The organism is Pseudomonas sp. GW822-FHT02D10, from assembly GCF_058802345.1.
Window position 1 is genome coordinate 228,093 of record NZ_JBXAOB010000007.1, and the last position, 97,761, is coordinate 325,853.

Annotated in this window: 89 protein-coding genes (1 of these 89 cut by a window edge); 54 read left to right on the forward strand and 35 right to left on the reverse strand. The window is 60.1% G+C overall.

Annotated features, from left to right (window positions below; all coding sequences use genetic code 11):
• The 6 genes from tssH to AC1RPZ_RS14305 form a co-directional block, all read left to right on the forward strand.
• Positions 1–2,423 carry the 3' portion of a type VI secretion system ATPase TssH gene (gene tssH / locus AC1RPZ_RS14280; RefSeq protein ID WP_493137679.1) on the forward strand. 127 nt of this gene lie to the left of the window's left edge, so the window shows 2,423 of its 2,550 coding nt (coding positions 128–2,550); its start codon lies off the left edge, out of view; the stop codon is at positions 2,421–2,423.
• 99 nt (positions 2,424–2,522) lie between these two features.
• Entirely contained in the window at positions 2,523–3,419 is an 897-nt protein-coding gene (locus AC1RPZ_RS14285; protein ID WP_493137680.1) for a hypothetical protein, read from the forward strand.
• A gap of 82 nt (positions 3,420–3,501) precedes the next feature.
• The gene (locus tag AC1RPZ_RS14290; protein ID WP_493137681.1) at positions 3,502–4,785 is read left to right on the forward strand and encodes a hypothetical protein; all 1,284 of its coding nucleotides are present in this window, start codon (positions 3,502–3,504) and stop codon (positions 4,783–4,785) included.
• 42 nt (positions 4,786–4,827) lie between these two features.
• Positions 4,828–5,394 (forward strand): hypothetical protein, encoded by a 567-nt coding sequence (locus AC1RPZ_RS14295; protein WP_493137682.1) that lies wholly within the window; start codon positions 4,828–4,830, stop codon positions 5,392–5,394.
• An 11-nt stretch (positions 5,395–5,405) separates the two neighbouring features.
• Entirely contained in the window at positions 5,406–7,415 is a 2,010-nt protein-coding gene (locus AC1RPZ_RS14300) for a type VI secretion system Vgr family protein (protein WP_493137683.1), read from the forward strand.
• Between the two features lie 13 nt (positions 7,416–7,428).
• Complete coding sequence (locus AC1RPZ_RS14305; RefSeq protein ID WP_493137684.1) at positions 7,429–7,971, forward strand: toxin-antitoxin system YwqK family antitoxin; 543 nt, start codon at positions 7,429–7,431, stop codon at positions 7,969–7,971.
• Positions 7,972–8,172: 201 nt separating this feature from the next.
• Here AC1RPZ_RS14305 and AC1RPZ_RS14310 read toward each other — a convergent pair whose 3' ends face one another.
• Positions 8,173–8,565, reverse strand: coding sequence for a DUF4280 domain-containing protein (locus AC1RPZ_RS14310; protein WP_054596762.1), 393 nt, complete (start codon positions 8,563–8,565; stop codon positions 8,173–8,175).
• Between the two features lie 189 nt (positions 8,566–8,754).
• Between AC1RPZ_RS14310 and AC1RPZ_RS14315 the strand changes: the two genes are divergently transcribed.
• From AC1RPZ_RS14315 to AC1RPZ_RS14325, 3 genes are all read left to right on the forward strand, one after another.
• Positions 8,755–9,822 carry a phosphotransferase family protein gene (locus AC1RPZ_RS14315; protein WP_493137685.1) on the forward strand — a complete coding sequence of 356 codons (1,068 nt, stop codon included), beginning with the start codon at positions 8,755–8,757 and terminating at the stop codon, positions 9,820–9,822.
• Between the two features lie 38 nt (positions 9,823–9,860).
• On the forward strand, positions 9,861–10,628 hold the full coding sequence (locus tag AC1RPZ_RS14320) for an SDR family oxidoreductase (protein WP_071555042.1): 768 nt from the start codon (positions 9,861–9,863) through the stop codon (positions 10,626–10,628).
• 159 nt (positions 10,629–10,787) lie between these two features.
• On the forward strand, positions 10,788–11,903 hold the full coding sequence (locus AC1RPZ_RS14325) for a Gfo/Idh/MocA family protein (protein ID WP_493137686.1): 1,116 nt from the start codon (positions 10,788–10,790) through the stop codon (positions 11,901–11,903).
• 18 nt (positions 11,904–11,921) lie between these two features.
• Here the strand turns inward: AC1RPZ_RS14325 and AC1RPZ_RS14330 are convergent, their stop codons facing one another.
• Positions 11,922–13,349, reverse strand: a complete 1,428-nt coding sequence (locus tag AC1RPZ_RS14330) for an FAD/NAD(P)-binding protein (RefSeq protein ID WP_493137687.1) — start codon at positions 13,347–13,349, stop codon at positions 11,922–11,924.
• Positions 13,350–13,417: 68 nt separating this feature from the next.
• Positions 13,418–13,981, reverse strand: a complete 564-nt coding sequence (locus AC1RPZ_RS14335) for a helix-turn-helix domain-containing protein (RefSeq protein WP_493137688.1) — start codon at positions 13,979–13,981, stop codon at positions 13,418–13,420.
• On the opposite strand from AC1RPZ_RS14335, the gene AC1RPZ_RS14340 reads away from it, so the two are divergent.
• From AC1RPZ_RS14340 to AC1RPZ_RS14370, 7 genes are all read left to right on the forward strand, one after another.
• Complete coding sequence (locus AC1RPZ_RS14340) at positions 13,976–15,001, forward strand: DMT family transporter (protein WP_493137689.1); 1,026 nt, start codon at positions 13,976–13,978, stop codon at positions 14,999–15,001. The genes AC1RPZ_RS14335 and AC1RPZ_RS14340 overlap by 6 nt on opposite strands.
• Positions 15,002–15,273: 272 nt before the next feature.
• Positions 15,274–18,192, forward strand: coding sequence for a monovalent cation/H+ antiporter subunit A (locus AC1RPZ_RS14345; protein ID WP_493137690.1), 2,919 nt, complete (start codon positions 15,274–15,276; stop codon positions 18,190–18,192).
• On the forward strand, positions 18,192–18,536 hold the full coding sequence (locus AC1RPZ_RS14350; protein WP_003202835.1) for a Na+/H+ antiporter subunit C: 345 nt from the start codon (positions 18,192–18,194) through the stop codon (positions 18,534–18,536). Before AC1RPZ_RS14345 ends, AC1RPZ_RS14350 begins: the two co-directional genes overlap by 1 nt.
• A complete protein-coding gene (locus AC1RPZ_RS14355; RefSeq protein WP_493137691.1) occupies positions 18,533–20,218 on the forward strand; it encodes a monovalent cation/H+ antiporter subunit D in 1,686 nt (561 codons plus the stop codon). The genes AC1RPZ_RS14350 and AC1RPZ_RS14355 overlap by 4 nt, the downstream gene beginning before the upstream one ends.
• Entirely contained in the window at positions 20,215–20,703 is a 489-nt protein-coding gene (locus tag AC1RPZ_RS14360) for a Na+/H+ antiporter subunit E (protein ID WP_493137692.1), read from the forward strand. The genes AC1RPZ_RS14355 and AC1RPZ_RS14360 overlap by 4 nt, the downstream gene beginning before the upstream one ends.
• The gene (locus AC1RPZ_RS14365; protein ID WP_493137693.1) at positions 20,700–20,978 is read left to right on the forward strand and encodes a K+/H+ antiporter subunit F; all 279 of its coding nucleotides are present in this window, start codon (positions 20,700–20,702) and stop codon (positions 20,976–20,978) included. The genes AC1RPZ_RS14360 and AC1RPZ_RS14365 overlap by 4 nt, the downstream gene beginning before the upstream one ends.
• On the forward strand, positions 20,975–21,343 hold the full coding sequence (locus AC1RPZ_RS14370) for a Na+/H+ antiporter subunit G (protein ID WP_493137694.1): 369 nt from the start codon (positions 20,975–20,977) through the stop codon (positions 21,341–21,343). Before AC1RPZ_RS14365 ends, AC1RPZ_RS14370 begins: the two co-directional genes overlap by 4 nt.
• Before the next feature lie 143 nt (positions 21,344–21,486).
• On the opposite strand, the gene AC1RPZ_RS14375 is transcribed toward AC1RPZ_RS14370, so the two are convergent.
• From AC1RPZ_RS14375 to AC1RPZ_RS14390, 4 genes are all read right to left on the reverse strand, one after another.
• Entirely contained in the window at positions 21,487–21,924 is a 438-nt protein-coding gene (locus AC1RPZ_RS14375) for a DUF3995 domain-containing protein (protein WP_493137695.1), read from the reverse strand.
• A gap of 137 nt (positions 21,925–22,061) precedes the next feature.
• On the reverse strand, positions 22,062–23,075 hold the full coding sequence (locus tag AC1RPZ_RS14380; protein ID WP_493137696.1) for an ABC transporter substrate-binding protein: 1,014 nt from the start codon (positions 23,073–23,075) through the stop codon (positions 22,062–22,064).
• 119 nt (positions 23,076–23,194) lie between these two features.
• Entirely contained in the window at positions 23,195–23,398 is a 204-nt protein-coding gene (locus tag AC1RPZ_RS14385) for a hypothetical protein (protein WP_493137697.1), read from the reverse strand.
• Complete coding sequence (locus AC1RPZ_RS14390) at positions 23,399–23,869, reverse strand: hypothetical protein (RefSeq protein ID WP_493137698.1); 471 nt, start codon at positions 23,867–23,869, stop codon at positions 23,399–23,401.
• Between the two features lie 410 nt (positions 23,870–24,279).
• Here AC1RPZ_RS14390 and AC1RPZ_RS14395 point away from each other — a divergent pair, with 410 nt between their 5' ends.
• Together AC1RPZ_RS14395 and AC1RPZ_RS14400 are read left to right on the forward strand one after the other, a co-directional pair.
• The gene (locus AC1RPZ_RS14395) at positions 24,280–24,471 is read left to right on the forward strand and encodes a hypothetical protein (protein WP_493137699.1); all 192 of its coding nucleotides are present in this window, start codon (positions 24,280–24,282) and stop codon (positions 24,469–24,471) included.
• A 159-nt stretch (positions 24,472–24,630) separates the two neighbouring features.
• Positions 24,631–24,861, forward strand: coding sequence for a hypothetical protein (locus tag AC1RPZ_RS14400; protein ID WP_493137700.1), 231 nt, complete (start codon positions 24,631–24,633; stop codon positions 24,859–24,861).
• 42 nt (positions 24,862–24,903) lie between these two features.
• On the opposite strand, the gene AC1RPZ_RS14405 is transcribed toward AC1RPZ_RS14400, so the two are convergent.
• The 14 genes from AC1RPZ_RS14405 to AC1RPZ_RS14470 form a co-directional block, all read right to left on the reverse strand.
• On the reverse strand, positions 24,904–25,107 hold the full coding sequence (locus AC1RPZ_RS14405; protein WP_493137701.1) for a hypothetical protein: 204 nt from the start codon (positions 25,105–25,107) through the stop codon (positions 24,904–24,906).
• 135 nt (positions 25,108–25,242) lie between these two features.
• On the reverse strand, positions 25,243–26,853 hold the full coding sequence (locus tag AC1RPZ_RS14410) for a methyl-accepting chemotaxis protein (protein WP_493137702.1): 1,611 nt from the start codon (positions 26,851–26,853) through the stop codon (positions 25,243–25,245).
• Between the two features lie 236 nt (positions 26,854–27,089).
• Positions 27,090–27,494 (reverse strand): TraR/DksA family transcriptional regulator, encoded by a 405-nt coding sequence (locus AC1RPZ_RS14415; protein ID WP_019691009.1) that lies wholly within the window; start codon positions 27,492–27,494, stop codon positions 27,090–27,092.
• 326 nt (positions 27,495–27,820) lie between these two features.
• The gene (locus tag AC1RPZ_RS14420; RefSeq protein ID WP_493137703.1) at positions 27,821–28,843 is read right to left on the reverse strand and encodes an ABC transporter permease; all 1,023 of its coding nucleotides are present in this window, start codon (positions 28,841–28,843) and stop codon (positions 27,821–27,823) included.
• 69 nt (positions 28,844–28,912) lie between these two features.
• Entirely contained in the window at positions 28,913–30,478 is a 1,566-nt protein-coding gene (locus tag AC1RPZ_RS14425; RefSeq protein ID WP_493137704.1) for a sugar ABC transporter ATP-binding protein, read from the reverse strand.
• A 70-nt stretch (positions 30,479–30,548) separates the two neighbouring features.
• Positions 30,549–31,475 (reverse strand): sugar ABC transporter substrate-binding protein, encoded by a 927-nt coding sequence (locus tag AC1RPZ_RS14430; RefSeq protein ID WP_493137705.1) that lies wholly within the window; start codon positions 31,473–31,475, stop codon positions 30,549–30,551.
• Between the two features lie 354 nt (positions 31,476–31,829).
• The gene (locus AC1RPZ_RS14435) at positions 31,830–32,882 is read right to left on the reverse strand and encodes a Gfo/Idh/MocA family protein (protein ID WP_493137706.1); all 1,053 of its coding nucleotides are present in this window, start codon (positions 32,880–32,882) and stop codon (positions 31,830–31,832) included.
• Between the two features lie 140 nt (positions 32,883–33,022).
• Positions 33,023–34,033, reverse strand: coding sequence for a bifunctional inositol 2-dehydrogenase/D-chiro-inositol 1-dehydrogenase (iolG, locus tag AC1RPZ_RS14440; protein WP_493137707.1), 1,011 nt, complete (start codon positions 34,031–34,033; stop codon positions 33,023–33,025).
• Between the two features lie 30 nt (positions 34,034–34,063).
• Positions 34,064–35,995 carry a 3D-(3,5/4)-trihydroxycyclohexane-1,2-dione acylhydrolase (decyclizing) gene (iolD, locus tag AC1RPZ_RS14445; protein ID WP_493137708.1) on the reverse strand — a complete coding sequence of 644 codons (1,932 nt, stop codon included), beginning with the start codon at positions 35,993–35,995 and terminating at the stop codon, positions 34,064–34,066.
• A 137-nt stretch (positions 35,996–36,132) separates the two neighbouring features.
• On the reverse strand, positions 36,133–36,954 hold the full coding sequence (locus AC1RPZ_RS14450) for a TIM barrel protein (RefSeq protein ID WP_493137709.1): 822 nt from the start codon (positions 36,952–36,954) through the stop codon (positions 36,133–36,135).
• A 27-nt stretch (positions 36,955–36,981) separates the two neighbouring features.
• On the reverse strand, positions 36,982–38,484 hold the full coding sequence (locus AC1RPZ_RS14455; RefSeq protein ID WP_493137710.1) for a CoA-acylating methylmalonate-semialdehyde dehydrogenase: 1,503 nt from the start codon (positions 38,482–38,484) through the stop codon (positions 36,982–36,984).
• Between the two features lie 30 nt (positions 38,485–38,514).
• The gene (gene iolB / locus AC1RPZ_RS14460) at positions 38,515–39,324 is read right to left on the reverse strand and encodes a 5-deoxy-glucuronate isomerase (RefSeq protein WP_493137711.1); all 810 of its coding nucleotides are present in this window, start codon (positions 39,322–39,324) and stop codon (positions 38,515–38,517) included.
• Positions 39,321–40,214, reverse strand: coding sequence for a myo-inosose-2 dehydratase (gene iolE / locus AC1RPZ_RS14465; protein ID WP_493137712.1), 894 nt, complete (start codon positions 40,212–40,214; stop codon positions 39,321–39,323). Before iolE ends, iolB begins: the two co-directional genes overlap by 4 nt.
• 152 nt (positions 40,215–40,366) lie before the next feature.
• Positions 40,367–42,304, reverse strand: coding sequence for a bifunctional 5-dehydro-2-deoxygluconokinase/5-dehydro-2-deoxyphosphogluconate aldolase (locus AC1RPZ_RS14470; protein ID WP_493137713.1), 1,938 nt, complete (start codon positions 42,302–42,304; stop codon positions 40,367–40,369).
• 312 nt (positions 42,305–42,616) lie between these two features.
• On the opposite strand from AC1RPZ_RS14470, the gene AC1RPZ_RS14475 reads away from it, so the two are divergent.
• Entirely contained in the window at positions 42,617–43,537 is a 921-nt protein-coding gene (locus AC1RPZ_RS14475) for a MurR/RpiR family transcriptional regulator (protein WP_493137714.1), read from the forward strand.
• On the opposite strand, the gene AC1RPZ_RS14480 is transcribed toward AC1RPZ_RS14475, so the two are convergent.
• Positions 43,510–44,406 carry a patatin-like phospholipase family protein gene (locus tag AC1RPZ_RS14480; protein WP_493137715.1) on the reverse strand — a complete coding sequence of 299 codons (897 nt, stop codon included), beginning with the start codon at positions 44,404–44,406 and terminating at the stop codon, positions 43,510–43,512. The genes AC1RPZ_RS14475 and AC1RPZ_RS14480 overlap by 28 nt on opposite strands.
• Before the next feature lie 164 nt (positions 44,407–44,570).
• On the opposite strand from AC1RPZ_RS14480, the gene AC1RPZ_RS14485 reads away from it, so the two are divergent.
• The gene (locus AC1RPZ_RS14485) at positions 44,571–45,182 is read left to right on the forward strand and encodes a glutathione S-transferase (RefSeq protein WP_493137716.1); all 612 of its coding nucleotides are present in this window, start codon (positions 44,571–44,573) and stop codon (positions 45,180–45,182) included.
• A gap of 202 nt (positions 45,183–45,384) precedes the next feature.
• On the opposite strand, the gene AC1RPZ_RS14490 is transcribed toward AC1RPZ_RS14485, so the two are convergent.
• Positions 45,385–45,687 carry a hypothetical protein gene (locus tag AC1RPZ_RS14490; protein ID WP_493137717.1) on the reverse strand — a complete coding sequence of 101 codons (303 nt, stop codon included), beginning with the start codon at positions 45,685–45,687 and terminating at the stop codon, positions 45,385–45,387.
• Between the two features lie 320 nt (positions 45,688–46,007).
• Entirely contained in the window at positions 46,008–47,081 is a 1,074-nt protein-coding gene (locus AC1RPZ_RS14495; protein WP_493137718.1) for a diguanylate cyclase, read from the reverse strand.
• Between the two features lie 246 nt (positions 47,082–47,327).
• On the opposite strand from AC1RPZ_RS14495, the gene glcD reads away from it, so the two are divergent.
• The 4 genes from glcD to hglS all read left to right on the forward strand — a co-directional run bounded on the left by glcD (position 47,328) and on the right by hglS (position 52,614).
• Complete coding sequence (gene glcD / locus AC1RPZ_RS14500) at positions 47,328–48,827, forward strand: glycolate oxidase subunit GlcD (RefSeq protein ID WP_493137719.1); 1,500 nt, start codon at positions 47,328–47,330, stop codon at positions 48,825–48,827.
• Complete coding sequence (glcE, locus tag AC1RPZ_RS14505) at positions 48,827–49,885, forward strand: glycolate oxidase subunit GlcE (protein WP_493137720.1); 1,059 nt, start codon at positions 48,827–48,829, stop codon at positions 49,883–49,885. Before glcD ends, glcE begins: the two co-directional genes overlap by 1 nt.
• A 3-nt stretch (positions 49,886–49,888) precedes the next feature.
• Positions 49,889–51,106, forward strand: a complete 1,218-nt coding sequence (gene glcF, locus AC1RPZ_RS14510; protein ID WP_493137721.1) for a glycolate oxidase subunit GlcF — start codon at positions 49,889–49,891, stop codon at positions 51,104–51,106.
• 110 nt (positions 51,107–51,216) lie between these two features.
• Complete coding sequence (gene hglS, locus AC1RPZ_RS14515; protein WP_493137722.1) at positions 51,217–52,614, forward strand: 2-oxoadipate dioxygenase/decarboxylase HglS; 1,398 nt, start codon at positions 51,217–51,219, stop codon at positions 52,612–52,614.
• 339 nt (positions 52,615–52,953) lie between these two features.
• Here hglS and AC1RPZ_RS14520 read toward each other — a convergent pair whose 3' ends face one another.
• Both AC1RPZ_RS14520 and AC1RPZ_RS14525 read right to left on the reverse strand, forming a co-directional pair.
• On the reverse strand, positions 52,954–53,277 hold the full coding sequence (locus AC1RPZ_RS14520) for a cupredoxin domain-containing protein (RefSeq protein ID WP_493137723.1): 324 nt from the start codon (positions 53,275–53,277) through the stop codon (positions 52,954–52,956).
• A 13-nt stretch (positions 53,278–53,290) separates the two neighbouring features.
• Positions 53,291–54,262, reverse strand: coding sequence for a metallophosphoesterase family protein (locus AC1RPZ_RS14525; RefSeq protein WP_493137724.1), 972 nt, complete (start codon positions 54,260–54,262; stop codon positions 53,291–53,293).
• Positions 54,263–54,410: 148 nt separating this feature from the next.
• Between AC1RPZ_RS14525 and AC1RPZ_RS14530 the strand changes: the two genes are divergently transcribed.
• Complete coding sequence (locus AC1RPZ_RS14530) at positions 54,411–54,923, forward strand: sigma-70 family RNA polymerase sigma factor (RefSeq protein WP_493137725.1); 513 nt, start codon at positions 54,411–54,413, stop codon at positions 54,921–54,923.
• A complete protein-coding gene (locus AC1RPZ_RS14535; protein ID WP_493137726.1) occupies positions 54,916–55,674 on the forward strand; it encodes an anti-sigma factor family protein in 759 nt (252 codons plus the stop codon). The genes AC1RPZ_RS14530 and AC1RPZ_RS14535 overlap by 8 nt, the downstream gene beginning before the upstream one ends.
• 322 nt (positions 55,675–55,996) lie before the next feature.
• On the opposite strand, the gene AC1RPZ_RS14540 is transcribed toward AC1RPZ_RS14535, so the two are convergent.
• From AC1RPZ_RS14540 to AC1RPZ_RS14555, 4 genes are read right to left on the reverse strand one after another with little or no spacing between them, the layout of a single operon-like run.
• On the reverse strand, positions 55,997–57,085 hold the full coding sequence (locus tag AC1RPZ_RS14540) for a lipocalin-like domain-containing protein (protein WP_493137727.1): 1,089 nt from the start codon (positions 57,083–57,085) through the stop codon (positions 55,997–55,999).
• Positions 57,075–59,552 (reverse strand): ABC transporter permease, encoded by a 2,478-nt coding sequence (locus AC1RPZ_RS14545; RefSeq protein WP_493137728.1) that lies wholly within the window; start codon positions 59,550–59,552, stop codon positions 57,075–57,077. Before AC1RPZ_RS14545 ends, AC1RPZ_RS14540 begins: the two co-directional genes overlap by 11 nt.
• 1 nt (position 59,553) lies before the next feature.
• Complete coding sequence (locus AC1RPZ_RS14550; RefSeq protein WP_493137729.1) at positions 59,554–60,222, reverse strand: ABC transporter ATP-binding protein; 669 nt, start codon at positions 60,220–60,222, stop codon at positions 59,554–59,556.
• A gap of 41 nt (positions 60,223–60,263) precedes the next feature.
• Positions 60,264–60,386, reverse strand: a complete 123-nt coding sequence (locus tag AC1RPZ_RS14555; protein ID WP_493137730.1) for a hypothetical protein — start codon at positions 60,384–60,386, stop codon at positions 60,264–60,266.
• 163 nt (positions 60,387–60,549) lie between these two features.
• Here AC1RPZ_RS14555 and AC1RPZ_RS14560 point away from each other — a divergent pair, with 163 nt between their 5' ends.
• The 3 genes from AC1RPZ_RS14560 (at position 60,550) to AC1RPZ_RS14570 (ending at position 63,626) form a co-directional block, all read left to right on the forward strand.
• Positions 60,550–62,199, forward strand: coding sequence for a phospholipase effector Tle1 domain-containing protein (locus AC1RPZ_RS14560; RefSeq protein WP_493137731.1), 1,650 nt, complete (start codon positions 60,550–60,552; stop codon positions 62,197–62,199).
• Positions 62,200–62,201: 2 nt separating this feature from the next.
• Positions 62,202–62,858, forward strand: coding sequence for a DUF2931 family protein (locus tag AC1RPZ_RS14565; protein WP_493137732.1), 657 nt, complete (start codon positions 62,202–62,204; stop codon positions 62,856–62,858).
• 105 nt (positions 62,859–62,963) lie between these two features.
• Positions 62,964–63,626: a DUF2931 family protein gene (locus tag AC1RPZ_RS14570; protein ID WP_493137733.1), complete on the forward strand. Its 663-nt coding sequence runs from the start codon at positions 62,964–62,966 to the stop codon at positions 63,624–63,626.
• Between the two features lie 475 nt (positions 63,627–64,101).
• Here the strand turns inward: AC1RPZ_RS14570 and AC1RPZ_RS14575 are convergent, their stop codons facing one another.
• Positions 64,102–64,995, reverse strand: coding sequence for a transporter substrate-binding domain-containing protein (locus AC1RPZ_RS14575; protein ID WP_493137734.1), 894 nt, complete (start codon positions 64,993–64,995; stop codon positions 64,102–64,104).
• 390 nt (positions 64,996–65,385) lie between these two features.
• Between AC1RPZ_RS14575 and AC1RPZ_RS14580 the strand changes: the two genes are divergently transcribed.
• Positions 65,386–66,822, forward strand: a complete 1,437-nt coding sequence (locus AC1RPZ_RS14580; RefSeq protein ID WP_493137735.1) for an IS1182 family transposase — start codon at positions 65,386–65,388, stop codon at positions 66,820–66,822.
• Between the two features lie 471 nt (positions 66,823–67,293).
• Positions 67,294–67,953, forward strand: coding sequence for a DUF2931 family protein (locus AC1RPZ_RS14585; protein ID WP_493137736.1), 660 nt, complete (start codon positions 67,294–67,296; stop codon positions 67,951–67,953).
• A 24-nt stretch (positions 67,954–67,977) separates the two neighbouring features.
• Here the strand turns inward: AC1RPZ_RS14585 and AC1RPZ_RS14590 are convergent, their stop codons facing one another.
• The gene (locus tag AC1RPZ_RS14590) at positions 67,978–69,678 is read right to left on the reverse strand and encodes a sulfatase-like hydrolase/transferase (protein ID WP_493137737.1); all 1,701 of its coding nucleotides are present in this window, start codon (positions 69,676–69,678) and stop codon (positions 67,978–67,980) included.
• A gap of 494 nt (positions 69,679–70,172) precedes the next feature.
• On the opposite strand from AC1RPZ_RS14590, the gene AC1RPZ_RS14595 reads away from it, so the two are divergent.
• From AC1RPZ_RS14595 to AC1RPZ_RS14665, 15 genes are all read left to right on the forward strand, one after another.
• Positions 70,173–71,255 (forward strand): NAD-dependent epimerase, encoded by a 1,083-nt coding sequence (locus AC1RPZ_RS14595; RefSeq protein WP_493137738.1) that lies wholly within the window; start codon positions 70,173–70,175, stop codon positions 71,253–71,255.
• A complete protein-coding gene (locus tag AC1RPZ_RS14600) occupies positions 71,252–71,998 on the forward strand; it encodes a sugar transferase (protein ID WP_493137739.1) in 747 nt (248 codons plus the stop codon). Before AC1RPZ_RS14595 ends, AC1RPZ_RS14600 begins: the two co-directional genes overlap by 4 nt.
• Position 71,999: 1 nt before the next feature.
• Positions 72,000–72,647 (forward strand): CpsD/CapB family tyrosine-protein kinase, encoded by a 648-nt coding sequence (locus AC1RPZ_RS14605; protein ID WP_493137740.1) that lies wholly within the window; start codon positions 72,000–72,002, stop codon positions 72,645–72,647.
• Between the two features lie 21 nt (positions 72,648–72,668).
• The gene (locus tag AC1RPZ_RS14610) at positions 72,669–73,694 is read left to right on the forward strand and encodes a polysaccharide biosynthesis/export family protein (RefSeq protein WP_493137741.1); all 1,026 of its coding nucleotides are present in this window, start codon (positions 72,669–72,671) and stop codon (positions 73,692–73,694) included.
• Between the two features lie 20 nt (positions 73,695–73,714).
• Entirely contained in the window at positions 73,715–75,307 is a 1,593-nt protein-coding gene (locus AC1RPZ_RS14615; RefSeq protein ID WP_493137742.1) for a GumC family protein, read from the forward strand.
• On the forward strand, positions 75,292–76,392 hold the full coding sequence (locus AC1RPZ_RS14620; RefSeq protein ID WP_493137743.1) for a glycosyltransferase family 4 protein: 1,101 nt from the start codon (positions 75,292–75,294) through the stop codon (positions 76,390–76,392). Before AC1RPZ_RS14615 ends, AC1RPZ_RS14620 begins: the two co-directional genes overlap by 16 nt.
• Positions 76,389–77,759, forward strand: a complete 1,371-nt coding sequence (locus AC1RPZ_RS14625) for an O-antigen ligase family protein (protein WP_493137744.1) — start codon at positions 76,389–76,391, stop codon at positions 77,757–77,759. The genes AC1RPZ_RS14620 and AC1RPZ_RS14625 overlap by 4 nt, the downstream gene beginning before the upstream one ends.
• Entirely contained in the window at positions 77,756–78,724 is a 969-nt protein-coding gene (locus tag AC1RPZ_RS14630) for a glycosyltransferase family 2 protein (protein WP_493137745.1), read from the forward strand. Before AC1RPZ_RS14625 ends, AC1RPZ_RS14630 begins: the two co-directional genes overlap by 4 nt.
• Positions 78,717–79,853 (forward strand): glycosyltransferase family 2 protein, encoded by a 1,137-nt coding sequence (locus AC1RPZ_RS14635; protein ID WP_493137746.1) that lies wholly within the window; start codon positions 78,717–78,719, stop codon positions 79,851–79,853. Before AC1RPZ_RS14630 ends, AC1RPZ_RS14635 begins: the two co-directional genes overlap by 8 nt.
• Before the next feature lie 9 nt (positions 79,854–79,862).
• On the forward strand, positions 79,863–80,870 hold the full coding sequence (locus tag AC1RPZ_RS14640) for a polysaccharide deacetylase family protein (protein ID WP_493137747.1): 1,008 nt from the start codon (positions 79,863–79,865) through the stop codon (positions 80,868–80,870).
• On the forward strand, positions 80,870–82,174 hold the full coding sequence (locus tag AC1RPZ_RS14645; RefSeq protein WP_493137748.1) for a lipopolysaccharide biosynthesis protein: 1,305 nt from the start codon (positions 80,870–80,872) through the stop codon (positions 82,172–82,174). The genes AC1RPZ_RS14640 and AC1RPZ_RS14645 overlap by 1 nt, the downstream gene beginning before the upstream one ends.
• Entirely contained in the window at positions 82,171–84,102 is a 1,932-nt protein-coding gene (locus AC1RPZ_RS14650; protein ID WP_493137749.1) for a hypothetical protein, read from the forward strand. The genes AC1RPZ_RS14645 and AC1RPZ_RS14650 overlap by 4 nt, the downstream gene beginning before the upstream one ends.
• Positions 84,103–84,191: 89 nt before the next feature.
• A complete protein-coding gene (locus AC1RPZ_RS14655; protein ID WP_493137750.1) occupies positions 84,192–84,881 on the forward strand; it encodes an N-acetyltransferase in 690 nt (229 codons plus the stop codon).
• 5 nt (positions 84,882–84,886) lie between these two features.
• Positions 84,887–86,101, forward strand: coding sequence for a GNAT family N-acetyltransferase (locus AC1RPZ_RS14660; RefSeq protein ID WP_493137751.1), 1,215 nt, complete (start codon positions 84,887–84,889; stop codon positions 86,099–86,101).
• Positions 86,073–86,867: a carbohydrate deacetylase gene (locus tag AC1RPZ_RS14665; protein WP_493137752.1), complete on the forward strand. Its 795-nt coding sequence runs from the start codon at positions 86,073–86,075 to the stop codon at positions 86,865–86,867. The genes AC1RPZ_RS14660 and AC1RPZ_RS14665 overlap by 29 nt, the downstream gene beginning before the upstream one ends.
• Positions 86,868–86,928: 61 nt before the next feature.
• Here the strand turns inward: AC1RPZ_RS14665 and AC1RPZ_RS14670 are convergent, their stop codons facing one another.
• Positions 86,929–87,087: a hypothetical protein gene (locus tag AC1RPZ_RS14670; RefSeq protein WP_493137753.1), complete on the reverse strand. Its 159-nt coding sequence runs from the start codon at positions 87,085–87,087 to the stop codon at positions 86,929–86,931.
• 184 nt (positions 87,088–87,271) lie between these two features.
• Here AC1RPZ_RS14670 and AC1RPZ_RS14675 point away from each other — a divergent pair, with 184 nt between their 5' ends.
• Positions 87,272–88,612 (forward strand): substrate-binding domain-containing protein, encoded by a 1,341-nt coding sequence (locus AC1RPZ_RS14675; RefSeq protein ID WP_493137772.1) that lies wholly within the window; start codon positions 87,272–87,274, stop codon positions 88,610–88,612.
• A 9-nt stretch (positions 88,613–88,621) separates the two neighbouring features.
• Here AC1RPZ_RS14675 and cobF read toward each other — a convergent pair whose 3' ends face one another.
• Together cobF and AC1RPZ_RS14685 are read right to left on the reverse strand one after the other, a co-directional pair.
• Positions 88,622–89,389: a precorrin-6A synthase (deacetylating) gene (gene cobF / locus AC1RPZ_RS14680; RefSeq protein WP_493137754.1), complete on the reverse strand. Its 768-nt coding sequence runs from the start codon at positions 89,387–89,389 to the stop codon at positions 88,622–88,624.
• A complete protein-coding gene (locus tag AC1RPZ_RS14685) occupies positions 89,386–89,973 on the reverse strand; it encodes a histidine phosphatase family protein (RefSeq protein WP_493137755.1) in 588 nt (195 codons plus the stop codon). The genes cobF and AC1RPZ_RS14685 overlap by 4 nt, the downstream gene beginning before the upstream one ends.
• A 340-nt stretch (positions 89,974–90,313) precedes the next feature.
• Here AC1RPZ_RS14685 and AC1RPZ_RS14690 point away from each other — a divergent pair, with 340 nt between their 5' ends.
• From AC1RPZ_RS14690 to astA, 7 genes are all read left to right on the forward strand, one after another.
• Positions 90,314–91,168: a MurR/RpiR family transcriptional regulator gene (locus AC1RPZ_RS14690; protein WP_493137756.1), complete on the forward strand. Its 855-nt coding sequence runs from the start codon at positions 90,314–90,316 to the stop codon at positions 91,166–91,168.
• Between the two features lie 2 nt (positions 91,169–91,170).
• Positions 91,171–91,815, forward strand: a complete 645-nt coding sequence (locus tag AC1RPZ_RS14695; RefSeq protein WP_493137757.1) for a cysteine hydrolase family protein — start codon at positions 91,171–91,173, stop codon at positions 91,813–91,815.
• Entirely contained in the window at positions 91,812–93,164 is a 1,353-nt protein-coding gene (locus AC1RPZ_RS14700; RefSeq protein ID WP_493137758.1) for a glutamine synthetase family protein, read from the forward strand. The genes AC1RPZ_RS14695 and AC1RPZ_RS14700 overlap by 4 nt, the downstream gene beginning before the upstream one ends.
• Entirely contained in the window at positions 93,148–93,900 is a 753-nt protein-coding gene (locus tag AC1RPZ_RS14705; protein WP_493137759.1) for an N-formylglutamate amidohydrolase, read from the forward strand. Before AC1RPZ_RS14700 ends, AC1RPZ_RS14705 begins: the two co-directional genes overlap by 17 nt.
• A gap of 142 nt (positions 93,901–94,042) precedes the next feature.
• Positions 94,043–95,392: an APC family permease gene (locus AC1RPZ_RS14710; protein ID WP_493137760.1), complete on the forward strand. Its 1,350-nt coding sequence runs from the start codon at positions 94,043–94,045 to the stop codon at positions 95,390–95,392.
• A 131-nt stretch (positions 95,393–95,523) separates the two neighbouring features.
• A complete protein-coding gene (locus tag AC1RPZ_RS14715) occupies positions 95,524–96,540 on the forward strand; it encodes an arginine N-succinyltransferase (protein ID WP_493137761.1) in 1,017 nt (338 codons plus the stop codon).
• Positions 96,541–96,565: 25 nt separating this feature from the next.
• Positions 96,566–97,600 (forward strand): arginine N-succinyltransferase, encoded by a 1,035-nt coding sequence (astA, locus tag AC1RPZ_RS14720; RefSeq protein ID WP_493137762.1) that lies wholly within the window; start codon positions 96,566–96,568, stop codon positions 97,598–97,600.
• Positions 97,601–97,761: the final 161 nt, after the last annotated feature.

Here is a 97,761-nt window from a genome sequence, read left to right on the forward strand (position 1 = left end):
TGGAGATCGAAGGCGGCGACTTCGCTTACCTGCTGCCGCGCTTCGGCCTGGAACGCGATGCCCTCACGGCGGAAATCAACAAGGCCCTGGAGCTGTTCAAGACCGGCAGCACCCGCACCCCGGCACTCTCGGCGCAGACCATCGGCCTGCTGGAGGACGCCGTGGTGCAGGCCAGTGTGCTCGGCCTTGAGAGCATCCGCTCCGGCCTGCTGCTGTTGGCGTTGCTCGACCGTGATGAACGCCGCAGCCTGTTGCTCAACAGTGCTTCGTCGCTGCTGCGCATTCCTCGGGACGCCCTGCGCAGCAACCTGCTGGAATGGACCGAAAGCTCCCGCGAGCACATCGGCGGCCCACGCCCAGTAACCGCAACTGCCGGCAAACCCCAGCAGAAACAGGATTCGGTACTCGACCAGTTCACCCAGGACCTGACCGCCGACGCCCATGCCGGGCGTATCGATCCCATCGTTGGGCGAGACGGTGAAATTCGTCAGTGCATCGACATCCTGCTGCGCCGCCGCCAGAACAACCCGATCCTGGTCGGCGCACCGGGCGTCGGCAAAACCGCGGTGGTCGAAGGCCTCGCCCTGCGCATCGCCGCCGGAGACGTACCGCCGTCACTGCAAGACGTCAGCCTGCGGGTTCTCGACCTCGGTCTGTTGCAGGCCGGCGCCGGGGTCAAGGGTGAATTCGAGCAACGGCTCAAAGGGGTGATCGACGCGGTCCGCAGCGCGGAAAAACCGATCATCCTGTTCATCGACGAAGCCCACACCCTGATCGGCGCCGGGGGTGTCGAGGGCGGAAGCGACGCCGCCAACCTGCTCAAACCGGCGCTGGCCCGTGGCGAACTGCGCACCCTCGCCGCGACCACCTGGCTGGAGTACAAAAAATACTTCGAGAAAGACCCGGCCCTCGCCCGCCGCTTCCAACTGGTCCAGGTCGAAGAGCCGGATGAAACCACTGCCGTGGAAATGCTCCGTGGCGTCGCCGCCAAACTCGAACAGCACCACGGCGTGCAGGTATTGGATGCAGCGATTCATGAGGCGGTGAAACTGTCCCATCGCTACATCTCCGGTCGACAACTGCCAGACAAAGCCATCAGCGTCCTCGACACCGCCTGCGCGCGTGTCGCCCTCGGTCAACACGACGTACCACCGCCGCTGGAGAGCCTGCGCCATCGCCAGCAAAGCCTCAAGGATGAAGTCGAACGCCTGCGCCGCGAACAGGCTACCGGCCTCGATCACCGTGAACGCATTACCTTGCTGGAGACCGAGTCCACCAGCAACGTGCAGGCCATTCGCGAACTGGAGATTCGCTGGAGCGAAGAACGCGTCGCCGTGCGTGAGCTGCTGGAAACCCGGCGCGAACTGTTGGCCTTGAGCGAGCGTGCCGACAGCGACAAACCGGACGACGTCACCGACGGGCGCATCGACCATCTGGCCGCCGAACTGCTGCGCCTGGAAGCCGGCCTCGACGCCATTCGCCAGGACGACCCGCTGGTGCCAGAACAGGTCGACGCGAAAACCGTCGCGGCGGTGATTGCCGGCTGGACCGGCATCCCGGTCGGCAAAATGCTCGCCGACGAAGCCCACGCGGTGCGGACTCTCGGTCAACGCATGAGCCAACGGGTGATGGGCCAACGCACCGCGCTGAACACCATCGCCCAGCGCTTGCAGGCGTATCGCGCCGGCCTCACCGACCCACAGAAACCGGTCGGCGTGTTCCTGCTGGTCGGCCCCACCGGCGTCGGTAAAACCGAAACCGCCTACGCCCTGGCCGATGCGCTGTATGGCGGCGAACGCAACCTGATCAGCATCAACCTCTCGGAATACCAGGAAGCCCACACCGTCAGCCAACTCAAAGGCGCCCCACCCGGCTATGTCGGCTACGGCAGCGGCGGCGTACTCACCGAGGCCGTGCGACGCAAACCCTATTCCGTGGTGCTGCTGGACGAAATCGAAAAGGCCCACCCGGATGTGCTGGAGGCTTTTTATAACGTCTTCGACAAAGGCCTGATGGAAGACGGAACTGGCCTGGTGGTGGATTTCAAAAACACCGTGATGCTCGCCACCAGCAACGTCGGCGCCGAACTGCTGCTCGACACACCGACCGCGCACCTGGACAGCGATGCCTTCAACGAGCGCCTGCACAACGTCCTGCTGAAAGCCTTCCGTCCGGCGTTTCTCGCACGCATGACCGTGGTTGCATACAGGCCGCTGGATGAGGTGACGCTGGAAGGCATTGTGTTGGCGAAACTGGAGAAATTGCGTGGGCGGTACAAGGCGGCGACCGGGAAACAGTTTGAGTTTGATGCCGGGATTGTGCAGGCGGTGTTGGCCAAGTGCAGTGCGGCCGGTGCGAGGGATGTTGAAAATGTGTTGATGACCCAGGTGACTGGGAAACTGGCGGAGTGGGTGTTGGAATAACCGATCGGTACAGCCGAAAGACCATCCAATATCACCCGGACAGACATACGACGATACCTGGCGATCCTGAAAGTGTCCGCTCAATTCTAAGGAAGAACTATGCCCATACTCTTCGACATCCCAAGAACAGCCGGCAGCAACAACTATATTCAGAAAGGACCAACCTGTTGGTACTACGCGGCCAAGATGCTGGTTTCCATGCACAACCTGCGTTCCTCCGGTGTGTTTGACCAACAATGGAAAGGCCTGCATGAAGTGCGCAAGGTCATTAGCGAACTGAGTTCGGATTCTCAACTTGGAGGAGACCCGAGCGAAAACCTGGACTGGCTGAGAGGTCGACTGGGAGCGACCCACGAGCAACATCGAAAACTGATTGACGATATCGAAGCAACCAACCATATGCCGGCTGGCTGGCTCCGCGATCATGAACGACGCAAGCGCATCACGATCCTGAACCGCACCTTGGGTATCGACTTTGAAAAAGCCAAGCGCGAACGCGTGGCGATCACAAGCGCCAGGCAGAACATGGATGTCGTCCCCGACATGCACAGGCATAACCTTCTGGAAGCCTTCATGCCGGGACTTTTCGTGACAGGCTCCCTCTCTCTCGAGGACTGCACGCTTGCGTCCATAGAAACTAAGTTGCGCGACACCGGTCCCTTCTATGCATCGGGAGACGTCTGGTCGAAACGAGAGAACCGGCGAGAAAGAACAGGTGTCTCGGCGATCATTCCTAACGACACCCGAATTGAAGTATTAAAACTAACAGAAGACTCGCCACACGCCGTGATCGTAGCCGGAATAGTCGGGAAGCAGGTTTACTACAAAGACCCGAACAACGCCTCAGAAATAAGAATAATAGAATTCGACACATTCAAATTCGGCTGGGGAAACTCAGGCGCATGTCGTCATATCGATTTGGTATGTCCCAACAGAGTCCACGGGCAACTGGGTGGATGCGCACATACGGCGCCGCTTGTCTTACATAACCGCTAGAAAGGAAACGATACAGACCAGGAAGGAACGCCATGTCCGCATCTGTTTCCATGCTTTTTGACAACCTCTACAGGTCTATGGCATGCCCTACAAAATCATTCTCTGGAATACGCAGCACTTCCATAACCAGTCCGCAAAGGAGTCACAGGCGTACCTGGAGAAAGCAAATTTTCTGAAAAAATTGCTGCTTCACAAAAGACCCGACCTGCTTGCGCTGTTTGAAACCGGGACGACGGGCGTTCCGAATGTCTCGGCTGAAAAGCTCCTGAATACGTGGGGCTATGTGTTGGTGCATGCACTGGATAATGAAGGCGGCTCTCGCCTGGATACCACACTGGGTTCCATGGTGTTCGTACGCACTGAACTGGCAGGTGCCTACGATATGTTGCCCGATTACATTCTCGGGGACAGTGAGCGTCGCGCGCCCATCATCATCCGCCACAAGTACACCGGGGATGCGCTCGCGTTCTACCACGCCAACTCATCAACGAAAGCCAGTAACCTGACCGCCGAGACCATTAGATTCATCGTGGAAAATCTTGGCCACCGCTTTCGTGAACTGATTTTTTTTGGTGGAGACCTCAACTGCGAGCCACAGTCGAACCATCAGGAAATCCGTGGGGCCGCCCACAAACCGTTAAAGCCTGTTGCACCAGCCGTTGCCGGCACTCACATCCAGATCACCAATAAAACCCTGAAGGACTCATCGAGCGACTGGAAGCATAACGTAGAGCATGTCTTCGACTTTGAAAGGGGTGAAGACGTCCCGAAGGTTCCACTCACGCAATGGCACCACCAGTACCGCTGGGATGAAGCCATTACCGAAGATGAATTTGTTCCCACGCCAAGAGTGCTCGACTATGCCTATGTCACCGACACCTATCGCTGGAGCGCAGAATGCGACGGCAGGCATCAGTCCATTCCAAACGGTCGCGGAGGCTATAAGGGCATCAGGCGACTTTATTACGGCGATGTGATTCGCAGCGACCATTTCCCGGTGTTTTATTTCGCCAAAGGCCCACTTGAAGAGGCGATGTTCAGGGTGCAGATCGCCGAAGACCTTTACGGTCTTGATAGCGGCACCCGAAGCAACTTCAACAACAGCGGTCAAACCGTAAACCTGCGCTTTGGTTCATTCAAAACTTCGCCAGTCGAAATGGAACCTCGAATCACTGCGACCTACTGGGCTTGGCAGAGCGCAAAAACATTGCGCGTCTCATCAACAACCAATCTAGCTGCGCAATTCCGCTACAACAAGCAAAAAGGCACGACCTGGCCAGCCATCATCGAGTTCTCCATTACTGGAGGCGCCAGCAGTTCAGCCAACGTCATAACGCTTTACGTCACCGCCATCGACTATGAGTAAGAACAGATAACGACTTATTCCTTATCAAGAGGATGCATCATCATGTTAAAGGCGAAACTTGAGCAGGAACAAAGGCATCTGCGCCCTACCATCCCCAATGCCCATGCCGGAACAGTGAACTTCGACGTGGACCTGACCATCAGCAAGTCTTTATTGGCATTAGTCATTGGCAATTCCCACAGCGCCTATTACCTGCCGTGGGATATGGACAGTGGTCTCTATATTGATCTTCCGGCTACACCGACAGGCAACGACCCTGTTCTTTTCCTGACCGCTAACCTGACCGGTTGCTGCGTGGGCATTCAGAACTTCGGCGGGTTCATCAGGGTTCGTCACTACAATCTGTACACGACCGGAAATCAAAACCCGGTTTTTTCTCACGATGATCTTTACAGGTATGGCACCAACATTTCCTGGCTGCTGCCCTCAGACAAGTACAACGTGCCCGCCATAAACCGGGCGGATCCTTACACACATGCTGGACCGTGGGGCGAGGCTGTTCTCTGGGGAGAATACGTGGCCCGGTATTGGCCGTTCACCTCAAAGTGGCACTTCTATTATCAAAACGGAAACGCCGACACCGTCATTCATGAATTGAACTATCAATAGCAGGTCAATCAATGCCACGCACCGCCGACAGCAACACCAGCCTCTCCCTCACCGCCACCTCGCTGTCGGCACTTTACCCTGAGTCGCTGTCCGGCGAAGAAGGCCTCAACGTCCTAGGCGCGCAAACCCTCAACGGCCTCAACGACGGCACCTCCCTCACCCTGACCAGCGCCGTTGCGACTCACGTCACCACCTCCCTGCACAACGACGCCATGCTCCGTCCTTTCGACGCACTGGTCGCCGAAATCCGCCAACTCCCCGCCGACGCAACCGCTGAGCGTTATCAGCTTGTCTTGAGGCCATGGCTCTGGTGGCTAACCCTGGCCAGCAACAACCGCGTCTTCCAGAACCTCAGCACCTCGGACATCGTCACCACAATCTTCAAGGCCCACGGTTTCACCGATTTCCAGTTGAAACTCACCGGCAGCTACACGCCCCGCGAATACTGCGTGCAGTACGGCGAAACCGATTTCGCCTTCGTTTCGCGGTTGCTGGAAGAGGAAGGGATTTTCTGGTTTTTCACCCATGAAGACGGCAAGCACACGCTGGTGCTCGGAGACAGTAACGATGCCTTCGTGCCCATCCCCAACGGACCGAAGGTGACGTATCTCGGACAGCGAATGGGCGAGCGCGAATTGCATGGCATCCGTTCCGGACAAGTCTGTGTGCAGGCGGTGGCCGGGGTGTATCGGGCGACGGATTATGAGTTCACCACACCGAGTACTTCGCTGTATGGTCAGGCCGAAGCAGTGGCCGGACCGCGTTCGATCTATGAACATCCGGGCGGTTACACCGCCAAAGCTCGCGGTGATGCGCTGACCAAGCAGCGGGTGGACGGCTTGCGCAGTCAGGAAAAGCGCTTTGTCGGCGAGAGCGATTGCCGTTGGTTGGTGCCGGGGCACTGGTTCACCTTGGCCGGCCACGATGACGCAGCACTGAATATCGATTGGGTGGTGACGGCGGTGACGCATGAGGCCAGTCATGACAACTACCGCAACCGCTTCGAAGCCATCCCCAAAGCCACACCTTATCGTCCGGCGCGGATCACGCCCAAACCGCGGATGCACACCCAGACTGCAGTGGTGGTGGGCAAATCCGGCGAGGAAATCTGGACCGACGAGTACGGCCGGATCAAGTTGCAGTTCCCTTGGGACCGCGACGGCAAGAACGACGAAAGCAGTTCCTGCTGGGTGCGCGTGGTGCTGCCCTGGAGCGGTAAGGGTTTTGGCATGCAGTTCGTGCCACGGATCGGTCAGGAAGTGATCGTGACTTTTATCGACGGCGACCCGGATCGGCCACTGGTGACCGGTTGCGTTTATAACGGCGACAACGCCCTGCCCTATGCGCTGCCGGCCAATCAAACTCAGTCCGGGATCAAGACCCGCTCATCCAAAGGTGGCGGCGGTTTCAACGAATTGCGTTTCGAGGACAAGAAGGACGCCGAGGAGGTTTTTCTGCAGGCGCAGAAGGACTTCAAGATCAATGTGCTCAACGACACCACCGCCACCGTCGGCCATGATGAGATCCTCACGGTAAAGAACGCCCGCACCCGGACGGTCAAGGAAGGCGACGAGACCGTGACCCTGGAAAAGGGCAAACGCAGCGTGACGATCCAGACCGGCAGCGACAGCCTCGATGTAAAAGACAGCCGCACGGTCAAGGTCGGCGCCGATCAGAAGCACAGTACCGGTGGCAACTATGAACACAAGGTCACCGGCGACTACAGCCTGACGGTGGACGGCAACCTGACCATCAAGGTAACCGGCACCCTCACCCTGCAAAGCGGCGGCAATTTCGCGATCAAGAGCGGTGCCGATCTGGCGGCTCAGGCCAGCACCTCGATCAGTCAGAAGGCTGGCACTTCCCTGAGCAATCAGGCCGGTACTTCTCTGGAAAACAAGGCCGGCACTACCCTGACCAACGACGCCGGGGTCAGCCTGATGAACAAGGGCGGTGCCGAGCAGACCGTGGACGGCGGCGGCATGCTGACCATCAAGGGCGGACTGGTGAAGGTCAATTGAGGAGCGACAGAGGATGTCATCGGACAAACTGGAACTGGAACGCGGTGACAGCCGACTCGACGGACGAATGCTCGACGGCCAGCTGGAAGGTCCGCTACACATCAAGGAAGCCGGTAAGCCCCAGGCCGCCTTGAATTACAGCCAGGGCGAACTGCAAGGGATGAGTCTGCTGTATCACCCCAATGGCAAGCTGTCGGCACAGATGCCTTTCGTGCACGACAAGTTACAGGGCATCGCGACGTTTTATGCCCCTCAGGGCTGGCTGCAACGCAAAGCCACGTATCGCCGGGGCCTGCTGCATGGCGAAGCCAGCAACTATTTTCCCGATGGAAAAGTGGCTGAAATAGAGTTTTACCGCGACGGTGTGCGTGAAGGGGTTTACCAACGTTTTCATCCTAACGGCAAACCTGCCGTCAACGCCCGCTACCTCAACGGTCAGCTGCTTGAACCGGAGCAAGGCTTTGCCAGCGATGGACGCCCACTGGACGCCGAGGGTAAGCCGATCTCGCGGATGCGCTGGTGGTATCGGCGCTGGGCCGATCCGACACAAGCCTGAAGCCTTGTATTGAATCTGATGGCCTCATCGCGAGCAAGCTCGCTCCCACAGGGGATTTCCATTGAACAGAGTAATTGCGTACAACGGCGATCCAGTGTGGGAGCGAGCCTGCTCGCGATGAGGCCGGAAAATCCAGCATCAATGGTGACTGAAACGCCGCCTTCGCGAGCAAGCCCGCTCCCACATTTAATCGTGTGTGGGTCAGGGGATAAGCATCTGCATCTGCCCCGGCATCGCGATCTTGATCACCCCGCCCCAGTTGCACATCAAGCTGCAATTGGCGTCGAGGGCAGGCATTCCCCCCAGCAACAGAGTCGGCGCACCGGGCATCCACGGGGCGGCGGTGGCCGGGATGCACGGCATCGGTGTCAGCACCCCAAGGGCAGCGGCGGTGGCGGCCGCGACCATTGGATTGGCCGGACTCATGCACATGCCAAACGGCATGATGTTCAGCAGCGGAATGTGATCCATGATGTTCGCCGCCGGCATGCCCCCGGTCAGCGTGCGGTTGACCGGCAGCACGTTGAGTACCCCCGGTGCCGCACCGAAACTGCATTGCAGGGTCGCGGTGGCGCACACTTGCGGACAGCCCATTTCGAATCTCCTTCCTGGAGGCGGTGCTCCTCTGAACCATAGTCCGCCGAGCCTGTTCTTGCACATCAGGAACGCTGATTATCCGGCAACACGCTAACCTATAAGACCTTGCCGCGCTTGTGGCGCCCCCGGTGCGCCATTAGATTAGCCAATGATGTCTGGCCTCCAAAATAAGCAGAAGGGATAAGCATGGCGCTTAATGACCAGTCCACCCGCATTCGCTCAGGCGAAGAACTCGATGTCAGCCTGATCGACCCGTACCTCAAGGCGCACATTCCCGGCCTGAGCGGGTTGCCACAGATCAGCCAGTTCCCAGGTGGCGCTTCAAACCTGACGTACCTGCTCGAATACCCCGAGCAGGAGTTCGTGCTGCGTCGGCCACCGTTTGGCCACAAGGCCAAGTCCGCCCATGACATGGGCCGTGAATTTCGCATACTCAATCAGCTCAAGGACGGTTTTCCGTACTGCCCGAAAGCCTACGTGCACTGCACCGACGAATCGGTGATCGGTGCCGAGTTCTATGTGATGGAACGGGTCAAGGGGATCATCCTGCGCTCCGAACTGCCACCGGAACTGGGCCTTGACGCGGCCAAAACCGAAGCCCTGTGCAAAAGCTTCATCGACAAGTTCGTCGAACTGCACCGAGTCGATTACCAGGCCTGTGGTCTGGCCGACCTGGGCAAACCAGAAGGTTATGTCGCGCGGCAAATTCGTGGCTGGAGCGAGCGCTACGAAAAAGCCCTGACGCCTGACGCGCCGAGCTGGGAAGCGGTCAAGGCCTGGCTCAACGACAAGATGCCGGCCGACCACCCGACGTCGAGCATCGTCCACAACGACTACCGCTTCGACAATGTGATCCTCGACCCGAACAACCCGATGCAGATCATCGGCGTACTGGATTGGGAACTGACTACCCTCGGTGATCCGCTGATGGACCTGGGCAATACCCTCGCCTACTGGATCGAAGCCGGCGACCCGGCACCGGTACAACTGATGCGCCGCCAACCGAGCCATGCACCCGGCATGCTGACCCGTCGCGAATTCGTCGACTACTACGCCGAACGCTCGGGGATCCAGATCGACAACTTCGACTTCTACTACACCTACGGGCTGTTCCGCCTGGCCGGTATCGTGCAGCAGATCTACTACCGTTTCTTCCATGGCCAGACCCAGGACAAACGCTTCGCGCAGTTCATTCACATGAACAAACTGCTGGAGCAGATGAGCCTGCACGTCATCCAGAAATCCAGCCTCTGATCGCGCATCTGGCGCTACGCCCCTCACAAGGAAAAACCATGTCCAAGACTCAGTTGTTCGACCTCGACGGTAAAATCGCTTTCGTCTCCGGCGCCAGCCGTGGCATCGGTGAAGCCATCGCCAAACTGCTGGCCCAGCAAGGCGCCCATGTGATCGTGTCGAGCCGCAAACTCGACGGTTGCCAGCACGTTGCCGATGCGATCATCGCTGACGGCGGCAAAGCTACCGCCGTCGCCTGCCACATCGGTGAAATGGAACAGATCACTCAAGTATTCGCCGGGATCCGTGAACAGTTCGGACGCCTGGACATCCTGGTCAACAACGCCGCGACCAACCCGCAGTTCTGCAACGTACTGGACACTGACCTCAGCGCCTTCCAGAAAACCGTCGACGTCAACATTCGCGGCTACTTCTTCATGTCGGTGGAAGCCGGCAAGCTGATGCGCGAGAACGGTGGCGGCAGCATCATCAACGTCGCCTCGATCAATGGCATTTCGCCGGGGATCTTCCAGGGCATCTACTCGGTGACCAAGGCCGCGGTGATCAACATGACCAAGGTCTTCGCCAAGGAGTGCGCGCAATTCGGCATCCGCTGCAACGCCCTCCTGCCGGGCCTGACCGATACCAAATTTGCCTCGGCGCTGGTGAAGAACGACGCGATTCTGAAGACTGCGTTGCAGCAGATTCCGCTCAAGCGTGTGGCTGATCCGAGTGAAATGGCTGGAGCAGTGTTGTATCTGGCGAGTGATGCGTCGAGCTATACGACTGGGGTTTCGTTGAATGTGGACGGTGGTTTCCTGTCCTGATTCAGCCGGACATGCGCCACGACAGGCAGCCTTCGGGCTGCCTTTTTTATGGACGCAACCCTCACCCACACGAGAGAAAATGAATTCCATACATTGCAATAATCGAATTTATATTCCATAACTAGGCATCCTGAAAACAATAACCCAAAGGACCCTGTTATGCGCGAACTCGGAATCGGACTTATCGGCACAGGCTTCATGGGCCGTGCCCACGCCCTGGCCTTTCGCAATGTCAGCGCGGCTTTCGAACTGCCCTTCACGCTTCGCCTCGCCGCCCTTGCCGACGCCGATCCGGTTCGCGCAAAAGCGTGCGCCACTGCCTGGGGCTTCGAGCAGGCCCACAGTGACTGGCAGCAGTTGATCGACGACCCCAAGGTCAACCTGATCGCCATCACCACACCGAACCACCTGCACTACCCAATGGCCATGGCCGCTATCGCCGCCGGGAAATCGGTGTACTGCGAAAAACCGCTGGCGGTCAGTCTTGAACAGGCCAACGCCATGCACCTGGCGGCCAAAGCGGCCGGCGTGGTCACCCGCGTGGGCTACAACTACCAGCACAACCCGATCATTGGTTTGGCCCGCGACCTGATTCGAAACGGCGACTTGGGCGAGATCATCAGCTTTCAAGGTGAATTCAGCGAAGACTTCATGGCCGACCCAGCGTCACCCTGGTCGTGGCGTTGTGAAGCCGAACATGCCGGCGGCGCACTGGCGGATCTGGGCAGCCATTTGCTGGCCATGGCGCGCTATCTGCTCGGCGATGTCGAGGCCGTGTGCGCCGATACCCAGACTGTGCACCGCCAACGTCCGGCCGCAGCGGGCGGCCAGGAACAACGCAGCATTGCCGTCGACGACCAGGCCCACGCCCTGCTGCGTTTCACCAGCGGCGCGCGCGGAACCTTCAGCAGCAGTTGGCTCAAGCACGGCTACAAAAATCACCTGAGTTTCGAGATCAGTGGCACTCGGGGCACCCTGGCGTTCGATCAGGAGCGCTTGAATGAGTTACGCCTGTGCCGTGTCGGCCAGGATGGTTTCCAGCGCTTGCTGGCCGGGCCGAACCTGCCCGGCTACGCGGCGTTCAGCCCGGCGCCGGGGCATCAACTGGGTTACAACGAGTTGAAGACGCTGGAAGTCCATGAGCTGATCATGGCCTTGGCCGGGCAAGGCCAGAACGGCACTGACTTCGAGCAAGCCTTTGAAGTGGAGCGACTGGCGACGGCCATTCGATTGGCGGCGCGGGAACAGCGTTGGGTCAATATCAGGGAGGTCTGATCGCCGCACCGCACCAGCTCAGCGCACCAATCGCTGCGCCAACGCCTTGGCCTGACTCGCCACGTCAGTCACCGCCGTGCTCTCCCACCACATCCCGCGCAGTGGTGGGCCCATGGCGAACAAGCGGGTTGATACCTGCCCCTCGGCATCCAGCACTGCGCCGCCCGCATCCGCCGCGATCCCCAACGCCAATGGCCCCGGACGAATCAATCCGCGGGCCAACAGTTGCTGTGGCAACGGCCGGGCGACCCGGCGCCAGTCGTATTCGATGCCGCTGGAGTTGATCAGCGCATCGCCACTGACCACTGTCACTTCAGACTCCCCGCGACGACGAATCCGAATGTTCACCCGGCCATCCGCCGAGGGCGCCAGTCCTTTGAACGACGCAGCCTGAATCCGCAGCCGTCCTTCATGGTGCAAACGCGCCACCAACGCGGCACTCAAGGGCGGCGATCGGTGGTGATGACTTTCCCACCACGGCCGCACATGCCGCACGAACTGCCGGCGCTGCACGTCCGTTGCCTGGCTCCACAACCGCCCGATATGGGCCCGCACGGTATCCAGCGGTGCCTGCCAGTCGATACCGTCCGCCATCGCGGCACGGCAATGGCGTCGCAGTTCGTGCATCAGCTGACGCGGGCTGCGTATGCCAGGATCTTCAGCAAGAAAATCCACCCACGCCGGCGGTTGCCGACGCACATGCGGCAACAAGCCGTGACGGGAAAACACTTCGATCGGTCCGCGATGCCCGGCCTGCTCCAGCGACACCACCGCGTCGACCATGGTCAGGCCCGAGCCGATGATCAGCACCGTCGACTGCGGACCCAGCTGCATCATCGCCGCCACATCCCAAGGGTCCACGGCGGCGGCGTTCAAGCCACTGGATTCGGTTTGTGGCGTTCGCGCAGCCGGGAACAGACCGGTGGCCAACACCGCAAAAGCACCGCGCAACCGCGTGCCGTCACTCAACGTCAGCAACGTGGCGTGTTCATCGGTTTGCAGGTCGACCACCTCCCCTCGCACATGCTCGACGCTTGAGCCATACAGTGCGCCGACGGCCTGGGCTTCGGCCAACCGTTGCTGCACATACAAACCGAAAATGCCCCGAGGCGGGAACAACTCGGCGACCGGCACTGACTGCTGGTCCGACTCGGGCCAGCCGCCGTTCGCAATAAATGCGCCCAGCCATTGGGTCAGGTCATCGGCGTTGTCCGGGTCGACACTCATCCGCGCGGCATTGCCGTTCAGCGTGTGGCCCAATTCAACTGCGCTATAGGCCTCGCCCCGGCCCAACTCGGCGCGAGGTTCGATCACCAGCACCTGACGCTTGCCGGGCAAGCGCATCAACTGCGCGGCCAGTAACGCACCGCTCAGGCCACCGCCGACGATCAGGATGTCAGCGTTGCGGATGGAGTCTGTTGCCTGTCCGCCTGGGGTTTCAGTCATGCGGTTCTCACGGGTCGGTGTTTGTCAGAAATGTATCACTGGATGGCTATCGGGACCGATGATCTGTTTCAGAGCACCACATTACGCACAAACCGCGTTGCCACCGCTCCATCATTTCGATAGGCGTGGGGCCGGTTACTGGCGAAGCTGATGAACTCACCCGTCGCAAGGCTGCGTTCCTCGTCCCCCAGCACCAGCGTCAGGCTGCCTTCGAAGACATACAGCTGTTCACTCCAGCCATCGGCATCGGGCTCCGACAGGTATTGCTCGCCCGGCTCCAGCCGCCACTCCCAGAGTTCGACTTCACGGCTGGCGTTAGCCTTGGCCAACAGCACGGCTTTACTGCCGGGGATCAAGCCGGCCCACGCCAGTTCGTTGATGCGGCTTGGGTCGCGCACTTCGGGGGCCTGGATCAGGTCGCTGAACGCCACGTCCAATGCTTCGGCCACCCGGTCGAGGGTGGTCAGGCTGACGTTTTTCTCACCGGCTTCGATGGCCACCAGCATCCGTCGGCTGACTCCGGATTTTTCCGCCAACGCAGTCTGGCTCAATTCTGCGGCATGGCGCAGGCGTCGGACGTTCTGGCTGACGTGTTGAAGGACGGAGGCCCGTTGGCCGGAATCTTTGTGCACTATATTGCTCACTTAGTAGGTTTGCGCAGTATACTGCCCAACTTCGGGCGCATTGTGCGTCCCCCTCAGGTAGTGCGCAAGGCCATGACGTCGCTGAATACTTCCAAACCCTCTGCCTTTTTCTCGCGGTTCAGCAAGGCTGAATGCGTGTTGGTGCTGATCACCATGGTCTGGGGCGGGACGTTCCTGCTGGTGCAACATGCGATGACCGTCAGCGGGCCAATGTTTTTCGTCGGCCTGCGCTTTGCCGCAGCGGCGAGCATCGTCGCGCTGTTCTCCTGGCGCAGCCTGCGTGACCTGACCCTGTTCGAGCTCAAGGCCGGCGCATTCATTGGCGTGGCGATCATGCTCGGCTATGGCCTGCAAACCGTCGGCTTGCAGACCATCCTCAGCAGCCAATCAGCATTTATCACCGCGCTTTACGTGCCGTTCGTGCCCTTGCTGCAATGGCTGGTGCTGGGACGTCGACCGGGGTTGATGCCGAGTATTGGCATCATGCTGGCGTTTACCGGGTTGATGCTGCTCTCGGGCCCCGCCGGGGCGTCGTTGAATTTCAGCTCGGGGGAAATCGCCACGCTGATCAGCGCCGTCGCCATCGCCGCCGAGATCATCCTGATCAGCACCTATGCGGGCCGAGTCGACGTGCGTCGGGTCACCGTGGTGCAACTGGCGACTACCTCGGTGCTGGCATTTTTGATGATCGTGCCGACTCAGGAAACGCTTCCCGGTTTTTCCTGGTTGCTGCTGGCCAGTGCAGTGGGTCTGGGCGGCGCCAGCGCGGCCATTCAGGTAGCGATGAACTGGGCACAGAAAAGCGTATCACCGACTCGCGCGACGCTGATCTATGCCGGCGAACCGGTCTGGGCCGGTATCGCCGGGCGCATTGCGGGCGAGCGGCTGCCGGGGCTGGCGTTGTTCGGCGCGGCATTGATTGTTGCGGCGGTGATCGTGAGTGAGTTGAAGACCAAGGGTAAGGCTGCTGCGACTGAAGAAGAGTTGGAACAGGAAGCACAAGGTTAAGGCGTGAAATTTGCGGCGCTTGAAAAATAGCTATCGCGAGCAAGCTCGCTCCCACAGGGTCCGGGTGTGTACACACAATCGCGACACGACACATATCCAGTGTGGGAGCGAGCTTGCTCGCGATGGCGTCCGAACGACCGGACACAGTCCTTTGAAACAATGTGAATCAGGCTTTTTCAGCCTACCTTGTAGGATCCTGCCACAGCTTGGCGGTTGGTGATCCGGGGCTCGGCACGTATGATCCCTCACAAACTTCCGCAGATTAGAAGCCTATGTCCCTGATAGTTCTACTGTTTCTGCCTTTTATTGGCAGCTGTCTGGCGACCTTGCTGCCGCACAACGCGCGTAACGCTGAATCAATACTCGCAGGCCTGGTCGCCCTCATCGGCACCGTCCAGGTAGCTTTGCTGTACCCGCAGATCGCCCAGGGTGGAGTGATTCGCGAAGAGTTCTTCTGGCTACCGAGCCTGGGCTTGAATTTCGTCCTGCGCATGGACGGTTTCGCCTGGCTGTTCTCGATGCTGGTGCTGGGCATCGGCACGCTGGTGTCGCTCTACGCTCGGTATTACATGTCGCCGGACGACCCGGTGCCGCGTTTCTTTGCGTTTTTTCTGGCATTCATGGGCGCCATGCTCGGACTGGTGATCTCCGGCAACCTGATCCAGATGGTGTTCTTCTGGGAACTGACCAGCCTCTTCTCGTTCCTGTTGATCGGCTATTGGCACCACCGCGCCGATGCTCGCCGTGGCGCCTACATGGCACTGATGGTGACCGGCGCCGGCGGTTTATGCCTGCTGGCGGGGGTCATGCTGCTCGGCCATGTCGTGGGCAGCTATGACCTGGACAAGGTCCTGGCCGCCGGCGATCTGATTCGCGCCCATGCGCTGTACCCTATCCTGCTGCCGCTGATCCTGATTGGCGCGTTGAGCAAAAGCGCCCAGTTCCCCTTCCACTTCTGGCTTCCCCACGCGATGGCCGCGCCAACACCAGTCTCGGCGTATCTGCACTCGGCGACCATGGTCAAGGCCGGAGTGTTTCTCCTGGCGCGGCTGTGGCCGTCGCTGTCCGGCAGTGAAGAATGGTTCTACATCGTCAGCGGGGCCGGCGCTTGTACATTGTTGCTCGGCGCTTACTGCGCAATGTTCCAGAACGACCTCAAGGGCCTGCTGGCCTACTCGACCATCAGCCATCTGGGCCTGATCACCCTGTTGCTGGGCCTGAACAGCCCGCTGGCCGCCGTCGCGGCGGTGTTCCACATTCTCAACCACGCGACCTTCAAGGCCTCGCTGTTCATGGCCGCCGGGATCATCGACCACGAAACCGGCACCCGCGACATTCGCAAGCTCAGCGGTCTGATCAAGCTGATCCCGTTCACCGCCACTCTGGCGATGGTCGCCAGCGCCTCGATGGCCGGCGTGCCGCTGCTCAATGGCTTCCTCTCGAAAGAGATGTTCTTCGCCGAAACTGTGTTCATCAACGCCACGGCCTGGGTCGAGATGACCCTGCCGATCGTCGCGACGATCGCCGGTACGTTCAGCGTCGCCTATTCGCTGCGCTTTACCGTTGATGTGTTCTTCGGCCCAACCGCCACCGACCTGCCGCACACCCCGCACGAGCCGCCGCGCTGGATGCGTGCGCCGGTGGAGTTGCTGGTGTTCACCTGCCTGGTGGTGGGGATCTTCCCGGCCCAGGTGGTCGGCCCGTTGCTCGCCGCCGCGGCCCTGCCGGTGGTGGGCGGAACCTTGCCCGAATACAGCCTGGCAATCTGGCACGGCCTCAATGCACCCATGATCATGAGCCTGATCGCCATGTCCGGCGGCATCGTTGTGTACCTGCTGCTACGCAACCAACTCAAACGCGGGCGCTTCAACTACCCACCGATCATTGGCCGCCTCAACGGCAAGCGCCTGTTCGAGCGCAGCCTGGTGGTGATGATGCGTCTGGCTCGACGGCTTGAGCGGCACGTCAGCACCCAGCGTCTGCAAACCCAGTTGTTCCTGCTGGTGCTGGTCGCGGTGTTGGCGGGTTTGATTCCGCTGCTCCACAGCGGCCTGAGCTGGGGCGATCGGCCGAAGATCTCAGGTTCGATCGTCTTCGTCATCCTCTGGCTGCTGGCGATTGCCTGCGCACTGGGCGCCGCCTGGCAAGCCAAGTATCACCGGCTCGCGGCCCTGACCATGGTCAGCGTCTGCGGAATGATGACCTGCATCACCTTTGTCTGGTTCTCGGCACCGGACCTGGCCTTGACCCAACTGGTAGTCGAGGTGGTGACCACCGTGCTGATTCTGCTGGGTCTGCGCTGGCTGCCACGGCGGATCGAAGAGGTCTCGCCACTGCCCGGCAGCGTGCCGAAAGCACGGGCTCGCCGTCTGCGCGACTTGCTGCTGTCGAGCGCGGTCGGCATCGGCATGGCGCTGCTCGCTTACGCCATGCTGACCCGCCAGACGCCGAACGACATCTCTTCGTTCTACCTCAGTCGTGCGCTACCCGAAGGCGGCGGCAGCAATGTGGTGAACGTGATGCTGGTGGACTTCCGTGGCTTCGACACCCTCGGTGAAATCACCGTGCTGGTGGCCGTCGCGCTGGCCGTGTTCGCCCTGCTGCGACGCTTCCGCCCGCCGAAGGAAAGCATGCAACTGCCCGCCCAACAGCGGCTATTGGCACCGGACGTGGTCACCGATCTGGTCAACCCGCGTCACGCCAGCGATACCGCGCTGGGTTTCATGATGGTGCCGGCGGCGCTGGTGCGGCTGTTGCTGCCGATTGCAGTGGTGGTGTCGTTTTACCTGTTCATGCGTGGACACAATCAGCCCGGCGGCGGTTTTGTCGCGGGTCTGGTGATGTCGGTGGCGTTCATCCTCCAATACATGGTCGCCGGCACTCAGTGGGTCGAGGCGCAGATGAGCCTGCGACCGGTGCGCTGGATGGGCATCGGGCTGCTGTTCGCCACGCTCACCGGCCTCGGGGCGATGGTCGCCGGTTATCCGTTCCTGACCACTCACACCTGGCACTTCGGGCTGCCGTTGCTCGGCGAGATTCATATCGCCAGCGCGCTGTTCTTCGACATTGGCGTATACGCCGTGGTGGTGGGTTCGACGCTGCTGATCCTGACTGCCCTGGCGCACCAATCGGTGCGTGGCCACAAGCCGGGCAGCCAGCCCAAACCCATTGCCAAGCCAGGAGCTGTCTGATGGAGGAAGTCATCGCAATTGCCATTGGCGTACTGGCGGCCTCCGGGGTCTGGCTGGTGTTGCGCCCACGGACCTTTCAGGTAGTGATGGGCCTGTGCCTGCTGTCTTACGGGGTCAACCTGTTCATCTTCAGCATGGGCAGCCTGTTCATCGGCAAGGAGCCGATCATCAAGGACGGCGTGCCGCAAGACCTGCTGCATTACACCGACCCGCTGCCCCAGGCGCTGGTACTCACCGCCATCGTCATCAGTTTCGCCATGACCGCATTGTTCCTGGTGGTGCTGCTGGCGTCCCGGGGACTGACCGGCACCGACCATGTCGATGGCCGGGAGCCTAAAGAATGAGCGGAATGCCCCATCTGATCGCTGCACCGATTCTGCTGCCGTTGCTGACGGCGGCCCTGATGTTGATGCTCGGCGAAAAACATCGCCCGCTCAAAGCCCGGATCAACCTGTTCTCCAGCCTGCTGGGCCTGGGCATTTCCGTGCTGTTGCTGCAATGGACTCAAGCGCAAGGCGTGCCCGGCTCGATCGGCGTGTACCTGCCAGGTAACTGGCAAGCACCGTTCGGCATCGTGCTGGTGGTCGATCGCCTGTCGGCGTTGATGCTGGTGCTGACCGGGATCATCGGCGTCAGCGCCCTGGTGTTCGCCATGGCCCGTTGGGACCGTGCCGGCGCAAGCTTCCACGCGCTGTTCCAGATTCAGCTGATGGGCCTCTACGGGGCCTTTCTGACCGCCGACCTGTTCAACCTCTTCGTGTTTTTCGAAGTGTTGCTGGCAGCGTCTTACGGTTTGATGCTGCACGGCTCGGGCCGCGCCCGGGTGTCGTCGGGTCTGCATTACATTTCGATCAACCTGCTGGCCTCGTCGCTGTTCCTGATAGGCGCGGCGTTGATCTATGGCGTCACCGGCACCCTGAACATGGCCGACCTGGCGCTGAAGATCCCGCTGGTGCCGGAAGCCGATCGCGGCTTGCTGCATGCCGGCGCGGCGATTCTGGCCGTGGCGTTCCTGGCCAAGGCCGGGATGTGGCCGCTGAACTTCTGGCTGGTGCCGGCCTACTCCTCGGCCAGCGCCCCGGTGGCGGCGATGTTCGCAATCATGACCAAGGTTGGCGTCTACACTTTGCTGCGCCTGTGGACCCTGCTGTTCTCCGGCCAGGCCGGCGCTTCGGCGTACTTTGGTGGCGACTGGCTGACCTACGGCGGCATGGCGACGATTGTCTGCGCCGCGTTGGCGATTCTGGCCGCGCAGCGACTGGAGCGCATGGCCAGCCTGAGCATTCTGGTGTCGGCGGGCATCCTGCTGTCAGCCATCGGTTTCGCCCAGCCTAGCCTGATCGGTGCGGCGCTGTTCTATCTCGTCAGCTCAACCCTGGCGCTGAGCGCGTTGTTCCTGCTGACGGAACTGATCGAGCGCTCGCGTACGGCCATCGAGTTGCCGCTGGACGACGAAATCGAAGCGCTGCCACGACCGCCGGAATCCTCGCCGCCGACCAAAGGCATCAACCTCGACGACGAGCAGAAAGCCGTGGTCGGGCAGGTGATTCCCTGGACCATGGCCTTCCTGGGCTTGAGTTTCATTGCCTGCGCGCTGCTGATCATCGGCATGCCGCCACTCTCCGGGTTTATCGGCAAGCTCGGTTTGCTCAGCGCCCTGCTCAACCCGTTAGGCCTCGGTGCCTCGGGTGAGCAGCCGATATCGAACGCCGCGTGGAGCCTGCTGGCGCTGTTGATCCTGTCCGGGCTGGCCTCGTTGATCGCCTTCTCGCGCCTGGGCATCCAGCGCTTCTGGACGCCGGCAGAGCGCCCGTCGCCGGTGCTGCGACGCCTGGAATGCGTGCCGATTTTTGCCTTGTTGGGCTTGAGTATTTTGCTGACCTTCAAGGCCGAACCGCTGATGCGCTACACCCAGGCGGCCGCCGATACTTTGAATCATCCGCAGCAATACGTGATGGCGGTGCTCGGCACCCGCGCCATACCCAGCCCCGAAGCCAAAACCACGATGCAGGAGGTGCAACCATGAAGCGACTGTTTCCGGCTCCCTGGTTGTCGTTGGCGCTTTGGGTCCTGTGGCTGGTGCTGAACCTGTCCATCAGCCCCGGCAACCTGCTACTGGGCGCGATATTGGGTTTCTGCGCACCGTTGATGATGCGCAAGCTGCGACCGCTGCCGATCCGTATTCGTCGTCCCGGGGTGATCCTGCGCCTGTTCTTCCAGGTCGGGCGCGACGTGCTGGCGTCCAATCTCGCGGTTGCGTGGGGCGTGTTGAACGCTGGCCGACGGCCGCCACACTCGAAGTTCATCAAGGTGCCGCTGGACCTGCGTGACGCCAACGGCCTGGCCGCGTTGTCGATGATCACCACGGTGATTCCCGGCACGGTCTGGTCGGAACTGGCGCTGGATCGCAGCATTCTGCTGTTGCATGTGTTCGATCTGGATGACGAAGCGCACTTCATCCAGCACTACAAGCTGACTTATGAGCGCCCCTTGATGGAGATCTTCGAATGAGCGCCCTGCTCTCGAATGCGGTTCTGTTCAGCCTGTTCATGTTCTCGCTGGCGATGGCGCTGACGTTGATCCGCCTGTTCAAAGGCCCGTCGGCACAGGACCGGGTTCTGGCGCTGGATTACCTGTACATCCTCGCCATGCTGATGATGCTGGTGCTGGGGATCCGCTATGCCAGTGACACCTACTTCGAAGCGGCGCTGCTGATCGCACTGTTCGGCTTCGTCGGCTCGTTTGCCCTGGCGAAATTCCTGCTGCGTGGCGAGGTGATCGAATGAATGAATTTGGCGAATTGTCTCTGTGGGTCGAGATCCCGGTGGCGATCCTGCTGGTGGTCAGCAGCCTGTTCGCGTTGATCGGTGCCATCGGTTTGCTGCGTTTGAAGGATTACTTTCGGCGCATGCACCCGCCAGCTCTGGCATCGACCTTGGGCGCCTGGTGCGTGGCACTGGCTTCGATCATCTATTTCTCGGCACTCAAATCCAGTCCGGTGTTGCACGCCTGGCTGATCCCGATACTGCTGTCGATCACCATGCCGGTGACCACCCTGCTGCTGGCGCGTGCGGCGTTGTTCCGCAAGCGCATGGCCGGGGATGATGTGCCGGCCGAGGTCAGTAGTCGACGGACTGAAAGCGAGCGTTGATTGCAAAGGGTTGTGTTGAATGGGAAGGCCTCTTCGCGAGCAAGCCCGCCCCCACATTTGAACTGCGTCGGGTTGAGATTATGTGTACACAGCAAATCCAGTGTGGGGGCGGGCTTGCTCGCGAAGGCGATAGCCCGCTCGCCTCAAGTCCACGCCACAGCCAACAACCCCGCCCCCAACACCACGCACAGCGGTGAATAGGCCCAGGTGTCGAGGCGGGCAAACTTCGACCCGGCCTGCTCCTTGAAAAAGCCGACCAGGTTCGAATCACCGATTGCGCGGGCAAACATCAGCAAGGCAATTGCACTGATCAGCCATTGCAGCGACCAGTGCCCGACTGCCGGCACAAACAGGCCGACCCGCAGGCTCACCATCAAGGCTATCAGCAGCAACCCCACAGCCACCGCCAGGGTTGCCAGCGTTGAAGGCTTGAAAGCCGGGCGCAGTCCTTCGCCCGCGCCGTCTCGTACCTGCGGCACCACCGCGTCACTGGCCCATCGGCCGCCGAGCGCCCAGTACAAATGGATCAGGCTGATCAGCAAAAACGTGGCGACAATCCATTGAGCAAGCACAAACGTCATAAGCGGGGTTCCTTGAGTCGATAGCAGAAACCACAGCCTAGACCAGAGTTTTTGTCAGCGCTTTGTTCCACGGCAATGTTGAAGTCACACCTCATGAAATTCGCCCGAACCGACTGCTCATTGATCGCCTGGGTGCGCTACAGGCTGGCAGACACCTTGTCTGCCACGTCTTTGGGCAGCCACGCACGCCAGACCTCCGGATGCGCCTTCATGAAGGCTTCGGCGGCTTGACGCGGCGGTGTGTGCTTCTCGCTCATTTTGGCCAGGGCCTTGTTCAAAGGTCCGATAGGCAGGTCGACCTTGCTGAAAAACTCAGTCACCTGCGGATACTGTTTCTGGAAAGGCGCGGACACCCCAATTGACAGTTTCGAGGGCAACGAGCGTGTTGGTTTCGGATTGGGATTATCGGCATCGGTCAGGGTCTTCCAGGCCTCGGCATCGAACGGTGGTTCTTCCAGCTGAATCAGCTTGAAGCGTCCGAGCAGTGGGGTTGGCGACCAGTAATAAAACAGCACCGGCTTGCCACGGCGAATGGACGAGGTAATTTCTGCATCCAGCGCCGCGCCGGAACCGCTGCGAAAATTCACGTAACTGTCCGTCAGGCCATAGGCCGTGAGCTTCTGCTTGTTGACCACTTCCGAGGTCCAACCGATCGGGCTATTGAGAAAGCGCCCTTTGCCGGGGCTTTCCGGATCACTGAAGACATCCTTGTAACGCGGCAGGTCCGACACGCTGCGCAAGTCCGGCGCCAGTGGCTTGATGCCTTTGGCCGGATCGCCCTTGATCACGTACTCCGGCACCCACCAGCCTTCGGTTGCGCCTTTGACCGTATCGCCGATACTCGCCACCTTGCCGTCTGCCTCGGCCTTGACCCAAACCGGACTGCGACCGGCCCACTCTTCGCCAATGACCTGAATGTCATTGTTGGCCAACGCGGTTTCCAGGGTGATGGTGGTACCCGGCAAAGTATCGGTCGGCAGGCCGTAGCCCTTCTCGACAATGATCCGCAAAATGTCGGTGATCAGACTGCCGCTTTCCCAGTTCAGGTCAGCGAAGTGGATCGGGGCCGGGGCGGCCGTCACAATCATGGGCGACGCCAGCAGACCCACAGTGGCCAGCAGACTTCCCAGCAACAGTCGAAAACCTTTCATGCTTTGCACCTCGTGCTGTTCACAGCAATGGCAGAGCGGCTTTGCGCACTATGGCCGCAAGCCTGCGAATACTCAGTCAACTGACTGTAGTAGAGGTTTCTGCGTTCGAGGTCCAACGATCAATTTTCAGAAGCGTCCTGCAAGTGCTGCAACTCCCTTCGCACCATGCTGGCGTACTCCGCCGGACGCAAGGAGTAGATCTGTGATGCCACCCAGCTCAGCCAGGCGCCCTGCAGAACAGCCTTCTGAGCGAACAAGCGCTGAGCGCGTACGCGAGCACTGTCGAGGTTCTGCTCATGGAAGTCAGCCCGGGACAGGCTCATTTACTCACTGGCCTTGAACGTTGTGAGCTCGCCTTTGCGCCACTTGGCAGCTTTACCGGTCACCGCTTTCAAGGTTTTGGTCAGACCTTCCTGTAGCTGTTCGTGAGCGGCAAACACCGTCACCACGCTATGGCCTTCCTTGAACAAAATCGCCTGACCTTCTGCTGTGGTCACGAACGCGTAATCACCGAGGCCGTAGACCGTCAGTTTGATCTCGCGAAACTTGATTTCGAATTTGCCACCTTCGCGGCTCGGCAATACCGCAGCGCGGAAATGATCGCCGACTTTGAGCTCCAGGCGAGGCTTGTCATCCACCACCAGTGCCGACTCGGTGTCGATCTCGGCGATGTAAATGCCTTCAGGGGTCTGCTCGGTGATGTAAACGAAACGTGATTGAAACTGTTTGACCAGCTTTGCACGCAGGTCACCCAGCACGAACAAAGCATGCATATCGAGATTACTTACTGCCAAGGAAACATCCCCACATCTGAAAATGACGCTACCCGCAGAAAAAACAGGCAGCAAAAAACGGTCATGCCGAAAATGTCGCAACAATGAACCCAGCTGAAACCGTGAAGTAAGCAGAAAGCTCCTTCATCGCAAGGCAGGGGAAGACTACTGGAACCCTACTCTCGCCGTCTTCTCGGGCGGTCGTCAGAGGGTGAGAGAAAACGCCCTTCTAACGGCCAGAGAATACTGGACTATCAACTTTAGGGAGAAAACTCTTTTAAAAAAGCACTTTTCTGACATATCGCCAGAAAAAAATTGCTTTAGATGAGCATGAACCTCCAACCAGTGGAGGCGATTCTAGAGCAGCCATGCGCTCCTAGACTACCTAAAGCGACGTGCAACCGTCGGCAAACCATAGAAAAGGACTTCATATGAGCACGCAGACCCGCCCTGCCCAGGACCCAAACACCCTTACCTATAGCGCTCATCTGCGTTATCAGGTGGTTCTGGCGGGTAACCGTTTTTTCCATATCAAAGAAACTGCGACTGGTCGTGTAAGAGGTTTCCGTGGTGACCACAACGAAGCCTGCGCCCTCGCCAGAAACTTCGAAGCCGGCCTCTGACACACCGCAGTGCATTTGCCGACGCAGTCGTTTCGTCACACCGATGACTTAACTGCGCCGCCGACAAGCAACAACTGCCATACTGCCCGACCATTGAAACTCAGCCCCTTCGGCGGGCTGCGTTGAAAACTACAGAATAATTTCCAAGGGAAGGCGCACGTGACCGAATTTGATATCGGCGAGTTTTTTATTTGGGGCGAAGCCAGAGAAGTCGACGGTGAATTCCAGGCCGTCATTGTAATGCGCGCCAAACCGCCGCTGACCACCGTGACTTACCACCAGGTCGAGAAAGATCGTTGGTTCAAAACCCCGGACGTCGCCGCAGCCGCTGCCATGGAATCTGCCAAAGCGCTGAAGCTTGCCGTTGATGGAGGCGCGCTGAACGCCTGATCGACAGATCGCGATTTCAGCAAACTCATTAGCAAAAACGATTTAATGCAGGCTGTCAGGCTGTTCGGCGTTCAGTTGCGCCAGCCAGGCAGCCTTGCACTCTTCGGCTTCATTGCGGCTGGAGAATGCAGTGCCACGTTGCTCGCCATTGAGCAAGACGACCCAGCACACGCTTTGCCCCTTCGCCCGCAATCCGGCAGGCACGCCACTGCCAATCATCACCGCCACATCGACTTTACTTTGCATGAGAGCACCTCGGAAACCATCATTAGCCTCCTAACATTCCAGGAATATTAATGAGTCCCTCCCTCTGGAAATAGCGGCTTGCTTGCACAATTTCCTTGCATAACCGGTAACGATCACCTGCCTCCAGGAACAGCCTTAATGTGGATTTTCAGGTTTGTAGCCCAACCTCAATCCACCCCAGTGCCGTCCTTTGAGCATGATCGGAACCGACAGGTCATGCATCAATTCGCCCGTATCACGAGTATAGGTCTGAAGTAGCACGGCCTGCTGATGGCTGCCACAGCGGATTCCGGTACGGTCGCTGAATTTGCGTTTGGTGCGGTTTTGCAGCGTATCCAACTGCACGTCGCCGGTCAGTGGTTGACAGAACAACGCGTTATGCGTCGGCACATAGCCTTGCTGGGTACAGGCGATCGCAAACACCAGACCTTCATGACGCTTGAGCAATGGCTCCTGAATCCCCGGCAATACCTGATCGGCATAGCGATCAAAACGGGTCTGGTACTTGGTCGGCGCTGTGTTGGGGATTGCCTGATAGTTGCGGTCGAACAGGTCCTCCAGACTGACGCGCGCCTGGTCGATGTCCTGCTCGAAACGTGCCGCGATTTGACTCGCGCCTTCGCGTGCCAGGTCATAGATCCGTTGGTGGTAGTCGTCCAGTCCAACTTCGGCGAGGCGTTCGCTGATGGTTTCGGCCTGACCTTCCATTTGCACCGCCGCTTGGGCCAGGTGCCGGGTTTGCTGATCGCTGACCGTCAGATCGCTGCGCATTTGCTCGACGGCGTGAAACAGGCTGTCCAACTGTTGGTGATTATTGCTTGAGCCGCTGGCGATTTCACTGACCTGGGTTTCAACTCCAGCGGCCAGTCGGGCGATGTTTTGCAGATGTTGCCCGGTGTGTTCGACTTGCTCGACACCGCTGTTCAGGTCGTTGGACAGCTGACGAATCTGCTCGACCACCTGCGCCGTACGCTGCTGGATATCGGCGACCATCAACCCGACCTCTCCCGTAGCCGCTGCGGTGCGCCCGGCCAACCCGCGAACTTCATCGGCGACCACCGCAAATCCACGGCCGTGCTCCCCGGCCCGCGCTGCTTCAATCGCCGCATTCAGCGCCAGCAGATTGGTCTGGCTGGCGATTGTCTGAATCACCAGCGTGACTCGCTGGATGTCTTCACTGCGCACACTCAAGGCCTCGATCAGCTCACGGCTGTCGTTGGCGCGCGCGCTGAGTTGATGCATCCGCGTAATGGATTCGGCCAGCACGGTGCTTCCCTGGACACTGCTCTGGTGGGCTTCACTGGCGGCGCTCAAGGCTTGCTGGCTGAGTTGCGAAGTTGCCTTCTCCGTCTCGATCATCACTTCGGCGTTGCTGACGATCTGTGCGGCGGCATCGAGTTGCGATTGCAGCTTGCCGGCCAGTTGCTTGACCGAATAGGCCACGCCCGCGGCAGACAACGCGTTATGACTGGTGGAATAAGAAAGATCGCGGGTCAGTTCGGTGATCGCACTGGAAGTGTCGGCGACGGGAGCATCGACGGTTGCCCGCGAGCGCAGACGGGGCAGCCATATAATCAGCACCGCCAAGGGCAGGCAGAGGTAAAGCGACCAGCCACCGAGTGCCAAGGCGCACAGCAACAGCATCAGGGCGACGCTTTGCAGAGCGGGCACCCGCCAGCGCGCATCAGCCTGGGGTGAAACCAGCGATTGCGCTGCTGCGCCAGCCAGAGACCCGTCTGTTGTCATGTTCGTTACCCCACTGCGTCTTCTATTTGTTGTGACTGCATTAAACGCCACTAGAAGGCCATTATCTATGGTCCATTAGTCGTGGTGCTCGAAGCAGATCAATAGAAGTGCGGGCACGCGAATGCAAAGATCGCAGCCTGCGGCAGCTCCTACGGGTATATGCGATACCGCGTAGGAGCTGCCGCAGGCTGCGATCTTTTAACGACAGCCAATGATTAATTGGCCGTCACACAGAATCAGGCCTGACGCTGGTGCTTGTCGATTTGCTCGTGACGCTCTTGAGCTTCGATGCAGTACTTGGTGGTCGGGCTGATCAGCAGGCGTTTCAGGCCGATCGGCTCGCCGCTGTCGTCGCACCAACCGAAGGTGTCGTCGCCGATACGTTCCAGCGCTCTTTCCAGCTGAGGCAGCATGCGCTGATCACGATCAATGGCGTTGACCAGCCAGGTGCGCTCTTCTTCGACCGAAGCCGCGTCAGCCGGGTCCGCCGGGGTATCCAGGCTTTCAATGGCGATGCGGTTCTGTTCGATGCGCTCGTGGGTTTCCACTTTCATGGCTTGCAACAGCTCGGTGAAAAAAGCCTGTTGCTCGGCATTCATGTAGTCATCCGCCGGCATGGCCAGCAACTTTTCCTTTGTCATTGATTTCTCTATAAAAAATACGTGCATTAAGGCGAATCAGGGAGCTTTCCGGTCGACCTGCAAGGCCTCGGAAAGGCGCCATACATTCCAAGCGCCACCCGGCACTCAATTTACGAGGGGCGGCAGTCTAAGGCCGACTTGCAGCCTCAGCAACTGAAAAGACAGGGAATTTGTCCGACAAAGCCCTTGAATTGCTCTATGGCAAGCTTTGAAGCGGTTATCGGAGTGCGTTTATAGCAAGAAATTCAATCGAGCGGCTGTATATAGAAGACAAACGGCTACGCCACGCAGGTCAGGCGTGGCGCATTTCTTGTTTTGCCTGGGGATCAGCGCTTGAGTTTGCGCTTGTTGCGGTATTGGTCGATGACCACCGCGACCACGATGATCAAGCCTTTGATGATGTCCTGAATGTAGGCATCGACGCCGACGAAGGTGAACCCGCTGGCCATCACCCCGAGGATCAGCGCGCCAATCACCGTGCCGGTAATGCGCCCCACGCCGCCCGCCAGGCTGGTACCACCGATGACCGCGGCGGCAATCGCGTCCAGTTCATACGACATGCCCATCCCGGCCTGCCCGGTTGCGGCACGGGCCGACGCCACCACGCCCGCCAGTCCCGCCAGCAACCCGGCGATGCTGTAGACGATCACCAGATGGCGTTTGACGTTGATCCCGGACGTGCGCGCCGCCTGCATGTTGCCGCCGATGGCGTAGGTGTACTTGCCGTACTTGGTGTAGCGCAGCGCGATGTGGAAGATCACCGCCACCACCAGAAAAATGATCACCGGCATCGCGCCGTGGCCGATGGCCGTGTAGGAATCCGAGAGCATGCTCACTGGCTGGCCTTCGGTGTAGTAACGCGCCAGACCACGGGCCGAGACCATCATGCCCAAGGTGGCAATGAACGGTGGAATCCCGGTGATGGCAATGATGCTGCCGTTGATTGCCCCCGCCAGCAGCCCGACGCCGAGCCCGGCAATCACCGGTATCCACACCGGCAAGTTGGTCAGCGACGGAAACACCGCTCGAGCGAAATCCGAGGTCTGCGCCAGGCTGGCGGCGATCATCGCCGATAAGGCCAGCACCGAGCCCGACGACAGGTCGATGCCGGTGGTGATGATCACCTGGGTCACGCCAATCGCCAGCAGGCCGATGATCGACACTTGCAGAATCATCAAGACCAGCCGCTGGGAGTTCATCAAAAAGCTCTGGTCACGCACAATCCAGCCGAACACTTCAAAGACCAGACCAATGCCGATCAGCACCAGAAAGATGCTCAGCTCGGTCGGTAAGCGCCGACGACTCTTGACCGGCACCGTTGCAGGCTTGTTTTCCAGTATCGCGTTCATAACCACTCACCCTTCTATCGCGTTGCCGGACACGGACGAAACCGCCGCCAGCCTCAATTCGTTGAACTTCTAGTGAACCGCGGTCATCCCGGAAGCCAGTTGCATGACTCGCTCCTGAGTCGCCTCGCTGCGGTCGAGGGTGCCCATCAGGTCGCCCTCGTGCATGACCATCACCCGATCACTCATGCCGAGCACTTCCGGCAGCTCCGAAGAAATCATGATCACCGCCATGCCTTCGCTGGCGAGATAGGAAATCAGTCGGTAAATCTCGGCTTTCGCGCCGACATCGATGCCGCGGGTCGGTTCGTCGAGAATCAGAATTCGCGGGTTGGTCATCAGCCAGCGGGCGAGCAAGGCTTTTTGCTGGTTACCGCCGGACAAGGTGTCGATGCACTGCTCCAGCGACGGGGTTTTCACCCGCAACTTCTTGCACATGTCTTCGCACAGAACGCGCAAGGCTTTTTGCTGGATAAAGCCGTTGCCGACGTAATGCGGCAGCACCGCCATTTCCATGTTTTCCAGCACCGACAGGCACGGGAACAGGCCACTGAGCTTGCGATCCTCGGTGAGCAACGCAAAGCCCTTCTCGATGGCCATGTGCGGGTCGCTGATGCGCACCGATTGGCCGTCGAGACGGATTTCACCGCCGTCGCTTGGGGTAATGCCGAAAATCGCTTCGGCGATATTGGTCCGCCCCGAGCCCATCAGCCCGGCGATGCCAAGGATCTCGCCGGCGTGCAGGTCGAAGGAAACGCCCTGGAACACGCCGTCCAGGCGCAGGTCACGCACCGACATCAACAGATCGCCGAGCGGCTTCTCGCGCACCGGGAACAACTGGCTGAGTTCACGTCCGACCATCATCGAGATCAGGCTGTCGCCGTCCATGCTGTCGGCCCGTTGCAGACCGATGTAGGCGCCGTCACGAAACACCGCAACTTCGTCGGCGATGCTGAACACTTCGTTCATTTTGTGGGTGATGTAGATGATGCCCTTACCCTGGGCCTTGAGGTCGGCAATGATCGAGAACAGGTGGGCGACTTCCTTGTCGGTGATCGCCGACGTCGGTTCGTCCATGATCAGGATGTCCGAGTCGTATGACACCGCTTTGGCGATCTCGACCATCTGCCGTTCGGCAATGCTCAGGTTGCCGACCTGTTCTTCCGGGTCGAGGTTGATCCGCAGCCGTTCCAGCAATTGCGCGGTGCAACGGTGCATTTCCCGGTGGTCGATCATGTGGAAACCGTTGAGCTGCTCGCGGCCGATCCAGATGTTCTCGGCGATGCTCATGTGCGGCATCAGGTTGAGTTCCTGGTGGATCATCGCGATCCCGGCCTGCAAGGCTGCCAGCGGCGTATCGAACCTCACCGGTTTACCGCGCAGACGCAGCTCACCGGCGTCCGGCTGGTAGATGCCGGCGATGATTTTCATCAGGGTGGATTTGCCGGCTCCGTTCTCGCCCATCAAGGCCAGCACCGAACCCGGACGCACCCGCAGCTGGACATCGGACAAGGCCACCACACCGGGGAAACCCTTGCTGACGTTGATGATCTCCAGCAGGTACGGCTCATCGACAGGTACGACGTTTGGCTGGATACCCACCAACGGGGTGCTCGAAGCAGTCGCTGAAGCGAACATGATCAGGTACTCCATCAGCAAGGTTGGCAGTGCCACCTTGCGTGCTTATTGTTGTTATTGAACGGACTGACTATTTGAACTGGTCAACGTTTTCCGGGGTGATCAGGCGATACGGCACCCACACCGCCTGCTCGACCGGTTCGTTCCTGGCCATCTTCACGGCCGCGTCGATGGAGCCGACAGCCTGGCCTTTGGCGTCCTGGAACACCGAGACCGCCAGATCGCCTTTCTTCACGGCGCGCAGGCCGTCGGGAGTACCGTCGACACCGGCGATCAACACACTACCCTTTTCCACTCCCGCCTGTTTCAAAGCCATGGCCGCACCGATGGCCATCTCATCGTTATTGGCCACGATGGCGTCGAATTTGCGGCCCTGGGTCAGCCAATCGTTGACCAGGGTCATACCTTTGTCGCGCAACCAGGTGCCAGTCTGCTCCTGGTCGATCTTGATGCCCGGGTACTTGGCCAACACCTCTTTGACGCCTTTGGTGCGGTTGGTGGTGGAGTTGTTGGCGAGGTCGCCCAGCAGGATCACGATGTCACCCTTGCCTTTCATTTTTTCGGCGAGGTACTGCATCTGCATCTGGCCGGCTTCCAGGTCATTGGAGGCTACGGTAATCACGCCTTTGGGCAGGTTCAGGTCATCCGGACGACGGTTGACGTAGACCAGTGGAATCCCGGCCTTGACCGCCGCTTCGGTGATTTTTTTGGTCGCGGCGGTGTCCACCGGGTTGACCACGATGGCGTCGACTTTCTGGCTGATGAAGCTTTCGACCTGACTCAGTTGCTTGACCACGTCGCTGCGAGCGTCTTCGAATTGCAGTTTGACGCCATCGGGCATGGACCTGGCTTGCTTGTCCATGGATTCGCGCAGGTAAGTCAGCCAGGTGTCATCGAATTGCGACATGCTCACGCCAATCTTCAGGTCAGCGAAGGCCGCGCCGCTGGCAAGCATCAGGGACAGGGCAAGTGAGGTGAAACGGATCTTGGTCTTCATGAAAAGTCTTTCTCCACATTCTTGTTGGTTTTATGGATAAGGCGCAGGACGTATTCAGTGAGTGGGCAAGCGAACGATCGGTGCACCGGGAATGCAGCACACCAAAGCGCCCTTGCGTTCAACGCAAAGGACACCGGAAAAGGAAAGGGTTTGAACACGAGGCAGGAACGCGCTACGTAAAACGTGCAGAGCAGAGCTGAAGGTTTTCATCGACGGTACCTATCGGTGTTTCTTGTTTTTGTTTCGCCCTCCCCGCACTCAAGGCTGGCTTGAGGTCGATCGGGACGTTGATAGTCGGCAACCTGGAAATGACTTTATTGGAATTTAATTTCCATATCAACTCATTTTAGAATTTTATTCTGATTTTATTCCATGACCGCACACGGGGTTCATTTCAATCACCTGACGGCGTTCGAAACTCAGCCGTGCGGCGTCTAGAACGCGGGTAGTCGCCAGTGCATCACGGGCCTCGACCGGCAGTGGGCCAGCGCTTTGCAACGCGGTTTGTAGCTGTAAATAGAACTGATTCCAGCAGCCACGCTCAGACGGAATCCGCTCGCGCTCCTCAAAGTGCTCGAACCAGCCCCAGCGGCGATGTTCTTCAACGCCCCAGCGATCCCCTTCGGATGTTGGCGTCAGCCCGGCCAGCGCCAAGGCCTCTTGCCCGTCCAGACCCTCGACGCTGTAGCAACCCGCCGTGCCGTTGACCCGAAATCGCGGCGCCGGATTGTTTTGCAGGCAACTGCCGCCCAAGTGCGATACCACACCATTGGCATGGGTCAGCGAAAGGAAAAAACCGTTGTCGAAAAGCTGGCCTTCATTGAGGTAATCCAGCTCGGCGTAAACCCGCGTCACCGGCCCGAAGAGTTGCAACGCCTGATCCACCAGATGACTGCCCAGATCGCGCAGGAATCCGCCGCCGCTGCCCTTGCCCACGGACTGCGGCGAATAGCGCTCTATGCTGGATTCAAAGCGCGTGACCTGGCCCAACGCACCGGAGTCGATGAGTTTGCGTACCGTAAGAAAATCCGAATCCCAGCGCCGGTTCTGATAGACGCTGAGCGCAACCTTGCGCTGCTCAGCGGCTATCACCAGCGCTTCGGCCTGCTGCGCATCGGCGGCGAAGGGTTTGTCGCAGACCACGGCCACCCCGTGCTCAATGGCTTCGAGCACCAGCGCTGCCCGCCCTTCCAGCGTGGTGGAAATCACCAGTACATCGACCCCGGCTTCCACCAACTGGCCAATGCTGTCGAAGGCCGGGACACCGGGGTATTCAGTCGCCAATAGCTGACGGCGCTCGGGTGAACGTGTGACCACACCGACGAAGGTCGCCGCCGGCAAACTGCTGATCAGCGGCGCATGGAAAAACCGGCCGCCATGGCCGTAACCGACAAGTCCGATTCGCATGAAGCTTTCCTTGTAAATAGTCGCCGGTTGGCGAGGCCTTTGTGGGAGCGAGCCTGCTCGCGATGACGGCAGCACATCTAACATCTATGTGACTGTCCGATCGCCATCGCGAGCAGGCTCGCTCCCACATTGGATTGGGGTTAACCGTAGAAGTGGGGGCGGTCAGGCAGCGCGACGTTGACAATCGCCCCGCTCTGCTGTGCTTCGATGCAGGCGTCCGCCGCCACCGCCGCGGCAAAACCATCCCAGGCTGACGGCCCACCCACCTGCCCGGCGCGCACACCGTCGATGAAGGCCTGCAACTCAACGTCGTAGGCGGCGATGAAGCGGTCCTTCCAGTCCATCAAGATCGCGTTGGACAGCTTGGCCCCGCTGCGCATCTGCACCTGCGACGGCTCCGGCAGCTTGGCGATGCCGGTCTCACCGACCACTTCGCACTGGATGTCATAGCCGTACTGGCAGTTAACGAAGACTTCGACGTCGATGCGCGTGCCCTTGGCGGTTTCCAGCAGGACGATTTGCGGATCTTTCAGATGAGCGTGAGCCTTGCTGGTCTTGCGTGGGAACACCACTTGCACTGAGACGTAGTCGTCGGCGAGCAACCAGCGCAACACGTCCAGTTCATGGATCAGCGTGTCGGTGATCGCCATATCGGTCTTGTAATTCTCACCCACGGTCGGGTTGCGGTGAGCGCAATGCAGCATCAACGGCTCGCCAATCTGGCCGCTGTCGATCACCGCTTTGAGTGCCCGGTAACCCTCATCGTACGGGCGCATAAAACCGACCTGCACCAGACGTTTGCCGTGGGCCACTTCGGCCTCGACGATCTTGCGGCAACCTTCGGCAGTCACCGCCAGCGGCTTCTCGCAGAACACCGGTTTACCCGCCGCAATCGCCGCCAGCACGAACTCTTCGTGGCTCGGCCCCCAGGAGGTGACCAGAATCGCTTCGACGTCCGGCGCCTGGATCAACGCGTGACCGTCCGGGTACACCTCGGCGGTCAGCTTCAGATCGGCAACCACCTTGGCTGCCTGCTGCAAATTAATGTCAGTGACCGCCACCACCTGGCTGTTGAGCAGGGTCTGACTGCAACGACGGATGTGATCCTGACCGATTGCGCCAGTGCCGATGACGCCTAGCTTTAAAGACATGGAAAGACTCCTGTTGTGAGGACAGAGCAATCAGTACTGACGGGCCTTGGCCAGTCGTTCATTAAGGGTTTTGGCCACCGCATCGGTGCGGGCGCTGGTGGAAACTTGCGCCACGCCGACCCGCCACCAGGACAGGTATTTGTGAATCATGGTCTTGGGCAGGACCTTGATGTCGATCAGCGTCGACACCGTCTGCAACCGCGCATCAGCCAAGGCCGCTTGCAGTTGCTCGACGGTATTCACCTTGTAGGTCTTGCAACCGTAAGCCGCCGCGCTCATGGCAAAGTCCACCGGGACGAAGCCGCCATCGAGCTTGCCGGTCTCAGAGTTGCGGAAGCGGAACTCGGTGCCGAAGCTGTCCATGCCGTGCTCCATCTGCAAGTTGTTGATGCAGCCGAAGGTCATGTTGTCGAGCAGGATCACGTTGATCTTGCGCCGCTCCTGAATCGAGGTGACCAGCTCCGAGTGCAGCATCATGTACGAGCCGTCGCCCACCAGCGCGTAGACCTCGCGCGCCGGCTCGGCGAGTTTCACCCCGAGCGCAGCATTGACCTCATAGCCCATGCACGAATAACCGTACTCGACGTGATAGGTGTTCACGCCCTTGCTACGCCAGCTGCGTTGCAAGTCGCCGGGCAAGCTGCCGGCAGCGGCGACGATCACCGCGTCGTCGGCCAGGGTGTCGTTCAACACGCCAAGTACACGGCTTTGGGTCAGGCAGGAACCGGTCAGCTCGATGAATTCGCGCAGCACCGCCGGGTCCATGTGGTCGTTGATTTCCGGGATGAAGTCCTCGGTCTGGTATTCGACCTGATAGACCCGATCGACCTCTTCATCCAGTTGCGCCTTGGCCTCACGCGGTTGATCGCCCCAACTGGAGCGGTAATCGGCCAGCGCTTCGGACAACGTCTGCAAAGCGGATTTGGCGTCGGCCAGCACCTGCACACCATCGAGTTTCAGTGCATCGCAAGGGCTGATGTTCAGGTTGAGAAACTTCACGTCGGGATGCTGGAACAGCCATTTCGACGACGTGGTGAAGTCCGAGTAGCGGGTGCCGATGCCGATGATCAGGTCGGCTTCCTTGGCCAGCAGGTTCGCCGCCAGGCAACCGGTTTCGCCAATCCCGCCGACGTTCAGCGGATGACTGGAAACCACCGCACTCTTGCCGGCCTGAGTCTCGGCGAACGGAATGTCGAAACGCTCGGCAAACGCCTGCAACGCCGCATTCGCTCCCGAATATTTGACCCCGCCACCGCAGATGATCAGCGGCTTGCGCTTGCCTTTGAGCAACGCCACGGCGTCGCCGAGCATGGCTTCGGTGGCCGGACGACGGTCGATGCGGTGCACGCGCTTTTGCAGGAAATAATCAGGGTAATCGTAGGCTTCGGCCTGCACGTCTTGCGGCAAGGCCAGCGTCACCGCGCCGGTTTCCGCCGGATCGGTGAGCACGCGCATGGCGTGGATCGCAGCGCTCATCAGTTGTTCAGGGCGGTTGATGCGGTCCCAGTATTTGCTCACCGCTTTGAAGGCATCGTTGGTGCTGATGCTCAGGTCGTGGAACTGCTCGATCTGTTGCAGCACCGGGTCCGGTTGCCGACTGGCGTAGACATCGCCGGGCAACAGCAACAAGGGAATGCGGTTGGCGGTGGCCGTCGCCGCAGCGGTCAGCATGTTCGCTGCGCCGGGACCGATCGATGAAGTGCAGGCGTAGATCTTGCGCCGCAGGTTCTGTTTGGCAAAACCGATGGCGGCGTGGGCCATGCCCTGCTCGTTGCGGCCTTGATGAACGATCAGGTCGCCGCTGTCCTGCTCCAGCGCCTGGCCGAGGCCGAGCACATTGCCGTGGCCGAAAATGGTGAAGATCCCGGCGACGAATTTGCTTTGAACCCCATCGACCTCGACGTATTGGTTGTCGAGGAATTCCACCAGGGCCTGGGCCATGGTCAGTCGTGTAGTGGTCATGTGCGATCCTTCAATATACGAAGAAACCTTGTGGGAGCGAGCTTGCTCGCGATGGGCGCGACACGGTGGCGCCTGGTACATCGCCATCGCGAGCAAGCTCGCTCCCACAGTTGATCTCCATCAGCCCGATAGCGGTGTCAGGCCAGGGATTTCTGCAGGTGATCCATGCTCGCGCCGATTGCCTGCCGGATATCCACCAGCCCATGCACGCTGTCGGCAAACGGTTCGAACGACAGGTAACCGGTATAGCCGGTGCTGAGCAAGGTATCGATCTGTGCCGCGTTGCCGAGGATGTCGCCCTCGCCCACCAGCACCCGATGGCCGTCGCGAATGGTCGCCAGCGGCGCTTGCGCGTCCTCGACACCGGAGATGTGCACCAGCCCGGTCAGCTCAGGGAAAAACTCATGCTCACTGGCCAGATGATGGTGGAAGGTGTCGTGCACCAGACGGAACACATCCAGCCCGCCAATCGCCTTGATCGCGTCCACTGCCGTGCGTTTGCGCCGCAGTGAACACTCTTCGAAGCCCAGCGGTTCGATGAAACCGAGAATCCCGTATTCGCGCAGGATCGGCGCCAGTTCGCTCAACGCGGTGCGCAGGCCAGCGCTGCGTTCAACTTCTGTACGCGGGTCGGCGCGATCATTCAGCGGGCACATCACCAGCCCTTGCGCACCGCAGTCACGGGCATAGGCGGCGAGCTTCAGGGTTTGCGCGCGGCGCTCGTCGTTCCATACATCGAACGGGTACAGCGCGTTGATCGACAGCACACTGATCCCGTTGGCCCGGCACAACTGGCGCACGCGTTCGGGCGGCGTACCGTCTTCGATTTCAATGCCCTTGAGGTCATTGCGGATCTCGATGGCATCGGCTTTCAGCGTGACCGCCAGTTCAATGAATTCCGGCAGCGACAAACGTGGGGCGACCATACGGTTCAGGGCGAAACGCAGGGGCTGGCTCATTATTCTTGTTCTCCGCACTCAAGGTGATTATTTGGCCGTGGGCATGCTGAATTCAGGGCCTTTGGCGATGCTGTCCGGCCAGCGCTGCATGACGCTTTTGTAGCGGCTGTAAAAACGAATGCCTTCTTCACCATAGGCATGGTGATCGCCGAACAACGAGCGCTTCCAGCCACCAAACGAGTGCCAGGCCATGGGCACCGGAATCGGTACGTTGATGCCGACCATGCCGACCTTGATGGTGCGGGCAAACGCCCGGGCAATCCCGCCGTCGCTGGTGAAGCAGGACACACCGTTGCCGAATTCGTGGGCGTTGATCAGCGCCACGGCACTGGCGAAATCCGCAACCCGAACGATGCCCAGTACCGGACCGAAAATTTCCTGCTGGTAGATACTCATCTCGGTCGTGACCTTGTCGAACAAGGTCGCGCCGACGAAGAAGCCGTTCTCGGCGCCTGGCACCTTGAAACCGCGCCCGTCGACAATCAGCTGCGCGCCCTGGGCCACGCCTTGATCGATGAACCCTTCGACTTTGGCCTTGTGTTCGGCGGTGACCAGCGGTCCCATATCGCTGTCGCCCAGCATACCGTTGCCGACCTTCAGCTGATCAATGCGCGGCAGCAGTTTGGCAATCAGCTTGTCACCGACATCGCCCACGGCCACAGCAATCGAGATCGCCATGCAGCGCTCACCGGCCGAGCCGTACGCGGCGCCAATCAAAGCGTCAGCGGCCTGATCCAGATCGGCGTCGGGCATCACGATCATGTGGTTCTTCGCCCCGCCCAGTGCTTGCACACGCTTGCCACGGGCGGTGGCTTGCTGGTGGATGTACTCGGCAATCGGTGTCGAACCGACAAACGAAATCGCTTCGATGTCCGGGTGCTGCAACAAGGCATCGACCGCATTCTTGTCGCCCTGCACCACGTTGAACACACCGTCCGGTAATCCGGCCTCAGTGAGCAGGCGCGCCATCAGCAAACTGGCCGACGGATCACGTTCCGAAGGCTTGAGGATGAAGCAGTTACCGGTGACCAACGCCAGCGGAATCATCCACAGCGGCACCATCACCGGGAAGTTGAACGGCGTGACTCCGGCGCAAACACCCAGCGGCTGACGCAGGTTCCAGTTGTCGATGCCGCCGCCAATGTTGTCGCTGAACTCGGTTTTCAGCAGGTTCGGTGCGCCGCAGGCGTATTCGACGATCTCGATGCCGCGAGTGACTTCGCCCTTGGCGTCGGAAAGTACTTTGCCGTGTTCACGGCTGATGATTTCCGCCAGCTCATTGTGATGACGGTCGAGCAGTTCCTTGAACTTGAACATCACCCGTGAGCGGCGCAGCGACGATTGCTCGGACCAGGCCGGGAACGCCCGCAGAGCCGAAGCCACGGCTTCATCGACGGTCTGCTGGCTGGCCAACCCGACCCGCGCCTGAATGGCGCCGGTGGCCGGATTGAAAACATTGCTGAAGCGCTCACTGCCAGTGTCCTGCACCTGGCCGTTGAGGTAGTGGCCGATAACCGGGGCGTCACTCATTGTTCTTGTTCTCCACTCAGTCTTCAGAATTCAGAGGTCCAGCAGCCAGCTGTGCTGCGGATCGTTGTGGAACTGCCAAACCCGTTTCGGGCCGGCCATGACGTTCAAGTAATACGACTCGTAGCCGTAAGGCACGCTGACCGGGTGATACCCCTTGGGCACCACCACCAGGTCGCTGTTTTCCACGGCCATGGCCTGATCGATGGAACGGTCATCGGTGTAGACCCGCTGAAAAACGAAGCCTTGCGGCGGGTTGATCTGGTGGTAATAGGTCTCTTCGAGAAAGCTCTGGTGCGGCAGGTCGTCGGTGTCGTGCTTGTGCGGCGGGTAACTCGACGAATGCCCGGACGGCGTGCGCACCTCCACCACCAGCAGCGAATGCGCCGGCGCGGTATCCGGCAGGATGTCGCAGACGTAACGGGTGTTGGCACCCTTGCCACGGACGCTACGCTTCATGCTTTCAGGTGTGATCAGCCGTGGGCCGAGGCCTGCCGAAGCCGAACCGGGAGCGGCGCACACGGCAATCTGTACATCGCTGAGGGCGACCACTTGCGCCTGACTGCCGGGTGGCAGGTAGGCGGCGAACGGTGATTTGTCTTCGAACACCGATTGGCGGTCGCCGATGTTCTCCCACGTGAACGCGCCCTGCCCCGGCGCCTCACCACTGACATCAACCCGGCCGCTGAGCAGCACCAGGCACAGTTCTTTGTCGCCGGCACTGACTGGCAGGGTTTCACCGAGGCACAGGTGGTAGGCGGCGAAACCGACGTATTCCAGCGCGCCGGCAGCCAACTCGACCAGGGTCCGGCCCTTTGCATTGCTCTTGACCAGCAGGCTCATTGTCCGGTCCTCTGATCGAGCAAGGCGCGCAAGGTCTCGTAACCTTTCTTGGCGTAGACATAGCTCGGCGCGACGGCCGGATCCTGCTCGGCTTCGACCACCAGCCAGCCGTGATAATTGGCAGCCAGCAACACATCGAGCAGCGCGGCAAAGTCGATATCACCGTCGCCCGGCACGGTGAACGTGCCGTTGATGATGCAGTCCGGGAAGCTCCAGAGATTGTTGCGCGCCAGTTGCACCACCGGTTTACGCACGTCCTTGAAATGCACGTGGCAAATGCGCCCGATGTGTTTGCGCAGTACCTCGAGCGGTTCGCCACCGCCCATGTAGCAATGGCCCGAATCGAACAGCAGCCCGACTTCGCTGCCGGTCAGCGCCATCAATTTATCGATGTCCGCCGGCGATTCAACGTACGCGCCCATGTGGTGGTGATACGCCAGACGCACGCCCTGGGACAGGGTGAAACGTGCCAGCTCAGTGAGTTTGTCGGCGTATTCCTGCCAGGCCTGCTCGGTGTGAAAACGCGGGCGCTCGACCAGCGGAATAGGTTGGCCCTGGATCGAATCGGCGACTTCGCCATAGACCAGCACCGTGGCGCCGTTCTTCGCCAGCAACTCCACATGGCTGCCGATGGCGTCGATTTCTTCGGCCACCGAACGCCGTGCCAAGCGGCTGGAATACCAGCCAGAGACCAGCGCCAGGTCGTAAGGCCGCAGCACGTCGGCCACCCCTTTGGCGTCCTTGGGGAACTTGCCGTTGAGTTCAAAACCTTCGTAGCCGATGTCCTTGCCTTCGCTCAGCGCAGTGCTCAGCGGCGTTTCCCCGCCGAGGGACGGCAGATCGTCGTTGCTCCAGGAAATCGGGTTGATGCCAATTCGGATAGCGGGCATGGCTGCACCTTTTATTGTTTTTACATTAACCATTGAATGTGGCGATGCCCCCTGTGGGAGCGAGCTTGCTCGCGATGGGGCCTTCAAGGGCGCCAAAAGCATCGCGAGCAAGCTCGCTCCCACAGGTATCGCATTTCAATCAAAAATCAGTGTCAGTTGCGGGCCTTGCGCCAGGCATCGATCAGTTCGACAAACGTGCCCTGCACCCTCTGGATCAGCGCTTCGTCATCGATCTCACCGGCCAGCCATGCTCGGCTCGGTTCCTGGAAAATCGTCCGGCCCACGGCAAACCCTCGGCAAGTCTTGCTCTGGCTCGCTTGCACAAACCCTTCGGCCAACACGGCGGCCGGTGCGTTCAGGCCCAGCAGCACCACGCCTCGGCAATAGGGGTCGCGCGCCTGGATCAGTTCGTCGAGCTGTTTCCACTCCTCGCTACTTTGCGCCTCGATCTTCCACCAGGCCGGGAAAATGCCCAGGTTGTACAGGCGTTTGATCGCGCGATAGAGCACGTCCGGATGCGCTGACGGATGATCCTTGGGCGGGATGATTTCCAGCAGCAGCTCATGACCGCTGACCTGCGCCGCCTGATACAGGCCCTTGATCTGCGCTTCCTGTTCCAGACGCAACAGCGGTTCGTCATCCGGGTGAAATTGCACCAGGCACTTGATGATTTGTTCCTGCGGCCAGGCGATCAGGTTGCTGCCAATCGAGCGACCGTGTTCAAAGGCCAGCGGCCGTGAGCCCTGCACCTCCACCGGCCGCGCCACCCACCAGCCGCGACCGGTGGCGGCATTCAGCGAGTCCTGACCGAAACGCTGATCAGCCAGCAGGCCGACATCCGCCTCGATGCCCTGTTCACGCAAATCCGCTTCGACCCGCTCCACGGCCTGGATGAACAACTGCTTGAGCTCGCCGATGCTGCTCAGGTCGCGACCGCCCTTTTGCGCCAGCTCCACCAGTTGCCCACGATGATCGAAAGCAAAAATGAACAGTTGCTTCCAGGCTTTGCGCGGCACGCTGACCTGATGCAGGCGTTGCAAGACTGCGTCCTGGTCCGGCCGGGTGATCGGTACCGGACTGTTGAACAGGTAATCCAGTTCGGCACGGGTCGGCATCGCCGGGGCGCAGGCATGGCGTGAAACCACCAGGCCACCGCAGGCGTTGGCCAACTGGCAGCAGCGTTCGTCGCTGGCATCCTCCAGCCAACCACTGAGGAAGCCCGACATGAACGCATCGCCAGCGCCCAGTACGTTGAGCACTTCGACCCGCACACCGGGATAGATCGCGCCGTCTTCGAGACGAACCGGAATCACCCCGTGAATCACCGTGCAGCCTTGCGGCCCGAGCTTGACCACCAAAGTCGCTGCCGTCAGACGACGGACGTTACGCAGTGCACTCAACAAGTCGTCGCTGCCACCGGCAATCAAAAACTCCTCTTCGGTGCCGACGATCAGGTCGAATCGCGGGAGGATTTTCTGTACATGCTGGCTGACCTGCTGGTCGGCGACGAAACGGGTTTCGCCATCCGCCTTGCCCGCCAGGCCCCAGAGAACCGGGCGGTAATCGATGTCGAGAATGCGTTTGACGTTGTGCTTTTCGGCGTACTCCAGCGCCTGGAGGCTCGCCTTGTAGACGCCGTCGGTAGAGAAATGCGTGCCGGTGATCAGCAAGGCTTTGCTGGAGGCAATAAAGGCTTCGCTGATGTCTTCGGCGCGCAGGGCCATGTCGGCGCAGTTTTCGCGGTAGAACACCAACGGAAAGGTTTCGCGGTCCTTAAGGCCCAGCAAAACCATGGCGGTGAGGCGCTCCGGATCGACCTTGATGCCGCTGACGTCGCAGCCTTCGCGCACCAGGGATTCAAGCAGGAAGCGGCCCATGTGATCGCCGCCGACCCGACTCAACATCGCCGACTTCAAGCCTAACCGGGCCGTGCCAAACGCAATGTTGGCGGACGAGCCGCCGAGGTACTTGGCGAAGCTTGAGACATCCTCCAGCCGCGCACCGACCTGCTGCGCATAGAGGTCGACGCCAAGGCGCCCGAGGCAAATCAGATCCAATTGACGCCCACTGGCAAAACGAGTCTGGCCCATGCTGGCTCCTGTTATTTTTATCAGCCTGCGTTCGGGGCTGTGGTCGCGCCGAACACTCTTGGTGGATGCAGACTAAAACGGGTAGCGCCCACAAATCAATATTTATTCCAATAAATTTTTACATGGAATATTTTTTCCAATAAACTTTTACAGAACCGCTCCAGACACACTGCATCGTTTCAGCAATTGTCTGGCTGACCCACGGCTCAAGATTTTATTCACGCCTACCCTGTAGACTGCGCACAGCCAACCTATTGTCAGGGGCAGCGCTTCATCGGGCGGCCCTATAAGAACAAGCCAGAAGGATTATTTATGTCCCGCACCGATCAGCCGGCTACCGCCGAGACCACGCCCGAGAGCGACCTCGCCAGCCCCCCGATCAATGCCGAGCGCTTGCTGCAGCTGATCACCAACGAATACGAAAGCCTGCCGCGCCAGCTCAAACGCATCGCCAGCTACATGAGCCAGCAGAGCGACCGGATCATGGTCGACCGCATCAGCGACATCGCCCGCGAATGCGAAGTACACCCCTCGGCCATCGTGCGTTTCTCCCAACGCTTTGGTTTCAGCGGTTTCAGCGAAATGCAGGCATTGTTCCGCGAGGCGTACACCCACAAGACCACGCCGGTACAGAACTACCAGCAGCGCATTCGCAGCATGATCGCCAACAAGTCGCAGAAGGCCAGCGGCGGTGACCTGGCGCGCGAGTGCATCAACGCCACGCTGTCAGGCATCGAACGCCTGGGCCTGGAGCTGGATGACCAGTCTTTCGAGAATGCCGTGGACCTGGTGGTGAATGCCGACAACATCTACGTGGTCGGGGTGCGCCGCTCGTTCGCGGTGGCCGATTACCTGGTGTACAACCTGCAACACACCAACAAGCGCATTCATCTGGTCTCGGGACTCGGCGGCAGCTACCGCGAGCAAATGCGCAGCGTGCGGGCCAATGATCTGGTGATTGCCATCAGCTTCACGCCCTATGGCAAGGAAACCCAGCACTGCCTGCGCATCGCCCAGCTTCATCAGGCGAAAACCCTGATCATCACCGACAGCAACTTGTCACCGCTGGCAAAACGGGCGAACACGGTGTTGCTGGTCAACGAAGGTTCCTCGTTTGCGTTCCGCTCCTTGAGCGCGACCTTGTGCCTGTGCCAGGCGCTGTTCATCGCCGTGGCCTATCGCCTGGAGCTGAAGATGGATGAAATTCACGAGCAGGTCGGGTTCGAGGACTGACCCTCACCGCCATGATGGGTGTGGGCCTGCAACGAGCCCGGCACCCCGGCGCGAAGCAGCCCGCCGTCCTCGATCCAGGCCAGGGTCGACTGATAAGCGCGTTGCAGCAATTGATCGGTCTGGGTGAAATCGAACACCGAGATCCCCAGCGGACACAGCGGCGCGACCACATGGATCGCCGCGCGCGGTGAATACAGCTCAATGTCGCGCACCAGTTGACGCATGCTCATCAGGTTCAAGGTGTGCAACGCCAACGCCACCAGCCCTGACGGCGGACTGGGGCAGTCACAACCAAATCCGGTCGGCACCACCACAACCCGCGTCGCGCCCAGGTACACCGCACTGGCAATCGGCGTATTGCTGGCCACGCCGCCGTCGACCAACAGCTTGTCGCCGATCTGCACACACGGAAACACCAATGGAATCGCCGCGCTGGCCAGCAATGCCTGCTCGACACTGCCGCTGGACAGCAGCTCTTCGGCGCCGGTGAGCAAATTGGTGGTGACGATGTACAGCGGCAGTTCGGTGTCTTCGATCTGCTTGAACGGCAACGCCCGCCGCACCAGATGCTCCAGCGCCGCAGACTGCAACAGAAAACCTCTGTGCCGAAAAATCGCCGACAGGCTATCGAGTAGCGAAAACGGAAACACATCGCTCTTGCGCAACCCCCGCCAGAAGTCCGCCAGCTCGGCCACCCCTTGCGCGTTCGGCCGCGCAGCAAAGTACGCACCGTTGATGGCGCCGACCGACGCACCGATCACCAGGTCGAATACAACGCCCGCCTCGACCAGCGCCTGCAACATGCCGACCTGAACCGCGCCAAGGCTGCCGCCACCGGCGAGGACGAGTGCAGTTTTTACCTCAGGCATGGCAGACCTCCGGAACCATTCAGGTGCTATGACTCTCAAGCATAGCGGCTGAGCCCGATTGCACTCGGCCCAGCGCCTGCGCATCAAGCATTGGTGACAGTGGCAAAGGTCATGGGTTTACCGCTAAATTGGCGGCGCACTGCCCATCATCCAAGGAGCTGTACATGAAGCTGATCGGAATGCTCGATTCACCTTATGTAAGACGCGTCGCCATTAGCCTGAAGTCGCTGGACATCCCGTTCGAGCACGCCTCGGTGTCGGTGTTCCGCCACTTTGCGCAATTCCAGCAGATCAACCCGGTGGTCAAGGCCCCGACGCTGGTGCTGGACAACGGCGAAGTGCTGATGGACTCGACCTTGATCATCGATTACCTGGAAGCGCTGAGCGGACCGGACAAGAGCCTGATGCCAGTGCAGCTGGATCAACGCCTGCGTTCATTGCGGCTGATCGGCCTGGCCCTGGCGGCCTGCGAGAAGTCGGTGCAGATCTATTACGAGCGCACTTTGCGGCCTGCCGAGAAACAGCATGAACCGTGGCTGGAGCGTGTGAGCGGGCAGTTGCTGGCGGCGTATTCGGCGCTGGAACAGGAACTCGAAAAGCAGCCGCTGAAGACCGATGGCTCCCTCGACCAGGCGGGCATCACCCTCGCCGTGGCCTGGAGCTTCACCCATCTCGTGGTGCCGGATCAGGTCAGTGACGCGCGATTCCCAAGAATCCGCGCGTTCACCGCCTATGCCGAACAGCTGCCGGCGTTCGTCAGCACACCGATTACCTGAAGACCTCCTACAGAACCTGACCACTAGGGCTAATGCCATGCAGTGAAGGAAATGCGTTCTGTAAAACGAAGCAAGTCTCGTGTGGGAGCGAGCTTGCTCGCGAAGAGACCATCACATGCAACATCTATGTTGATTGATACACCGTCATCGCGAGCAAGCTCGCTCCCACAGGTTTCGCACTTTAACTGACTGGCAGTAGCCACTAAACCGTGGCTTTGTACCCTTCCTCCAACTGCCCCACCCGCAGCTGAATCACCTCCAGCACCGCACAGCCTTCACGGGTGAGCAAATGCACGCCACGGGTGACGCGGGTCAGGTCGCAATCGGAAATGCCTTTGAGGGACAGGCTGGTCAAGGTGTCCATCAGGTCGCGAACCACGGTAAAGCGATGCGCGGCGCAGGCGGCCAGGTCGCTGAGTTCTTTGTGGGTGTTGATGAAGAGCACGGGGTTTGCAGCGTCGTAGGTGTCGACGGGGAGGTAGCGGGGCATGACTTGTTCGTTCATGGGTGTAGCTCCTATGAAAAGTGCTTTCACCGTTCACGGCCAAACGAAAGGTGGCAGCTGTACGCGGGTTGGCCGACCGGGCATAGGAAAACCGGCACACCCGAAGGTGTCCCACGCACAGCCGCCGCAAACGATATTCAGATAAAAGACTCTGAAACGACGTTATTAGCGCTGACGCGTACCTATGCTCGACCGGCCAAGGTCATTCGCGGAGTTTTCCGCGAGCTCGAACTATAGGAGCGACGCTGAGACGCGGCAACAGGGTACGGTGTCGGAAAGGTCTTGGAAAGTTGTGGGGTGGTTTTGAAGGCCGTAGCCCCTCAAACCGACCCCATCGCTACCCGCTGCACCAGCCCATCGGCATGACAAATCACCCGGTTACGCCCGGTGGTCTTGGCCGCATACAGCGCCTCATCGGCATCGTTGAGCCATTGCAGCGCTTCACTGTGCATCGGGTCGAACGCCGCCAGGCCGATGCTCAGGCTGACTTTCAACGCTGGATTCTGCTCGTAACCCAGCCCCGAAAATCGGTCGCGCAAAGCGTCCATCGCCTGGGCGGCGTGGGCCAGCGGCATGTCGGGCAGGATCACGCAGAACTCGTCGCCGCCATAGCGCCCCGCGACATCGCTGGCGCGCAGATTTTGCTTGAGCATTTTGCTCAACTGACGCAACACACTATCGCCAGCCACGTGGCCGTAGGTGTCGTTGATGGCTTTGAAGTGGTCGATGTCGATCAAGGCAATCGCCCCGCCCCGCTGCTGGCGCTGACAGCGGTGAAATTCGATGTCCAGCGCATCTTTCCAGGTGCCATGGTTCAGCAGCCCGGTCAGGCTGTCGGTGCGGCTCAGGGCCAGCAGTTCGCGTTTGTGTTGGCCCAGTGTGTGGGCCTGACGAAAACAGATCCAGCCCAGCATCAAGGGGTACAGCGTCAGCAACGGTAAGCAGGCATACAGCTGAACCGGGCGGGTTGGCGGGATGAACACAGGGAAGAACAGCAGTAACCCGACCCCCATACCCAGCAACTGGGCCAGCGTACCCGCGAGCAAAAAACGCAAGCCACCGAGGGCGACGTTGTGCATCGCCATCATCGACAACGTGGCGGTGCTGGGTAAGGGATTGAACTGCATGGCAACGACCCAGAACCCACCCATGAACGAGTCGATCAACACGTTGCGGTGTTCGGCGTGATAAGGCGATGGCGAGCGGCGCGCCCATTGATAGGCCAGGTGCGGCCAGATAATGCCGTTGAACAGCATCAGCGCCAACAGCCAACGGGGCGGGTTGAGTGGAATGATCGCCGCGCCCACGCAGAGCAGGCCCAGGACCATCCCCAGGATTCGCGACGTGTAGAGCCTCCTGGCCAGTGAAAGTCCCTTTCCTCCGTTATGTGTCATAGGGGGCCAAAGCTCCTCTTTACTACTGACCTGAAACACCGAGTAACTTAGACAGGGATGTCTTGGAGTCTATCAGGACGAGATCAAATAGCCATCACCGCCCGGCAGCCCGAAATAGCCCTGTTGAAAGGCCCGCTGTCGAAATTTTGACTATAAATGACAAGGGAGCTGCGCAGTCGAGCGGGAGCAAGCGCCCTCGCCTCCGATTTGGTATTCGCTCCCTATCCCCTTCAGTGGTCTGACGCGATGAACATCCTCTACGACGAACGCATCGACGGTGCCCTGCCCCCGGTCGACAGGAACGCGTTGCTCAACGCCCTGCGCGAGCAGGTGCCGGAACTGGACATCCTTTACCGCGAAGAAGAGCTCAAACCCTACGAGTGCGACGGGCTCTCGGCGTATCGAACCACGCCGATGCTGGTACTGCTGCCGCGCACGCTTGAACAGGTTCAGGCCGTGCTCAAACTCTGCCACGCCCATCAGGTGCCCGTGGTGGCGCGTGGCGCAGGCACCGGGCTTTCCGGGGGCGCGTTGCCGTTGGAAAAAGGCGTGCTGCTGGTGATGGCGCGCTTCAACCAGATCCTGCACATCGACCCCGCCGCCCGCACCGCACGGGTTCAGCCGGGGGTGCGCAACCTGGCGATTTCCCAGGCTGCTGCACCGTTTGGCCTGTATTACGCGCCGGACCCGTCCTCGCAGATCGCCTGTTCGATTGGCGGCAATGTCGCGGAGAACGCTGGCGGTGTGCATTGTCTGAAATATGGCCTGACCGTACACAATGTGCTGAAACTGGAAGTGCTGACGATCGAAGGTGAACACCTGACCCTCGGCTCTGACGCGCTGGACTCAGCGGGTTTCGACCTGTTGGCGCTGTTCAACGGCTCCGAGGGATTGCTGGGCATCATCACCGAAGTCACGGTCAAACTGCTGCCCAAACCGCAGATGGCCAAGGTGCTGCTGGCGAGTTTCGACTCCGTGGAAAAAGCCGGACGCGCCGTGGCGGATATCATTGCCGCCGGGATCATCCCCGCGGGTCTGGAGATGATGGACAACCTGGCCTTGCGCGCCGCCGAAGACTTCGTTCACGCCGGTTACCCGGTAGACGCCGAGGCGATTCTGCTGTGCGAACTCGATGGTGTTGAAGCCGATGTGCGCGACGACTGTCTGCGGGTTCGCGCCGTGCTGGAACAGGCCGGCGCCAGTGAAGTTCGCCAGGCCCGCGATGAGGCGGAACGAGTGAAGTTCTGGGCCGGACGCAAAGCGGCGTTCCCGGCGATCGGGCGCTTGTCGCCGGACTATTACTGCATGGACGGCACCATCCCGCGACGCGAGTTGCCTCGGGTGCTCAAGGGGATTGCCGAATTGGCCAGTGAACACAACTTGCGGGTGGCCAACGTGTTTCACGCCGGCGACGGCAACATGCACCCGCTGATCCTGTTCGACGCCAACCAGCCCGGCGAGCTGGAACGCACCGAAGCCCTCGGCGGCAAGATCCTCGAGTTCTGCGTCAAGGTGGGCGGCAGCATCACCGGCGAACACGGTGTCGGCCGCGAGAAAATCAATCAGATGTGCGCGCAATTCAACAGCGATGAGCTGACGGTGTTTCACGCGGTAAAAACTGCGTTCGACCGTAAAGGCCTGCTCAATCCCGGCAAGAACATTCCGACCCTGCACCGCTGCGCCGAGTTCGGCGCGATGCATGTCCATAACGGGCAACTGCCGTTCCCTGAACTGGAGCGCTTCTGATGCGCATTGAACAGGACCGGGACGCCAGCGCGGAGTTACTGGAACAGATCAACCTGGCCCGGGAGAACGCGACGCCGTTGCGCATTCAAGGCGCCAGCAGCAAAGCCTTCCTCGGCCGTGAAGTCGCCGGCGAGGTACTCGACACCCGTGCCCATCGCGGCATCGTCAGCTATGACCCGACTGAACTGGTGATCACCGCCCGCTGCGGTACACCGCTGAGCGAATTGCTGGCGGCGCTGGAGGCGGCCGGGCAAATGCTCCCTTGTGAGCCGCCCTCCTTCGGTGAAGACGCCACGGTCGGCGGCATGATCGCTTGCGGATTATCCGGTCCGCGTCGACCTTGGGCGGGTTCCGTTCGCGATTTCGTCCTCGGTACGCGGCTGATCACCGGCAACGGCAAACAACTGCGTTTTGGCGGTGAGGTAATGAAAAACGTCGCCGGCTATGACCTTTCACGGTTGTTGACCGGCAGCTTCGGCTGTCTTGGCGTGATCACCGAAGTCTCGCTCAAGGTCCTGCCCAAACCGCGCCAATGCCTGAGCATCAGCCTGGAGCTCAACAGCGCCCGCGCCTTGAGCCAACTGGCCGAATGGGGCCAGCAACCGTTGCCCATCAGCGCGGCGAGCCATGACGGCCGGCAGTTGCACTTGCGTCTGGAGGGCGGCGAAGGCTCGGTGAGCGCTGCCCAGCAACGCCTCGGTGGCGAGGTGCTGGACTCTCAGTACTGGGAGGCATTGAATGAACAACAGCTGGCGTTTTTCGATGCAGGTCTGCCGCTGTGGCGTCTGTCACTGCCCAACAACCTCGGCCCGCTGACACTCCCCGGCGACCAGCTGATCGATTGGGCCGGAGCGCAACGCTGGTTGAAATCCGACGCCTCGAACATACAGTCGCTGGCCTTCGATCTGGGCGGGCATGCGACCTGCTACAGCCACGGTGTCAGCGACAGCCCGTTCCAGCCGTTGGCGCCGGCACTGTTGCGTTATCACCAACAGCTCAAGGTCCAACTCGACCCTCAGGGCTTGTTCAACCCTGGCCGGATGTACGCGGAGTTCTGAAGCATGCAGACCACCCTCAGCGAACAGGCCAAACGCCTGCCCCGCGCGGCAGAGGCCGAAAGCATTCTGCGCACCTGCGTGCATTGCGGATTCTGCAATGCCACCTGCCCGACCTATCAGTTGCTCGGCGATGAACTGGACGGCCCGCGTGGACGCATCTACCTGATCAAGCAAGTGCTCGAAGGCCACCCCGCCACTGCCCAGACCCAATTGCATCTGGACCGCTGCCTGTCGTGCCGCGCCTGCGAAACCACCTGCCCGTCCGGGGTCGACTATCACAACCTGCTGGACATCGGCCGCGCGGTGGTCGATCAGGCGGTGCCGCGCTCAGCGAGTCAGCGCGTGTTGCGCCAGGGCTTGCGGGCCATGGCGCCGAATCCCGGACTGTTCAAGGCGTTGTTGCAGATCGGTGCAACCTTCCGGCCGCTGATGCCGCGTGATCTCGAAGCCAAACTGCCGCACGACGTGCCGCCAGCGGGAGAATGGCCAACCTCGGTGCATTCGCGAAAAGTGTTGATGCTCGAAGGCTGCGTGCAGCCGGGCTTGTCACCGAACACCAATGCCGCTGCGGCACGGGTGCTGGATCGACTGGGGATCAGCGTCAACACCGTTAGCCAGGTCGGATGCTGCGGGGCGCTGGACTATCACCTCGACGCTCAGGAACAGGGACTCAATCGCGCCCGCCAGAACATCGACGCCTGGTGGCCCGCGCTGGAAAACGGCGCCGAAGCCATCGTGCAAACCGCCAGCGGCTGCGGTGCGTTCATCAAGGATTACGGGCATTTGCTCAAAACCGATCCGGCCTACGCGGCCAAAGCCAAACGGGTCAGCGAGATGAGCAAGGACCTGGTGGAGATCCTGCGCGACGAACCCTTGGAGCGAGTGTGCGCAGCCACCGAACGACGAATCGCCTTCCACTGCCCATGCACCTTGCTGCACGCGCTAAAACTCGGCGGTGCAGTCGAAGAACTACTGACCCGCCTCGGTTTCAATCTCACCAGCGTGCCTGACAGTCATCTGTGTTGCGGCTCGGCCGGCACCTACTCATTGACCCAACCGGAGCTCGCCCGGCAACTGCGCGACAACAAGCTCAACGCTCTGGAAAGCGGCCGGCCGGAGCTAATCGTCACCGCCAACATCGGTTGTCAGAGCCACCTCGCCAGCGCCGGACGGACGCAGGTTAAGCACTGGATCGAGCTGGTGGATCAGATGTTGCGCTGAACGCAGCAGTCATTTGCAGAATGAAGTTCAGAAGAAACTTCGTTTGCCAGCGATGCCTGCGCCGAACAGAATCGGCCTACTCCACTGTCACTGCGCCGGGATTCGTGTTTATGAGCAACCACAACGTCATCAGCCCAGACCTGATCCGCCAACGCTTCTCGCGGGCGATGTCAGACATGTACCGCGAAGAAGTGCCGTTGTACGGCGCCTTGATGGAACTGGTGGCGCAGACCAACGCCCAAGTGCTCGACAGCGATCCTGCGATTGCCCGGCAATTACGCAGTACCGGCGAAATCGAGCGCCTGGACCTGGAACGCCACGGTGCGATCCGCGTCGGCACCGCGCAAGAACTGGCGACCCTTTGCCGCTTGTTTGCGGTGATGGGCATGCAACCGGTCGGCTATTACGACCTGACGCCGGCCGGGGTGCCAGTGCATTCCACAGCGTTCCGCGCCGTGCATGAAGCGTCGTTGCAGGTCAGCCCGTTCCGGGTCTTCACCTCGCTGCTGCGCCTGGAGCTGATCGAAAATCCCCAGTTGCGCACCTTTGCCGAATCGGTGTTGGCCAAGCGTTCGATTTTCACCGCGCAGGCACTGGCGCTGATCGAGCAGTCTGAACAACACGGCGGACTCAACGAGCAGCAAGCCGAGGATTTCGTCGAACAGGCACTGGAAACTTTCCGCTGGCACCACCGCGCCACCGTCACCGCCGCGCAGTACCAGCAACTCAGCGCCCAGCATCGGTTGATCGCCGACGTGGTCGCCTTCAAAGGCCCGCACATCAACCACCTGACACCGCGCACGCTCGACATCGACATCGTGCAGGCCAAAATGCCCGAACACGGCATCACCCCGAAAGCGGTGATCGAAGGTCCACCGCGCCGCCAGTGCCCGATCCTGCTGCGCCAGACCAGTTTCAAAGCGCTGGATGAACCCATCGCCTTCACCGATCAGCAGCAGGCTCACGGCAGCCACAGCGCCCGCTTCGGTGAAATCGAACAACGCGGCGCCGCGCTGACGCCTGAAGGTCGCGCGCTCTACGACCGCCTGCTCAACGCCGCCCGCGATGAACTCAAAGACTTCCCCAACGAAGCCAACGCGGCGCGCTACAACAGCCTGATGGAGGAGCATTTCAAGGCCTTCCCGGACAGCTACAACGAGATGCGCGAACAAGGCCTGGCCTACTTTCGCTACTTCGTCACCGAAAAAGGCCTGGCCGCCGATAGCGACGAGATGGGGGCTGCGTCGTTGCAAGGCTTGCTCGACGCCGAGTACATCCGCGCCGTGCCACTGGTGTACGAAGACTTTCTGCCGGTCAGCGCGGCGGGGATCTTCCAGTCGAACCTCGGCGACACCGCACAAGCCCACTACGCGGGGCACTCAAACCAGCACGCGTTTGAAAAAGCCCTGGGACGGTCGACTATCGATGAACTGGCGCTGTACGCCGATACACAGCGGCGCTCGATTGAAGAATGCTGCGCCGCGCTTAATCTGCCGCCGCTGAGCTGATAAGTGGCACGGGTGTTGGCCATCCCGCTGCGTGACGGTTGTGATCGGCCGACGACTGCAAGTGCGGGTGTCGGCGCCGTGATGAAAATGGGCGACCCTGGGTTTAATGACGATCAGCCAAGGAAATGCATTCTGTAAAACGAAGCAAGTCCACTGTGGGAACGAGCTTGCTCGCGATAGCGGTTTTACAGTCAGCACACATGTTTACTGTCACACCGCTATCGCGAGCAAGCTCGCTCCCACATTAGATCTCTGCTGTTTCAAACTGTGCGTTCACTTGATTGACCGTTATCAAACCCTGGGGTCACCCATTTTTTCTGCGTTGCAACGACCCTCCCCTCACTTCGCCCCACTGACAATGATCTTCCCGATCATCTGCGGGTGCAGCGTGCAGTAGTATTCGTAGGTCCCCGGCGTATTGAACTGATAGGAAAACTGGTCGTTGGTGTCGAGCGCCGGCGAATGGAACACCTTGTGGTTTTTTTCCATCACCGTATGGACCGTTTGATCGTCGTTGACCCAGGTCACAGTGGTGCCCACCGCTATCGTCACTTCCTTGGGACCAAACATGAATTCCTTGATGTCGATTTTGGTCCCTTCCGCCCACGCCGGTATCGAAACCATCAGGCAACCCAAGGCCAGTACACGCAGTAAATGCTTCATCTCAGCGTCGTCCCTAAATGAGTGTCGAATCGATCAGTGCCAATGGGTGATCGCCCTGCGTCGCCTTGACCTCGGTAATCCCCAGGTAGTTGCGCAGTTGATCGGCAGCCACGGTCATCGGTCCCGGTGCTGGCCCGACACCGGGTGCGGGTTGCGGGTAAGCCGTGCCGCGTGCGGTGTGGAAGGTGATGTTGCCCTCGACCTTCTGGATAACCTGGTGAATGTGGCCATTGAGCACTGTCACCGAACCGTATTTGCGCAGCATCGCGATGGCCTGATCGCCGTCTTCGGTGCCCCAGCCCCACGGCTGATAGATCGTCCACAACGGAATATGGGTGAACACCACAACCGGTGTGCTGGTGCTCACTGCCTTTAAATCATCCTGCAGCCAGGCCAGTTGCTCGGCACCGAGGGTGGCTTCGTGGCCGGCCTGGAAGTTGAAGACGTTGACCAGCGCGATGAAATGCACGCCATGATCGTCGAAGCTGTACCAGCCGTTGCCTTTGGTGCCTTTGCCATAGCGCTCGAGGTAGAGCTTGCCGCCGCCCTCATCAAGGGTGTCGTGCTCGCCCGGAATGTAGTGCACGGTTGAAGGCAGGCCTTTGAGCAAATGCGCAGCGGCGTCGAACTCCTCCGGTTTCGAGAGGTGGGTGATGTCGCCCGTGTGGAGAATCAACGAAGGCCGTTTCGGCAGCGCGATAACTTTGTCGATGGCCACCTGCAAGGTCTTCAGCGGTTCGGGATTGGCTTCCTTGTTGAAACCGATGTGCGAGTCGCTGATTTGCACGAATTGGAACGTGCTGGCCAGCGCTGCTGGATCCTTCACCTGGCCATCTTCGCCCAGGGCAAAGGCTCGTGGAATACCGCCGCTCAGCGCCCAGATAACGCCGGCACCGGCCCACGCCGAGCATTTGAGCAGGTTTCTGCGGTCGGGGTCCAAGGGGCCGTCTGTACGCTTTTCATGTGTTGTCGAACGAATGTTCATGGGAACGCCCTCGTAGCGGTCTACATTGATGAACTGACAGGATGTACAACCGAGCCGGTCGGGGATTTATTCCAGGCAAAAATTATTTTTTATTTCGGGAATAAAACGCAGCGCATCCGGGTTATAGGGGGCAAAGGCTGGAGCCACTATGAAGCGATTTGAGGAGCTGTTTGCGCCACATATGGATGCGGCTTATAACCTCGCACGCTGGCTCACCGGCAGTGACAGCGCGGCGCATGATGTGGTGCAGGAAAGTGCGCTCAAGGCGTTCAGGTTTCTGCATCGTTTCGCGGACGGCAACGCCAGGGCCTGGTTCCTGACGATCGTACGCAACGAGAGTTACAACTGGCTCAAGGGCTCGACCGGTCATCGTTGGGTCGCCATCGGCGATGAGATTTCACAGGACGATCTTGCCTTGAGCCACAGCCAGACGCCGGAACGGCTCGCCATGCAGGCGGAAGACGCCGCCCATGTTCAGCAGGCTCTGCGCGCCCTGCCCCCGGTCTTCCGTGAAATGATCATCCTCAAGGAGTTGGAAGACATGCCCTACAAGGACATCGCGAAGGTGGTCGACATACCTATAGGAACCGTCATGTCGAGACTGGCCCGGGCTCGCGTCATGCTCAAGCTGGAACTACTGAAGTTGCAAGGCCATGAATGAGATCAACTGCACGCTCTGCCACGAACTGATTCATGGCTACCTGGACCATGAGCTGGACGCTGCAACCACCGCGAACGTTGCCGAGCACCTGTCGCAATGCACCGACTGCCAACGCGTGCATGACGAAGTGCAACGGTTGATCGCCAGCGTCAAGACCTATGCGCCTTATTACGCGGCGCCCGACGCACTGATTCAAGAGGTCTTCGCCAATCCCCAGTCACCGACTTCTCCCTGGCGAGCCCTGAGAGACGCCGCACAAAAGTGGCTGGCACCGGCGTTTTCCGCGGTCGCGCTGGCCATGGCACTGGTGTTGTATGTGGCCACGCCTTCGCCTGAGCAACCCTGGCTGGACGAAGCGGTGTCCAGCCATGTGCGTTCGTTGATGGCCGAGCATTTGAACGATGTTGCGTCCTCCGACCGGCACACGGTGAAACCATGGTTTACCGGCAAGCTGGACTTTTCGCCGCCGGTGTTCGACTTCTCGGCACAGGGTTTTCCGTTGCTCGGCGGGCGACTGGATTACCTGCAACACCAGACCACCGCTGCGCTGACTTATGGGCGGGCGAAACACATCATCAACGTGTTCATTCTGCCGACGACAGAAACCGATAAACCCGGGCTAAGTCAGTCCATCCGCGGCTACAACGTGGTCGCCTGGCAACACAAGCACATGCGTTTTATCGTGATATCCGATCTGGAAAAAACCGAGCTGGAAGTCTTCAGCCAGTTGCTTGAACAGGGTGCTTTTTAACAGAGGGGCGTAACGTGAAGGCCATCGGCCCGATGGGACGCGCTATGAAATGTTGCTTATCGCGCCTGGAGGAAGGTGTTCGCCCAGTGTATTGGCCTGGCAATCCATGCACCGGTAAAGAGCCCCGACACTGAGCGAACGGGGAGATTTTAATGCAATGCAGACAATCTGTCCGTTCAAAAATTCTGAATAAATCTGCACATCCTGTTTCAGTGAAATGATTTCAAACGAAAAAAAACGAACCAGTTCGGTCAGATTACGCCCCTGAAAGGAACGCAAAGACGCAGATCAGGGTTTCACCCGAAATTTTGCGGCTTACCGCTCAGTACCCGGTCATTTCCAGATACCCGTTGCCAGCATGGCTGCCGCTCAACTGCACCGGCCCCTCCCAGTAGGGAATGCGCAAATCCATCCAGGCCTTGGGGTTCAATGCGCTGCTGGTGATGTCCAGGCCTTTGCCCGGCACTTTGATCGACCAGCGCGTCGGCAAACGCCGTCCGGCCACCTCGGAAGATGCCAACGGCGTGAGGCTGATCTCGTCACGGGACAGTTGTTGGGCGCTGCCGTCCGGGTTGATCCAGGTGCCGGTCAGGTAGGCCGCCCCGGTCTTCTGTCGGACCCGAAACAGCATCAACTGCGCGCCACTGTCCAGATGCAGGGAAAACCAGTCCCACCCCGTTTGTTCGGCCGTCAGCGGCTGGCTGCTCCATTCACGGTCGAGCCAGGCCGGGCCGCTGACCTGATACGTCGTGCCGTCGATTGCCAGGCTACCGCTGGCCTGGAAGAACGGCTGGCTGTAGTAATACGACGCCTGGCCCCGTTCGGACTTTTGACTAAAGCCCTGCTCGCCTTGCAGCACCAATGGCCGACTGGCGTTCAGCCGCAGTCGATAGTTGAAGCCTTTGTCGCTCGCCTGCAATTGCATCTCTGCCAGCGGGTTCGCGGTGTCGGCTTGAGTGCTCAGCCGCCAATCATCGATCCACGCGGCAAACGGCACATTCTGAACCCCGGCCTGACCGACGCCACCGCGGGCATAACGTTCAGCGGCGTGATGAACGTTCGCCGAAGTCACCGCCGCGTGGCCGAGCCAGATCACCTGACTGGCCCAGCCGGGCTGCTCGGGCCCGGCCTTCAGAGCATTGCGGAACAGCGTCCACTGCACGCCGAATGCCCGGCCTTGCGGGTCCTTGAGGTTGGCGGTGAGGTACCACCATTCGACGCGATAACCATCATGGGCGCCGTGATCGGCCGGAAAGCTGAATACCCGGCCCGGCGTCACCTGCTTGAACGCCGCCGCTGTGCTGCCCAACCCCGCGAAACCCTCGTTGTGTTTCGATGAGTCATCGCAACCCGCCAATGTCAGCAACAGCAAGGCCAGCAACAGCACGTCGACCGCCCGGTTAATCCTCATGGGCATAGCTCCTCAGCAGATCCGCCGGTTGCGTGCGATAGAGCTTGAACAGCGGCCAGGCCGACGCCAGTAAGGTGGCAAACATTGCCAGCCCCATCAATTCCACAAGTTGCAGCGGGAACACCCGTAACGGCAGGCGCCAGCCAAACGCCTGAACGTTGATCACCGTGTCCAGGCACCAGGCCAGCGCCAGCCCCAAGGGCAACGCCATCACCAGCGTGAGCAGTGCCAGCAACCAGGTCTGCCCGAGGTTGAGCACCATCAATTGTCGGCGCGTCACGCCCAGCGCCCACAATGGTGCCAGTTGCCCGAGACGGCTCTGACTCTGGGTCAGCAAACTGATGAACAGCGCCACACCGGCCACGCCGAGGGTCAGGCTGTTGAGCGCCGCCGTGGCCGCGAAAGTGCGCTCGAAGACCTGCGTCGACCAGCCCTTGAGCCGGGCCTGATCATTGATGCGGCTGTCATCCAGGGCAAAGCGCAATTGCAGCGCCGTCAGCAGCGCCGGGATCTGCGCCGGATCGACGCGCACGTTGAAGCGACTCGGCGTCAGTTGCGGCCAGTAACGCAGCAGGTGTTCGGCGTTGACCAACAAGTGCCCCTTGGGGTTGCCGTAGTCGGCGTAGATCCCGATCAGCTGCGGTGACCATGTGCCTTGAGGCGTGGGGATGTTCAGATAGTCACCGAGCCGCAGCTTGAGTCGACGGGCCAGTTGTTCGCTGAGCATCAGCGTGTCGTACGCCGCCAACTGATCCCAAGGGCGCTCGCCCAGCGCTTCGAGCAACGGCCAATGTTCGCGATAGGTCGGATGATCGATCACCCCGTAAAGGTCCGCCGGCCAGCCCTGCAACGACACCGCGACCTGCCAGCTCGGCAACACCGCGCTGAGTTTTTGTTGCGCCAGCCACTGTTGCAGCGCGCTGGCTTGCGCCGGGTTCTGTGGATTGAGGTAAAGCTCGGCGGTCAGCCGTTGCTCCAGCCAGTCACTGAAGGTCTGGCGAAAACCAGCGGTCATGCTGCCGGCACCGATGTTGGCCGCCAGCGCCAACAGCAGCGCCATCAGGGCCAGACTCAGGGCGGGCAACTGCTGACGGCAGTCGGCGAGAAACCATTGCCCCAGCACCGACCGGCTGCGTCGCACTACCAGGTTCAATGCAGCGTTGAGCAGTACCGGCAAACTCAGCGCGGCACCGAGCAACAATGCCGCCATCAGCACAAAACCGCTGGCCAGACTGTCACCCCATAGCAACGCAATCAGACCGATCGCAGCAGCGACTGCCGCCACCCAACCCTGACGCCGCAGCCAACGCGCGTGAGCCTGATGCCAGGCTTGCGGGTTGGCCAGTGCCAGCAGCGGCAGTCGGGCTGCCCGCAGCAAACTATTGGCACCGGCCAGCAAAGCACCGAGCAGACTCAAGCCTATACCGCTGAGCCACCACAGCGGGCTGAGGCTCAACTGCCCCGCCACTTCCGCGCCGTACAACCCGCGCAAACTGGCGGCAACGTCCGGCAACAGCAGACTGGCCAGCAGATAACCACTGGCCACCCCGACCATCCCGCCGAGCAGTGCCAAACCGCCCAACTCCATGCTCAGACAGAGGATCAGCATCCGCGCGCTGACCCCGCAGGCGCGCAAGGTTCTGAACAGCCCACGGCGTTGCTCCAGCGCCAAACCGATGGCGGCGTGGACGATGAACAATCCGACCACAAACGACAGAAAGCCCAGCGCATCGAGGTTCAGGTGGAAGCTCTCGGTAAGCCGCGCCAGATTGTTTTCCTCGCCGCTGCGCTTGAGTTGCAACTGACCGGTTAACTCGGCGGGTAGCTTGGGCTCGGTGGCGGCAAAATCCTTGGGCAACAACAGGCGCGACAACTGGTCCGGTAAACCCAGCACCTGCTGGGCAAAGCCGATGTCCACCAGCAGCACACCGGGGGCCATGTCGACCTGGCTGTGCAAGGGCGGCAAGGTTTGCCCGTTCAGGCTTTGCGGTTGGTCGCCCTCGCGCAAACCGAGCGCCTGCAAGGTTGGCGGAGCAATCCAGGTACGGCCCGGCGGGCTGACAAATTCAACCTTCTGCGCCAGTTCCAAACGTTGCCCGGCCAGCGCCGAGCCGGTCGGCAACGACAACGGCTCGATACCCATCAGCTGTAAGCGCAGGTCTTCATGGCCCTTGAGCTGGATTCGCACCTGCAACAGCGGCGATACCGGCCAACCGGCCCGACGCAAGTTGACGAACAACGCCTGAGAGAAGGTCGCGCCATTCGGCGCACTCAGGCTGGCCTGAGGTTCGCCGCCAATCAGTTGACTGGCCCGAGCGTAACTTTCTCGCGCCTGACTGTTCAGCGCCTGCACCCCGGTCAGCAAACCGGTGGCCAGCCAGAGCCCGGTCAGCACGCTGAAAAACTGCACTGGGTGCTGGTGCCAATGGCTGAGCAGCGCTCGCAAGGTTTCGCGCAAAATGCTCATCTCAACGTTGGCCTGCGTCGACCAGGCGTCCGCCGTGCAACACCACTTTTTCTGCCAGTCGTGCCGCGACCCGTTGGCTGTGCGTGACCATCAACAGGCTGGTGGGGCTGTCAACGAGCAGTTCCAGCAGTAAATCGAGCACCTCATCGCTGGTGTGTTCATCAAGACTGCCGGTCGGCTCGTCTGCCAACAGCAAGCGCGGACGCGACGCCAGCGCCCGACCGAGGGCAACCCGTTGCTGTTGGCCACCGGACAGCTGCTCCGGGTAACGCCGGAGCAGATCCCCGAGCCCCAGCCGCTCCACCAGTTGCGCCTGCCATCGCAGGTCATGGCGCCCGGCCAGGCGTGCCTGAAACGCCAGATTGTCCTCGACCCGCAGGCTGCCGATCAGGTTGTACTGCTGGAACACCAGGCCGATTTCAGTGCGCCGCCAATTCGCCAACTGCCCTTCGTTCATCTGCTCCAGGCGCTGATCGCCCATGCGGATGCTGCCGCGATCGACCTTGTCCAGCCCGGCAATCAAGTGCAGCAAGGTGCTCTTGCCACTGCCCGACTCGCCCATCAGCGCCAGGCTGCTGCCTTGCGTCAGGTGCAAGTCGACACCTTGCAACACCGCCAACGGGCCTTGCGGGGTGGCGTAGCTCTTGAACACGCCGTGCACCTGAAGCATGGGAGTACTCGATCAGCAAACCTAAGGCCAAGGATAGCGGACTACACCCCCTTCACCGTCGGCATCTGCCAGCGCTGTTCGATCACCTGCTGCGTCGGGTCGGAAAATGTCTGACCCATAGCGCCAGACAAATCCCACAAGCCGATTTTCAGCCCGTGCTCCATGCCTCATCGCCAGCAAATTCGGCCTGAGGTTTTGTCTGTCAGGTGCAGGCTCCAAAAAGTCAGTCTTGTTCCCACACTTTTTTAAGCCGCGACTGGCAGCGTCACCCTTCCCGCAACGCGCACTTTCCCAGCCTGAAGGCCCACATAGAAAGGGAGCACTGGGATGGGACAAGAGTTCGATGGCTACCATTGCGCGACCTGCCGTGACTGGGCCCTGGAAAAGCTCGCCAGACAAACGGCCGAACGCAACCGGAAAACGGCTGAACGCAACCGAGAACAAGCACGGGATTCGGAACAGGCTCAACGCCGACACGACGAGATGCTGGCGCGGCAGCGAGCACAGGAAGAGCAGTACAACGACGCCTGGGAAGCGAAAGAGGCCCGCGAAGAAGCTGCACGCATCAAGATCACCCTGCGCATCGGGGTGTTTTTCGATGGCACCGGCAACAACCCGTTCAATGTCGATAGGGGGCAACGCTGCGGCGCCCATTACCCGGCGTCGTCAGAGGATATGGACAGCGACTGCAAACCGTATATGAAGGACCCAAACAGCAGTTATGGGAGTGATGTGACGAATGTTAAGCGGTTGCATGACCTGTACAGTGAGACTAGAAGTGTCAGTGACATCCAGATGCAAAAACTGGCTTTCGAAAAGGTTTACGTCGAAGGCATTGGCACAACGGCGGGCGAGCAAGACAGCCTGCTGGGCTCGGCATTTGGCCGGGGTGAAACCGGTATCGAAGCCCGAGTGTTTCAAGCATTTACTTTCATAAAACAACGCTTAGGGCAATTCCATCAGAAGTACCCCCATATCCAGATTCAGGCTCTGATCTTCGATGTCTTCGGTTTCAGCCGCGGCGCCGCCGCAGCCCGGCATTTCGCCTGCCTGTGCATGGCCAGAACCGGCAGCCCGCTGCGCGAAACCCTGTCCCTCCCCGACCGGTTGTTCGCCCAGAGCTTCAGCAAGGTATTTGGTGAAGGGGTCAACACCGGATTTATCGGCCTGTTCGACACCGTCGCCTCCGTCGGCGGCCTGAGCAATCTGGGTTATGTGTGCAGCCCGGCGGCCCCCGGGGTCAAGTTGCACCTGCTGCCGAAGTTCTTCCCTAATGTGTTGCAACTGGTAGCCCGGGATGAGTACCGCGCCAACTTCGCGCTGAATCGTGTCGGCCCGGATCACCCGGAAGTCAGCCTGCCGGGAGCCCACGCGGATATCGGCGGCGGCTACCTCGATGAAGCCGAGGAACGCCTGATGCTCAGCCCCCTGCAGGCCCTGGACGTGCCCCTGACCACCGATGTCAAAAACACCTCAATCTACCTCAGCGCCGAGCAGGAGCGGGTGAAATGGCACGCCAGGGGCTGGCCGCCGGACATGCTGGTGCTGCTCACACCGGAACCGAAGATACTGCCACCCGACCCGCAGGACCGTATGGCGCCGAAACACAAACGGGTCTTTGTCGGCTTGCAACTCCAGCGTAAGGTCAGTGCCGGGCTGGCTCGGGTTTACGTGCGGGTGATGTATGAGGCAGCCAAAAAGCATGGGGCTGAGTTTGACGACATTCAGGAGAATCCCGAACTGGCTCCACCGGCCGATCTTCAGGCACTGTGCGAGCGGTTTGTTGCCGGCGACTACAGCCTTACGCCGGCCGAGGAACAGTTGCTGAAGTTACGCTATATCCACCTGTCCGCGCACTGGACCCCGACCTTTCTCTCGGGGCCGCGCACCAGCAAAGTCGGGCTGGTTTATGTCAACGTCCCGGCGGCAAATGCCGTCCGGGTGCAACACTCTCATGTACCGGAATGGACGCTGTAGGCATGAAAATCCTGATTGCACTATTGGTGCTGTTATCGATAAGCGCCTGCCAGACCATCGACCCACTCTCAGCTAAAAAAGACTACAAGGCACCTTGGTGGTACATCGGTTTCACTGAGCCCAACTTCATGACCGTTTGGGTAGAAACCACTGCGGTACAAGACATACAAGGTCGCCTGTTTCGAGATGTCGCGGCCGGCACCGCAGCTCGAATGCTCGGGGAGCATTTCGACTCGGATATCGCTCGCGGCTGGGATGGGGTCGGAAGCTCCAGCATGCCAGTAATCGGTGCCGACCTGCCGAAACGGATCTACGTACGCTGGCAATCGATTGTCGAGCGCAAGACCTACGCGGGCTGGATCGATATCTCCGAATCCACCCGCGACATCATGCGCAACTCGACGGCCCAACGGTGCCATGAAACACCCCAATACACGGCGAATCCCAGCGCGGGCATGAATCTGGGACTGGCTCCGGGTGGCATCATTCAGGTCTGGGTCTGGGACGACTGTTTCCGCGCCCACAAAGTCGACCGAGGGCAAGTCGGCATTGAGCCGCTAGGCCCAAATCAGGGCAAATACAACGGTTACTACAGAAAGATCAAAGAATCCTCCAAACGCTACATCGAACGTTTCGGCATTCCCTACGGCAGTTGGTGATGAAGCGCCACGCACCAGCACAGCCGAGCGGCGCTATGTCAACGTCCCGACGGCGGATGCCGTACGGGTGCAACACCCTCATGTACCGGAATGGATGCTGTAGCCATGAAAACCCTGATTGCATTGTTGACGTTATTGTCGATAAGCGCCTGCCAGCCCGTCGACCCGCTATCGGCCAAAAATGATTTTAAAACACGCTGGTGGTACATCGGTTTTACCGAACCTGCTCACATGACGGTATGGGTTGAAACCTCCACAGTCGAGGATATCAAAGGACGCTTGATTTACGATGTTGCCGCCGGTGCAGCTGCCAGTAGCAACTACGAGGACGGAACGGAAAATGCGCGGGGCTGGGTGGGCATCGGTGGTGAAGGCATGCCAGTCACGGGTGCCGACTTGCCGAAACGCCTCTTTGTGCGTTGGCAATCGATTGTGGAGCGCAAGACCTACGCGGGCTGGATCGATATCTCCGAATCCACATGCGACATCATGCGCAACTCGACGGCCCAGCGTTGCTATAAAACACCAGAGTATTCCGCCAACTCTGCTGCTTCCCTCAACGTGGGGTTGGCACCTGGAGGGATAATCCAGGTATGGACCCGCGACGACTGTTTCCGCGCCCACAAAGTCGACCGAGGGCAAGTCGGCATTGAGCCGCTAGGCCCAAATCAAGGCAAGTACAACGGTTACTACAGAAAGATCAAAGACTCCTCCAAACGCTACATCGAACGCTTCGGCATTCCCTACTGCGTAATTGCATGGACTTGACCACCCATTAGCATTGCCACTGACCAGTCAATTGCATTCGTGCTGACCAACCGTTTGTATTCGACTTGACCAGCACACGCGGTAGTGAGCACCGGCAGAGAACGGCCAATTCCGGACCTTGGTGCTTTCGCTTCAAAGAAGACGTTCGCACCCACTCAAGCAATACAAGGCGTTGCTCAAAGGCGGTCTAGCCGCAAAGCTCAGATAATTCCGTCCGGAATGGATGCATGAAATTATTGACGTTTCCGAAAATCATATTGCTTAGTTTCGAATACATGAAAAGTATGAGATTACGCAACCGACCGGCTTTGTACTCAATTAAGTGAATGGAGCCAACTCTAATCTGAGCTTCGCGGCTGCAACCGCCTCTCACCGAGCGTGAGTGCCGACCCGATGCGATTCGGAACCGGCAACTGCTCGCAATGACCGAGTTAAGTCGGACTTCTGTGTCGTTTGCTCAGGTATTCGTCAAGCTTTACAGCGCTGGTTTGTCACTGCGCGCCTTGAGATTGGCTTTGAGCTGCTCGCTCATCGGCATGTTCAGATTCATTCCTTTTGGAGGAATCGGTGATTGAAACCACTTGGTGTATAGCCTTGCGAATTCGCCCGACTCCATGAGACGGGTTATGGTGCCATCGACCAATTGCTTGAATTCAGGATCATCTTTGCGAAGCATGCAGCCGTAGGGTTCGACTTGCAGCGCATCACCCACGACTTCGAGCGAATCGGGATTTTTGGAGTTCGCCATGAGGCCAAACAGCAGGATATCGTCCATGGCAAACGCAACGGCACGATCATTTTCAACCAGCGCCAAGGAGTCGTCATAGTCTTTGCCCGAGACGACCTGTACGTCTAGATTGTTGTCGGCACTGTATTGGCGGAGGACCTTCTCGTTCGTGCTGCCGACGGTGCTGGCGACAGTCTTCTTTGCGAGATCGGTGTAGTTCTTTATGCCGGAGGTCTTCTTAGTCAATAGGCGCGTGCCGGTGTAGAAATGGCTAATTGCGAAAGCCACGTCCTTGCCACGCGCAGCGTTGTTGGTGGTGGATCCGCACTCCAGATCGTAAGTGCCATTGACCAGCAACGGAATGCGGGTTTGCGAAGACACAGGAATGTAAGCCACTTCTAAGTTCGGCTTCTTGAGCTTCCTGCGCACATCATCAACGATGGCATCGGTTAAATCGACTGAGAAACCCACGGCTTCGGTAGGACCGATCAAGTAGCTGAAAGGTACCGATGCCTCCCGGTAAGACACGGTGATTTTGTTGCTATCGGCAATTTTTTCGAGTGTCTGCGAGTTGGCGGGAGATGCAATGGCAGACAAACCTGCGGCGAGGATTGTCGTTGCTACGAAATATGAGGTTTTCATGAGACACCCTTTTAAAGTATGAAAAAGGCAAAAACATCTCAAAAACACACTGAAAAACGTAAAGGACGTGAGCACCAATTTCCGGCGTGTCTACGAAACGTTATTGCAAACACTACGCCCAGGGACGGTAGATACTTTGAGCCAGATCAGAAAACCGAGTCATATGCGAAGTCGCAAGAATTCCATCGCGACGTTCAGGCGCATCTAAAGCCTGGGGTTTAACGTATCGATCAACATGGACGCCGGGCGATGAAGCCGCGTAGCGCCGGGTTAGGTCAGACCTTGAATGTCTGCTTCCCAAGCTGGCTACTTCCGCTTTGGACCCAGGCTGTGTGAAAACGCCAGTGATTGTCTAACCTTCTGATCGTCTAGATCGTATCGGGGGCGATCATGAAGCGATTTATTGAAGGTGAGGCTCGGACGCAAGTGACGCTGCTGCCAGAGTGTCTGGACGATTACGTAGCCGAAGAAAATCCAGTGCGCGTGGTCGATGTTTTCGTCGATGAACTCGACCTGGGCGCACTTGGTTTTGAGGGCGTCGATCCTGCCGCAACTGGTCGTCCGGCCTACCACCCAGCGGTCTTGCTGAAGATCTATATTTACGGCTACCTGAATCGGATTCAGTCCAGCCGCAGGCTTGAGCGTGAGGCCGAGCGCAACGTCGAGTTGATGTGGCTAACGGGGCGTTTGGCTCCGGACTTCAAAACCATTGCCGACTTTCGCAAAGACAACGGCAAAGCCATTCGAAGCGTATGCCGCCAGTTCGTAGTTCTTTGTCGCAACCTCAATCTCTTCTCCCAATCGATCATCGCCATCGACGGCAGCAAATTCAAAGCTGTCAATAATCGCGACCGCAACTTCACTCAGGGCAAGGTGAAGGCACGCATGCAGCAGATCGAGCAGAGCATTGATCGATATCTGGCGGCGATGGATTCGGCGGATCGGGCAACGCCCGAAGTGGCCGAGGCCAAAGCAGAGCGGCTTAAAGAAAAGATAGAAACACTGAAAAAGCAGATGCAGAAACTCAAGGAAATCGAGGCGCAGCTCCACGAAAGTCCAGACCAGCAGATCTCCCTCACAGACCCAGATGCACGCTCAATGGCCACGAGCGGCCGAGGCACCGGAACGGTTGGCTACAACGTACAAACAGCTGTCGACGACAAACACCATCTGATCGTTGCCCATGAGGTGACCAACGTTGGTAATGATCGTGGGCAACTGAGCAATATGGCGAACCAAGCGCGTGAAGAAATCGAGGCTGAATCGCTAACGGTGGTGGCCGACCGAGGCTATTACAAAGGTCTGGAAATCCGTGCTTGCGAGCAAGCCGGCATCACTACCTTCGTACCGAAACCCCTCACATCTGGCAGCAAAGCCGAAGGCAGATTCGGCAAACAGGATTTCATCTATCTTATTGCGTCGGACGAGTATCGATGCCCTGCGGGGCAGCTACTAACCAGGCGGCATTCGTCGATGGAAGACGGCATGTTATTGCATTGTTACTACTTCTCGGGCTGCCAGTCCTGCTCAATGCAAAAGCAATGTACGACGGGTAAGGAGCGCCGTGTGAAGCGCTGGGAACATGAGGCGGTAATCGACGCGATGCAGGTTCGGCTGGAACATGACCCGGGGAAGATGAAGGTTCGCCGCCAGACTGTTGAGCATCCTTTTGGAACGCTCAAATATTGGATGGGAGCCACCCACTTCCTGACCAAAACACTTCCGCGGGTAAGTACCGAAATGAGTCTTCATGTACTCGCCTACAACCTCAAACGAATGATGAGCATCTTCGGCATTGTAGGACTGCTTGAGGCGATCAGGGCGTAAATCCAGCCACTTGGCTCGCCAGTTAGTAGCCGTTTGGGCCGCTGACGCGGCCCAAACGGCATTACGAACGTCTATGTAGCTGACTAAGGTAATTCGCGCTTCCGGCCGCTGATTTCACAAGCGTTCCTCGCGCCTATCAGTTTTCGACGTATTTAGCGCGTTTTCACACAGCCTGGGTCGGTTGCAGTCCTTCTGTGCTTGGCTGATGCACTCCCCCTGAGTGGCACCCGCTGACACCCATCGACTGCAAAAAGCTGGTCAGCGCGAATGCAAATGACTGGTCAAGTCGGATGCAAACGACTGGTCAGTGGCGATGCAATTAGGTGGTCAAGTGAGATGCAATTACGCACCTACGGAAGTTGGTGATGAAGCGCCACGCACCAGCACAGCCGAGCGGCTCTATGTCAACGTCCCGACGGTGGATGCCGTACGGGTGCAACACCCTCATGTACCGGAATGGACGCTGTAGCCATGAAAATACTGATTGCACTGTTGGCGTTGTTGTCGATAAGCGCCTGCCAGACCGTCGACCCACTCTCGGCCAAAAACGACTACAAGGCACCTTGGTGGTACATCGGTTTTACTGAGCCCAACTTCATGACCGTTTGGGTAGAAACCTCAGCGGTGGTGGACATTCATGGCCGGCTGTTTGCCAATGTCGCGTCTGGCACTGCCGCACGAATGCTTGGGGACCAATTTGACTCCGATATCGCTCGCGGCTGGGATGGGGTCGGAAGTTCCAGCATGCCAGTCGTAGGTGCCGTCCTACCGGTACGGGTTTATGTTCGCTGGCAATCGATTGTCGAGCGCAAGACCTATGCCGGCTGGATCGAGATTTCCGAAGCAACCCGCACCATCATGCGCAACGCCACCTCCCGGCGCTGCCATGAAACACCGGAGTATTCCGCCAACTCCGCCGCCTCACTGAATCTGGGGCTGGCACCCGGCGGGATAATCCAGGTATGGGCCCGTGACGACTGCTTCCATCCCAACAAGGTTGACCGGACTCAGGTCGGCATCGAACCCCTGGGCCCCTATCTCGGCAACAATGAAGGACGTTACGCCTGGAAGATCAAAGAATCCTCCAAACGCTACATCGAACGTTTCGGCATTCCCTATGGGAGTTGGTGACTTCGGTCGACGCGGTGCACATGCCTACGGCGTACCTGCGGTAACGTCCGACGGTGCCTGGCCTGGCGTCACAATGGTGCTAAGGTCGATATGTCGCCATGCCGGTTTGGCCCCCAACCGCGCATTAAAGCGATAGTTGAAGGTGAAATCGTCATCGGTCGGCTGACTTAACGGCTTGCCGTAGATCGGTTCGATCGCCGCCAGTTCATAGCCCATCAACTGGAGCAGCGTCGGGAAGATGTTGTAGTGGCTGGAGCGATCCTTGTTACCGGCCAACGCGCCCTGCCAGTCCAGAGTGTGCAACCCGCTGCCCTGAATCACCACCAGCGGCACCAGGCCCTCTTCCTCGACCGGGTCACCGCCGCAATGGGTGTTCAACCCCGGATTGCCACGCTCGTGCAGGTCCTGGCCATGATCCGAGGTGTAGATCAACGTCGCGTTGCTCAGATCAGCCTTGGCAAACACCCGCGCGAAGAACTCGCCGACGTTCCACAGCAGGGTGTTTTTATAGGCGTTGCGATACAGCATCCAGTCATCCGGCTGACCATTGAAACCGTCCCGTTTGCCGGTGTCGGCAACCTCCATGAACTGCCCGCGCGGCAGTGTCGGCCGATAGGCCATGAAATCGTCCGGGTATTTGTCGTGCACCGGAAAATGCGCGCCGACCTTGTTGATCACCACCAACGTCGGCTGGCCGTCGTTGAGCAGATCGATCAGCTTCTGCGCCGCGGCCATGTCACGGTCGCGCACGCGGGTTGAGTCGAACTGGACGAATTCGTCGATGTCTTTGCGCTCAAGGTCGGTCATCAGGTTCTGCAGATTGCCGCCGGTGCGTTGGGCGTCGATGTAGACCGTGCGCAACCCGGCCTTTTTCGCGTATTGCCAGATCGATGGCAGGGTCGAGTTGATGTGCGTGTAGTCCGTGCGCGTGCCGCCGAAGCGTAAGGTCACGTTGGTGTCGGCGCTGCAATTGGCGACGGACGCGGCATAGCCGTAGTTAATAATGTCGAGACCTGGGTGCGGTTCCTTGAGGTTGCTGTGCACGCCAAACCCGGTGTTGATGTCCAGGTAGTTGCCGGACACGCTTTCATCGATGATCAAGACGATGTCATGCGCGGCAGGCGCGCTCACCCGCGCCAGGCTGACCGGCTCACGCGGGCCGACGGTGTTGTGCAGGGATTCGTAGGCGAACAGGTTCAGGTAGGCCAGCGGCGTATACATGATCGGCAAGCCGCGGGCACCCTCGCCGGCCCGCACGAACAGCACCGCGCTCAATAGCATCACGCCCACCAGCGGCGCCGCGACCAACGCATAACCCGGCACTGCCAGACGCCGACGCGGCTTGAGGCCAATACCGAACAACAGCAGCAGCCCACTGGCCACGGCGCTGACAATCACCGTCCGATACTGGTACGCCGCTTCTTGAATGAAGCCCCCGGAATAGACCAGCGACACAAAACTGCTGTACGTCAGGTAGTCGGCGGTCACGCGCGTATAAACGTCAAAGAATACCGCCGAGACAAACATCACCAGCGCGAACAGATGACGGACCAGCGTCTGGCGGATGTAGGCGCTGAGCCACAAGGCCCCCACCAGAACGATGAACATCGCGCCAAACAGCACCACAGCAAAACCGATGCCTATGGCACTCAGGCGTTCAAGGTAGTAGTCGTAGTTCTTCAGTAAATACAGAACCAGCAACAGTTCCTTCAGGTATCTCGCCATGAGTCTTTTATCGCTCCTGATGGAGGGTATGGCGAGTTCATGACTGGCCATTTTTTGACACTAGCAGCACGCCCTTAAAGCGCAAGAAATGCCATCTGACGTACAAAAGCGTCAAAAAACAGGTGACTCAAATCTGACACACCAACATCTTGTCAACCCTTGTAATTCAAGCTTCACGACCGTTTATCGCTTTCTTCAAAACGTCTGCAACACCTCAACCACAGGCAAGAGCCGCTGCCTGACGGCACTTGATGGCGAGTCGCCTAAGCCCTCACCGTTTTTCAACATGAAGAACATGTCAGTTTGCTGACACGATTTGCCCACGCTGGGCTATACCCCTTTTGACAGTCTCACTTAAGTTACATCAACCGTCTTACGAGGCACGCCGGTATGGACGTGAACGTATTGGGTACGGGTTACGTTGGCCTGATAAAAGCAGCCGCACTGGCAAATGCAAGTCGCCGGTTTCTGTGCGTGGCGCAAGGATCAAACGCATGAAGATCCTGGTCACTGGTGCGGCCGGGTTCATTGGAGCCCATTGTGTGTTGCGACTGCTGCGCGATGGACACCAGATCGTTGGACTGGACAACTTCAATGACTACTACGACCCCGCCCTGAAGCATGCCCGGGTGCGCTGGGTTGAGGAGCAGGTCGGCGAATTTCCCCTGACGCGGATCGACGTAGCCGATAGCGAGGCGATCGCTGCGCTGTTCACCCGCGAACAACCGGAGGTGGTGATTCACCTCGCCGCGCAGGCCGGGGTGCGTTATTCGCTGGATAACCCCAAGGCCTATCTGGACACCAACCTCGGCGGCTTCCTGAATATTCTCGAATGCTGCCGTCACCATCCGGTGAGGCATTTGATCTACGCCTCGTCGAGTTCGGTCTACGGTGCCAACCAGCACACGCCCTATTCAGCCCATGACGGCGTCAATCATCCGTTGTCACTGTATGCGGCCACCAAAAAAGCCAATGAACTGATGGCCCACAGTTATAGCCACCTGTTCGGCATTCCGTGCACCGGATTGCGCTTCTTTACCGTGTACGGCCCCTGGGGTCGTCCGGACATGTCGCCCATCCGCTTTGCCAGGGCGATCGTCGAAGGCAGACCGCTGAAACTGTTCAACTATGGCCAGCATCAGCGCGACTTCACCTACATCGACGACATCATCGAAAGCATTGCGCGCCTGATCGATCGCGCACCGCAAGTCGCGTCGGGCTGGGACCGCGAGCACCCTGATCCTTCCACCAGCATGGCACCGTGGAGGATCTACAACATTGGCGGTGAGCATCCGATTGAACTCAAGGATTACCTGGCGCTGATGGAAAAGCATCTGGGGCGCAAGGCCAACGTCGAATTACTGCCGTTGCAACCGGGTGATGTTCTGAACACCTTTGCCGATGTTCATGAACTGGAACACGACACCGGTTTTCACCCGCAAGTGGAGCTCGACGAAGGGCTCAGACGTTTCGTTGCCTGGTTCCGTGAGTACTACCTGCTGCCCGTCATCCCCACGTCGCTCTCCGGCGAATCTCCCCGCCGGGCCGGGCCTGCGCAACAACGGAGGAGCCTATGACCGGTCATGAAAAAGGAGTGCCACTCAACACGATGCTGTGCGACAAACGCCTTGATCCCGAGCACCGCATGCGCCTCGACGCGGCGATCCATATGCAAGGTCGCAGCTGGATCACCGGCCGCGACGGTGGTCGTCCCTGGACCCTGTCGCGAACCAATCGGGTGGTCGCCACCCTCGGTGCGCTGATCTTGCTGGTGCTGTTGTCGCCGGTGCTGTTGGCCCTGGCCCTGATCATCAAGTTCAGCAGCCCCGGGCCGGTGCTGTTTGTGCAAAAACGCACCGGTTACCGCGGACGGCTGTTCGGCATGTTCAAGTTCCGCACCATGGTGGCCAATGCCGAAGACCTCAAGGAGTCGCTGCGCCACCTGAACAAACACGGTGCCGACGCCATCGACTTCAAGATCGACAAGGACCCGCGGATCACCGGAATCGGCGGCTTCCTGCGGCGCAGCAGCCTCGATGAACTGCCGAACCTGATCAATGTCGTCACCGGTGACATGCGCCTGGTCGGCCCACGACCCACCTCGTTCAGTGCCTATCGCTACAAGGACACGCACCTCGTGCGCCTGAGCATTTACCCCGGCATGACCGGTCTGTGGCAGATCTCCGGGCGCAGCAACATCGATTTCGATAAACGGGTCGAGCTCGACCTGAGCTATATCGCCAATCAGAGCCTTCTGCTGGATCTGAAGATCCTGCTCAAGACGCCCTTCAAGGTTTTCAGCGGCCACGGAGCAAGTTGAGATGGACGGTTCAACCACTAAAAGCTTGACCATCGCAAACCCAAGCGAGTCCAACCTGACCTCGACCGTGCTCGACCTGGACCTGCAAGTCCTGTTCCTGACGGCCGCCAACAGCGGCGACGGTATCAGTACCAGCGCCCTGGCACTGGCCAGACAACTGTCGGAGATGAGCAGCGGCAGAGTGCTGCTGGTCGATGCCAGCCAGTCAGCCAACAACCTCAGCCATCAACTGGGGGTGCAAAAGGAACGGGGATTTCGCGATCTGCTGTTCAACCAGGAGAACACCCCTCGGCTAGAGGACTGCATCCTGGAGGTTTCTACGCTGCCCTTTCATGTCTTGCCCAACGGCCGGCACATCCGCGGTGCAGAACACCTGACGCCGGAGCAATTGCGGCCACTGCTCAAGCAACTTGCCGAACAGTACCGATTTGTGGTGATCGATGGTGACCCGGTGTATTCCGCCGCCGACACGCTGGTCATCGCCACCCTCGTGGACGGCGTGGTGCTGGTGGTACGTGCCGAGGATACACGCTGGGAAGTCGCACAGGCCGCCACCCAACGCTTGAGCCAGGCCGGGGCAAAAGTGGTCGGCAGCGTTTTCAACGGTCGCAAGTACTACATGCCCAAATGGCTCTACAACAACCTGTAACAGCAGCCAAAGGATGACGACATGAACGTGAAATGGCTTGCCCTGCTGTTGCTGCCTCTTGCAGGTTGCTCCAGCCACAACGAAACCCAGACCATGCCGGTGCAGATTCTCACCGCCGCACCCGCCAATGCTCAGGCCACCGATGTGCCCAAGGTCGAGCAGACATTACGCCCGGGCGACAAACTGGATGTGATCTTCCATATCGCCACCAGCGGCTCGGCGGCCTACCGCATTCAATCCGGTGACGAGATCGGCCTGCACTTCACCGCAGCCAGCCAGCTGAACGGCAACCAGCTGGTACTGCCTGACGGCACCATTCAACTGCCCGGTGCCAACACCTCGGTGAAAATTGACGGGTTGACCAGCGATCAGGCCCGCGAAGAAATCCAGCGTGCCTATCAGCGCAAGATGCTGTTCCAGCCCAACCGCAACCAACTGACCGTGCAAGTGATCAGCCCGCTGACCAACGAGCAGAACCTCAAAAACGCGTTGAATCACCCGGCCACCGGCATGAGCCGCGAGATCACCGTGGGCAACGACGGTTATGCAAGCTTTCCGGAAATCGGCGCGGTACCGCTGCAAGGCATGACCGTCAACCAGTTGGAAACCTTCCTCAATAAACGTTATGAGCAACTGCCGGGACGCATGAACGTCGACGTGCTGCTCAAGTCCACCGAAGGCAACGAAATCTATGTGCTCGGCGAAGTCGGCCAGCCCGGTTCCTACCCGATCCGCCGGCCGGTCTCGGTGCTTGAAGCACTGACCCTGGCCCGAGGGCCGAACGTCAAGGCGCGGCTCGACTCGGTGGTGATCATGCGGCGTAACGGCAATCAGGTCGAAGCCCGGCGTTACGACGTGAATGCAGCCCTGGCCGGTGACGCGACGCAAATTGCCTACCTGCAACCCGACGACATGCTCTATGTGCCCAAGACCAAACTGGCCAGCGCCGGCGAGCTGGCACGACAACTGGCCGACGTGGTGCTCTTCCAGGGTGTCGGTTTCAGCTTCTCATACCGTGTCGACGACAAAGGCAGTTCTTCCAACTAACCTCTTGCAGGTGACCGACCATGAATCCGAAGGAAAACTACCTGCATGAGTTCTTCAGGATCTTCTTCGCCAACAAGCAGTTGGTGAAGCGAGTCTTCCTGGTCTTTGCAGTGATCGCACTCCTGCTGCCATTGGTGCTCAAACAGAGCTTCGATATCACCGCCCAGGTGATCGTGCAGTCCAAGAAACTCTCCCAGGGCGACGCCACCTCGTCACTGACCCAGGACAATGCGACGTTCATCCCGCCGTCACTGGCGGACATGGAAACCGAAGCCAATATCCTGCGTTCACCGGCGCTGATTCGCCAGACCATCAGCGAACTGCGCGACAAGGGCGAGTACACACCGTCACCGGGGATTTTCGTCAAACTGGTGACTGAGCCGCTACGCAAAGTGATCGTCAACCCGCTGCGCGAGTATGTGATCAATCCAGTGCGCAAACTGGTCGGACTTGAGATCGATCCGCTCCGTGACACGGTCCTGGACGGGCTGACGCAACAGGCCATCGACAGCCTCAAGATCGAGACGCTGCCCGGCTCCAACGTGATCTCGATTATCTACGCCTTTGGCGATCCTGCGCAGGGCACAAAGTTCGTCGCGCAACTGCTGCAGAACTACCTGCAAAATCGTCAGGAACTGCAATCGATCGATCTGCCGCAGACCTTCTACGAACAGAAGAGATTGCAGTATCAGGTTCGCCTCGATGGCCTGGAAGGCACGCGCCTGGGGCTGCTGGAAAGCATCGGCTCGTCCGATCCCAAGGAAGAGATCACCTTTCGCCTGAATGCCATCAACACCGAAGAACAGGCACTCAACCTGTACCGTGACCGTCTGTTGCAAGGCCAGCGCTGGCTCGACTACCTGAAAACCAGCCTGAGCGCTGCCAACAGCTCAAAACTCAATGACTACACCTTCCCCTACACCTTCACCAACACGGTGGGCGACGTCGCCTATGAGGACCGGGAAATCAAGCAACTGGGCGAACAGCTGACGACCCAGGTCACTCGCTACAACAACGACCTGGCCGTGTTCCAGCCGGGCAGTGAACCGATGATGCTGACCCGCGAACAGATTACCCGCACTCGTCAGCAGTTCCTGAAAATCGTCAGCAACCGGATCCAGGAACGCACCAACGACCTGGCCATCGTCAGCTCGGTGATCGACCAGAAAACCGCGCGCATTGCCGACTACAAGAACCGCATTCACCAGTTACAGGAAACCCAGAGCAAACTGCGGCAGATGGACACCGAGATCGACGCGCTGCACGCGGCCTTCTCCACCTACGCCCAGCGCTTCGCCGAAAGCAGCACCGCGCGCTTGCTCGACAACGACTTGTCGAACGCCCGGGTCCTCAGCCCACCGTATGAGCCGACCGACCCGGCGTTTCCAAAGCCGTGGCTGATCATTCCGTTTGGCATGCTCACCGGGCTGTTGCTGGCGATTGCCCTGGTCTACGTGCGTGAGTTCTTCGATCACCACTTCAAACACCCGGCGCAAATCAGCCATGAGCTCGGCTTGCCAGTGCTGCTGGTGATCAACGACCAGAACGTGATACCGACCAATCCGCATCCGAACTGGACCGTCCCAAGCTTCGTCCATTGGGTGCGCCATTGAACAGGCAGACCGCCCCTGCGCTGCCGATCATCCATCTGCTCAGCAGCGGCGGGTTCTACGGTGCCGAGCGGATGTTGCTGGACCATTGCCTGGCGACGCCGGGGCAGCACCAGGTGCTGTTTCTCGACGCGCCGCCAGAACTCATTGCGCGGTTTCGCGAAGCGTCGGTCGACTGCCGCAGTTGCGCGAGCCTGGGCGAGTTGATCCACCACCTGCGCCAGCGGCGTGACGAACGTCCGCTGGTCAACACCCACAATTTCAAGGGCCTGCTGTTTGGCTGGGTAGCCGCGACGCTGCTGCGCCTGCCCTTGGTGATTACCCAGCACGGCTTTACCCCACGCAGTCGTAAGCAACGCTTTTACAACTGGCTGAGCCTGCAACTGTGCCGCACCGCGTCGGTCAACCGGGTGGTCTGTGTCGCGGAAAGTATTGCCGTGCTGTGTCGGCGTGCCAGTGTCCGAGCGGACAAACTCCAGGTGATCCCCAATGGCCTGCCGGCCGCCAGCGCCCTGCCCCGGCACACCGACGATCAGCAGCGCTGGCTGGCCGGTTACGTCGGACGTTTGAGCAGCGAGAAAGGCCCGGACCTGTTTCTCGATGCGCTGATCCCGTTGTGCCAAGAGCATTCGCAGGTGCACGCGGTGATGCTCGGCGACGGTCCGGAACGTCAAACCCTGCTGGCGCGGATCAACGCGGCCGGGTTACAGGAGCGCATCACCCTGCCGGGCTACCAGACCGATATGCGCGCCTGGTGGACGCAACTTGATGCACTGGTCATCAGCTCGCGTACCGAAGGCACGCCGATGATTCTGCTCGAAGCCATGCAGGCCGGGGTGCCGGTGGTGGCGTTCGGTGTCGGTGGCATTCCCGATGTCATCGAAGACCGGCATAACGGACTGCTCGCCGCCGCCACCGACAGCCGTGCATTGGCACGCAGAATCGAAGCCCTGCTGAGTGATCCGGCGCTGGCCCGTCTGCTGGCGGAAAACGCCCGTCATACCCAACTGGACCGCTACGACCTGCCGGCACTGGCCGAACGCTGGTCGCAGTTGTACATCCGCACTGCACAGGAGGCTCGCGCGTGATTATTCCTCTGTCGGTGGTCAGCCTTTTGGGGCTGTCGTGTCTGATTCTGCTGGCCAGCCCGTGGCCATTCCTGGCCCCCGGTGCGGTGTTGGGGCTGATCGGTGTGGCGGTGTTGTATCGGCGCCCGGCCTGGGGCTTGCTGGGCATCGTCGCACTGGTGCCGCTCGAAGGTCTGTTCAAGGACAGCGCGCTGACGGGGTCGAAACTCATCGGTACCTCGCTGGCCCTGGTCCTGATGCTGCAACTGGCGCTGCATCAAGTGCCATCCGATCGCTTGCGCAGCAACCTCTGGCGATTTCTGGCGTGGTTCATGGTGCTGTACTTTCTGAGCATGCTGGTGACCGATGACTTGGGCATGTCCCTGGGTCACCTGCGCGAACTGAGCGTCGGCCTGGTGCTGTTTGTGATCACCTTGCTGATCGGCCGCGACATGAATCTGATGATGTTCTGCCGGTTGACGACCCTCAGCGTGACGCTGACCTGCATCCTCGCGATGTTCTCCAGCAAGTACCAGGATCAGGGCCGCGCCGCCGGCCTGTTGGCAGACCCTAACGCCTTTGCCATGCTGATCGCCTTTGCCATTCCGCAGGCGCTGCTGCTGTTGCTGAAAAGCCCGAATCTGTTGCATCGGCTGTTCTGGTTAGGTTGCTGCGTGCTGCTGTTCGGTGGCATGACCAAGACCGAATCGCGTTCCGGGCTGGTGGTAGTGTTCGTCAGCCTGATGTTTGGGCTCTATCACTACCGCGCCCAGTTGCCGCGCATTCGCCCGCGCCACCTGGGGTTCGCGATGCTCGGCGTGGCGATCCTGATTCCCCTGGCGATCTACGCGATGCCGGCGGGCTACATCGCGCATATTCAGTCGTTGAGCGCTCTGAGTGCCGGCGCCAGCGGTCACAACGACGAATCCCTGGGGCGCCGCGCTTCGTACATCGTGGTCGGCGGCCAGCTGATCCGCGAGAACCCGCTGCTCGGCTCCGGTCCCGGAACGTTCCCGCTGCACTACGCGAGCACTGGCTATTCCAAGGCGTTCTCGGCCAACCGCAAGCTCGGTGACTTGTATCGTCGCGCTCATAACACCTACCTGGAAATTTTCAGCGAACTCGGCATCCCGGCAGGGTTGCTGTTTGTCGGCCTGCTCGGCATGGGCCTGTTCAATATGCAGCGAGCGCGCAGTGCCTGGCTGCAACGCCATGAATGGGAACAGGCTGACCTGATCACGCATCTGGGCATGAGCTTGCTGTCGTTGACGGTGTTCTTGATGTTCCTCAGCGCGCCAAACCAGAAATACCTGTGGATCATGCTCGCGCTGTCCTGGGTGCTGCGTCTGAAGGCTGAACAAAACCCGCTGCCGGAGCGCCAGGCATGAGCCGCATCAGCATCGTCGTGCCGATGTACAACGAGGCACAGCACATCGCCCGGACCTTGCAGTCTGCACGTATGGCAGCGAAAGTTGCCGGGGTTGAATGCGAGCTGATCGTGGTCGACAACGGCTCCCAGGATCAGGGGCCGCAGATTGCCCGCAACCTCGGCGCCCAGGTGCTGAGCCTGCCCGGCCTGCACATCGGCGCCTTGCGCAATCACGGCACGGCACTCGCCACTGGCGACTGGCTGGCGTTCCTCGATGCCGACATCGAGATGCCGCAAAACTGGCTGACACTGCTGATGGATCTGCAATCCAGCGGCCAGGCCGACGTGCTCGCGCTGGACCTGCAAACACCCGTTCAGGCGCCGTGGTTTGCCCATGCCTGGCAACGCCGCACCGAGCAAGCCAGTGGTCAGTCGACGATGCAGGTGCAATGGCTGCCATCCCCCAATCTGTTGATGCGCCGTGAATGGTTCGTGCGTGTCGGCGGCTTCGACGAGCAACTGCGCACTGGTGAAGACAAGGACTTCACCCTGCGCTTGAGCGAGGCCGGCGCACGGTTGATGGCGGTCAACGAAAGCGTGGCGTTGCACTGGGGTTACGAGTGCAGTTGGCGCGAGTGGCTGGGCAAGGAACTGTGGCGCCAGGGCAGTCATCTGCAACTGCTGCGCAACCACGGCGTGAGTCTGCGTTTGCTGCGTTTCCCCCTGCTCTCGATCAGCGCCTGGGCGCTGGACGGGATCGCCATTGCGGCACTGCTCGACGGCATGCCCCACCTGGCCCTGGTGTTTTTGCTGATCAGCTGCCTGCCAGCGTTGGCGCTGAGCCTGCGCCAGAGCCTGAAACACCACGAACTCGGCTTGATCCTGCAACTCTGGGGCCTGCACTGGTTGCGCCTGCACCTGACCGGCGCGGCCTTCGTCCTCAGCCTTTGTCATTGGAACGCCAGGAGGCCTGCCCGTGGCTAAACTCATTTTCTGGTTGTGCCTGTTGCTGCCGGTGTACGCCTACCTGGGTTACCCGCTGCTGCTGACGGTCGTTGGGCCGTTTTTTCCTCGACACAGGCCAGCGCCCTTGCCTGCGCAACGGGTCAGCGTGGTGGTTGCCGCGCACAACGAGCAACGCCATATCGAGAACAAACTGCGCAATCTGCTGGCCCAGGACTATCACGCCGCCCGCTTGCAGATCATCGTCGCCAGCGACGGCTCCACCGATCAGACCGTGGCCCTGGCGCGCCGCTTCGACGACCCGCGCATCGAGGTGCTCGACCTGCCGCGCCAAGGCAAGAACAGTGTGCTCAACGCCGCTGTCAGCCACTGCACAGGCGATATTCTGGTGTTTACCGATGCCGATGTTCACTGGATCGACGGCACCTTGCAGCGGCTGCTGGCGCCGTTTTCCGACCCTGAGGTCGGTGGTACCGTCGGCAACATGAACATCGCCGTCCCAGGCTCAGGCCTGAGCCTGGGCGAAAGCCTGTACCGCCACTACGAAGCCTGGCTGCGCCGGGTGGAAAGCCGCACCGGCTGCACGGTTTCGGCCGACGGTGCCCTGCAGGCGTTGCGCCGCGAGCTGTACCAACCGATTCCAGCCCTGGTCAACGATGATTTCTTTATCAACACCTGCGCACCGGTCGCGGGCAAGCGCGTCATCTATGTCGACGACGCCAAGGTGCTCGATCAAGGCGTGGACGAGGCCGACCGACAGTTCAGCCGCCGCCAGCGCGTCACCGTCGGCGGCCTGATCAGCCTGGCGGCCCGGCGTGAGCTGCTCAACCCGTTGCGCCATGGTCTGTACGCCATCGCGCTGATCAGCCACAAGCTGATCCGCCGGCTGGCGCCGGTACTGTTGCTGCCCTTGCTGGTGGCCAATCTCTGGCTGCTCGATGAGCCTGGCTTCTACCGCCTGACCCTGGCCGCCCAGTTGCTCGGCTACGCCTTCGCCGTAGCCGGCCTGCTGGACGTGCGTCACCGCTTGCCCAAGCCGTTTCGCCTCGCCGCGTTCGTGCTGGTGACCCTGGCCGGCATGAGCGTCGGCCTGTGGCAGTTCTTGCGCGGGCACAGCTACAACCAATGGAACCCCGACCAGACTCGATGAGTGCCTGACATGCCGATCAAGACCAGTATCAAGCGTGCCATCGGCTGGTTGTACCTGAACTCCCCCCAGGGTCGCCGTCAATTGCGTGGCGCCGGGGTGATCCTGATGTTGCACCGGGTGCTGGCCGACGACCACAGTGCCGAGCTGCCGCACCGCAACGAACTGTGCGTTGGGCCCCAGGCCTTCGAACGGCTGCTGCGCTGGTTGCAGCGGCATTTTGACTGCGTGCACCTGATGGACTTGCTCAAGGCCCACGAGCACCCCGCACGCGACGGCCGCCCCAAGGTCGCCCTGACCTTCGATGACGGCTGGCGCGACAATGCGCTCAATGCCTTCCCCTTGCTGCAGCACTACAAGGTGCCGGCGAGCATCTTCCTGTCCACCGATTACATCGGCAGCCGCCAGCGCTTCTGGTGGGAAAGCCTGGGGGAAACCCTCTGGGGCAGCCACGGCACGGCGCCGCGACAACGCTTGATTGACTACCTGCAACGGCTGGGTCGGCCATTGCCCGGCGCGTTCCTCCATGAGCCTGATGAACAGCGCCGCAGTCTGGCCCTGGCGCACTACCTGCAAAGCCTGAAAGACCTGTCGGCGGACGCCCTCAGCCAACTCACCGACAGCTGCCCCGAAGAGTCCTTGCCGCAGGCACTGGACTGGCAACAAGTGCGCGTCCTGGAGAATTCCGGGTTGATCCGCTTCGGTCCCCACGGCGCCAGCCATGCGATTCTCACCGGCCTCGACGATCAGCAACTGGATAAGGAACTGAGCCGCAGCCACGAGGCCTTGCACAACGGTTGTCTACAGCCGCTGCCGGTTTACTGCTACCCCAACGGTGATCACGATCAGCGGGTTCGCCAACACCTTGCGGCGCACCGTTACCCGTATGCGCTGGGCACCGGCACCGGCATCTACCGTGGCACCGGCGATCCACTGGCGCTGCCGCGCTTCGGCGTCAGCCAGCGCAATGCCAGTCGCCCCGAGCTGCTCGCCTGGCGCATCAGCCAAGGGGGTCGCTGATGAGCCGCAGCCGTTACCTCAAGCACCTGGCGCTGAGCATGGGCACCAAGCTGGCGATGATCGGCCTGCGCTTGCTGCGCAACGTGCTGCTGGCGCGGATCCTCGGGCCCAGCGAGCGTGGTCTGTTCGCCCTGCTCAGCACCCTGCCCGACCTGATCAGCGCTGCCACCAGCGGCGGCCTGAACTCGGCGGTCGGTTATCAGGCGGCGAAACAGCGGCCCATGGGCCTGCTGCTCAGTCAGGTGCTGGTGTTTGGTTGCCTGCTGGCCGGTTTGCTGACCCTGTTGGTCGTGGCGCTGGTGCGTGAGTTTGGCAACGAACTGGACATCACCACCCAACTCGGCTTGCTCGCCTGGTTGCTGCTGTTGGCGGTGCCGCTGACGGTACTCAAGAGCGGCTTGCTGACCCTGCACAACGCCTCCGGCGGTGTGGTCGCGTTCAACGCCTTGCGGCTGACCGAGTCGCTGGCACCGCTGCTGTTGTTTCTCGCGCTGTTCTGGATGTGGAAGAGCGCCGCGCTGGAAGCGGCGTTGATCAGTTGGCTGGCGGGCATCAGCCTGGTGGTGCTGGCCGGCTGGTTCTGGCTCAAGCGCGATAATCCGCTGCACCTGCAATGGGATCGCGCCGGGCAGAATGAACTGCTGCGCTACAGCGCCAGAAGTCATCCGGACCTGCTGTTTCAACAAGTGATTCTGCGTTCCGATTACCTGTTCATCGGCGCCCTGCTGGGCAGTACCGCGCTGGGGCATTACGCGATGGCCAGCGCCGCCGCCGAACTGCTGCTGATCGTTCCAGAGGCGGTGACCACACCGCTGATGAAACGCCTGCTGCAACAGGAACAGGGCATCGATCGCCTGACTCCGCTGGCCCTGCGCCTGACCGCCACGGTGATGCTCGGTGCCTGCCTGAGTATGGCGCTGATCGGTGAGTGGTTGATCGTCACGCTATTCGGCGTGGCCTATCAACCGGCGTATCCGGCGCTGCTGGCCTTGCTCCCGGGTCTGTTCGGGTTGTGTTACGCGAGCATCCTGCGCCTGGACCTGCTGGGCAAGAACCGCCCCGGCAGTATCTCGCTGATGATGGGTGCCAGCGCATTGCTCAACCTGACGCTGAACGTGTTGCTGATTCCCACCTACGGCATTATCGGCGCTGCCGCGGCATCCTCGATTGCCTACCTCGCCGTCACCATCGCCCTGCTGGTTCTGTATTGCCGGCTCAGCGGCGTGCCGGTGTGGCAAACCCTGATCATCCTGCCCAGCGATCTGGTGCCGATGTGTCAGATGTTGATGAGAAAATCGGCATGAAATGCCTTGTGCTGCTGGTCGGTCTGGGGCTCGGCCTTGGGCTGAGCGCTCATGCAGCGCCGATGCGCTGGGACGACATTCGCGACGGCAGCCTGTACTTGCAGGCAGACCGCCCCGACACCTTGACCGTGCGCTGGGTCCCGGCCTGGCAGGCGGACGCCAACGAAGAGCAGCTGTACCTGCTCGACGGCCAAGGCCATTTGAAAGGTCAACGGCAGATCGCCGCCAACGAACCCCGTGGCAGCCAGAGTTGGCCGCTGGCGCCGAGTGCCGCCAGTTATCGGTTGGAGATCCCCGGCTACAGCTTTCGTCGTTATCAGGTGGAGCACGATGAACGCACGGTCGCGCTATTCGTCCCGGCCAAGGTTCACTTCAGCGCCGAAACCCGCGATGGCGATGAGTTGTACTTCAAGGTTGCGCCCTTTGAGCACGCGGTACTCGCCGGCAAATTCCATGGCGGCGTCGGGGCACTGCAAGCTCAGCGCGTGGCAGATGGCAAACAGCTCACTCTGGCGCTGAAACCCTATCAAGGGTATTGGCAGTTCGATCAGGTCGCACTGCCCACCGATAGCGTCGAACAGATCTGGCGTCTGCGCTTGCAGGGCAGCGGCAAGGTTGCGTTCTGGCTCGACGGCACCGCCAACCTGTTCGCGCAGAACCCGCAGCAGCTCAAGCCCGTGCGTCAGGACGACGGCCAGACCCGGCTCACACTGCATGCCGAGGTGGTTGGCAGAACACCAAACCTGGGCGTCGCCATGCCCTATACACTGCCGCCACCCAGCAGCTACCCGGTGCTTGATGCCCTCCAGCCACGCGCTGCCAGCTACTACAGTTTTGTCGACCTGACCGCGAAAAGGCCGCAGTACGAGGACCGCTTCCGCCAGTTCTATCAGGACCGTCTGGGCATTACCCAGGACATCACACTGCTCGCTGGCACTCATCGCAAATCCGACCTGCATGCGGATGCTGTCAGCAATACCGGCCTTGACGCCTGGCTCGCCGGGACCCGTGCCCTGGGTGGTAAAGGCCGGCACTACATCGCCTTCGCCGATGAGCCGAACCTCAACTACCCGGACTTTGCCGACTATCAAAGCCTCTTCAACAGCATGGTCCGCCAGGTGCGCAGCGATCCCGCCAACTTCAAGGCCGGTGTGCGTATCGCCATGCCGGCCAGTTCGCAGTTGATCAATGGACCGTTTGCCGACAACGCCGCCGGTAAACGTGGCATCGACTGGGCGCGGCGCCTGCTCAGTGAGTCAGGCGACAAGATCGACGCTCTGGCCTGGCACGAATGGATGATCCGCGACCTGCTGGCCACCCGCGTCTACCGCGACAGTGTGCGCCGCGCCGCCGAGCTGGTCGGCCTCGATCAACAGGGTCGGCCGCGCAAGGCTTTGCTGCTGGACCAGACCAATATTTCCAGTGGTTCGAGCCTCAGCCCCTACGACCAGGAAACGCATTTTGCTTCACTCTGGTGGGCCTCGGTGGCGATCAACTCGGCCCAGGACGGGCTACTCGATATGCTCAACTGGTTCCAGGTCAACGACGAGGAAAACTACCCCAAGGGCATGCTGCGGGTCCTCGGTCCCGATCGCTTCGAGCTGAAACCGGTGGGCCTCGCCCAGCAATTCATCGCCAGTCACTGGCTGGAAAAGGTCCTGCGCCTGGACAACGACGCGTTCGAGGTTGATGTGCTAGCCATGGCCACCGGTCAACAACGCAGCTTGCTGGGCGTCAACAAGGTGACCCGCCTGCAGCATGTCACCTTGCAGGGCGTCGAAGCTTCGTGCCCGTTGCCATCGGATGCGCTGGTTTATTTCGGTGCCGACAGCAAAAGCCGGCCAGCGACGTTTCACTGCCAGGAAGGTCGGGTCAGCTTCGAGCTGCCCGGCGAAACACTGTTCGCCTTGAGCTGGAGCGCCCCATGAACCGCTCAACCGAACGCTTTACCGCGCTGGCATCCTGCCGCGCCGTCGTCATTGCCCTTTCACACGGCTAACCCCCGTCAGGAGGCAACATGAGTGCATTGCAGAAGTTAAAAGATCGAATCAAGGAAAAAGGTCTGCGTCACACCCTCAATACCCTGTGGAAGCGTTTTGTGTATTTCCATTGGGAATTGTTGTGGATGGAGCGCGACCTGGTCAGCCCGATTGCGCCGCACAAACTCAGACCCTACACACCGTTACGCCTGGAAACCATCACCGCGCAGAATGCCGGAGCGTTCGCCAAACACTTCGGCGACCGTGTCGGGACCATGGCCGAACTGGCTGACGAAGGCCATACCGGGCACATGTACCTGGATGACGAGGGCAACACGGTTGCCTTCATCTGGGGCAGCAATGGCGACTATTATGATCGCCACTATTACGGCTGCCGATTCCCGGTGAATGAGGGCGAGTTTTTCGAGTTCGGCGGCGAACAGATCCGCGCCTATTGGGGCAGCACCCTCTCGGTGGATTTTCAGCTCAATCTGTGGAAGGCCATGCAAGCGAAAGGCTGTAACAAGGTGGTGGATGTTTGCGAAACCCATAACATCCCGGCACTGAAACTGCACATTCGCATGGGCTATAAAGAGCAAGGCCGGGTCATGCATGTGTATGGTCTGTTCGGACGCTGGCGATTCTTCCGCGAAACCCGCTACAGCGGCTCGCGCCTGGACGCCTTGCGCAAACCGTCGCAGCCCACTGTCGCAGCACCGGCCGTCTGATCGTCATGACGGTGCGATTGGAGTGGCGCACGTCGTTGTGCGCCACAGACTTTCCGGCGACAGCCTTTGATGCCTTGCGCCAGCGGGTGACGGACCCTACGCCGTTCAACACGCTGACCTGGCTGTGCGCGGCTGAACGCACGCTTCCCGGCGGCGCGACTTTGCACGTGCTGCTGGGCTGGCAAGGCGAGCAATTGGGTTTGTGTCTGCCGCTGATTGCTATGCGTGAACGTTTCGGCGGACTACGGTTTCGCGTCTTGCGCCACCTCGGTTATCCCCTCGCCGATCGTATTACCCTGCTCGCCTGCCTGGATGCACAGAGCATCCGCCTGGCCCTGCGAGAAATCCGCCGGCGCTTGCCGCACGCGTTGCTGCAACTCAACGAACTGCCGGAACACCCGGATCAGCAAAGCCCGTTGACGCAATGGATGCAGCTCAGCTCCACCGGTGAACATCGCCTCAGTTGCCGGGTGCCGGTGCACCTGATCAGCGACAATGACCGCCAGGAAGTCTCCGGTGCTCCGCGTTACAAACTGCGCCGGGCGCGCAAACGCATCGCCGCCTGTGGCGCCGTGGTCAAGCGCCTGACCCCGGACGCGCAGAGCATGAGGCCCTTGTTGCAGGCCATCAGCGAGGTCGAGGCGGTCAGTTGGAAAGGTGACAAAGGCGTCGGGATTTTCTCCGACGCCCGGCACCGACAATGGTTGGACGACGCCTTTACCGCCCTCGCCGCCCAGGGTCTGGTACGCGTGGTCGTGCTGGAGCTGGACGGGCGTTGCATCAGCTATCGCCTCGGCCTGCTGGAGCACGGTCGGCTCTACGACTACAACCTGGCGTTCCTGCCGCAATACGCCCATCTTGGCAGCGGCCGGGTGCTGCTTGAGGAGTGGATTCGCTGGGGTCTGGACGAGGACTGGAAGTGGATCGATGCCTCGCGGGTGAGCATTCAAAACTCCAGCCATCAACTGCATGAACGCATGACCGGGCAGCTCGAACACTGGCGCTGGAGCTTCTACTCCTGGCGCCCCAGCGGGCTCTTGCTGGGCCTTGGCCTGCGGCTCTGGCACCACCTCAAACCGCAACTGCAACAGTGGCGCGCCAAGCGCGCGGCCATTGCCGCCGCCAGCACACCCAACGTGGGTGCCATCGATAAAAATATCACCCCCAGTGCAAAACCCATGGAGGGCGAAAATGCCTCGCCAAGTCATAGTCAACGCTGACGATTTCGGTCTCAGCCTGAACGAAAACACGGTCATCCTGCGGGCCTTCCAGTCCGCAGTGATCAGCTCCGCCACGGCCATGGCCAATATGCCGGCCTTCGAAGCCGCCTGTGCGCTGGCGCAACAGCCGCTGCTCAAGGGCCGCGTGGGGCTGCACTTCAACCTCACCTATGGCCGGCCCCTGAGCCGAGCGATTCTTGAGCAGCCAACCTTTTGCGACGCGTCCGGCGAGTTCGACCTGAACCTGCCCCGCCACCGCCTGTGGCTCCCCCGTCAACAACGCGATGCCGTGCTGCAAGAGCTCGAAGCGCAATGGCAACACTGCCTGGACAACGGTTTGCGGCCCAGCCACCTCGACTCCCATCAGCATGTTCACAATATCTGGCCAATCGGTGAGATCGTCGCGCGCTTTGCCGCGCGTCAGGGTGTGCCGGTTCGCCTGGCGCGCAATCTGGGGCAAAACCTCAGTCTGCCCAAGCGCGTGTTCAAACACCTGCTCAACCAGCGTTTGCGCAGCCTCGCCGGTGCCACGGCCGACTACGTCTGTACCCCGGTGGATGTGCGCAACGCCGCGCCACCGGCAGACGGACTGCTGGAAATCGTCGCCCATCCGACGATGCTCGGCAGCGACTTTGGCGACGTCTATCTGCATCAGGGCGAGTCCTTGAGCAAGTTGCTCGACAACCGCCTGCCAGGCGTCCCGCGGGTGTCCTATAGCGTGTTGGCACGCACGCAGCCCGCAGCGGTCACGACGGCATTGGAGTAGCGCAAGGCCGACAGCACAATGCCCGGGACTGGCCACGGGCATTGTGCAAAAGGCAGATGACTCAGGGTTTCAGTGGTCGCTCTTCGTCGAGATCAGAAAGGCTCTTGCCGTCGTCCGGATGCTTCCAGGTGGGATCCGGTGGATTCTCTTCCGGGGTCGCTTCGTCCGGCTTTTCCTCGTCGGCATCTTCGTCCTGTTCATGTTTCTTTTCGGTTGCCATAGGGCCCTCCTCCTGAGGTTTGTGTTCAATTTTCAGGATAGAACAAAACCACTGCTTCGCTATGGGCCACGGGTAGCGACAGCCCGGCACACTGTCTGCGTCCGGTGTCTGGCCAGGCGTCATATTTGTGCAACCTTACTGTCTTATTCTCCCGGCACTCCCTTTGGCCTTAGAAGGTGCCGGCCTGATGTTGCGCGCTCTGTTACCGCTGCTGCTCTGCGGTTTGCTTCCTTTATCCGCCACCGCCACGGCGCTGCCAACACCCGAACGCGGCCCTGCCCTGCGCATTCAAGGCTCCAACACCATCGGTGCGGACCTTGGCCCGGCGCTGGCTAAAGGGTTATTGCTGGAACAAGGGTTACTGAGGGTCCATAGCGAAGCCTCGGATAAATACAATGAACAGCAGATTGTCGGCCAGACTGCCCAAGGTCGGCGGGTGGTCGTGGACATCGCCGCCCACGGTTCCAGCACCGGTTTCGCCGCACTGAAAAACGCCAACGCCGATCTGGCGGCGTCTTCGCGCCCGATCAAGGACAGCGAACTGGTCGACCTCGAAGCCCTCGGCGACCTGAAAAGTCCGAGCGCCGAGCAAGTCATCGCCATCGACGGTCTGGCGATCATCCTGCATCCGCAAAACCCGCTGACTCAGCTGAACACCGAGCAACTGGCGCATGTTTTCAGTGGCGAAGTGAAAACCTGGGAAGAACTTGGCGGCCTCGGTGGGCCTATACACCTCTATGCCCGGGACGACCATTCAGGCACCTATGACACCTTCAAGGAGCTGGTGCTGAGCCATCGCGGGAAAGCGCTGGCCGAGTCGGCAAAACGCTTCGAGTCCAGCGAACAGCTGTCCGATGCGGTCAGTCAGGACCCGCAGGGCATCGGCTTCATCGGCTTGCCTTACGTGCGCCAGGCCAAGGCAGTGGCGATTGTCGACGGCGACTCGCAGCCGATGCTGCCGCTCGCCAGCCTGATCGCCACCGAGGACTATCCCCTGTCGCGTCGGTTGTATTTCTATTTGCCGCCCAATGGCCAGACCCCCTGGAGCGACGCGTTGGTGAAATTCGCCCAGAGCAGCAAGGGCCAGGAGATTGTCGCCGCCAATGGTTTTATCGCGCAGACCGTGCAAGCCATGAACGTCGCGTCGACCCCGCAAATGCCTGACGGCTACCGGGCGATCACCGAGCATGCACAGCGACTCACGGTGAATTTTCGCTTTGAGGAAGGTAGCGCCAGCCTGGACAACAAGGCCCGGCAGGACCTGTCGCGCGTGCTCGCCTATTTAAGGCAACACGACAAGCTGAACAAACAGGTGACGCTAGTCGGTTTCGGCGATGCCAAGTCAGATTCGCAGCGGGCCGCCCTACTATCGAAACTACGCGCCATGGCGGTACGCCGCGAGTTGGTGAAAAGCGGCGTGGTGTTTCGCGAGATTCGTGGCTTCGGAGCCGAGATGCCGGTGGCGGCTAACAGTGGCGATGAAGGACGGATCAAGAATCGCCGGGTAGAGGTCTGGGTTTATTGACGCTGGCGCTCACTCCGGCGATTCAGCCTTGCGTAACAAATAAGTGTCCATGATCCAGCCGTTGGCCAGCCGAGCGGCTTTCCTGACCCGTTCAATCTCTGCGGCGACGTCTTTGAGCTTGCCGCTAATAAGGATTTCATCGGGCGTGCCAAGGTAGGCCCCCCAGTATATCTGCTGTTCCTGATCGGCAACCTGCTGGTAGGCGTCTTCTGCGTCGAGCATCACCACCAGGCTGTCGGCATCGCTGACTTTGCCTGCGGCCAGTCGACGGCCGGTGGTAATTTCAATGGAGCGCCCAATGCGGTTCAACGGTACCTTGTGCCGTGCCGCCAGAGCCTGAACGCTGCTGATGCCGGGGATCACCTCGAACTCGAAGGTGCAGCGACCCGAATCGAGGATCGCCTGCAAGATCCGAATAGTGCTGTCATACAACGCCGGATCGCCCCACACCAGAAACGCCGCACATTCGTCGTCCGTCATCTCCTCGTTGATCAACCGCTCGAAGGTCTGTTGCTTGTCGCGGTTAAGCGTAACGACGCTGGCGTTGTAGTCCACATCGCCGCGCACGCGCTCGGGGCTGTGGGCCTCGACGAAGCGGTAAGCAGGATCGGTGATATAGCGCTCACAGATTTCCCGTCGCAGGTCGATCAACCTGTCTTTGCTCTGGCCCTTGTCCATCAGAAAGAATACGTCGACACGGTTCAACGCGTTGACCGCCTGCATCGTGATGTATTCAGGATGACCGGCGCCGATGCCGATGATCAGTAGCTGCTTCATGGATGCTTCACCTCGTCGTGTGCAGCCGTATCCAACAATCGCAGCCGCCAACGGCCATTGAAACGCAGTTCGGTGGCTGACAGCGGCTCGACGTCAATCAGGTTGAACGCCTCGGGTGCGCACTGCATCACCTTCATCAGTGCTGCGCGGATCACAAAAGGATGGGTAATTGCCACGAAATGCCCGGGTGTCGTGCACAGTGCTTCCAGCCAGTCGCCCACTCGCTGGCACAGTTGCGTCACTGACTCGCCACCATGCGGGGCCAAGGACGGGTCGCTGAGCCAGGCCTGCAACGCCTCTGGCTCGGCCTTTTGCAGATCGTCGATGCGCAGCCCTCGCCAACGCCCGACATCGTAATCGCCGAGTGCTGGCACGACCCGCAGGTCACTACCAAACAGCTCCGCGGTCTGGCTGATTCGGGTTTCCGGCCCACCCAGCAACTGCGGTGCACGTTTGAAACACCCTGCGCGACTGCCCTTCGCCGCTTGCCAGTCCATTTCCAGCGGCTCATCCATAGGAAAACGCGCCAATTTTTGTGCGACGGTTCGAGCGTGGCAAATCAAGGTCAAGCGAGTTACTGGCACGTGGGATCACTCAGATTTGCGAGTACGAAAGTGTACAACCGATCACGCAGCAGACAAATTCTGCCGCAACAACAGACAGTTGCGGCTGTTCTGTTGCCATGAAAAAAGCGAGACGCAACACATATCTGTCACGACAGTAGCCACTTTCCTACACCAGCTAAAGCGATGACTTACAGCATCGTTAGAAACCTATGAAAGCCCCGCCAGACAAGACTTTCGCCCCACTTTGGGGCCTTGTCGATAACAGAAAAAATTCACTGGACATGTAGCATAAATTACATAAATACTTATTTAACGGATTATGAAGCAAAAGCAACATCACCCTCCAGCAGGAGCTCGGATGCCCTCACTCAGAGACCGGATCACCGATCCCGACCTGGACCTCACGCCGTCGGAACGCAAAGTCATACGGGCTTTGCTGGACCAATACCCGCGTAACGGGCTGGGTCCGATGTCGCGCCTGGCCGAGCATGCCGGTGTCAGCGATCCGACCATCGTGCGGCTGGTGAAGAAACTCGGTTTCGGTGGCTATGCCGAGTTTCAGGACGCCCTCCTCAGCGACATGGACCACCGGCTGCGTTCACCCAGCGCACTGTTGCAACCGCGTTCGCACCTCAAACAAGACGATGCCTGGACCCATTATCTGGCGGACAGTCACCGCGCCCTGCTGGAAACCCAGGCCCTGACCCAACCTGAAGATGTGCGCATTCTGCTGGAATGGCTGCTGGATGTACGGCATCAGGTGCATTGTTTCGGCGGACGTTTCAGTCGTTTCCTCGCCCAGTACCTGCTCAATCACTTGCGCCTGTTACGTGCGGGCTGTTTCGCCCTGGAAGACAACGCGCAACTGCCCGATCGGCTGTTCGATGTGCAACGCCAGGACGTGGTGCTGCTGTTCGACTATCGACGCTATCAATCCCAGGCACTGCGCGTCGCCAGCGCGGCCAGGAGCCGGCATGCACGCGTCGTATTGTTCACCGACATCTACGCCTCGCCGCTGCGCGAGATGGCGGATCTGGTAATCACCGCGCCCGTAGAGTCGGCGTCAGCCTTCGACACCCTGGTGCCGGCATTGGCCCAGGTCGAAGCATTGATTGCCTGCCTGAGCCTGCGTTGCCCCGATCTTGCCGAGCGACTGGAAGGTATCGATGCCCTACGGAGTGACTTCACCACTCACCTGCTGGAGGAAAAATAAGGATGTTTATGCTCCCCCATCGCTCGCCCCGCGACCTGCCGTTTGCCGCCGACCACACCGCGCTGTTGCTGGTGGACATGCAACGCGCCTGGCTTGAACCACAGTTCGACCCGCACCTGCAAGAGCCTGACGCCGCGTACTTCCTCAACCGCACCCGCCACCAGGTGATTCCCAACCAGCGCAGGCTATTGAGCGCCATGCGCGCGGCCGGGCAGAACGTCCTGCACACGATCATCGAAAGCCTGACCGCCGACGGTCGCGATCGCTCGCTGGACCACAAGCTGTCAGACATGCACCTGCCAAAAGGCAGCCGGCAAGCCGCGATCATAGAAGAGCTGACACCGGTCGAGAACGAAATCGTCTTGCCCAAGACCTCCTCCGGGGTCTTCAACTCAACCCACATCGACTACGTGCTGCGCAACCTGCAAACCCGTCATCTGATTATCGCCGGCATCGTCACCGACCAGTGCGTCGACATGGCCGTGCGCGATGCAGCCGACCGCGGTTATCTGGTGACGTTGGTCGAAGACGCCTGCGCGACCTACACCGAGCAACGCCATCAGGCGTGCCTGAACGCGATCAAGGGCTATTGCTGGATCACCGACACCCAGACCGTGCTCGACCGTTTGCAGGCGTTGCAAGCATGAGTCGCACCCACAGCGGTGAGCCCCTGACGCCCGTGGCAATGACCACCATCGTCACCACGGACCTGATCGGTGTAACCCGTGGCCGTTCGTTTCCCACTGATGAACTGGAACACTATCAGGCCGCCGGCTGCGGCTGGGTCCCGGCCAACAGCGCGCTGACCCCGCAAGACATCATCGCCTCCAGCAACCCGTGGGGTGCCTACGGCGACTTGCGGCTGATCCCCGATCTGGCCAGCCGCGTGACGGTCAGCAACGGTCCCGATGCCAATGCGCCGGCCCTGGACTTTATCCATGGCGACATTTGCGAAACCGATGGCCGCCCATGGGCTGCCTGCCCGCGGACGCTGTTGCGCAACGAAGTGCAGCGTTACCACGATGAACTGGGGCTACAGATCACCGCAGCCTTCGAGCACGAATTCAACCTCACCACCGACAGCGCCCAGGCCGTACATCTGGCGTTTTCGCTAGAGGCCCAGCGTCAGGGCGCGGCGTTTGGCGGCTGGCTGCTCAGCGCATTGCGCGCCGGTGGGGTCGAGCCGGAAATGTTCCTGCCCGAATACGGCAAACACCAATACGAAATCACCTGCCGGCCGACCCAGGGTGTCGCAGCGGCCGACCGGGCGGTCAACGTGCGCGAGATCACGCGCGAGATCGCCCGGCAAATGGGCCTGAACCTGAGCTTTGCGCCCAAGACTTCCGAGCACGCGGTGTGCAACGGCGTACACCTGCACCTGAGCCTGCACGACCTGTCCGGCCATCCGGTGCTGTATGACGCTGGGACCGCCAACGGCCTGTCGACCCTCGGTCAGCACTGGTCCGCAGGCGTGCTGCACTACCTGCCGGCACTCTGCGCGTTGACGGCGCCGACGCCGAATTCCTATGAGCGCCTGCAACCGCATCACTGGAGCGCGTCGTACGCGTGCCTGGGTCAACGCAACCGTGAAGCCTCGCTGCGGATCTGCCCGACCGTGAGCCTCGGCGGCAAATCCGAGGCCGCGCAATACAACCTCGAATTCCGTGCCATGGACGCCACGGCCTCACCTCATCTGGCGATGGCCGCCGTGCTGATTGCCGGCCGACTGGGCATCGAGCAGCGCCTGGCGTTAAACGCAATCACCGATGAAATCCCGGATTCGCTGAATGAGGAACAACGCCAGCGCCGCGGCATCGTCGCCCTGCCCGCGTCACTCGCTCAGGCCCTGAACCACTTGCGGGGCAGCGAGGCCTTGCTGGAAGCCTTGCCGCGCGCCTTGCTCGACACCTACTTCGCCGTCAAAACCGAGGAACTGACCTTGACCCAACACCTGTCGCCCGCCGAACTGTGTGAGCACTATGCGCGCCTCTACTGAGCCCGCTGAGTTCGGGCTCTACACCGAGCCGGCGTACAGCCTGAGCCGGGAAGCGTCCGAGCACCCGCTGATTCTGGTCTGTGAACATGCCAGCCGCTACATCCCGCCGGCCTTGAACGACCTGGGTCTGAGCCGCGAGGCAGCGCACGAGCACATTGCCTGGGACATCGGCGCGCTGGCTCTGGCCGAGAGCCTGTCAAAAGCGCTCGGAGCGACCCTGCTGGCGGGCAACTACTCACGCCTGCTGATCGACCTCAACCGACCGTTGCTGGCCCCGGACAGCATCCCGGCCAAGAGCGAGATCTACCAGATCCCCGGCAATCAGCACCTCGACGAAGCGACTCGCGAATATCGTCGCCAGTGTCTGTTCCAGCCATTTCACACGCGCCTTGGCGAACTGATCGATACACGTCTGGCCAAAGGCCGAGCGGTGCGTGTGGTGGGCATCCACAGTTTCACACCGATCTACTACGGCCAGCCCCGAGCGCTGGAAGCCGGCGTGCTGTATGCGCGGGCCGAGGATTATGCAAAGCGACTGATCGACGGATTGGCCTGGCATCCGCTGCGGGTCGCCGGCAATCAGCCCTACACAATCAATCCGGCGGGAGACATGACGGTGCCGGTTCACGGCGACGCCCGTGGTCTCGACGCGGTGCTGATCGAGGTGCGCAACGACCTGTTGCGCAACCGGCTGGCGGTCCAGACCTGGAGCGATTATCTGGCGCCGCTGCTGTAGAACCGCCGCCTGAAACGAACGGTTTCAAGCTGAAAAAAAGGAATGGTTGTACCGGTAAAACAACGATAACAAACGCTGTAGGGTGTTTTGACCTGCCAGGTTCAAACACATTGCCGTCAGGGATAACAAGGAGAACTGCTTCATGGAAATAGAAGAATTCGGCTACAAGCAAGAGTTGAAACGTAGCCTGTCGCTGACCGATCTGGTGGTTTACGGGATGATTTTCATGATCCCCATCGCACCCTTCGGGGTGTATGGCTACGTGAACCAGGAAGCGCCCGGCATGGTGCCGCTGGCTTACATCATTGGCATGGTAGCGATGCTGTTCACGGCATTGAGTTACGGCAGCATGGCGCGAGCCTTTCCGATTGCCGGCTCGGTCTACTCCTACGCACAACGCGGGCTGAACCCGCACGTCGGCTTTATCGCTGGCTGGCTGATGCTGCTCGACTACCTGCTGATCCCGCCTCTGCTCTACGTGTATGCGGCGATGGCGTTGAATCACCTGTACCCGGACATTCCCAAGGTCGGTTTCATCCTCGCCTTCCTGGTCAGCGCGACCTTCGTCAACCTGCGGGGAATCACCTTTACCGCACGGATGAATATCATCTTTCTGCTGGCGCAATTGGTGGTGCTGGGGATCTTCCTGTTTTACGCCTGGACCGCCTTGCACGGTGGCGCCGGTAACGGCCAGCTGACCCTGGCGCCGTTGTACAACCCTGAGCACTTCAACTTCGCGTTGCTGATGCAGGCAGTGTCGATTGCCGTGTTGTCGTTCCTTGGCTTCGACGCCATTTCAACCCTGGCCGAAGAGATCAAGGGCGATCCCGGTCGCAGCGTTGGCAAAGCCGCGTTGATCACATTGGTGGTGATGGGGGTGATTTTCGTCGTGCAAACCTGGATCGCCACGGACCTGGCCGCCGGCATGGGCTTCAAGTCTGCCGATACTGCATTCTATGAAATCGCCGAAATCGCTGCTGGCAGCTGGCTGGCGACCGTCACCGGTGTGGCCACGGCATTGGCCTGGGGCGTGGCGGTGGCGATCACCTCGCAAGCGGCGGTATCGCGCTTGCTGTTCGGCATGGCACGCGACGGCAAACTGCCCAAAGTGCTGGCCAAGGTACACCCCAGACACAACACCCCGCACGTCAGTATTTACCTGGTGGCGGTGCTGTCGCTGGTGATCTGCTACCTGTTCATCAACTCGGTGGACACCCTGACTTCATTGGTCAACTTCGGTGCCCTGAGCGGCTTCATGCTGCTGCACCTGACAGTGATCAACTACTACTGGCGTCGGCAGAAGTCCGGCCAGGTGATTCGCCATCTGGTCTGCCCGGTGATCGGCTTCATCATTGTCAGCGCGATCATGTACAACATGGGCGTCGATGCGCAGAAGCTCGGCGGCATCTGGATTGCGGCGGGTCTGGTCTACCTGTTTTTCCTTAACCGAATCGGCGCCAGCACGGTGTTGCCGGACCCCTCCAACAGTTGAAAAGGCCAGTGTTTGAAAGGTCGAGCGGTCGCTGACAGAGATTAGCCGGCCGCCGTCGTAACGCGTGGAAACCGACAGTGATAGTCAAGCCTGATGCCCGGCATCAGGCCCTTTGATACAGGAGTATATCCATGCTGGCCTTACGACCGGTTCAGTTATCCGACCTGCCGCAGTTGCAGCAACTTGCGCGCGACAGCCTGGTGGGCGTCACTTCATTGCCGGACGACACCGAGTGCCTGCGCCAGAAGATTCTCGGCTCCTGCGCTTCGTTTGCCAGCGAGGTGCAGAGCCATGGCCCGGAGAACTATTTCTTCGTGCTGGAGGATCTGGCCAGCCAACGGCTGCTGGGCTGTTCGGAAGTCCTCGCGACCGCCGGTTTCAATGAACCCTTCTACAGCCTGCGCAACCGCCCGTTCCCCAGTGAATCCCGCGAGCTGAACATCCAGCATGGGGTACCCGCGCTGTCGCTATGCCAGGACCTCAGTGCCCACACCTTGCTGCGTGGTTTCCACATCGACACCGAGCTTGAGCACACGCCGACCTCGGAATTGCTTTCACGGGCCCGGCTGATGTTCATCGCCGCCCACCCTCATCGCTTTTCCGACGCGGTGATCACCGAAATCGTCGGTTACAGCAGCGACGCAGGTGAATCGCCGTTCTGGGATGCCCTGGGCAAGCACTTTTTCGACCTGCCCTATGTCGAGGCCGAACGCCTCTGCGGCTTGCAGAACCGGAGCTTTCTCGCCGAGTTGATGCCGCACTACCCGATCTACGTGCCGATGCTGCCCAATGACGCTCAGGCGTGCATTGGCCGGATTCACCCGGATGGCCAGGAAGCCTTCGATATTCTTGAGCGTGAAGGCTTCGAGACCAACAGTTACATCGACCTCTTCGACGGTGGGCCAACGCTGTTTGCGCGCACCCCGAGGATTCGCTCAATCGCGCGGACCCGCACCGCCGTTGCGCACTTGAGTTCACACAGTGGCGGCAAGACGCCGTACTTGCTAAGCAGTGACGCATTGGAAAACTACCGGGCGATTGTCGCCGAACTGGACTGGAGCGCAGACGAGCCCGTCATGCTCAGCGCCACCCAGCTCGACGCCTTGCAACTGAACAACGGCAGCCCGGTTCGGCTGATCGCGCTATGAAGCAGATCTTCCAAGGAGCTCCATCATGATCGTGCGCCCGGTTCAAATGACCGACCTGCCCGCGCTGCTGGCGCTGGCACGCCGCGCCGGCCCGGGGTTCACCACGCTGCCAGCCAACGAGGAACGTCTGACCCTTCGCGTACGCTGGGCCCAGCGGACCTTTGCCGGACAGGTTGAACGGGCCGACGCTGACTACCTGTTCGTGCTCGAAGACGACGATCAGCAAGTGATCGGCGTCAGCGCCCTGGCGGGTGCCGTCGGGCTGCGTGAGCCCTGGTACAACTACCGCGTCGGGTTGACGGTCAATACCTCGGCGATCCTGGGGATCCAGCGACAGCTCCAGACCTTGTTTCTCAACAATGAGATGACCGGCCAATCGGAAATTGGCTCGTTGTTCCTGAGCCCGGATCAACGCCAGGGCCATAACGGCCGATTGCTGTCGGTCGCGCGATTGCTGTTTGTCGCCGAATTCCCGCAGTTGTTTGGCGAAAAACTCATCGCCGAGCTACGCGGTTGCGCCGACGAGCAAGGGTGCTCGCCGTTCTGGGACAGCCTGGGCCGGCATTTTTTCAAAATGGATTTCAGCCACGCCGATCACCTGTCCGGGCTCGGCAACAAGTCGTTCGTCGCTGAACTGATGCCACGCCAACCGTTGTACACCTGCCTGCTCACCGAGCAAGCTCAGGCGGTGATCGGCAAGGCCCACCAGAATGCCGAACCGGCGCGCAGAATCCTCTGCAGCGAAGGCTTTTCCCACAAGGGTTACATCGACATTTTCGATGGCGGTCCGGTAATCGAAGCCCAGGTTTCGAAGATCCGTGCCGTGCACAACAGCCAGTCGCTGGCCCTGGTGGTCGGCACACCCGACGACAAGGCACCGCTCTGGCTGATCCATAACCAGCGCCTGGAAAACTGCCGCATCACCGCTGCCCGCGCCCGACTGGTCGGCAACAGCTTGCTGGTCGATCGCCTGACCGCCAAGCGCCTGCAATTGCAACCGGGCAACTCGGTGCGTGCCGTGCCGTTGCTCAAGCAACAGCAGCAGGCGGTTGCCGCCTGATGTGCCAAACATCCGCCATGGATGTGCCTGCACGGACCGTGTAGCAATCCCGCTCGCCGCAGGACCTATCAAAAGCAAACAAGCAAAAAGCCCGCTCAGTGGCGTAATGCTGTTCACTTAAGCGGAGCAGCCTTACGGTCTACTGGAAAACGGGTCTTTGA

Bases quoted from the DNA above. Each gene is read 5' to 3' on its own strand.
- AC1RPZ_RS14285 (WP_493137680.1), top strand. From the start codon at position 2,523: ATGCCCATACTCTTCGACATCCCAAGAACAGCCGGCAGCAACAACTAT.
- AC1RPZ_RS14290 (WP_493137681.1), top strand. From the start codon at position 3,502: ATGCCCTACAAAATCATTCTCTGGAATACGCAGCACTTCCATAACCAG.
- AC1RPZ_RS14295 (WP_493137682.1), top strand. From the start codon at position 4,828: ATGTTAAAGGCGAAACTTGAGCAGGAACAAAGGCATCTGCGCCCTACC.
- AC1RPZ_RS14300 (WP_493137683.1), top strand. From the start codon at position 5,406: ATGCCACGCACCGCCGACAGCAACACCAGCCTCTCCCTCACCGCCACC.
- AC1RPZ_RS14305 (WP_493137684.1), top strand. From the start codon at position 7,429: ATGTCATCGGACAAACTGGAACTGGAACGCGGTGACAGCCGACTCGAC.
- AC1RPZ_RS14310 (WP_054596762.1), bottom strand. From the start codon at position 8,565: ATGGGCTGTCCGCAAGTGTGCGCCACCGCGACCCTGCAATGCAGTTTC.
- AC1RPZ_RS14315 (WP_493137685.1), top strand. From the start codon at position 8,755: ATGGCGCTTAATGACCAGTCCACCCGCATTCGCTCAGGCGAAGAACTC.
- AC1RPZ_RS14320 (WP_071555042.1), top strand. From the start codon at position 9,861: ATGTCCAAGACTCAGTTGTTCGACCTCGACGGTAAAATCGCTTTCGTC.
- AC1RPZ_RS14325 (WP_493137686.1), top strand. From the start codon at position 10,788: ATGCGCGAACTCGGAATCGGACTTATCGGCACAGGCTTCATGGGCCGT.
- AC1RPZ_RS14330 (WP_493137687.1), bottom strand. From the start codon at position 13,349: ATGACTGAAACCCCAGGCGGACAGGCAACAGACTCCATCCGCAACGCT.
- AC1RPZ_RS14345 (WP_493137690.1), top strand. From the start codon at position 15,274: ATGTCCCTGATAGTTCTACTGTTTCTGCCTTTTATTGGCAGCTGTCTG.
- AC1RPZ_RS14350 (WP_003202835.1), top strand. From the start codon at position 18,192: ATGGAGGAAGTCATCGCAATTGCCATTGGCGTACTGGCGGCCTCCGGG.
- AC1RPZ_RS14355 (WP_493137691.1), top strand. From the start codon at position 18,533: ATGAGCGGAATGCCCCATCTGATCGCTGCACCGATTCTGCTGCCGTTG.
- AC1RPZ_RS14360 (WP_493137692.1), top strand. From the start codon at position 20,215: ATGAAGCGACTGTTTCCGGCTCCCTGGTTGTCGTTGGCGCTTTGGGTC.
- AC1RPZ_RS14365 (WP_493137693.1), top strand. From the start codon at position 20,700: ATGAGCGCCCTGCTCTCGAATGCGGTTCTGTTCAGCCTGTTCATGTTC.
- AC1RPZ_RS14370 (WP_493137694.1), top strand. From the start codon at position 20,975: ATGAATGAATTTGGCGAATTGTCTCTGTGGGTCGAGATCCCGGTGGCG.
- AC1RPZ_RS14375 (WP_493137695.1), bottom strand. From the start codon at position 21,924: ATGACGTTTGTGCTTGCTCAATGGATTGTCGCCACGTTTTTGCTGATC.
- AC1RPZ_RS14380 (WP_493137696.1), bottom strand. From the start codon at position 23,075: ATGAAAGGTTTTCGACTGTTGCTGGGAAGTCTGCTGGCCACTGTGGGT.
- AC1RPZ_RS14385 (WP_493137697.1), bottom strand. From the start codon at position 23,398: ATGAGCCTGTCCCGGGCTGACTTCCATGAGCAGAACCTCGACAGTGCT.
- AC1RPZ_RS14395 (WP_493137699.1), top strand. From the start codon at position 24,280: ATGAGCACGCAGACCCGCCCTGCCCAGGACCCAAACACCCTTACCTAT.
- AC1RPZ_RS14405 (WP_493137701.1), bottom strand. From the start codon at position 25,107: ATGCAAAGTAAAGTCGATGTGGCGGTGATGATTGGCAGTGGCGTGCCT.
- AC1RPZ_RS14410 (WP_493137702.1), bottom strand. From the start codon at position 26,853: ATGACAACAGACGGGTCTCTGGCTGGCGCAGCAGCGCAATCGCTGGTT.
- AC1RPZ_RS14415 (WP_019691009.1), bottom strand. From the start codon at position 27,494: ATGACAAAGGAAAAGTTGCTGGCCATGCCGGCGGATGACTACATGAAT.
- AC1RPZ_RS14420 (WP_493137703.1), bottom strand. From the start codon at position 28,843: ATGAACGCGATACTGGAAAACAAGCCTGCAACGGTGCCGGTCAAGAGT.
- AC1RPZ_RS14425 (WP_493137704.1), bottom strand. From the start codon at position 30,478: ATGTTCGCTTCAGCGACTGCTTCGAGCACCCCGTTGGTGGGTATCCAG.
- AC1RPZ_RS14430 (WP_493137705.1), bottom strand. From the start codon at position 31,475: ATGAAGACCAAGATCCGTTTCACCTCACTTGCCCTGTCCCTGATGCTT.
- AC1RPZ_RS14435 (WP_493137706.1), bottom strand. From the start codon at position 32,882: ATGCGAATCGGACTTGTCGGTTACGGCCATGGCGGCCGGTTTTTCCAT.
- iolG (WP_493137707.1), bottom strand. From the start codon at position 34,033: ATGTCTTTAAAGCTAGGCGTCATCGGCACTGGCGCAATCGGTCAGGAT.
- iolD (WP_493137708.1), bottom strand. From the start codon at position 35,995: ATGACCACTACACGACTGACCATGGCCCAGGCCCTGGTGGAATTCCTC.
- AC1RPZ_RS14450 (WP_493137709.1), bottom strand. From the start codon at position 36,954: ATGAGCCAGCCCCTGCGTTTCGCCCTGAACCGTATGGTCGCCCCACGT.
- AC1RPZ_RS14455 (WP_493137710.1), bottom strand. From the start codon at position 38,484: ATGAGTGACGCCCCGGTTATCGGCCACTACCTCAACGGCCAGGTGCAG.
- iolB (WP_493137711.1), bottom strand. From the start codon at position 39,324: ATGAGCCTGCTGGTCAAGAGCAATGCAAAGGGCCGGACCCTGGTCGAG.
- iolE (WP_493137712.1), bottom strand. From the start codon at position 40,214: ATGCCCGCTATCCGAATTGGCATCAACCCGATTTCCTGGAGCAACGAC.
- AC1RPZ_RS14470 (WP_493137713.1), bottom strand. From the start codon at position 42,304: ATGGGCCAGACTCGTTTTGCCAGTGGGCGTCAATTGGATCTGATTTGC.
- AC1RPZ_RS14475 (WP_493137714.1), top strand. From the start codon at position 42,617: ATGTCCCGCACCGATCAGCCGGCTACCGCCGAGACCACGCCCGAGAGC.
- AC1RPZ_RS14480 (WP_493137715.1), bottom strand. From the start codon at position 44,406: ATGCCTGAGGTAAAAACTGCACTCGTCCTCGCCGGTGGCGGCAGCCTT.
- AC1RPZ_RS14485 (WP_493137716.1), top strand. From the start codon at position 44,571: ATGAAGCTGATCGGAATGCTCGATTCACCTTATGTAAGACGCGTCGCC.
- AC1RPZ_RS14490 (WP_493137717.1), bottom strand. From the start codon at position 45,687: ATGAACGAACAAGTCATGCCCCGCTACCTCCCCGTCGACACCTACGAC.
- AC1RPZ_RS14495 (WP_493137718.1), bottom strand. From the start codon at position 47,081: ATGACACATAACGGAGGAAAGGGACTTTCACTGGCCAGGAGGCTCTAC.
- glcD (WP_493137719.1), top strand. From the start codon at position 47,328: ATGAACATCCTCTACGACGAACGCATCGACGGTGCCCTGCCCCCGGTC.
- glcE (WP_493137720.1), top strand. From the start codon at position 48,827: ATGCGCATTGAACAGGACCGGGACGCCAGCGCGGAGTTACTGGAACAG.
- glcF (WP_493137721.1), top strand. From the start codon at position 49,889: ATGCAGACCACCCTCAGCGAACAGGCCAAACGCCTGCCCCGCGCGGCA.
- hglS (WP_493137722.1), top strand. From the start codon at position 51,217: ATGAGCAACCACAACGTCATCAGCCCAGACCTGATCCGCCAACGCTTC.
- AC1RPZ_RS14520 (WP_493137723.1), bottom strand. From the start codon at position 53,277: ATGAAGCATTTACTGCGTGTACTGGCCTTGGGTTGCCTGATGGTTTCG.
- AC1RPZ_RS14525 (WP_493137724.1), bottom strand. From the start codon at position 54,262: ATGAACATTCGTTCGACAACACATGAAAAGCGTACAGACGGCCCCTTG.
- AC1RPZ_RS14530 (WP_493137725.1), top strand. From the start codon at position 54,411: ATGAAGCGATTTGAGGAGCTGTTTGCGCCACATATGGATGCGGCTTAT.
- AC1RPZ_RS14535 (WP_493137726.1), top strand. From the start codon at position 54,916: ATGAATGAGATCAACTGCACGCTCTGCCACGAACTGATTCATGGCTAC.
- AC1RPZ_RS14540 (WP_493137727.1), bottom strand. From the start codon at position 57,085: ATGAGGATTAACCGGGCGGTCGACGTGCTGTTGCTGGCCTTGCTGTTG.
- AC1RPZ_RS14545 (WP_493137728.1), bottom strand. From the start codon at position 59,552: ATGAGCATTTTGCGCGAAACCTTGCGAGCGCTGCTCAGCCATTGGCAC.
- AC1RPZ_RS14550 (WP_493137729.1), bottom strand. From the start codon at position 60,222: ATGCTTCAGGTGCACGGCGTGTTCAAGAGCTACGCCACCCCGCAAGGC.
- AC1RPZ_RS14555 (WP_493137730.1), bottom strand. From the start codon at position 60,386: ATGGAGCACGGGCTGAAAATCGGCTTGTGGGATTTGTCTGGCGCTATG.
- AC1RPZ_RS14560 (WP_493137731.1), top strand. From the start codon at position 60,550: ATGGGACAAGAGTTCGATGGCTACCATTGCGCGACCTGCCGTGACTGG.
- AC1RPZ_RS14565 (WP_493137732.1), top strand. From the start codon at position 62,202: ATGAAAATCCTGATTGCACTATTGGTGCTGTTATCGATAAGCGCCTGC.
- AC1RPZ_RS14570 (WP_493137733.1), top strand. From the start codon at position 62,964: ATGAAAACCCTGATTGCATTGTTGACGTTATTGTCGATAAGCGCCTGC.
- AC1RPZ_RS14575 (WP_493137734.1), bottom strand. From the start codon at position 64,995: ATGAAAACCTCATATTTCGTAGCAACGACAATCCTCGCCGCAGGTTTG.
- AC1RPZ_RS14580 (WP_493137735.1), top strand. From the start codon at position 65,386: ATGAAGCGATTTATTGAAGGTGAGGCTCGGACGCAAGTGACGCTGCTG.
- AC1RPZ_RS14585 (WP_493137736.1), top strand. From the start codon at position 67,294: ATGAAAATACTGATTGCACTGTTGGCGTTGTTGTCGATAAGCGCCTGC.
- AC1RPZ_RS14590 (WP_493137737.1), bottom strand. From the start codon at position 69,678: ATGGCGAGATACCTGAAGGAACTGTTGCTGGTTCTGTATTTACTGAAG.
- AC1RPZ_RS14595 (WP_493137738.1), top strand. From the start codon at position 70,173: ATGAAGATCCTGGTCACTGGTGCGGCCGGGTTCATTGGAGCCCATTGT.
- AC1RPZ_RS14600 (WP_493137739.1), top strand. From the start codon at position 71,252: ATGACCGGTCATGAAAAAGGAGTGCCACTCAACACGATGCTGTGCGAC.
- AC1RPZ_RS14605 (WP_493137740.1), top strand. From the start codon at position 72,000: ATGGACGGTTCAACCACTAAAAGCTTGACCATCGCAAACCCAAGCGAG.
- AC1RPZ_RS14610 (WP_493137741.1), top strand. From the start codon at position 72,669: ATGAACGTGAAATGGCTTGCCCTGCTGTTGCTGCCTCTTGCAGGTTGC.
- AC1RPZ_RS14615 (WP_493137742.1), top strand. From the start codon at position 73,715: ATGAATCCGAAGGAAAACTACCTGCATGAGTTCTTCAGGATCTTCTTC.
- AC1RPZ_RS14630 (WP_493137745.1), top strand. From the start codon at position 77,756: ATGAGCCGCATCAGCATCGTCGTGCCGATGTACAACGAGGCACAGCAC.
- AC1RPZ_RS14640 (WP_493137747.1), top strand. From the start codon at position 79,863: ATGCCGATCAAGACCAGTATCAAGCGTGCCATCGGCTGGTTGTACCTG.
- AC1RPZ_RS14645 (WP_493137748.1), top strand. From the start codon at position 80,870: ATGAGCCGCAGCCGTTACCTCAAGCACCTGGCGCTGAGCATGGGCACC.
- AC1RPZ_RS14650 (WP_493137749.1), top strand. From the start codon at position 82,171: ATGAAATGCCTTGTGCTGCTGGTCGGTCTGGGGCTCGGCCTTGGGCTG.
- AC1RPZ_RS14655 (WP_493137750.1), top strand. From the start codon at position 84,192: ATGAGTGCATTGCAGAAGTTAAAAGATCGAATCAAGGAAAAAGGTCTG.
- AC1RPZ_RS14660 (WP_493137751.1), top strand. From the start codon at position 84,887: ATGACGGTGCGATTGGAGTGGCGCACGTCGTTGTGCGCCACAGACTTT.
- AC1RPZ_RS14665 (WP_493137752.1), top strand. From the start codon at position 86,073: ATGCCTCGCCAAGTCATAGTCAACGCTGACGATTTCGGTCTCAGCCTG.
- AC1RPZ_RS14670 (WP_493137753.1), bottom strand. From the start codon at position 87,087: ATGGCAACCGAAAAGAAACATGAACAGGACGAAGATGCCGACGAGGAA.
- cobF (WP_493137754.1), bottom strand. From the start codon at position 89,389: ATGAAGCAGCTACTGATCATCGGCATCGGCGCCGGTCATCCTGAATAC.
- AC1RPZ_RS14690 (WP_493137756.1), top strand. From the start codon at position 90,314: ATGCCCTCACTCAGAGACCGGATCACCGATCCCGACCTGGACCTCACG.
- AC1RPZ_RS14695 (WP_493137757.1), top strand. From the start codon at position 91,171: ATGTTTATGCTCCCCCATCGCTCGCCCCGCGACCTGCCGTTTGCCGCC.
- AC1RPZ_RS14700 (WP_493137758.1), top strand. From the start codon at position 91,812: ATGAGTCGCACCCACAGCGGTGAGCCCCTGACGCCCGTGGCAATGACC.
- AC1RPZ_RS14705 (WP_493137759.1), top strand. From the start codon at position 93,148: ATGCGCGCCTCTACTGAGCCCGCTGAGTTCGGGCTCTACACCGAGCCG.
- AC1RPZ_RS14710 (WP_493137760.1), top strand. From the start codon at position 94,043: ATGGAAATAGAAGAATTCGGCTACAAGCAAGAGTTGAAACGTAGCCTG.
- AC1RPZ_RS14715 (WP_493137761.1), top strand. From the start codon at position 95,524: ATGCTGGCCTTACGACCGGTTCAGTTATCCGACCTGCCGCAGTTGCAG.
- astA (WP_493137762.1), top strand. From the start codon at position 96,566: ATGATCGTGCGCCCGGTTCAAATGACCGACCTGCCCGCGCTGCTGGCG.